Origin of the sequence: Microbulbifer echini (genome assembly GCF_041447225.1) — a bacterium.
GTDB lineage: Bacteria > Pseudomonadota > Gammaproteobacteria > Pseudomonadales > Cellvibrionaceae > Microbulbifer > Microbulbifer echini.
In genome coordinates this window covers 1-115,343 of the sequence record NZ_JBGMEL010000002.1, presented here as the reverse complement: position 1 = coordinate 115,343, position 115,343 = coordinate 1, and the positions used below count along the sequence as shown (strand labels likewise).

Genomic DNA, 115,343 nt, shown 5'->3' with positions numbered 1-115,343 from the left:
AACGCATAATGTATAATTAATCTTGCCTTACGCTTACGCACTTCTGCATCGGGATAAATTATTTTCAGTGGCGGAAATAAAATAAACCGAAGAATCAGCCCTCCAAGGCCAAATAAACTAAATGCCGTTGCGGTGGCCAGTAGTCTCAGCCAATAGTAGTCACTGCGTTTTGTTGATATAAATCTAGTCAGCATTAATACAAAGCTCCCAGCCCAGCCCAACCGGAACAACTCCCGATTTTTCTAACAACACACGGACTATCGGCAACTGATAGTCCGGAGCCTTAAACGCCGATTGAACTTTCGCTCCTTTTGAGGGTAGCAATGAGGCTCTCAGTCCGTAGCTTTCTTCTCCTGGCTTTGTCAGCAGTAGGGCGGTAGCGCAAATGGCCGATGGACTTTCTGAACTGGGTTGATACATTTCAGGCAAAGGCTCCTCATAAAAAAGTAGAAGTAACTGCTTTGTCCCTTCTTGTAAAATACCAACGGCTTCCATTAGGCCTGCTTGCAGTGGGAAGTCACCTCCGGCCAAAGCCAGAGCTGGTGAGCGCACTTTACCCGCAATTGATAATTGGCCCACGATGGCATTGTGGACGGATAATCCAAAAGCGGTCGGCGATAAGTCCTCCTCCTTTGCAACATCTTGCAAAAGGGCGTAGGTTCTCTTTGCCTCCCCATGTACAGAGCAACACAACATGGGAATATCCCGCTGCTGTAGGAGTGGATAGGCAGTATTAAATACCGCTTTGGACAATGGACTTAAGCGACGGCGCTGCATCGCAGGTAAAAAGGAAACATCGGCCTGGATATTTTCTTTCGGCGTTATCCCACCATTGCGCCAACTCTGCCATTCCGCCGGCTCCGAGATCCCCGAATACCATGCCCGCCACTCGGAAACTATAAATTCGATAGACAAACCACATTTATGGAGCAGTGCCCCATCCCCCAATATAAATTCTCTGTAACCGATCTAGCCCAATATTGTTTTTGGGTGACTTTTGGGCTTTCCGCGACCGACGACAGGCCGGAATGGTACACAAAGTGATCAACTGCCGCCAGTAAAAGAGCCTGAATTTCGGACCGATTGGTTCCTTGAATTACAGGTCAGTACAGGGGCTTTTCATGGGAAATTTTCTTTCGTACCATCGTTCAGGTTTGGTCTGGCCTAAAGGACCTATGAATCCTAAATATCTGTTGGCAGCCTAGATACTTTGCTGCACAGGAATTTAATTCCCTCAAAGTTGCACTTCATGGAAAATCATACGCCGAAAATCCAAAATATACTTCGCCGAGGTATCTGGCGAGCGACTTTAAGCTGCCTCTAGGGATCTAGCTTTTACCTGTCTTACCACAAGGACTGACCAACGTGTTTTTTATAATATGGGCCGAATAGGATGTAATGATTCAGTTTACTTGTTCATCGTTCATCGACTGGTCCAATGATTGGCAGTCTATCTCATCACTTTTATTAAGTAGTGCTGAACACACACGCTTGGAAAGCATTCGTCGTACCAGCCGCAAAAAACAATTTCTTGCCGGGCGTCTACTCGCTAGAACCCTTTTAGCCGAACAGTTCGGTTGTTTTCCCCAGGAACTTGAGCTTGATGCTAATCGGCCATCAGTGGCCTATCTCGCAGGCGCTCCGCTTGCAAATCTCTCGATAAGTCATACTTCAGACTACTTAGCAGTCACAGTATCTAAAGCCCCTATAGGTATTGACTGCGAAAGAAGCTATCCAGTAAGGAATTGGCTAGACATTGCCCAGAATTACTTTAGCTCCTACGAAGTGTCTTGGCTGCGACAACAGCCTGCCCACCTTCTGGAAAAGGGGTTCATGAGTATCTGGACTGCAAAAGAAGCACTTGCTAAATGCAGTGGCCACGACTTTGGCACGTTACTCGCGGTATCTTCACCTGTTGGGGAGAAGGAAAATTGGCCGGAGCCATATTCTAGTTATCGCTGTTGGCAAGGAAAAACGCAAGAGAGTACTTACCTCTGCCTGGTGGTTAAACCCAATACCAACTTCACGCCAAGTGTATTGACCGGGACATACAGAACCAGCTTTGATGATAGAGTAACTCGTGAAATACGATTAAGAGCAATGCCCAGCTCTGCAAACCCCTTGATGATCCGAAATCAGGGGGTTTACAAATAATTCTCCTAGTTTTTCTTATTTTTTATCGAACAAGTTCCCAAAGAAATCCCCTTCATACCAAGAGGGCCTTTCCTCGGCATCGGCCACTTCGCGGGCGATCAAGTAGTTCACCTCGGTAAACTGCTTGGCAGCCACATAGTCAATTCCCGCATCCGGGGCATCGCCGGGTTTGTGGTAACGCTCGCGCAGGAAAGCAACCTGCTTGGCAGTGCCATCGATTTTTGGATCCTGAGCCTCGCGCCCTGTGATCAGGTATATAGATGGGACTCCACGACGAACAAAATTGTAGTGATCGCTACGGACAAAAATGACTTCTTCCGGCATGGGGTCCGGGCTCAATTTCAGACCACTGAGGCCGGCGGCGCGCTCGGCGATCTGCCCCAGGGTGGAGTGCTCGGCACCGAAGGCAATAATGTCGCGGAAGGGGTAAAGCAGCATGGGCATATCCAGGTTGATATTGGCCACAATCGACTGCATTGGCACGGTGGGATATTCGGCAAAGTAATCCGAGCCCAGCAGCCCTTTCTCCTCTCCGGTCACAGCAACAAACAGCAGGGATCGGCGCGGGGCTCGGCCGGATTCCACAAACAGGCGTGCGGTCTCCAGCATTACGGCGATCCCCGCCGCGTTGTCCTGGGCTCCGTAGTAAATCTGACCGTCATCCTTCTTACCGATATGATCCAGATGCGCTGAAAAAACCACATATTCATCTTTCAGCTGGGGATCACTGCCGGGCAGGAGAGCCACCACATTGGGGCTGACCACTTTTTTATGGCTGGAGTGAGTACTTAGATCAACACGGTAAGGCAAGACAAAACCTTTCGGGCTCTGCTTGGCTTCCATCTCGGTAAAGATGCTCTCCAGGCTGCGCTGTGCATCGACAAACAGTTTGGCCGCGGCGGAACTGTTGAGCATCACACCGGGAAACAAGCCGGGTGTGGCGCTACCCGGCAGATTTTCCCGGTTTACCCAGTCGAAGGTGTCATCGTGGCGATGCTCCGCATAGCGAGCAAAGGGGCGGCGCTTTTCCCGCTCAGGTGTATAGAGGGTGATATAGCCCAGGGCACCATGGCGGGCGGCAGTTTCGCGCTTATTGCGGCTGGAGGCGTAGTGCGCACCGACCTCGCTGGGCAAACTCTGGGGACGACCACTCAGTATTACCGCAACCTTGCCTTCCACATCGAGGCCCGCGTAGTCATTGAGACCGTAGTCCGGGGCCTCAATACCGTAGCCGACAAAAACCAGTTCGGCCTGCAACGCGCTACGCTCACTGACCGCCGAAGGTGCGGCGATAAAGTCCTCACCAAACACAAAGGGAACATCGCCCCGGCCGCCCTTAAGCACAAAAGTAGGTTCTTTACCATTCCAGCTAGCCCGGCGGAAAGGCACTTCCTGGAAATAACCCTGCTCACCGGCCGGTGCCAAACCCATTGACTGAAACTGTTCGGCAACATACTGCGCCGCCTTGAGATAACCCGCACTGCCCGTATTTCTTCCGGCCAATTCCTCTGATGCCAGGTAATTCACGTCCCGACGAATATCGTCGATATTCGCACTGGGCGCTGTGTTTGTGCTTGTGGAAACGGCAGTGCAGGCCACTAGCAGGGTTGCCAGCAGGCCACTCAGCAGGATCTTGCTTCTCATGGGAACTCTACTTATCGAATAAAACATCGCGCACGGCTATTGCCGCGCCAAAAATTGGAGCGCAAGCTTACCATGATCTAGCTGGATCGAGCGCAGCTCAAGGTGAGTGGTTACACACTATCCGAGGACCACTTGAGCAACTAGGCCGCCCTGCTGAGGCCTGGAAACGCCCGGTTTATCGCTTCGGCCACCTTCTCATGGGCTCGATCGACACAGAATTCACCGTGGGCAGCCAGGTAGTGCAGGAATGGCAGCGCCAGCAGCCGCTCGAAATCCTCCTGTAGCCAATAGCGCAAATCCCGCCCCTCTGGCGTCATGCGTGCCCGCCAAGCCGGTGGCACCTGCATACCGGTTCGCATACCCGACAAACGCAGAAGATTGCGTCCGCACCAGCTGCATCCGCACCATTTACCCCAGTACTGCAACGCATCGCAGCCCAGTAGTAAGCCGCCATTGCAGGGCAGCCACCACAATGCCTCTGGGTAGCGGCTGTGACTGAGTTCCACAAAGCGACCTCCCGGTATTGGCGAGTCCCCTCCCTCCTTTAACAGCCGGTCAGCGCTGGGAGGGTAAAAGTCCGATCCCGCCTGACGCCAAAAGGTCAGATCGAAGTGGTCGCGATAATAGAGGTCGTCCTGGCCATGGTGGTATCCCAGGCGTACCGCGTGCGAAATCCGCCCAAGATCCAGTAATTTCTCCTCCTGGGCCGGACGCAGACGCACCGGATTCACCAGCACCAGTTCCTCGCGCCAGCGCACGATAGCCATATTGCGATTGATACTGACCGCCGGGGCCAGCTTTACCGTCCCCGGGACATAAAACAGATCAGGCAGGAGTTGGCGGATTTCTCCGTGGGGCTGTGGCTGTGGGTAGTTGATACGCACTGACCAATACTCAGGTGTAATACACCCGATTGCTCAGTCCGCGCAAAAGCTGTAGGGCCTGCTGCGCACTCTCTTCCGGAACAAAGACGTGGTCGTGACGCAGCGCATTGACCATGTTCGCGACTATACCTGCATCGGCCAGCTCCCTGGCCACAGTCGCGGTCAGGCCCACCGCACTGAGTCCGGAAAATACCTGCAGGGTGATTTGTCGGAAAGGACCACTGGAGGCGATACCGTACTGCTGCGCCAAACACTTGGGTAAAATCGCACTCATACCCTCCCCCTCGCGAAAAATACACAGACTCTGTGCTAAAACCTCTTCCAACCGAGCATCTGAAACCTGGCAAAATACGTAGGTTTCCTCCTGCAATTTGGGATACATATTCCGCAATATATTTGCGAGAGAAACTTCTGCGCTCATACCCGATTTGCCATTAATAAAACCCGCCGAGGAAAAAGCATGGTTTACAGGTTCCCAGCAAAAGCCAGCTAAGTCTTTTTCCCTTAGGAAATACCACGCGGCCCTTTGCTCAACTGTCGATCAATACCACTCTATTTCTGTGGAATTTTATTTTAATTTCGCTTGCGGCCTTTCACGCTTTTTTTTGCTGGTTTTTTTAATTCTTCACCTTCAAATTCCGGCTCCCCCGGTGCGGGAGTGGTATCCACCTCAAGTTCAGGAGAATCCTTTTGCTCCCAACGCTGCAGGACTCGGTCGATAGCTTTCTCCAGGCGCACATGGGGAAACTCCGGACAGGCGGCATTTCGTTCTGGGTCGTGCCAGGCGGACAGGGGGGCAACAAAAACCACCAGGGATTTGTGCAGGTGATTGCGTCCGATACTGACTTCCGTCCAAGTTGTTTGCCAGGCGTATTTTCCCCGCACGGAATAATCGCTCTCATAGGATTTCAACGTGAGGAAATAGGGATATATTTTTCCCCGACGGCAAATTATTCTGCGCCCGGTTTTAATATTGGCCATCTGTGTGAAAGGGTCGAAATACCAGTGGATATCGTAACCAAAGGCAAACTGCATTTTTCCATTTTGCGGTAGGAAGGCATAGGAGCGGCCGGTGCCATCGGATTTCAGGCTCCACACATGGCGGGCCTCACCGTCTCTTGAAATCAGCCAGGCACCTACCCATTGGCTGGCATCCAAACGCGATTGGGCATGCCAGCCTGTCACCCGTTGTTTTTTTTCTTTCTCTTTTTTCTGCTCTTCCTTGGCCGAAGCTGCAACACAAGTGAGCAAAAATATCAGCGCCAACACCAGGGGCCTTTGCATCACAGCTTTACTCCAATACTCGGCGAACGCCTCCCTGAGTGAATAAATCCTGCGGCCTCTCACACGGCTGGTGATAACACTCAGCTGGCAATATCGGGACAATTACTGCCAGCTTTGGGCGTACTCCAGCTACTGAGTCGACGCTGGAAGCTCAGCAGGCCCCCGCCAGCCTGTAGCCAGTGCCGCCCATCGATGACCGCGAACAGTAAGGTGGAACGACTCCAACCGCGAAATGCCACCGACACCACACCGCCTTTGCAACTGACCGATGCCCCCGTGCGCACTCGCACACGATCGCCATCCAGCTGCCAATTGATGGCAAAACCATGGGTCAGCCTGCCACCGGGATTAAAGCCATAAGCAAAACCGGAACCATCGGCATTGAGTTGCCACACCAACTGGTCATCGCCCTCACTAACCACCAGCCAATTGCCCGCCCATTTTTGCTGGGCCGACTCTGCGGTTGCGGCCAGAGGCAAAAGCAGGAAAAGTGCCAGGATAATCGCGTAACTTTGCAGCAGGGAGACAAAAACAGGACTCGGAGGGGAATTACGCAAAGACTTCATGCGCTGCTCTACCGTATAGGCTCCACGGCAATTACCGCGGAGTAGGGTTACTGTGAACGGCGGCTGACATCACCGCCAACGTTCCTGGCCGGTTACGGCAATAAGCCAAAAAAACCGGCGTGAAAAATCGCACAGGCGCTTTTTTTCACATCCCTTGCTTAGTAAGGCTAGACGCAAAATCCCACAGTGGCATTAGAAGCATTAAAAATATTTATTGTGGCGCCACTGTGTTGGGGGAATTAGTGGAGGGTCAGGAAGACAGAAGATAAACGCGGACAAAACTTTATTGGGAGCGGGCATCCGAGAGATTTTTATCTGCCCGCCATACACGGTACTTCAGCTGAACATCCTCGGGTAGGTACACCACCAGGGGCTGGCTACTCGTATAAGGCAGGATCAATCCATCTCCGCGCACCCGAATAAAACGGCGGGATTCAGAACCGGGCGCGCACACTTTTCGCGGGCCCTGCGTGGGCTTCAGGTCCGCCAATACAAAATAGGGGTAACCCCAGCCCGGCAGCACTTGGCGCTGTAAGGGCGCACGAAAACTACGCAGGTTACAATCGGCCACCGAGCTCTTCCCCGGAACCAGCTCAACCATAAAGCGGCTTTCATCGACCACCTTGGGAAGCTCGATCACATGCCGCCGCTTGCCATCCACTTCTGCGGGAAAAGCATCCAGGGGTTCCGCCGCCTGAAGTGGGGCCACACAACAAAGAAAAAGGGCTGACATTAGGGCTCTTGCCATGGGCAACTTCCTCACCGCTGAGTCACTGAATTGGCGCACAAACCTCTTAAAGTCTAGCCCGCTTTCTCCGGCGCAGTCCCCACCAAAGCGATAGTCCCAGCGCCAGTGCCAGCGTAAAGAGCAGGATTGCCCATAAATACTGACGCTCACCTCCCAGGGTCGGTTCGAGTTGGTCGCGAGCCCTAGCCAACAGTGTGCGCAAATTTTGCATCGAGGCGATTACCTCGGCATTGGGCGCACCGGCAAGGGCTTCCCGGCGCAGCTTCTGCCACTGCGTCTGTAACTGGCTGAGCAAAACCGCATCGTGTCTCTCAATTTGTTGCTCTAGAGGCTGGTAACCCTCGCGATAGGCGAGCATCAATTTATGGTAAGCACCGGCATTATCCCCGCCCCGGTAAGCCGTTTCCGCCAGCTGCAGCAAGCCCTCGGCTCGGGCTAGGGGGTGCTCCAGTGAGCGCACCAAATGAGGGTGCCCCCGCCACCACATCAGAGCGTTTCTGACACTGCTGGGCAACTCGATCGGCCGAGTGACCGCCATGCCCGGCAGCCCCACCAGGGCCGGGTAGCGCTCGGCGAGATCGGCGGAGGGTGGCAGCTGGTTCTTTACCGCAAAGGCGGCCACGGTCACAGCCAATGCCCAGCGTTGCCTGCTATCCAAGTCACCATCGATGCGATGACTGTGCACCGTGTCTACAGAGGGATCGAGGGTGTTATAGAAATCGTAAAGGCTGAAACTCGCCATCCGCGAAACATTTCGCAAATCAGGCACCGCACCGCCACCCTGCCCCCAGTTGCCATGGCACCTGGCGCAACGTTGGCGATAAAGAGGCATAGCCAGGCTTGCGGAGGGCAGGGAGTGCACCGGAGAGCGCTGCATTTGGTAGAGCGCGGCAAGGCGGTCGGCTATCTCATTGGCACGCCTGCGTACGGCTTCACCACTATCGCGGCGCCGAATGGCCTCTTGCAGCTCGCCTATGCCACTCTCCAGGGTTGCGCGGCCCGGCTTATCCGGCAGTTCCCGCACCAGCTCCAGAGCCTGAACCGCATGGTGTTGTTGGAGTCGATAGAGGTCGGTATCGAGAAGTTGGCCATTATCGACACTCTCTCCGTAATCCACCGCAATATAGGAAAGTAAATTACTCGCGCGCGCGGCCAACCTGTCGTTCTCCGTCGCCTGCTGCGCCCACAGGGGTTGGAACGAGAGGACCAGCAAGCACAAACAGATCCATGGATATCGCAAAAGTGACTTCCTGTGACCAGCAGCTGCAGGGAATAGCGGGATTATTTCAGTGTGGCAAAGATGCAGGCATAAAAAACCCCGCACTAGGCGGGGTTTTACTCGGCAGGGGCATTAGCCGCGGTCGGCGCGCTCCTTGGCAATCAGGTAATCCGCTACCTGTAACATCAGTTCCTGACCATTGCTCTTGCCTTTATAGCCTGGCAGCGAGGAGCTAATGCGGTACTTACCGGCAACAACCACTTCGGGCGTACCAGTCATTTTGTAAGCGCGCTGATTGGCCACACCCTGCTTGACCTTGCTGTTGATAGCAAAGGAGTTCATCAGCTTGGCAGCCTTGGCACCATCGGCACCGTGCTTGTTAAACAGGGCTTCAATGGCCGCGAGGTCTGGCTTAAAGTCTCGACCTTCACGAATTGCCAGCATTTGGCGCTGGTTGTAGATGGTGTTGAACAGCGGGGTGTGCATCTTGTCGAGAACGCCCATGGCATCGGCCACGTAGAACAGGCGGGCGTGAACATCCATCACCGGTTGCCAGATCGCGGGCAGCTTGTGCAGGGCCACATCGCTGGGCATTTTTTCTTTCCAGCGATCCAGAGTGGACTCAAAGTGGTAGCAGTGGGCGCAGCCGTACCAGAACATCTCGGTCACTTCGATCTTGTTGGGATCTTTCTGCGCTACCGTCTGTGGCAGCACTTGGTAATATTGACCAGCCTTAAATTCACCGCTTTCCTGGGCGCAGGCGACAAGGCTGAACAACACAGCCAAAACCATCGTTATCGGGGCGAGCACTGCTCTCATAAGTCTTCTCCAGCTTGTACATTCGTGGTTCGAGCGCCTGTTATGCGGCGTACTGTCTGGCCACTGAGGACACAATAGACAGCGCAGATTATTTAAGTTCCCACCGCCAGGCGCAAGGAAAGGTCGCAAAAGTGGCCATACTGTACCCAATTCCTACCCCTGTGAGCGAGCGCTAGGCATAAAAAAGGCCGGTGTGTGACCGGCCTCTCGTTGTTGTAGTTAACCGGTTTAGTCGGTCAGACCAGCGATATAGTTGGAGACAGCCTTGATCTCCGCATCGGAGAGCTGTTTGGCCACGGTGCGCATGGTGCGAACCTCGCCATCATTGGCACGGGTACCCGCACGGAACGCTTTCAACTGCGCTTCAATATACTCTGGATATTGTCCGGACAGACGCGGATAGCCCGCCGGGGCATTACCCTGGCCCGTGGGGGAGTGACAACCCATGCAGGCCGGCACGCCGGTTTCTTTGTTGCCGCCGCGGTATAGCTTGCGGCCGAAAGCCAGGCCATCGACATTGTCGCCGTTATTCAGCATCACGGAGATGGCTTCGGAGCCAGTGAGCTGCATCGGCTGTGAGGCGAAATAAGCGGCGAGGTCCTGCAGATCCTGCTCGGTGAAATTGTCCAGCTGACCAATCATCTGCGGTACATCGCGAGTCTTGCTCTTTATGTCCTGGAGCTGCTTGTACAGGTACTTTTCACCGAGTCCGGCGATTTTTGGGAAAGCCGGTGACAGACTGTTGCCATCAGCACCGTGGCAGGCGGCGCACTGGGCGGCCTTCGCCTTGCCCGCAGCAGCATCGCCCGAGGCCATTGCAAAAGGTACGGCTCCCAAGCCGAATACCAAACCGAGTGCCAGAGCAGTGTTTTTAAGAATGCTGTTCATACGTCGTCCCGTTGCGCGCTGAGATATGGCGTTTCGTGTCGCCCCCAATTGTCCTGCGACGCGAAAACCGCGGCATTATATACTTGCGCGCCAAGCGAGTGTACCGGATCAGCAGACTTAAACCATGTCAATTACCGAATTTGAAGCCCAACCCCAAAAACTGGACTACCGTGCCATACAATTTCTCATTAGCGCTCCGACTCTGGCAGAGTGCCCGGAGGATATCGGCGCCGAGGTAGCCTTTGCTGGCCGCTCCAATGCGGGCAAGTCCAGCGCCATCAATGCCCTTACCAGCAACAACAAGCTGGCGCGCACCTCCAAAACCCCGGGGCGTACCCAGTTAATCAATTTTTTCAGCCTGTCTGAACAACAGCGCCTGGTGGACCTGCCGGGCTACGGCTATGCCAAGGTCGCACGTGCCATGAAGGACGAGTGGCAGCGCCATCTGGCCGAATACCTGGAGCAGCGCACTTGCCTGCGCGGCCTGGTACTGCTGATGGATATACGCCAGCCACTCAAAGAGTTCGATCTGCACATGCTGACCTGGGCAGTGGAGGCGGGCCTACCCGTGCATATCCTGCTGACCAAAGCGGACAAAATGAAAAACGGCCCAGCCAACAATATTCTCTTCGCCGTAGAAAAAGCCCTTAAGGAGAAGGGGCTCAATCGCGGAGTAACCCTGCAAACCTTCTCCTCCACTAAAAAGACTGGCCTCGATAAACTGGAGCGCAAACTGAATGCCTGGCTCGCGCCTCGCGCAGAGTCAGCCGAACCCACCGGGGAGCTCCGCTAGGAACCCCAACCGATCGAGACACAACCCGAGCGCGCCCGTGTTACAGCTGGCGCAATTTTTTACTCTCCGCTCTCGAACAGGGGCGGTCGAGGAGGTCGGGGACTCCGAGACCGCTAATCAGAAGGTGCTCACTGACGACCGACCTCCAGCCGGTATCAGGGCGCGCAGCAACAATTTTCTCAGGCGCCTGCGCACCTGGGGGGTTGCGCAATGCAGCTCCTCGGCACTGAGGTGGCGCTTTGCCAAAAGGGCAACCAGGGCTTCCTCGGAGATCGCAACGGTCAGCAGGCGTGGAGGTTCTCTGGATTCTAAGGTCACCGGCTCAGTGCAGGGACAGGCCTGCCTCTTTATGCAGCCTTGGGCCTCCCCCGTTGTGCGGGGGTGCGGATTCACCATCGGCGTAGAGCGCGCTGATACAGTCAGCGGCAAGCCCCTGTTTATCCCGATCACCCAATTGACGCGCGAGGACTGAACTGGCTCCAACGAGGAGGTATTGGAGGTGTTTTTCATCACCCAGCTTCCGGTAAGCTGCCATCAGCTGGGCAGCACTCTCACTAAAGCGCGTTGCCGATATGGTGTAGCTGGGCGACTGTTGCGTGAGCAACATACCCGCCACATCAAATGCGCAGCCCAAATAGGGAATCGCCTCTCTATAGTTCCCCTCCTCGCAAAGTATCCTGCCGCGTTCTATCCAATCCAACCACGCCTGTTCCGCTCGACCGGTATTGTCGATCAACCACTGACGGTGGTTTGCGCATAGGTAACGTAAATTCACGGTAACCCCCCTGTTTAATTTAAACTGAAGATAATGAGAATCGTTATCATTTGCAAGCGCATTTGTATTTATGGCGCGAGATACGGGATTTGAATCACGAAGGGCAAAAAAACAGAAAAAAAAAGCCGGCAGATGGGGGCTGCCGGCTAGGGGTCAGTGCCCTTGGGGTGGGGCACTTGCCAGACGCACCCAGGGGGACGGGTACGCCTGAGGGTTCCTCTACCATGCAAACTGATTGCATATTGGTAGGTTAGGCTGGCTTCGATGGATTTCCCAGCCCGTAAACACCACGATCAGAGGTGCGCGGATACTATCCCTTTTAAAACCTTATTTTTGGACTTAGATTCCAAAACTATGAATATAAAAGGAACGGTTCGCATTTTTCGTTACAAATATCCGCTCTAGCCCCAGCCCTCTTTGCCCAGACAAAAAAAACCCCGGGTTTGGGGATTTCCGGGGTGAAAAAGCTTAACGCTTTGGGGTTAGGGAGCAACAATGATCTGTATTCTTCGATACAAACTCTCCCCTATTGGTTCCAACGGCTTGAGTAAATAAATGTAAACGTTTCTTACTTAAAGGAAGGTTTTTGCGGATTAAAGAGCATTAAGGAAATACCGACGACAGGCCGAAGTCTACCCACGCCCGCAAACCCGCCTATATACGCCAGATGATTCCTCTGTGTTTAGCGCTAACGCGAGCCTTTAAAGCGTGAGCTCACTCACCGGACCGCTGTCGTGCAGGCGCCGAATCGCCTCCGCCAGCAATGGCGCACAGTCGAGCAGCTGAAAATGCTCGGGGAGGTCGAGCTGGGGAAGAGAATTGGTTATCGCCACGACCTCCAAAGGTAGATGCGCCAAGTTTGTATAAGCGTCAGCACTAAACTGACCGTGGCTGGCAAGGGCCAGCAGGCTCTGCGCACCCGCCTTCTGCGCGGCTTCTCCCGCCCGATAGAGCGTGGTGCCACTGGCGATAAGATCATCCACAATCAATACCACCGCCCCGCGCACCTCACCCACCAAGGTGCCACCAGTGAGCCGCTCCCCATCCCGATGCTTCTCCACAAAGGCCGTAGTGACTGGGCGCCCCAGGCGCTCACTGAGAGCTTGGCGCAGTTTTTCCACTCGCTTGATACCGCCCTCATCCGGAGATAACACCACCACCGAGCGCTGCTCCGAGGCCAACCGCCTTATTGCAAATTCCAGCAACAGGGGCTCTGCCAGCAGATGTAGGGTGCGACAGCGAAAGGCATTTTCGAAGGCCGCCTGGTTGTGGGCATCCAGGGTCACCACCACCTGGGTCCCCATCGCTTCAAAAAGGCTGGCCAAGTAGCGGGTGGGCAGAGGATCGCGCAGTTTGGTGCGTCGGTCCTTTCGCCCGTAACACAGGTAGGGTATCACCGCGGTGATACGCGCGGCCCCGGCATCGCGCAGCGCGCCAATAAAGAACAGGCAGCGCAGTAATTTTTCATCGACACTGCTGCAGCGGTCCCGATACAGTGATTGCACCAGGAAGACATCTGCGCCCTCGACATCGTCCAATGGGCGCACTTTGTGCTCCCCGTCAGCAAAACAGCGCTCCTCATGCCGGGCCAGGGGTTCCCCGAGGGCCGCTGCCACGCGTCCGGCAAAATCGGCGCCGGTATCCAGGCTAAATAATTTCAATCGACTCATAACAGGCTCGCGCGAAACCAGCGCACCGTCATCCGCACCACTTCATCCATTGCACCCGGCTCCTCAAATAAATGACTGGCGTGGGGGACCAGATGCAAACGGGGTTCATTGACCATATGGCCCAGCGCCTCCTTATTCAGTTCCAGCACCTCCTTGTCGTCCCCGCCCACCAGCAGCAATGTGGGCGCCTTAACCAGGGGCAAATCCGCCCCCGCCAAGTCCGGTCGACCGCCCCGTGAGACAACCGCACCCACCAGTGAGGGCCGTTCGGCGGCCGCAACCAGCGCCGCCGCCGCCCCGGTGCTGGACCCGAATAATCCTATGTGAAGATTCCGGGTATTTTCCCCCTTTGCCACCCAGTCAATCACCTCCACCAAACGGCGGGCACTCAGGTCGATATCAAACCGGTATTCGCAGGTGGCCACGTCGACGCGGTTCTCATCCGAGCTGAGCAAGTCAAATAACAAGGTGCCGAATCCGGCATCATTCAGGCGGTTGGCCACAGCGGTATTGCGCGGACTGGTGCGGTTACTACCGCTACCGTGGGCAAAGACCACCAGCGCGCGCGCCTGCAGGGGAAGCGTGAGTGACGCCTGCAGGGTTTTGTGCTCCGCGGCCAGCGCTATGGCTCGGCTCTGCATCAATGGCTCTCCCGGCAGCCACTGGACAGGGGCCATCAATACACCTGGCCACCAATCCAGCCCCGGACAAACCCTCCTGCGAGAGCGTCCGATCTTTGTGACAAACGAATGAATACTCTGTAGTGCTCAGACTAGACCAGGAGAGCATCAGTAGGACTCGACGGCGTGGCTATGTTGTTAAATCTAGGAAAAGTGGAAATTTAGGGCACACGAAAGATGTTAAGAGGAAATAAGGCGGGGGCAAAAAAAATGCCCCGGACTTGGGGGGGGTCCGGGGCAAACATCTGACTTCCTTGGGGGATGATGACGCATTCCAACGATCTTGCCTTTTTAGAGGAACTGTCGTCGGAACAGTTCCACGCTTTTTCGCAAAGAATGTAAAAACGCCGACTAAAACACGATTTTTGGCGTCTATTTCACCATTTAAGTGCTGTTTAGTCTCTCTTTAACCGCACCGTGCGGCCCGGGCCTTCACTGATATCATCATCTTGTCGCTCAAGTCTTTTTGCTGATAGACCTCAGTGGGCCTCATCCCAATCCTTGCCGCGCCCCAGGTCGACAATCAGGGGAACATGCAACTGTGCAGCGCTCTGCATAATCTCCATGACTTTGCTGGCCACGATTTCAACCTCCGGTTGGGGCACTTCCAGAACCAATTCATCATGGACCTGCATAATCAACTTCGTAGACAGCTTCTGCTCCGTGAGCCAAGCGTCCACGGCAATCATGGCGCGCTTGATGATATCTGCGGCGGAGCCCTGCATCGGTGCATTGATCGCAGTGCGCTCGGCAGCCTGACGCTGCATGCCATTGCGCGAGTTGATCTCCGGCAGATACAGGCGGCGGCCAAACAAGGTCTCCACGTAGCCTTTATCCGCGGCCTGCTTGCGAGTGTCTTCCATATAGCGCAACACGCCGGGGTAGCGTTCAAAGTAACGGTCGATATAGGTTTGCGCATCGGCACGCGGAATATCCAGCTGCTTGGCCAGGCCAAACGCGGACATGCCGTATATCAGACCGAAGTTAATCGCCTTGGCGCGGCGGCGCTGTTCATCGCTGACCGCATCCAAAGCCACGTCAAAAACCTCGGCCGCAGTGGCCCGGTGAATATCGGCACCCTGGGCGAAAGCGTCCACCAGCCCCTTGTCCCCCGACAAATGCGCCATGATGCGCAGTTCGATCTGAGAGTAGTCCGCGGCGATGATCTCACTGCCGCCATTGATGCGAGGGTCCGCGGTAAAGGCGCGGCGGATTCGGCGCCCCTCCTCGGTGCGAATAGGAATATTCTGCAGGTTGGGATCGCTGGAAGAGAGGCGCCCGGTCGCCGCCACCGCCTGGTGATAGGAGGTGTGCACCCGACCGCTGGCGGGATCGATCATTTTTGGCAGCTTATCGGTATAAGTGTTTTTCAGTTTGGCCAAGCCGCGATACTGCATGATCAGCGCGGGCAGCTCGTGGTTATGAGCCAGTTCCTGTAGGACCGCTTCGGCGGTGGAAGGCGCGCCCTTGGGGGTTTTCTTGATCACTGGGATCTGCAGTTTCTCAAACAGGATCACGCCCAGCTGCTTGGTGGAACCCAGGTTGAACTCTTCCCCGGCCACCTCGTAGGACTGTTGCTCCAAGTCGCGCATTTTCTGCTCCAACTCGGCGCTCTGCACCGCAAGCATTTTTGCATCGATATAGGCGCCATTGCGCTCCATACGCGCGAGCACTGGCAAGAGCGGCATCTCGATATCATCGAGTACCTTCTCCAGAGTTGGTTCGAGCTGCAAACGCCCACTCAGCGCGTTGTGCAGACGCAAAGTGATATCCGCATCCTCAGCGGCATAAGGACCGGCTTTGTCCAGTTCGATCTGATTGAAAGTGAGCTGTTTTACGCCCTTGCCAGCAATATCCTCGAAGTGCACCGTGTGCTCACCCAAGTATTTGAGTGCCAAACTGTCCATATCGTGGCGGCTGCCAGTACTGTCGAGCACATAGGATTCCAGCATGGTATCCCGTGCGATACCGCGCAATACGATGTCGTAGTTGGCCAGGATATGGCTGTCGTACTTGAGATTCTGCCCCACTTTCTTTTGCTGATCGTCTTCCAGCAGAGGCTTCAGCTTGGCCATAACCTCATCGAAAGGTAGCTGCTCGGGAGCACCCATATAGTCGTGGGCCAGGGGTACATATGCCGCGCGGTAGGGTTCCACGGCAAAAGACACCCCCACCAGTTTTGCCTGCATGTAGCTGAGGCTGGTAGTTTCAGTATCAAAAGCAAAGATATCGGCGTCTTTGAGCTGCTGCAGCCAGGCATCAAATTCCGCCATTTCGGTAACAATGACATAGTCCCGTTCAACCGCTTCAGCCATGGCCTCCTCGGTCTCTTCACTGGTCAGCTCTTCCAACCATCCGCGGAATTCACTTTGTGTAAACAGTGCGATTAACGCTTCTGTGTCGGGCTCTGCATTGCGCAGATCCTGGGGGTGATAGGGCATTTCCACATCGGTTTTGATGGTAGCCAGCTTGTAGGAGAGCTCGGCCGCTTCGCGGTGCTCCGCCATTTTTTTACCGAGGGTCTTGGCGCCGCGAAAACCCAGGGGCGCAATGGCATCCAGGTCTGCGTAGATATTCTCCAAACTGCCGAGGTTTTGCAGAAGGGCCAGCGCGGTCTTCTCCCCTACACCGGGAACGCCGGGAATATTGTCGGACTTATCCCCCATCAGGGCGAGAAAATCGATGATCAGCTCCGGCCCAACACCAAACTTCTTCTCCACCCCTGCGCTGTCCATCTCGGTATTGGACATGGTATTGACCAGAGTGACACCGGGGCGTACCAGCTGTGCCATATCTTTATCGCCGGTGGAAATTATCACCTCCTGCCCCCGACGCTGGGCCTCGAGGGCCAGAGTGCCGATGACGTCATCCGCCTCGACGCCGTCCACGACCAGGCGCGGCAGACCCATGGCGTCGATAATGTCGTGGATCGGCTGAATCTGCTCGCGCAGATCATCGGGCATCGGTGGGCGATGAGATTTGTACTCGGCAAACATCTCATCGCGGAACGTTTTTCCCTTCGCATCAAACACCACCACCACAGGGCTGTCTGGATGTTCCTTCAGGTGGCGCCGCAACATGCTGATGACACCGCGAACCGCACCGGTGGGCTGGCCCTGACTGGTAGTCAATGGCGGCAGGGCGTGAAAAGCGCGGTACAGGTAGGAAGAGCCATCCACAAGGATCAGCGGGGCGGCAGAGGTGCTTTGTTTACTCATAAATCTTGGGATTCTGTTATTGGGCCTGTCGGGCGCTCGGGGCGCTAGATTGGGCGATAGGATACCCCCCTTTACACAGTTTTTCCGCCCGCTGCAGCCAGCTAAATACTTTTACCGCCGCCGTTGTGCCCTGCGGCAAAGCCAACTCGTCTCGACGCGCCGGTGACAACTATCGACGCAGTAACCACACCAAATCCTCAGGCTTGTCTAGTCTTGCCGGTAGCGACTTTTACAAATCGTTACCCCCCTGGACATAAAGGCTACTCGCTGCCCTGAGGCGGCTCAGGCTTTTTTATTCCGCGGAAATGTTACCCATCAGATGTTTAAGGAAGGACTCTAATTATGAGAGGAGTGATGTACGCCACTCTGCTGTTTGCCGCCCCTATCCTGGCCATGCCAGCAGCGGCGGTGTCTGCCTGCCAGACAGAAAAGACACAGGGAGTCGCCTCCACCTCAGGCGCATACCCACAGCCACCGAATCACGAACTTATGCTTGAAGAAGCCACTCGGGAGCAAACCGAAGCTCTGTTTCAGCGCCAGATGCGCCAGCTGGAAAAATTGCGCCGCAAAGCTGAGCGGGATTCAGTGCGCCTAGAAAAACTACAGCGTTTAAAGAGTGACTCCGACAACGCCGGTTAACCTTGCCCTGGCCCGGTGATTCAACTGCCGGGCCATCTCTTCAGCCTTTCAGGCACCTATTACAGACTGCACCCAGTTATTGAACAGCTTTCTCGTTAACGGCATCCGGTATTTCGCTGAGACAACCGCGTGCCTGGGTCAATAGGGATTCAATCAGGTCGCGATAATGGGCCTCGGGTCCCAGCTGCTCACCAAGAAGGTCCAGCGCGGCATACTCCAGTCCCATGTGATCCGCCAGCTGTTGGTCGCGCTCATTCTTCGGTGCTTCACCGAATAGGCAGCCCCGCCCCACCTGACTTAAATTGAGCATCGCGCGGGCACCGTGACCGCCGCCGCTGCCATTCCCCAGGGCGCGGGTTTTCACTCCGGCGGAACCAAAGAAGTGCCCATAAGCATCGTGGGTAACCACGATGGGCACATCGCGGTATCCCCATAAGGAGCGATCCAGCACCTTCTGTAAACTGGCCATGGACTCGGAAAAATCCCGCGCGCGGCTGCGATACAGCTCCGCCTGCTGAGGCTGCAGCTGTGCCAACCGCTCGGCAATTTGGGCACCCACCAGCGCTGCATTGCGCGGGCGCAACCACAGATGGGGATCAGCTGCACTGGCCCCTTGATACTCATACTCAGCTGCGCCCAATAGTTGCAGCTGTCGATCGTCGGGCAGGGAACGCGCCTGCCCAGCGAGTACCCCTTCCATCTGCGGACCCAACCAAACCAACAACAGAGCCCGCTCCAGTTGTGCCCGTTCGGAGACACTGGGTGCATAGTGGTGGGGATCGGCTCCTTGGATAAGTACCCGCACAGGTAGGTTATCACCGGCAATTTCCCTGGCAATCAGTGCCAATGGGCGCACACTCACCACAAGCTCGGTGCGTTCGACAGGCGCCTGTTTAGCGCAGGCCAACAGGCCAAAGCTGAGCAGGATCAGAATGGAAAAGGGTAAAACACGTGAATAGGGAGACATTAGAAACATTTGGCGACGTAAAACTGCGATATAATCACAACCGGCTTCAAGCCGCCAGCCCGACTGGCTAGAGGTTCTCCCGTGGGATCTTCATCTGAAAGCCATAAACTACGATACGGTTTTCCCTGCCAGTCCTGGAGATTTTGCTCTGAGCCCTTCCCCGCCGTTAATAACCGCCGACAGCGTCGCTCTGCAACTCTCCGGCCGGCAACTCCTCCGGGATATCTCCCTGGAGTTGATGCAGGGGGAAATTGTCACCCTAATCGGCCCTAATGGCGCCGGCAAAACTACCTTGCTGCGGCTGCTGCTGGGTCTGACAAAGCCCACCACTGGCGCCATCTGGCGCCGCCCTGATTTACGTATCGGTTATATGCCGCAGCGCCTGCATATCGACAGTTCCATGCCTATGTCGGTGCAGAGATTCCTACAACTGGGCCAACCGGGCATAAAGGCCGCTCAGGCGCAGACAGCCCTGGACAGAGTCGGCGCCGGGCAGCTGCTCCAAGCCAGCCTGGCCAACCTCTCCGGCGGAGAAATGCAGAGGGTCCTACTCGCCCGAGCCGCCTCCCGCAAGCCGCAATTACTGGTATTGGATGAACCCACACAGGGCGTCGATGTGGGTGGGCAGAGTGAGCTTTACCAGTTGATTGCCACTCTGCGCGATGAACTCAATTGTGGGGTGCTGCTGGTGTCCCACGACCTGCATTTGGTGATGGCCGCCACCGATAGAGTGCTGTGCCTCAACCAACATATCTGCTGCCACGGACATCCAGAGCAAGTGAGTCGCGACCCGGCCTACCTGGAATTGTTCGGCGATAAGGTCGCGCCCTATACCCACCAGCACAACCACCAGCACAAGCTGAGTGGTGATATCGCGGGGGAATGTACCAACAACCACTGTGGCGCAAAGTCCGGCGGCAAGAATAGAGAGCAACACTAAGTGGTCGAATTCGGCGAGTTACTACATAGCCAATTTCTCTGGTATGCCCTGGGCGCCGGCCTCCTGGTCGCTTTAGCCAGCGGCCCGCTGGGGTGTTTTGCGGTGTGGCGACGCATGGCGTATTTCGGCGATACGCTGGCCCACTCCGCCCTGCTCGGCGTCACTCTGGGCTTTGTCCTGCACATTATGCCCACCCTGGCTGTCGGTGCCACTTGCTGCCTACTGGCAATACTGCTCGTCTATCTGCAGCGCCGTCAGAAGCTGGCGGTGGATACCCTCTTGGGCATTCTCTCACACTCGATGCTGGCCCTCGGCATCGTGACTGTGAGCCTATTCGAGATAAAAGTGGATCTGCTTTCCCTCTTACTCGGCGACCTGCTCGCCGTCGGCGCCCGGGATTTGGCTCTGATGTCCATTACCGTGTTGGGCATCTTGGGCCTGCTCTATTGGCTGTGGGAAAAATTGCTGGCTTTTACCCTTCACGAGGAGCTGGCCTCAGTAGAGGGTATTCCTGTGGAAAGGGTACGCATGGCCCTGATGTTGATGCTGGCTCTATTAATCGCCATCGCCATGAAGGTAGTTGGCGTTTTGCTGATCACTGCACTTCTGATCATTCCCGCTGCGACAGCGCGCAGGCTCTCGCGCACACCGGAACAGATGGCTCTGCTGGCCTCCCTGATTGGCTGCCTGGCTGTGGTCTTCGGCCTGCTGGCCTCAATTTTATGGGACACTCCTGCGGGACCTTCAATCGTTCTCGCTGCCGCCGTTTTTTTTCTCAGCAGTCAGCTCCGGCCAGTAACAGCCAAGTAGCACCACCGATGTAAGTCCTCTCATTACCAAGCAACTGGCCCCCCCTGCTTGATGTCGTCCATTTCACCATAAAAAGGCGACCTACCTCACCCATTTCTCCACCGGCCCCACGGCCAGCCTCCAGGCAATTGTTTCAGTTTTCCGCCGTTGCTAGTGTTGCTCGACGACCAGCCAATTTGGGCCAGTCACGGACTATGACAATAAAAAAGTTGAGCAAAAACATGGAAAAATTCACTCTCCGTCGCAATGTATTGGCCAGCGCCATATTGGCTGCAGCCGCCACAACAACCCCACAAGCCCTCTTCGCTGCAGAAGAAGGCGCTATTGAAGAGATCACTGTTGTCGGCTCGCGCATCAGCCGCAACTCCGAATTTGAGAATGCCACTCCAGTCCAGGTAATGGATCGCGAGAGCATCGAAAAATCCGGTTATACCAATCTTCAGCAACTGTTTGAGAAGCACCCCGCCGCCGGTAATGGCACCTTCTCCACCCGCGGTAACAACCAGGATTCCACCGCCAATGGTGCTGCTGCGGTGAGTTTGCGCGGTATGGGCGCCGATGCAACTCTGGTCTTGATCAATGGCAAGCGCGTGGCTATTAGTGCCTTCGCCGAGAGCATCAGCACTAATTTCGTAGATATCAACAGCATCCCCCTGGCAGCGGTTGAACGAGTGGAAATCCTGAAAGACGGTGCCTCAGCTATCTATGGCTCTGACGCCGTTGCCGGTGTGGTCAACCTGGTATTGCGCAAGGACTTTGAAGGAACAGAAGTCTCAATGGACTTTGGTAGTGCAGAGGACTATTCCGAGCGATCCTTCAGTGCGGTTTGGGGAATCAATGGGGAAAACTCTAATTTCACTGTCATCTTGGACCATAGTGCAAATAGCCGCCTTACCAGCTCAGAACGTGGTCTGGACACCCCAAATTTAAAAAGTCGCGGAGGAAATGACAACCGATCATCCCGTGGCTTTCCTGGCAGCTTTACCCTAAGTGATGGGACCACTGTTGCTGATCCAAGCTGTCCAGAAGAGCGGGTTGATGGCGGGGTCTGCCTCTATAACTATGGCCCCTGGAACCTTCTCACCCCAGAATCTGAGCGTACCGGTCTACTGATGCTCGGCCGTTCGCAACTGAATGAAAGCATCGAGTTTTTTAGTGAAATTGGCATCCAACATAACACCTCTGTCGCTCAGGGAGCACCAACGCCTCTTGATGAAAAGGCTGGACTCTATGTACTGGCAGACCACCCGAACAACCCCTTCGGTGAAGATGTAGATATCTACCGTTTCCGTACGGTAGATGCCGGCGCGCGCCAATGGGATATAGAAACCGATAATCTGCGTGGTGTCTTCGGTCTGCGCGGCAGTATCGCTGAATGGGACTGGGAGGCTTCTGTACAACGCTCTCGCAGCGAATCCAAACAAACCGGAAATCAATCTCAGGGGTGGGTGCGCACTGACCTTCTCCAACAGGAGATCAATGCCGGGCGATATAATCCCTTTGGTGGAGTACAAAACCCAGATTCAATTATCGATGCAATTACTACCAATCTGGTGCGCCAGGGCAAGTCCGAATTTACAGGTTACGACTTTACGATTAGTGGGGATCTAGTTGATACCAGAAACGGTACCATCGCGATGGCTACAGGCATCGAATACCGAGAGGAAAAGGTATCCGATAAACCCGATGATCAGTTCCTGCGCGGCTTGATTTTTGGTACTGAATCCGTTTTTGCAAAAGCTAGCCGTGATATTACCTCTGCCTATGTTGAATTTGCATTTCCTCTGCCCGCCAACTTCGAGCTGAGCCTGGCCGGGCGTTACGATGATTACAGTGATTTTGGCGACACGACTAATCCTATGGCGAGTTTACTTTGGACTGCTAACGATATGCTCTCCCTGCGCGCATCCTGGGGCACAGGGTTCCGTGCTCCATCACTGGCTCAGGTTGGTCTAGGACCATCGCAAAAATCATTATTTATAGAAGATACCTATGGTTGCGCCGACAATATAACTTTCTGCAGCAGCACAGACTATACGGTTGTCTTCACAGGCAACGCCGACCTTGAGCCTGAGGAGTCGGAGTCATTTAATATCGGTGCAGTTTTTGAACCGTTAGAGGGGCTGCAATTGTCTCTGGACTACTGGAACATTGTTCAGGAAAACAAGATTGAAGCAGAACCCGCCAAATATCTTTATGACAAATACTGTGGTAGCCAGGAAAGTGTGATTTGTGATCGCGCAGATCCTTTGAAACCAGAGCATAGCTTAGGCCCTATTCAGGATATCTATGGAACGTATCTTAATATCGGTGAGCAAGATGTTTCTGGCATCGACTTAACTGCTGTTTATAGCGGATTATCTTTAGCCGGCGGTGAATTGGGTTTACGCCTGGATTATTCCTATCTTGCCGAGTTTGAGCGGGTTGGGCTGGGCTCCACAGAAGACCCTATTACAGAGGACTTGGCAGGAGAATATGAATACCCTCAGCACCGCTGGACAGCAACCGCTGACTGGTCTCTAAATAACTTTGGTTTTAGTGCGGGTGTTAATTACATCGGTGAGTTTGAAGATATTCCAGATTTAGGCGTTTCGCGTACAGATCGTACCGTGAACTCCTTTATGACAGTCAACTTCCAGGCCAGATATACTGGCTTTAATAATATGATTGTCAGTCTCGGTGCGGAAAATCTATTTGATGAAGATCCAGCCTTCGCAATAGGTGATGGCGAAAACGATCTTTACGGCTATGTACAATCACAACACGATCCACGCGGCCGCTTTGTCTACGGTAAAATGACCTATAACTTTTAAATAGAAACAGTATTAAATCAACTAGGGAAGCCTCTGGCTTCCCTTTTTTAGTATATATATCACCCAATTCTGCTTAAACTTCTCGGCAATTTACAACTTTACCTGTTAACGGATTATTTTTTCCTGGATTTATTTCTTACTGGCTCGTAGCCAGCTTTATGAAACTCATACACGGTCAAAATAACACCAAGTAACATACATATTGAAACACCAATTCCGGTGAATAAAATAAATGAATCGATCACACCTATCCCCGGCGAGCTAGTAAAGCAGAAACTTTAAAATAAATACCGAAAGTAAGAATACTCGGCACCCATATCGCGGTAAAAACACCCTGTTCTTTATAACCGTTAAACCACAAATATCCGGACAAACAAAAAGAAATCAAAACCGCCAACAAAATAAATAAATCGGACGCTTTTAGCATATTTCTATCCGCTTATTTCTAGTCATAATCCCAAAATCCAATAGCAGCTATCAGCAGACCAAAAATTGTAATACCTGCAGGTATACGCAAGCCTGGAAGACCAAAAACCTTGAGCATTGAAGGGACAATCCCTAGCAAACCAGCCATACCCCACAAGATAAATGGCGCAGTAATTAATAAACCAATCCAACCAATCAACAATCGAACTTTTTTGGTTTCATTAAATAGATTAATCACTTTTTTCAAGAGAAATTTATATCCCTTTATAGCTTACTGAAAGAATAGTGCACAAATAGCTTAGAGCCAGCGCTACTGCCCCTGTAAATCGGCATATTCTTCATTTTCCTGCCAAACCCGTAGTAGGTTTCCTGCCAGGATCTTTTTTATGTCAGTCATGCTATATCCACGCTTTAAAAGTCCATGCACAAGATTGGGGTATTCTGAGACGTCTTTTAAACCAACTGGCAAGCTATCACCTACTCCATCGAAATAAGAGCCTATACCAATATGCTCGACACCCACCAGATTTCGAATATGATCGAAGTGATCAAGAACATCATCCAGATCAGCATACACAAACCTCTCTTTACGCAGTGATTCGGCAAACGCTTCAACTTCACGACTGTCTTTTGAAAGATTATTTTCCTGTATAAATTCTTCAACTGAAGCACTAATCGACCCAAATGAATCGCGTGATTTAGCACTAATAAACGTTGAGCCAAAGTTGATCATAATTATCCCGCCTTGGTCAGCGAGCGCCTTGATCATTGCGTCACTCATATTTCGCTCAAACCCAGGGGTGAAATGTCGGGCGGAGGAATGTGAAGCAATAACAGGCACACTGGAAATCTCTAAAACCTGCCAAAAAGCTTTATCAGAAACATGGGATACATCAACCATAATTCCTAACTTATTCATTTCCATAACTAATTGGCTACCAAAGTCGCTCAATCCACCCCATGGACGAGACTCATCATAGGAGGAGTCTGAAATATGATTGCTCTTTGAGTGAGTCAGAGTGATATAACGAACGCCACGACGTTGAAAATGCCGAAGCGTTTCAATACTTCCATTGATAGCCGCACCATTTTCCATTCCTAACGGCAGAGAAATCTTTCCCTGCTCAACTTGATTATTTAACTGCTGCAGAGTATTAGGAATGGCGAATATATTTGGATGGGCAGTTACCAGATCTTCAATACGATCGATCAATTGGTTTGCATATTCAGTAGCAGTACCATCGACTTCTTTTTCTGCCGGGATATAAATTGACATAAAGGGAGCATTCAAACCACCAGCTTTAGCCCTGGGAACATCAAAATCACCAACACTAGTAGAAAGGCTAACATCCGTATTTTCTTTTGAAAGCCTATAAGGCAAATCGATATGCCCATCGATAAGAATATTTTGATTAACTAGCTGCTGGGCAAGAGCATATTGATCATTTTGTGAAGTCTTATTGCATCCCCCTAGGACTAAAATAATGACAAAAATCATTTTTCTCATAGCAAATCTTCCAAAATTTTAAATATTTATCAGTGGGTATTTTGATGGAGGTTCCGGATTTTCTACACGTTGAATCCAGAATAAAGAAAGAAAAACACTTAAAGTTTGGGAAATGTTGTAGATATATATTTCCCGTATTTGGTATCCTATCCCGGTAGAGGATATGGCAAGACCAATATATGAAATATATTCACCCCCCAGTGCGCCAATACACAAAGCCAAAAATTTCTCCGTAGATACCAGAGTAAAGCGTAACAAAATGAAGCTACTCCCAGTAATAAAATAGCTACCAAATTACTGGACCAACCTATATGAAGCAAGGCAAAGATAACTGCGACAATGGGCACAGATAACCATCGCCAACCATCCATACTCTCTTCTATACCTCTTTGCAATATCCAACGGAAAAAGCCTTCTTCACTGATACAAACCACTAATAAATTGAGTAGGATGGCGGTAATAATTGTGGTGGATATTTTAAAGTAAGGTTCATATAGAATTAGAGCAATAATCAATGGAATTACAATCGCCACAAATAAATAGGGTAAATCATAAATTTGTATCGACTGCTGTAAACGCATCATAAAAGCAATAATTGTAACCGATATTATCGCCTTACCACTATTAAAGCTTGCATATATCAGGTTTCCTGTATTATCTGAATAAGGCTGTAAAACCTGTATACTCGCACTTCCGGGAATTACATTTAAGCCAGCAATAAGCATTAAAGCTGCACAGATTAAGAAAAGGGCAGCTCGCTTCCAGCCTCTATTGAATTCCAAAGCAATTAGAGAAACCCAGGTAAGTGGAGCTAGTAAACCTGTCCAACCATAAGGAATAATACACAAGGTTAATAGAATTGGGGCTCCCCAAGGTACCCCAGATGTATTGATTGATTTTTTTGAGCTGGCAACCTCAGATGACATCAACGTTCACTAATACACAGTTAATAATCTTCAGAAGATGAAAGAATATATCTGGACAAATTAAATTACCCATTAAATGTTGCACGAATTGATCGATAGGTCAGTTTCATCTTTACAGGATCAAGAGGTGCCTTAAAAAAAGCGTGGTAATGTCCGAGAGGATTAATAAGTACTACTTGTGAACCATGATCCACCGTGTAATTTCCACCTTCCAGAGTCACTTTATTAAAAGGTATATTGAGTTGCGTAGCAAAACGCTTTATATCAAAAAAATCACCAGTGACGCCCTGAAATTCATTATTAAAGTAACGTACATAATCACGCAGGACTTTAGGTTTATCTCGAGTTGGGTCGACCGAAACCAGTATGATTTTTGTATCCCTCTGAATGTCACCATCAAGCATCTGATAAAACTTACTCAATTCAGAAAGTGTTGTGGGGCATATGTCTGGGCAATGGGTAAATCCAAAAAATAATAATGTCCAATGCCCTTTCAAATTTTTTGTTTCGAATCTAACTCCAGAATCTGAAAGTAATTCAAAATTATCAATGATTCGGGCACGCTGTAATTTAACCGCTCCGTTCAAACGCAGTTCCGAATCCGTTATGACTCTTGGTTGACTTAGCTTATGCACAAAGCCCATCAATACCAAGATGATGAATACAAGCAGAACAGTAATCGTGATTCGAACTCCACGCTTCTGCTGTTGTTCTAGAGAGAAATCAGAATTATTTAATAGATTCTTTATCATCGTATTACACCGCAATCAAATAGTGATCTAATAACATAATGCAAAACAATGCCATCAAATAAATAATTGAATATCTAAAGGTCTCTATACCCGCATTCGGGTCACGACCGCGCAACATTACTAAGCTCCAATATATAAAGCCCAGTCCGAGAACGACTGCCCCCAGAAGGTAAAGCCAACCCAACATAGCTGTAGCAAATGGAAGTAGACTTACCGCAAATAAAATTAATGTATAGAGTAAAATATGCAGATTGGTGTAGGGGATACCATGGGTAACGGGAAGCATTGGTACGTTAGCTCTGGCATAATCATCTTTCCTATGCACAGCAAGCGCCCAAAAATGGGGGGGAGTCCAAGCGAATATAATCAAGACGAGCAACAGTGCATGTGCATGAATCTCGCCAGTAACAGCCGTCCACCCTAATAATGGCGGGGCAGCACCAGCTAAGCCACCGATAACAATATTTTGGGGCGTTGCATGCTTCAAAAACATAGTATAAATAACCGCATACCCCAGCAATGAAATAAGTGTTAGCCATGCTGTTAGGGCATTCACAAACACCATAAGCACTGTCATACCCAGCACCGCTAATAAAAGTGCGAATACTATGGCCTTATAAGGTTCAACTCGACCCTTAGCAACTGGACGATTGCTGGTGCGCGCCATCTTTGTATCTATATAGCGGTCAACCAGGTGATTAACAGCCGCAGCACTTCCTGCACAGAGAGCAATACCTAGATTCCCCAAAATCAGAGTATTCAAAGGCACCATGCCGGGAACGGCCAATAACATACCAATTAAGGAGGTCAGAATCATCAACATGACTACTCTTGGCTTGGTGAGCTCGTAGTAGTCACGCCAGTTGGTTGAAGCCAATTCAGCTGTTTTTATAAACATAATATTATCTCTGAATATTCCCTAATAAGTACCGAGTATTTACAAGTTACTAACAAGCACCGATTCACTCGAATTCGTTAAATTCTTTAAACTTCTTTCTCTAGCTTTCATCTTTTTAGCGACATGAATCCTATAACAAAAAGTGATAATTCCAAGTAATAACAGAGCCGCACCTGCATTGTGTGCCACTGCTATAGGCAAAGGTAAAAACATAACAACATTTGCAATTCCCAGACCTACTTGTAGTAATAACAAGCTACTGAGCAACAGCGCCCATCGACGCGCCCCGGCTCTCCAGGTATAAAATACAAGGATCAACATCAATATTGTCACAAGTACTGCACCAAAACGATGGGTTAAATGAATTGCCGTTCGCGCATCGTTTTCCAAAGCACCCCCTAAATAGTTCGGTCCTATTTGTTGGCTAATATTAAATCCGGTATCGAAATTAGCTTGAGGAAACCACTGACCATGACAAGTAGGAAAATCCGGACAGGCCAAAGCAGCATAATTAGAACTGGTCCATCCACCTAGGGCAATTTGTACAATAATCACAAGTGCTGTTAGAAAAGCAAGGGGACGTAAGTTACTTAGGGCAAGGTATTTATTTAAATAACGGCGAGATCCCTCATATCTCATACGTTCTACGAGTAACCAAAGCATAGACAGTGTTGCCATCCCCCCAAGTAGATGCGCGGTAACTACCTGAGGCCAAAGCTTTAAAGTGACCGTCCACATCCCGAAAGCCGCTTGCAGAATAATTAATGCTAATAAGAAATGTATATGCTTGAAGGTAGGCTGCTTGGTCCAGGACCAGGACAAAAAGGCCAGTGCAGCGACCAATAACAGCAGGACTCCGGCAAAATATCGATGTACCATCTCAGGCCAGGTTTTATTGGCATCTACAGGTGCATCAGGAAAGGCTTTATTAGCTGTTTGAATTTCATGAATCTCATTTGGCCAAGTTAGATGCCCATAACAACCTGGCCAGTCAGGGCAACCTAAGCCAGCATCTACCAGCCTAGTAAATGCACCTAGTACAACTACAACGACAGCCAGAGCACAACCGCTCAGAGCTAACCTGTATCGCCAGCCATAGCGAAAATTTATTTTCTGCAAAGAATTCATTTTCATCAAACTCCCCTTAATTTTCGTAGGAGTATTTCAGTAAACGCTTAATATCTTTTAGGAGTTGATTACCGCTATGATGATTGTCATAGGCCATCATAGCGAAGCCTTCCTGATCAATTAGTAACGCCTTTACTTCATCTACACTTGAGTGAGCGGTCAACTCCTGTAAATGATGTAAACTACTGTCATTCATCTGTAGTACTTTCAAGCGTGGGTGTTCTTTTTTTAATTTTTCTTGCTCGTCTAAAGACAGGGTTTCACTAATGACAAGGAGTCGCTCAACACGACTTGCTTTTTCACCTAAGCGAATATGAACCTGGCGACTGGTATACAAGAGTTTTTCACATTCTTGTTCACAAGCCGAGCCACTTAAGATCAGATAACGCCACTTGGGCGAACTACCTTTTAAAAGTGGAATTTCTTCTTCATTACGGGTTACTGTCAAATCTGAAATTTTTATAGGTGGTTGAATTAACTCCCCCTGATTGATCGTTTCAGAGGGAATACCTAAGCCTGTATAAAATACCACATAGGCTGCAGCTATCGGTAAAAGTACAGATGCTACAATAGACAACCCCTGTACTTTTCTAGATCTAAAAACACCTTTATTTTCAAGATTGCTTTTATAAATGGAAGAATTTTCTTTTGTATCCATTGTTATATTCCTCAACGATTTATCATTATTATCTTTCTAGAGAGCCTAACAATCTCAGTAGCAGAAAACATCCAAAGGATTATTAAAGCTATCGCCATGCTAAACCATTGCACTGCATATGCCCTATGACGTTCTGGGCCACTATTAGTGAATTTCCACCCAGTTACAAACGCGGAAATGGAATCAGAACTGATCCTTATAATCCAATTATTTTCACTTACCTGTAAATGCCTAGTGAGATTTTTATCTATGGACTGTACTCTTCGGATATTGTCCTTTTCCTTTTCCTTTTCCTTTTCCTTTTCATCTACCGAATTAGAATTTGAGACTGGAGAAATATAACCTATAATTTTTATTGTATTTCTCGGATAGCTAATTTCAGGTAAAATTTGTCGACTCTCCGTTTGCGGTACCCATCCTCGATTAATCAGCCAGCGTCGATTATTTGAAATAAATAGCTGCAACACTTCATAGCCAGCGCGCCCTTGACGAGTACGGTTATCAAGAAAATAATATTCCTCGGTGTAGTGACCAGTTAAGACCACGGGTATAAATCGCTCTAACTCTACGCCTGTATCCGGGTTAATAGGTTGAGATGACAATTTTTCATCGAGTTCTTTTTTTATAATTTCCTTGTATTCAGCCCTCTGCAACTGCCAACTTCCAAGAGCAATTAAAATAGGCAAAATCCCTGCAGAGAAGAGGGTTATAGGCCAGTTGCAAATCAGTGGTACACTGTTTTTTTTCTCAGAAACTGATGGTATCTCTAGTGTCATGAGTTACTACATTAAATAGTGGAAAATAAATATATGTGGTTAAAAATTGTTATTGTAGTTCTATTTCTTGCGGTGTTAGTCAGCCTTTCTAGTGCTCTATTTTTTCTTTTGCGGGATATGGGAGCATCGCATTCCAAGCGTACCCTCTATGCTCTTGGAATTAGAGTTACCCTGGCCGCCTTGCTTTTATTGGCCATCTGGTATGGATTTGAAAGTGGCATACTGGCAAAAAGTGCACCTTGGGCTAATAAATACTAATTTTTCCACCCCTGTGGCTTCTTCCAGGGGCGGATCAGTATTTCTTGAAGGTTATGCACCTAGAACGTACACAAAAATAAATAAACCAACCCAAACAACATCTACGAAATGCCAATACCAACTTGCTGCCTCAAAACCAAAGTGATCATCAGGCTTAAAATGCTGTGCTATGACAGACCGTAACAACATAATCAGTAACATGATGGTTCCAAGTGTCACATGAGCACCATGAAAGCCTGTCAGCATGAAAAAAGTTGTACCATAAACGCCTGATTCCAAAGTAAGTCCTAAGTGTTGATAGGCCTCATAGTACTCTTGAGCTTGCAGATAAATAAATACGCCGCCAAGTATGACTGTACCGCCTAGCCACATATTAAATTTTCCACGCTCGCCTTTCTTTAGAAAAACATGTGCAAAATGCACAGTGACACTGGAAGTTAAAAGAATAATCGTATTCCACAGCGGAAGATGCCATGGATCAATAACATCTTTTGGCCCAACAAACTTTGCCGTATCTCCATGGGCGGCAGCATCTGGAGTTACATAGAGTGGCCAAGAATTTTCAAACCCTTCCCACAGCATATTTGAAATTCCATTATCACCCTCTCCAGCTAACCAAGGGACTGAGAAATTCCTGATGTAATATAGGGCACCAAAAAAAGCGGCAAAGAACATGACCTCGGAAAAAATAAACCATCCCATACCCCAAACATATGAGCGTTTCAATTGCTCACTGTTGAGACCCGCCATATTTTCCTTAATGACAGCGGCAAACCAAAACCACAAAACAGATGCCAGAAAGAGTGCGCCCGTAAAGAAAATATAAGAACTACCACCATTGATCCAATTCGCAGCACCAAAGGCCATCAAAAATAAACCGATAGTAGCAAATATCGGCAGCTTAGATTGTTCAGGAACGTAATAACTGCTTTCACTGGCCATAATGTTTATCCCTCTCGCGCAGATTCGGTATTATTTTTATCGATATTTTTAGAAATTCTTCCCGTAACATCGAACAGCGTGTAGGAAAGGGTTATAGTATTCACATTTTCCGGAATATCTGGATCTACGATAAATCGGAGTGCTAATTTCGCTTCTTCCCCAGCTTTTAAGACTTGTTGATTGAAACAAAAACACTCAGTTTTGTGAAAAAATTCGGCCGCTTTGAAAGGAACCAAGCTGGGAATAGCCTGACCAATCATATCTTTTTTTGTCGGATTAAAAGCGTGGAATACTGTATCTGCCGCTTCACCGGGATGTACATCTACGGACCTTACACTCGGTGAGAATTTCCACGGCATGTTGTCATTATTACTTGCAACGAACTGAACCGTAATGGTTCTACTCTCATCTATGGCTGCCGGTACTGCCACATAGCGCCCCCCAGTTTTTCCATTTAGACCAGTAATTTCACAAAAAGCATCATACAGCGGCGGCATTACAAATATAGCGAAAACCAGCATACTGGCGGCTAGCGCCAGTAACTTCACTGTTATTTTGGTATTTTTGCTAAATTTCATTAGTTATCCAACTCTTAACGAAGAATTGGAGGGCTGCTGAAAGTGTGGTATGGAGCGGGTGATGGTACGGTCCACTCTAATCCCTGTGGATTCTCCCAGACCTGTTCGGAAGCCTTTTTTCCACCCATAACTGTACGAACTACATTAAACAAAAATACCACCTGTGCAGCACCGAATAAAAAAGCCCCCATACTGGCCATCTGATTAAAGTCGGCAAACTGCAAGGCATAGTCGGGTATTCTTCTCGGCATTCCGGCTAACCCAACAAAATGCATCGGGAAAAAAGTAAGATTTAAGCCAACAAATGCCATCCAGAAGTGAACCTTACCCATTGTTTCGTTGTACATATTTCCAGTCCACTTGGGAAGCCAGTAATAGACTCCCGCAGTAATTGAAAATATGGCGCCGGGAACCAGTACATAGTGAAAGTGCGCAACGACAAAATAGGTATCGTGGTATTGGAAGTCCGCTGGAGCTATTGCCAACATCAGACCTGAGAAACCGCCTATGGCAAATAGTATGATGAAAGCTATTGCAAATAGCATCGGAGTTTCAAAGGTCATGGACCCTTTAAACATCGTCGAAACCCAGTTAAAGATTTTTACTCCAGTGGGGACAGAGATCAACATGGTCGCATACATAAAGAACAGTTCACCAGCGATTGGCATTCCAACGGTAAACATATGATGCGCCCATACGATCAAACTCAAAAAAGCAATAGCGGCTGTGGCATAGACCATAGAGCTATAACCAAATAAAGGCTTTCTCGCAAAGGTGGGTATGATCGCAGAGATAATCCCAAAAGCCGGCAGGATCATAATGTACACTTCTGGATGACCAAAGAACCAGAAAACATGCTGAAATAGAACCGGATCACCACCACCTGCGGCACTAAAGAAGCTGGTGCCAAAATGGATATCCATCAACATCATAGTTACCACACCGGCCAACACCGGCATCACTGCAATCAAAAGATAAGCAGTAATTAGCCAAGTCCAAACAAACAATGGCATTTTCATCAATGTCATGCCGGGGGCACGCATATTCAGGATGGTTGCAATAATATTAATCGCACCCATAATCGATGAAGCACCCAGAATATGCACAGAAAATATAAAAAAAGTGACGCTTGGAGGTGCATACTCTGTAGAGAGTGGAGCATAGAAAGTCCAACCGAAATTTGGTGCACCTCCCTCCATAAAGAGCGTGGAGGCCAGCATCGCGAAACCAAAAGGTAGTATCCAGAAGCTCCAATTATTCATTCGCGGTAGTGCCATATCAGGTGCACCGATCATCATCGGTATCATCCAATTGGCCAGTCCTACAAATGCTGGCATTACTGCGCCAAAAACCATGATCAGACCATGCATGGTTGTCATTTGATTAAAAAATTCCGGCTGTACTATCTGTAATCCTGGTTCAAAAAGTTCCGCGCGTATAATCAACGCCATACAACCGCCCAGGAAAAACATTGCGAAACTAAACCATAGGTAAAGAGTTCCTATATCTTTATGATTTGTGGTGTATAACCAGCGTTTTAAGCCAGGTTGAGGTCCATGTGCCATGTTAAAATCCCCCTCGCTACTGCTTATTCTTGAAATTAAGGATATCAACGGGCTGAACCGTATCGCCCATCTCGTTGCCGAATGCATTGCGCTGATAGGTGATCACCGCAGCAATATCCACTTCGGATAACTGCTCCCCAAATGCTTGCATGGCTGGATTAACCTGCGACCCATCTATTACCATATCGAGGTGAGTATTCAGAGGGCCGGTTGCAATTTTTGATCCCGCAATCGCCGGAAATACGCCGGGAACACCCTTACCATTTGGCTGGTGACAGGCCGCACACATGCTCGTGTAAACTTTTTCACCCTGAACAAAAAGTTCGTCAAAAGTAAACGTCTTACCTGTGAGTTCACGCATTTTTACGGCCGAGGCTACCCGACCATCAAGCCAAGCTTTGTATTCATTTTGAGGAACTGCCTTTACTACAATGGGCATGAATCCATGATCTTTACCACAGAGCTCTGCACATTGACCGCGATAAATTCCCGGCTCTTCAATACGTGTCCAAGATTCATTGATAAATCCAGGTATCGCATCTTTTTTTACAGCGAGATCCGGAACCCACCACGCATGAATAACATCATTGGCGGTAATCAAAAAACGAATCTTTTTCTTAATCGGAACCACTAGTGGCTCATCTACCTCCAACAAATAGTTAGGATTTTTTGGCTGTTGATTATTGATTTGTGTACGAGGGGTAGAAAGATTCGAAAAAAATGAAATATCTGAGCCAATGTAGTCGTATTTCCACTTCCATTGATATCCCGTAATCATGATATCTAAATCTGCTTTATCGGTATCATAAATATCGTAAAGCGTCTTAGTTGCGGGAATAGCCATGAGGATCAGAATTACAGTGGGAATGATTGTCCACACAAGCTCCACTGCGGTGCTCTCATGAAATTGTGCAGCCTTATATCCCTTACTCTTGCGGTGCCGCCACATACTGTAAAACATGACGCCAAATACAAGGACACCAATGACAACACAAATCCAAAAAATCAGCATGTGTAATTCATAGGTGGTCTGGGCAACTTCAGTCACCCCCTTGGGCATATTAACCCCCCAGCGCTCAACAGCCTGCTCTTCCGCCAGTACAGATTGGGCGGATAGCGAAGCAGCCAGCAAGGCGAATAGCCGGTCAAAGCCTTTCAACATCGCCTACAGATCTCCGTGGTTGCGGGTTTCCTTGGGAATCCCGTAATTTTATTTTGGCCGCCGGCCTTCACGGATAGCTGAAATAGCCCTGTGTATATCCTCTACAGGGTTAATTCCACGTAAAGTTTGTGGACATACTGTTGTATTACAAGACTTCTTACACTGCGCGGGAAGACATTCCCGCAATACTGCTGTCAGCGCAACTTGTTATTTTTTTACCTCAGATGTCGTCGCCCGGAAGGTACAACCAACAACCTGTGTTTCTATATTTGTCGCAACTACTGCAGGTACAACAGGAACATATTGACAATGGAAAGTCAATCAGCACTTATAGCGATTAATTATGATGGTTGAGCCCCACTTGATAAAAATTTTCAAATATATTTAACCATTCCTTAAGAAAGATTGATCAGACCTCACGCAAAAGTACGTATTTTGTCTCGATACGATTTTTTTATGTGAACCAGATCATTAATAAAGCCCCTCCTAGGGAGAAATTTTTCCTCTGGTACCACTTTATTTCTTGATTGCAGACTGGATAAACATTACTCCTTTTGGAATAGGTTAAGGATCTATACGAAATAGCTTGCCAAAGCTGACAATAAGGTATAATCGTTAGCTTAGTGACAAATGATTTTCACGCCATAAAATTTCTTTACCCACACATCTCATTCAGACCTGATCGTTAACTGGCAATGTGGTAATTGGGACTTTTATATTTCAGCGATTGCGCATTGATAGCCATTGTCATTATCCCTAGCTGAATGCTAATCCATCTGAGCAGTAACTATTTAGTGACCTCTATGCAGTATCCCCAAATCGATAATAAGAACCTGGGACGGGTTTGGAACCTTGCCTGGCCAATGATCCTGAGTAATATTTCTGTTCCACTTTTAGGGGCTGTTGATACTGCAATTCTTGGCCATCTTTCCTCTCCAGAGTACCTATCGGGAGTTGCCATCGGTGCAAGTGTTATGTCTATGTTGCTATGGGCCTTTGGCTTCCTTCGCATGGGAACTACAGGCCTTGTAGCCCGTAGCCAAACAGGTGGCGTGGAGTGGTTACTACGTGCGCTGTTATTGGCTTTGGTTTTGGGCGTATTATTAATCCTTTTAGCTTATCCGCTACTCGAGCATATCATTATCTGGATGAATGCCAGCAGTGAAGCTAGCCCTCATGCACTGGCCTATTTACAAATTCGCCTAATCAGCGCTCCGGTGGCATTGGCTAATTTCGCCATTCTTGGCTTTTTTATTGGCAGACGGGATAGCCGTGCGCCGTTGTATATTTTGCTTACAGCCAATCTATTAAATATTGGCATGGACTTCCTTCTTATTGTCGGCTTTGGATTAGGGGCTAAAGGGGCTGCCATTGCCACCGTGTGCGCTGATGTTTTTGCCTTTCTGATGGGGTTAACATTATTGATCCGGGTAAATAAAAATATCTGGCAAGCTATTTTATCTTATTTACACAATCGTCAGATTTTACCCTGGATTGAATGGGGACCATGGCTAGAATTGGTACATATCAATACCGATTTATTTGTGCGTACCTGCCTACTATTATTAACTCTCACTTTCTTTACAGCCCAGGGGGCAGCACAGGGAGACTCTGTATTGGCAGCGAATGCTATTTTATTACAGTTGTTGATGATTACTTCTTACGCATTAGATGGTTTTGCCCACGCGACAGAAGCGTTGGTTGGAGAATCCATTGGGAAAAAGTCCAACAAATTATTTCATGAAACGGTATCTGCGGCAGGTATCTGGGCTTTAGGTAGTGCTTTATCCCTGACCGTGCTACTGATACTGGGTAAGCCTTTTATCATTGCGCTGTTTACAGATATAGATTCTGTTATTGAGCAGATAAATTCTGCCTATTGGTGGTTGTGTGCCCTTCCACTACTGGCAGTCTGGAGTTATCAGCTCGATGGTGTATTTATTGGCGCCGCCAAGAGTCGGCAAATGCGTGACACCATGTTGATTGCCACGATCTTTATTTTTTTCCCCTGTTGGTGGCTAACTCAAAGCTGGGGTAATCATGGTATCTGGTTTAGCCTATTTTTATGGATGAGCGCACGATCTATTGGCCTTATTTTTTATTATCACTACTACACTGTAACCAAATCCTGGGTGTGCGAATAATTAGCTGATTGGCCGTATTATCAGCCTTATTCCTTTACCTCTGCAGAAAATAAAAAATGGTGTCACGGTGATATTGAGTAGATACTAAAACACAACAGTGTCTGCAGTATTATCATACAACTAAACACTTGACATTTAGCTTTCAACTATTTTAGATAAAAATCAGTATTACTCTCAAGTTGGTAAATAATGAGCGGGCGAAATAATAATTCACACCCGCTCACCATTTTTTATAAATCTGGATTCTGTATCTGCTTTTTCATCAAAATCTGAGTGAAGTTCGCAAAAAATGTAGTTTCTCCCTGCAAAATTATACGATTCAATCCTTCTACTTTACTTCTCAAATTCCGATCATAGAAATATAAGCTACCGCTGCGTACTGTATAGGCTTTAGGGTTCTCCGCCATTAATTGATAAAAACTTGAGAGTCTTTCAAGATATACGTTAGCGTTTTCCAGTGAAAATTTACCGTGCTGATAGTAATCCAGAACTTCTTTATTTATCTGTTGTAGTAAAAATTCTTTTTCGTCCCCAGAGAACGGTTGGGCTTGTATCTGGGTATTAATATCGCTTCGTAAATCTTTCAAGTATCTATCGGCCGCTTGCGCGGACTCTCTAAGAGCACCAATAGTTTTCTTGCGCTTTCTTAGTGATTTACGGCTTTTAAACGTTGTAGCATCTGACATTTCAGATGAGGCAAGATCGGCCAATGGCCTAAATATAGTGACATGCTGTAGATTGCTATTAACCGTCAACTTATCACAAACTTTTAACGCAAAACTCCATTTTTTGAACGATCTTCCATCTAGAATTTTTTGTGGTAAATCCTCTATATTCGCATTGAGTATACGCTGCTGCTGTAAATAATAATCCGGCCTTAAATTCCAGTCATTTGCCTGTAAACGGAACAGACTTAGTATTCCCTGATTGACGCAACTGGCCAACAGGTGAGAAGCCTGCTCTAATTGTTTCTTTTGCGTTTGTTGATAATTATTTAGGCCGTACAGTGCCGCAGCAATCACGATAATAAGCACGACGAAAAGTATGATTATTTTTTTCACTTTTTATTTTTATTTTGTGGCTGGATAAATTTAACAGGCTCTTCATTCACCTCTTTTTTCTTCGCTGTACTCACTCGAGTAATTAATTCAGAGGGGGCGGATTGCAAACGAATTTCATCCTTGAAACCACAGGACACACATTCCCGATAGTTTTTCCCTTCCTCCTGATAATTCACTATTCTGTCCATTTCGCTGCAGCGCGGACAAACCGCGCCGGCGATAAAGCGCTTTTTGGAAGATTTTTTTGGCTTTCCAGGATTATTTTGATCGATCATGATTACTGCTCAACATGTCATGATGTGATGGCCCTTTCAGACCGGACTAATATTCAACTCAAGCTGCTCTATACCCGAGTGACGTAATAGGGCATCAATATCGGGTTCTCTCCCACGAAACTCCACAAAAAGATCCAAGGCATCTCGACTGCCACCCTGTTCAAGAACTGAATGTAGAAAGTGCTCTCCTGTGGCCCTGTCAAAAATACCCTTCTCTTCAAACAGGGAAAACGCATCGGCCGAAAGTACTTCCGCCCACTTATAGCTGTAATACCCTGCGGCATAACCCCCCGCAAAAATATGGCTGAATCCGTGCTGAAAACGATTCTCTTCGGCAACGGGGACGACAGCCACCTCTGAGCGTACTTCGGTTAATAGCTGCTGAATTTTTTCAGCATTCATTGTCTCTTCACTGGCGTGCAGGCGGAAATCAAACAGGGCGAACTCGAGTTGGCGCACTGTAAACATAGCCGACTGGAAATTCTTTGCCTCCAACATTTTATTCAGTAGCTGCGGCGGTAGTGATTCCCCTGTTTTGAAATGTGAGGAGATCATTTCAATTGCCTGCGGTTGCCAGCACCAATTCTCCAAAAACTGGCTGGGCATTTCCACCGCATCCCAGGCTACACCATTAATTCCCGACACTGCCGCTACATCCATTTGTGTCAGCATGTGATGCAAGCCATGACCAAACTCGTGAAACAATGTCGTGACTTCATAGTGTGTTAACAGAGAGGGCATAGCGCCCGCTGCGGGACTAAAGTTGCACACCAGATAAGCGATGGGTAACTGCAAGCCATTCGCACTGTCGCGACGTGTAGCGACAGTATCCATCCAAGCCCCACCGCGCTTTTTCTCCCTGGCAAAGGCATCCAGATAAAAACCTGCGATACGCTCGCCTTCTCTGTACAGCCAGAAGAACTGTACATCTTTATGCCAGGTTGCCACAGACCTGTCCTCCTGAACGGAAATGGCAAAAAGTTTTTCCACTACGGTAAATAGGCCCTCAACCACTTTTGCATAGGGAAAATAGGGGCGCAGCTCTTCCTGGCTTATGGCATAACGTTGTTGCTTGAGCTTCTCTGCTACCCAAGCAATATCCCAGGGCTGGAGTTCATTGAGGTTGTACTCTGCTTCGGCAAATACGCGTAGCTCCGCCATCTCGCGCTCGGCCGCGGGTTTTGCTCTCTGTGCTAGGTCGTTGAGAAACTCCAGTACGCGCGGTGTATCGGGGGCCATCTTACTGGCCAGTGACAATTCGGCGTAATTAGACATACCCAGCAGCTGGGCCTGCTCTGCCCGCAACGCCAGAATAGCCTCCATCACCTCTGAATTGTCATACTCACCGGCATTGGGGCCAACCTCTGAAGCGCGACTGACAAAAGCGGTGTGTACCCGCTTACGCAGCTCGCGATTGTCCGCATGAGTCATTACCGACAGATAGCTAGGCCCGTCGAGGGTAATTAACCACCCCTCCTTGTCCTTGTTCTGTGCGGCACTGCGCGCTGCAGCCACAGCGGTCTGCGGTAATCCGTTTAATTCTGACTCCTCCGAGGTATGCCAGGACCAGGCATTCGTAGTATCCAATACATTATTGGCAAATCGACTGGAGAGTTCTGCCAAGCGCTTGCTGTTCGCGGCAAATTGCTCTCGCGCCTCCCCCTGCAGACCAACTCCGCTCAACTCAAAATCCCGCAATCCCAGCTCGACAGATTTCTTGTGTGGCTGTGACCAGTTTTGAAAAGCCGGCGATGCCGCCAGCTGTTGATAAACCTGATACAGCTCGCGATTTTGGCCCTGTTCCGTCCAGTAAGCGGTGACTTGCGCGAGCGCCGCTTCATAGGGAGCACGCCACTCGCCACTCAGCACACTGTTGAGGTGACTGATCGGCGAAAATGCGCGATTCAGCTGGTCCTGGGCCTCTTCGAGCGGTACCAGGGTGGTCTCCCAGCCCGGGGTTTCTAATCCCCGTAGTAATTGCTGCTTACAGTTCTCGATCAACTGTGCAATCGCGGGCTCCACCTGTTGGGGCTGCAGTTGGTTAAACGGGGGGAGTAGGGGGATATTCAACAGTGGATTGGACATACGGGACCCTGTGCTCAAATTAGGATACAGCTATGATAGAGGATTCATTGTACAGGAGCTCCTTTATGTCCCCACTGCGCAGCCTCAATGACTCTGTCAGCGAGAAATCCCCACAACTCGGCAATCGCGTTTTTATTGATCCGCAGTCGGCTGTGATTGGTGATGTCACCCTTGGAGAGGATTGCTCCGTGTGGCCCATGGCGGTGGTGCGCGGCGATATGCACCACATCCAAATAGGCGCGCGCACCAGTGTACAGGATGGTGCGGTATTACATATTACCCATGCCGGGCCTTTCAACGCCGATGGTTGGCCACTGACCATTGGTGAAGATGTCACTATCGGCCACAAGGCCTGTCTACATGGTTGTACCATTGGCAACCGCGTTTTGATCGGTATCGGTGCAATTGTACTGGATGGTGCCGTCATAGAGGACGAGGTCGTATTAGCCGCGGGGGCATTGGTGCCGCCGGGGAAAACCCTGGAGAGCGGTTACCTCTATGTAGGCGCGCCCTGCCGCAGAGCGCGCCCCCTGTCCGAAAAGGAGATGGCTTTTTTCCGCTATTCAGCGCAAAACTATGTGAAGCTGAAAGATCAATACCTACAACAAAGCCGCGATTAATCCATTGCATATCAATCGAAGAGCATGCTCACTCTGAACACTGACCAGCTACATACTTTTGTGCGCGCCTGCGAACTGGACTCCTTTTCCGCCGTCGCCCGAGAGTTGGGGCGCGCGCAATCCTCGATAAGTGCCAACATCCAGAATCTGGAGTTAGACCTGGGGCTTGAGCTTTTCGATCGCAGCGGAAAATACCCCCGCCCCACGGCGGCCGCCCAGGCCCTGTTGCCGCTGGCCCGCCAGGCCCTCGGCCAACTGCAGCGTTTCCAGCAGGCCGCAGATTCTTACCAGCGCGGCGAAGAGCCGCTGCTGCGCATTCTGTTTGAGGAGCTGGTGATGCCGGACCGCCTCAACGATGTGCTTGCCACTTTCAGTCATCGATTTCCCCACACCCAGTTACAACTGAGCAGTGCCAGCAGCGAGCAAGCCGTGGCGTGTGTAAGCCGTGGAGAGGCCGATTTCGCTTTTGTAACAACCAGAGATAATTATCCGAGCGCGCTGGATTTCAATACCCTCGGGCGACAACAAATTCTCTGTCTGGCGCCTCCCGATCACCCATTGGCTCAACAACAGCCTGCTTCGCTCAGCGAAGCGGCCCGCCACCGGCAAATAATTGTTGCAGGGGTGAACAGCCAGCACCGTTGGCAACTCTCGGCACAAACTTGGATCTGTGATTCTCTGTTACAGGCCTTGGATCTGGCCTGTAAGGGGATCGGTTGGGTCAATGCGCCCTATGAGCTGGCCCGCCCTTTCCTGAAAAGCGGTAAATTGGTGGAGTTGAAACTGACTAGCGCACTGAGCACTTGGAGTCTGGATGTCGACCTACTGTGGTCTGCAAAAAGCGCCCAGGGGCAGGCTGGGCTTTGGTTCGCCAGGGAGGCCCGGCGCTTATATGGCAACTATTACAGCCCACCTATCGCGTTTTCCGATAGAACCTAATTTCTCTACAAAAAAATTTCCGATAACACTTGGCTACAGGGCCCGCAGGCCCGATTCCGTAAAACTGGCAATCAGGAGCCAACACGATGAATGAACAGCAGCGGCTAGAAGAAATGGACGCCTTCTCCCAGAGATACCGCTACGACATGGATTATCTTCGGGAGTTTTTACGCAGCTCTCCTGAGGGTTTTGAAAAGTTTGCCAATTTCCAGCCTTTATCCATGCACCGGGAGTTTTTGCCTCTGGAGGTATTTTGGGTCAGTAAACTGGCGGCCATGCAGGTTGCAGACTGCGGCGCCTGTCTGCAGCTAAATGTGCGTATGGCTCTTGAAGCCGATGTAGAGCCACACCTGGTCAGAGCCTGTATTCAGGGCGGGAGTAATTTGCCCGAGCCGCTCAAGGATATTTTTGACTTTGCCACGGCGTTGGCCAGCTACAAAAACATCGATCCGGTTCTGGACCAGCGTATCGGCACTCAGCTGGATCAAAGGCAACGCATCGAGTTGGGCGTCAGTGTCGCTACCGCCTCTGTGTATCCCACCATAAAACGGGCCATGGGCCACACTCAGAGCTGTAGCCTGATCGAAATCGAATTTGAAGCCTAATCACACAAGCCGCCGCAAAAAATGTGCGGCGGCGTCTTCATTTACCCTGCAGTCGCAGCAACGCAGAAGCGGCAATGCCGCCGATGGCACAGGCGAGAATAATCACTAGCGGAGTCATAGCCCCCAATGCAAAAGCGCCGTAGTCATAACCCCGTTGCGGTAACAGGTAGAGCAGCAGCACACCGGCCGGTAGCAGTGATAACAGGGCTCCACGCAATAGCCAGGCATTGCGCAAAGGCAACAGAAATAACAATCCACAGAGCCCCCCCCAGACAATGCGCTGGTAGAGATAGGTATTACTCAGGTGTGGAGCCAGGTCTACCCCCAGCCACCGAGTGAATCCGTAGCTCCCCATGGCCCACAAACCCAGCGCATAGCAGAGGCCGCCGAAACACCCCACCGCAAAGCATATAGAGAGATTACGCAACCAGTCGCGCACAGCCTATTTCCTCGTCATTGTTGTTATTGGTTGATCCGGCAAGCTAATGCCGCCAGCGAACGGAACCGGTCCGTGCGGTAGTAATGGGTTGATCTATCTGCAGCGTTTTATTGTCCGCTTAGCAGTGCCCGACGCAATTGCGCCTGTACCGGCTCAACCAAGGGCGCCACACCTCGCCACAGGAAGAAAGCTTCCGCCGCCTGCCCAACCAGCATGCCAAGTCCATCTGCCGCCTCAACTCCCTGCTCGCGGGCCCAGTGTACAAAAGGCGTCGGCGTGGCACCGTAAACCATGTCATAGGCTCGACCACTGCTTGTAAAAAGATACTTAGGCAGAGGTGGCAATTGATTATCCAGGCTCGCCGAGCTCGCGTTGATTACCAGATCAAAGCCGCTACACAACGGCTCTAAACCCCCGCCGCTTAAGGCGCCATAGTGGGAAAATTCATCGGCGAGCTGGCAGGCTTTGGCTGCGGTGCGATTGGCAATATGTAACTGTGCGGGACGTTCAGCTAATAGTGGCAGAAGGGCGCCACGGGCGGCGCCACCCGCGCCCAGGAGCAAGACCCGCTGATCCTGAATTGCCCAGTTCAGATTATCGCGGATATCCGCTACCAGCCCTGCGCCATCGGTATTATCACCGAGCAAGCGCCCATCTTGATCGCGCATCAGGGTATTCACCGCACCGGCGGCGGCGGCGCGTTCGGTAAGCGCATCGGCCAGCTCACAGGCTTGCAATTTGAACGGCACGGTGACATTCAGGCCGCGGCCGCCCTCGGCAAAAAACGCGGATACCGTTTTGACAAAACCATCCAGCGGGGCGAGCAGCTTCTCGTAGACAAGATCCTCTCCCGTCTGCTCGGCAAAGGCGATGTGAATTTGCGGGGACAGGGAGTGCTCGATGGGATTGCCTACAACGCCATAGCGGTCGCTCACGACGGCCCCCTCTTACGCGCCCTGACCGCCTCACGAATCTTGGCGCTCTCATCAACGATCACCAGACCGTCGATCCTGAGTCCCTGCTCGGTATCGGTGAGCAGGTAACGGGTATAAGAACTGTACAGTTCGATAGCCTTACCGCCCTCTTCCTGGCGGTGCAGAAAGGTCCAGCGCAAACTGGCAAGGCTCATAAATGCATTCAGCTCGATAACCTCCGTCACGGTGCCGAGGATCTGGCACACTTCGAGGCGCCGATAGGCGTTGAGCAGCTTCTCGACCTGTTGGACAAAGGCACCGCGATCCACGGCCAACTTGGCCCCGTCCTCTCGGTAGTAATGCAGGGGAAAGCGGTAATAATCCGCTATCTGCTCGGCATCGCCGGTTTCGAAATGGCGCCTGTAATCCAGGAAGAGAGAATTGATATTTTCCAGTCGCGTTTGTTGCACAGCGAACCTCCATAGTGCCCGATCCAGGCCTATACCCAATCCCGATGCGGCAGAAAATCCGTGTAAAGCTTTTCCTCTGGGGAGCCCGACTCGGGGTGCCAGTCATACTTCCAACTGACCATGGAAGGCAGTGACATCAGGATGGACTCGGTACGTCCGCCGCTCTGCAGGCCAAACAAGGTGCCCCGATCAAACACCAGATTGAACTCCACATAGCGACCGCGGCGGTACAGTTGGAAATCCCGCTCGCGCTCACTGTAAGGGGTATCTTTGCGTTTCTGTAAGATGGGCAGATAGGCATCCAGATAACTGTCACCCACAGCGCGGGTCAGTGCGAAGGCGTTTTCAAAGCCGCCCTCATTGAAATCATCAAAGAAAAGACCGCCCACTCCGCGGGCCTCATCCCGGTGCTTCAGGTAGAAATACTTGTCGCACCACTGCTTGAAACGCGGGTAAATCTCTTCACCGAAAGGCGCGCAGGCACTCTTTGCGGTACTGTGCCAGTGCACCACATCCTCTTTAAAACCATAGTAAGGCGTGAGGTCATAGCCCCCACCAAACCACCAGATGGGTTCGGCACCGGGCTTTTTAGCGACAAACAGTCGCACGTTGGCGTGGCTGGTAGGCACATAGGGATTGCGCGGGTGGATCACCAGGGAGACACCCATGGCCTCAAAAGAGCGGCCGGCCAGTTCAGGACGGCTGGCCGTTGCTGAGGGCGGCAAACCATTCCCATAGACGTGGGAGAAGTTGACCCCACCCTTTTCGATCAGGTTTCCCTCCTCCAGTACGCGGGTTCTCCCACCGCCACCGCCGGGTCGCTCCCAGGTATCCTCGTGAAACGCTCGGCCATCCTCGCCACCCAGGGCGTTGCAGATACGATCCTGTAGATCCAGCAGATAGCCCTTAACTTCCTTGGTATCAATATCACTCATGGGGAAACACTAACTCGCTTTAAAGAAATCAACCGCCCGCGCGCAATTGCTCCCCACTGAGGAGGTCGCGGATTTCACTGGGTGCGCTGCGCCCCCCAGTGGAACCGCCACCGACATAGTCGAGGGCATCGCCGAAATAACGGAGTACCTGGTATTTATGTCGAGCGGGTTGGCAACCCGCCGGATTGGCCGAGGTGGATACAATAGCACCGCCAAAAGCCCGTGTTAACGCAGCGGTGAATGAATGGTCAGTATGACGCAGGGCCACTGCGGGATGGGCGCCGCACACCCAGTAGGGGATACGATCCCGGTGGGGCACCAGCCAGGTCACCGGTCCCGGCCAGGTTTTGCGCAGTTGCTCGCGCTGTTCAACACTGAGCGGATCGAGCAAGGTGCTAAAACTCGCCTCCTCACCGGAAACCAGGATCAAGCCCTTTTCCAGCGGACGAGTCTTCAGGCGCAGTAAGCGCCTTACCGCCTGCAAGTTATTCGGGTCGCAGGCGAGACCCCACACAGACTCGGTGGGGTGGGCAATAACGCCGCCCGCTGCCAGGGCGCGGGCGGCCTGCTTTACAGCGAGCGGAGAATACCTCATAGCAGCGTCGCTGTTATTTGGCTTTGCGCTGCTGCAGGTCTTTTTGCAGCTGGGCATCCTTGGCGATAATCGCCTCGGCATTGGCGCGGCGCTCATCTACCAGCTTCTGGTGCATCTCCGCATCGGAGGAACCGATAATCTGTGCGGCCAGGTAAGCAGCGTTCTTGGCGCCGGCTTTACCGATGGCCACAGTGGCCACAGGAATACCACCGGGCATCTGTACGGTGGACAGCAGCGCATCCAGACCATCGAGAGAAGCATTGATCGGCACACCAATCACCGGCTTCAGGGTAGTCGCAGATACCGCACCGGCCAGGTGTGCAGCCATGCCGGCGGCACAAATAAACGCGGCACAACCGCGCTTGTCGGCATCCGTGACATAGCTGTGCGTCGCCTCGGGGGTACGGTGGGCGGAGGTGACTTTCACTTCAAAGGGAATGTCGAACTTCTCCAGTACGCCGAAGGCGGCTTCCATTACTGGCAGGTCGGAGTCAGAACCCATTAGGATCGCTACAAAAGGCTTGCTCATTTCAACTCTCTTAACTGTCAAAGCGGGGGAAGCGCGGCAATCTAGCGGATTGCGCAGCCGGGCACAAGATGTTGCCATTCACAGCCCTTCAGCGCAGCGGATTCTGCACATTGGCTCTTGCCGGTGACCGCCAGCGACACAAGGTCCCACTTAAAGAGCCGATTTAACGCCAGCTGCATAATCTGGATGTACCTTGTGAAATTCTGCCAGCTGCCGCTGTATTATTCTATCCGGCACTCCCGCCATCGCCCTGGCAATATTGCCAAACAGCCGCTGTTTTTGCGCATCATCGAAAAGGTCGAAGAGCGCTCGCACCTGGCTGTAGTCGTCATTACCCTCTCGGTGGTCGTAGCGATCCGCAGCACCCGTTAGCGCCAGGGGTGGCTCTTTCACACTGGGGTCCTCCTGCGGGCCGCCGAAGCTGTTGGGCTCGTAGTAGGCGTCGGGGTTACCGGTGCGAATCCCCGTGGAGTTCATCTCGCCATCGCGGTAGTAGTTGTGCACGGGACAGTGCGGTGTGTTTACCGGCAGGTTCTCATAGTGGGTGCCCAGGCGATGGCGGTGGGCATCGGCGTAAGAAAAAACTCGCGCCTGCAGCATCTTGTCTGGGGAGAAGCCGATACCCGCCACAGTATTCGAGGGAGAAAAAGCAGCCTGCTCCAACTCGGCGAAGTAATCGTCTGGGTTGCGATTCAGCTCCATCTCGCCAACCTCAATTAACGGGTAGTCTCCGTGGGGCCACACTTTGGTCAGATCGAAAGGGTTGTAGGGTGTCTTGGCGGCATCGGCTTCGGGCATCACCTGTAATTGCAGGCTCCACTTAGGGTATTCGCCTTTCTCAATGGCTCCGAACATCGCCTCCTGGTAGCTCTCTCGAGTGCGGCCAACCACCGCTTCCGCTTCCGCATCGGTATAAAACTTGTGCCCCTGGCGGGTCTTGAAATGAAACTTCACCCAGAAGCGCTCACCGGCGCTATTCCACAGGGAGTAAGTGTGGGAGCCATAGCCATTCATGTGCACTGGTGAGATCGGCAGACCGCGATCAGAAAACAGAATCGTGACCTGGTGCAGGCTCTCCGGCGACAGCGACCAGAAATCCCACATAGCGGTGGCAGAACGCAGGTGGCTGCGCGGGTGACGCTTTTGGGTGTGGATAAAATCGGGAAATTTATACGGGTCGCGCACAAAAAAGACCGGGGTGTTATTACCAACCAGATCCCAGTTGCCCTCTTCGCTGTAAAACTTCAACGCAAAACCGCGCACATCACGCTCGGCATCTGCCGCCCCCCGCTCTCCCGCAACAGTGGAAAAACGTGCCAGCATGGGAGTTTCCACCCCCACCTGTAACACCTTGGCACAGGTGTATTTGGCGATATCCCCGGTAATACGCAGGGTGCCATAGGCCCCCCAGCCCTTGGCGTGTACTGTGCGCTCGGCAATGCGCTCGCGGTTCTGATGCGCAAGCTTTTCCAGCAACTGGTAGTCCTGGATTAATAGTGGTCCGCGGGGGCCGGCACTCAGGCTGTTCTGATTGTCCGCGATGGGTGCGCCACCATCGGTGGTGAGTTTTGGTTTATCCGCCATGACCTGCCTCCTGTATTCGAGTTCACTGAGTATTAACGCAGTGTCTGGACTTGGCGAATCTGTCGGCGGCTGGAACCTCTGCCGCCCCTTCAGCTAGCCACGCCCTCCCCCTCGCAACAACAGGCCGCGCCCCGGACGGTCAACTGATAGCCACCGGGTAATTGCTCCAGCAAGCCCTCCAGTTCCATTTGCAACAACAGCGCCATTAGCTCACCTGGACCCTCCCCGGTCTCCCCAGCCAACTGCTCGATACTGCGCGGACCTCCCTGCATAGCGAGTAACAGACGCCGCTGGCGATCGTCCAACAGAATGGCCGGCGCAGGCTCAGTCGCACTCGGCTCAGCCAGCAGACCGCCAAGCTGGCCGACGACATCGCCACTGGTCTCCACCAGCGTCGCTCCCTCTCGGATCAGGTGGTGGCAACCCCGGGCCATGGGGTTGTGAATAGAGCCGGGTATGGCAAACACCTCGCGATTTTGCTCCAGAGCCAGACGCGCGGTAATCAGGGAGCCCGAGCGCAGCGCCGCCTCGACCAACAGTACCCCCATAGAGAGCCCACTGATAATGCGGTTGCGGCGGGGAAAGTTCTTGGCCTCGGCGCCGCTCTCCAGAGGTAACTCGCTGAGGATAGCGCCTCCCGCAGCGAGGATTTCATCGGCCAGCGCGCGATTTTGGCGTGGATAAATACAGTCCACCCCGCTGCCCAACACGGCAATCGTGGCCCCCGTACCCCGCAGGGCGCCTCGATGAGCCGCCGCATCCACACCCAGCGCGAGCCCCGAAGTAATGGCAAAGCCGGAGCGAGCGAGTTCCATGGCAAAGCTGCGGGCGTTATCCAGGCCCGCGCTGGTCGCGCGGCGCGCACCCACAATAGCGATCTGTGGTAGAGCCAAAATTGCACGGGGTCCGCGCAAATAAAGCAGAGGCGGCGGCCGCGAGATTTCCATGAGCAGGGGTGGATAGTCGCTATCGCTGTGGCACACGAGCTGCACACCGCGCTGTACACAGCGGGCGCGCTCACCCTGCACCCATTCGAGCAACTCGCTCTGCGCGCCTAGACGACAGAATTCACGCCACTGGGATTGGGCGCGAACCGGCAGTTTGCTCAACATGGCTTGGGGGAGTTGCAGGAGGGCCCGATCCGGGCTGCCGAAGTGATCCAGTAATTGCCAGTAGCGCGCGGGGCCCAAGCCTTCGAGGCGTAGTAGGGCCATGCTGGCGGTCAACGCATCCATGCGGCTCACCGTTTGTCTGTTTGAGAAGAGGGGGGTTGTGTCCAACGGGGCGACGCTCCAAACAGCAAGAGCGCCGCATTCAATTCCAATCGCTAGGGATTACGCACCAAGTCCATCACCTCCAGGGGGCGATCGGCTTCGAGAATCAGGGCCAGGCTCATTTTCTCAAAGGTACGGAACACCATCATCTCGCCGGCGCGCTCATCGGGCAGTTTTACACTGTCGCCGGCAATACGATCGCGCACCAGGGAGCCGCGCTTGTACACCGCCATCATATTGCCCGGCACTATGCCATCGCGATCGCCCAGGTTGAGGATGACCACATCGAATTTACCGATTTGGGTCACCCCCTCATCCACACCGACAATCAGACCGTCCACCGTGACTGCCGGAGCGCTGGGGTGGAACAACGCATCAATGGAGCGCTCCTCCACCGGCATCAGGCGATCCTCGAGGCGAATCTCGCGGGCGGTACTGGCCACCCCCAGGGTCGCGACGGAAAAGCCCGGCAGGTTATCCGGGTCCAGCTGTAACAGGTCAACTTCACCCACACCCAGAGCCTGGCGCCCCAGGGTCTCATTGCTCACAGGGTCAACGTACACAGGGCCCGGCCGATAGAGGCCATAGGATGCCAGGGGTACTTCAAATTCACCGCGGGCGTAGATAGTGTCGCCCGCGCCCATAAGGATATGATTATCGGAGCCGGACACAATATAGGGGGTGCCCTCGAAAGCACCGGGCTCGACAATGCGCGTGCGCGACAGGAAGGCATTGATCGCATCCAGGGGAATCGCCGGAATCGCATCCTCCACCGCTTCGCGGCGGATCTGCGGCGTCAGGCGATTGCCGTTGGCACCGGGAGACAGCTGATAAGCGCGGGGGCCGCGCTGCAGCTGCAATTGCGGCTGGCCATCTACATATACCAGGCGCAGGCTGTCGCCCGGAAAGATCAAATGCGGATTTTCCACCTGTGGGTTCACCTGCCAAATCTCCGGCCAATACCAGGGCTGGATCAGGAATTCACTGGAGATATCCCAGAGGGTATCGCCCTTTTGCACCACATAGGCATCCGGATGGCTGGGGTTCAGACGCACCTGATCCTGCGCTTGGGTGCCAAGGGCGACCGCCAACATCGAGACGGCGGCCAGGATTATTTTTTTCATGGAAGCATTCCTATGCTCTTTATCGCTATAATTCTCAGCGCCGGGACACCCTCCTTAAGGGGAAGTGGCCGGCCCCGGGCGCGAGGCGCCAGCGAAAATCGGGGTCCACTCGGTAAATATTGAGCGCGATCATAATGTTATCAGCGCACGTTCAACGAATACTAGAAGTTTGTCACAGGTGTTATGGCTAAACTCGAGATACTGGAATTTCCCGATCCGCGCCTGCGCGAGGTCGCTAAACCCGTCACAGAAGTGACCGACACTCACCGTCAGCTGCTCGACGACATGTTCGAAACCATGTACGCAGCACCTGGCATAGGTCTCGCTGCCACCCAGGTTAATGTGCACGAGCGCATCGTGGTGGTGGATATCTCCGAAGACAACAGTGAGCCCTACGGATTTATCAATCCCGAGATCGAAGTACTGGATCCGGAGATCCATCAGTACGACGAGGGCTGCCTGTCGGTACCCGGTTTCTACGAGACCGTGGAACGCCCGCGCAGGGTGCGAGTCAAGGCTCTGGATCGCGACGGCGAACCCTTTGCCCTCGAGGTGGAAGGTCTGCTAGCCGTGTGTATTCAGCATGAAGTTGACCACCTGGACGGCAAGCTGTTCGTCGACTACATCTCCCCGCTCAAGCGCAACCGCATTCGCTCCAAGCTGGAAAAATCCCAGCGTCGGCGCGCCTGAGTCAGAAATTGGCCGCCGGCACGCCCGGCGCCACCGCCATCCCCGATCTGAGAACCAGCCAGTGAATATCATCTTTGCCGGCACGCCGGACTTTGCCGCCGTGCATCTGCAGGCGCTGCTCGACAGCGAGCACAATGTCATCGCCGTTTACACCCAGCCAGACAGGCCTGCGGGACGCGGCAAGAAATTACTGGCAAGCCCGGTGAAGCAGCTGGCGCAAGCGCAACAAATCCCGGTGTATCAACCCCAGAGCCTGCGCGATGAAAATGCCCAGGCAGAACTGGCCGCATTGGGAGCGGACATTATGGTGGTTGTAGCCTACGGCCTAATCCTGCCCCAAGCGGTACTGGACACCCCGCGATTGGGGTGTATCAACGTGCACGCCTCCCTTCTACCGCGCTGGCGCGGCGCGGCGCCCATCCAGCGTGCAGTCGAGGCTGGCGACAGCGAGAGCGGTGTGGCCATCATGCAAATGGAGGCCGGCCTGGATACCGGCCCGGTATTGGTGGAACGACGCTGTCCGATTGCGGTGACCGAAACCGGTGGCAGCCTGCACGATAAGCTGGCGGAGCTGGGCGGCCCCGCCCTGATCCAAGCCCTGGCGCAACTGGCCGCAGACTCGGCTAAACCTGAGAGCCAGGATAACGCCCAGGCCAACTACGCCAACAAAATCACGAAAGAAGAGGCCCGAATCGATTGGCAGCGTCCGGCACAAGAGCTGCACCGCCAGATCCGCGCCTTTAACCCCTTCCCGGTAAGTTGGAGCACCTACCCGGATAAGAAAGGCGAACAGCGCCTGCGCATATACAGCGCCACCCTGGAAAACGGCTGTCACAGCGACAACCCCGGCACTATTCTCGCCTGCGACGACGAGGGCATTCTCGTCGCCTGTGGCCGCGAGGCCCTGCGCCTGCAGTTAATTCAGCTGCCCGGAAAGAAAGCGCTGCCCGCCGCAGAAATTTTAAAAGGTTACCGGGCGCTATTCGCGCCCGGCACACAACTGGGATAAGCATGAGTAGAGATGTACGCGCCGAGGCGGCCAGGGTGGTCGCCAGCCTGTTGAATGGACGGGGATCACTGTCGAGACTGCTGCCCCAGGCAGAAGAGAAAGTCGAAGAGCGCGACCGCGCCCTGCTGCGCGAGCTTTGCTACGGCTGTGCCCGCACCGCCCCGCGCCTGCAGCTAACCGCGGCCAAACTACTGCGCAAAGCCCCCGGCGACACTCAGGTCAGCGCGCTGATCCTGCTCGGCTTATACCAGCTGGAATACACCCGCATTCCCGATCACGCGGCGATCTCCGCCACGGTCAACGCCGCCCGCAGTCTTAAACTGGACCGCACCACTGGCCTGATCAACGGCGTGCTGCGCAACGCCCTGCGCGACAGCGAGCGCCTGCAGCGCAAGCTCTCAGGTAACCCTCAATTCAGTTCCATGCACCCGGCGTGGCTACAACAGAAAATCAAGGCCGCCTGGCCAACCCAGGCGGGGGACATCTTCCGCGCCAACAACACCAACCCGCCCATGACCCTGAGGGTGAATAGCGCGAAGATTTCCCGTGACGACTACCTGCAGCAGCTCGATGAGACTGGCCTGTCGGCCGAGCCCTGTACCCTCTCACCGGTGGGCGTTACCTTACTTGAAGCGGTCCCTGTCGGTATTCTGCCCGGTTTTACCGATGGCTTGGTCAGTGTGCAGGACGAGTCGGCCCAACTGGCGGCAATATTGCTCGCAGCGGAAAGTGGCGATCGGGTACTCGATGCCTGCGCCGCGCCGGGGGGCAAGAGCTGCCACCTGCTGGAACAACAGTCTTCGATCGAATTGAGTGCCCTCGATATTGAAGAACTACGTCTCGACCGGGTGCAGGAAAATCTCGAGCGGTGCGGTCTCTCCGCGCAATTGATCTGCGCCGACGCAGCCACACCGGATGCCTGGTGGGATGGACAACAATACGAGCGCATCCTGCTCGACGCGCCCTGCTCCGCGACCGGAGTGATCCGCCGCAACCCAGATATCAAATTGCTGCGCCGCGCCGAAGATATCACCGAGCTGGCGAAACTACAGGGGAAACTATTGCGTACCCTCTGGCCACTGCTCAAACCCGGTGGCAGTCTCCTTTATGCCACTTGTTCGGTGCTCCCGGCTGAAAATAACGAAGTCGTTGCGGCCTTCATTGCGGAGACCGAGGATGCGAGCGACAATACACCCGAACTGCTGCACGGAAAGCCCTGGGGCGAGAAACAGGCTGCGGGTATGCAACTATTGCCCCAGAGTCTTGGCGGTGACGGTTTCTACTACGCTCTGCTCAGCAAAGCCGAATAAATAACAGCAGCGCTAGCCGCGAGTCTCATCCGATATGAAAATTGTCATTCTCGGCGCCGGCCAGGTGGGCGGCTCACTGGCGGAGGCTCTGGCCTCCGAGCGCAATGATATTGTCCTGGTGGACAGCGACGAAAAAACCCTGCGTGAATTGCGCGATCGCATCGATATCGGCGTGGTCAACGGACACGCCTCTCACCCCGATGTGCTGATGGATGCCGGCATCGAAGATGCCGATATCCTGGTGGCAGTGACCAATAACGATGAAACCAACATGGCGGCCTGCCAGATTGCGCACTCCCTGTTTCGCGTTCCCACCAAGATTGCGCGCGTGCGCGCCGCTTCTTATCTGCAATACCCGCAGTTGTTTGACAACCAGGCCATACCCATCGATGTATTGATCAGTCCCGAGCAGCTGGTCTCCGAATATATCGCGCGTCTGATGGAGCATCCGGGTGCCCTACAGGTACTGGATTTTGCCTCCGGCCGGGTGCAGCTGGTCACCGTGCTGGCGGTACAAGGCGGCCCGCTCGTGGGACACCAGCTGCGCTATTTGCGCGAACACATGCCCAAGGTGGATACCCGTGTGGCGGCCATCTACCGTCGCAATCGCCCGATTATTCCCCAGGGAGATACCGTGATCGAGGCCGGTGATGAGGTTTTCTTCATCGCCGCACGCGCCGATATCCGCGCGGTGATGAGCGAATTGCGCCGCCTGGAACACGGCTACAAACGCGTGATCATCGCCGGCGGTGGCAATATTGGCCTGCGTCTGGCCACCAAGCTGGAGAACCGTTACTCGGTCAAAATTATCGAGCAGAGCCACGAGCGCTGTGTGTTTTTATCCGAGGAACTGTCGCACACCATCATCCTGCACGGCAGTGCCTCGGACCAGGAGCTGTTACTCGAGGAGAATATCGAGGACACCGATGTATTCCTCGCCCTTACCAACGACGATGAAGCTAATATCATGTCATCGCTGCTGGCCAAGCGCCTCGGCGCTCGCAAAGTGATGACCCTGATCAATAACCGCGCCTACGTGGATTTGGTACAGGGCGGTGAGATCGATATCGCCATTTCTCCCCAACAAAATACCATCGGCAGCCTGCTCACCCACGTGCGTCGCGGCGATATGGTCAATGTACACTCCCTGCGCCGCGGCGCAGCCGAGGCCATTGAGGTGGTCGCCCACGGCGATGAGCGCACTTCCAAAGTGGTCGGGCGCAAGATCGAAGATATCGATCTGCCCGAGGGTGCCTCTATCGGTGCCATCGTGCGCGAGACCGTAAACGGCAGTGAAGTTTTAATGGCACACGACGATGTCATTGTACAGAGCGACGATCACGTGATTGTATTCCTAGTGGATCGCCGCCAGACCCGCCACGTGGAACAATTGTTCCAGGTTGGCTTCGGCTTTTTTTAGTGTCGAAGTTTTATTGAGTCATCCGGCGATCACTACCTCCGCCGTCCATATAAAGTAACAACAGATAACAGGCTGACAGGCGTCAATGCGAATTGCGGTAATTGCGCGAGTTTTTGGAATTCTCCTCACGGTGTTCAGCCTGACACTGCTGCCGCCGATCGGCGTGTCCCTGTGGTATGAAGACAATACCCACAGCGCCTTTGTTATCGCTTTTGTCATTACCTTGGTGACCGGCTTGTTTATGTGGTTGCCGGTGCACGACCTGCGACAAGATCTACGCACCCGTGACGGTTTTGTGGTGACCTCACTGTTCTGGCTAATTCTCGGCAGTTTTGGTGCCCTGCCTTTTATTATCAGCCCGCTGCCGGACCTGAGTATTACCGATTCTATTTTTGAATCTATTTCCGGACTGACCACCACTGGCGCCACGGTGATTACCGGCCTGGACACCCTCCCCCCGGCCATTCTCTACTACCGACAGCAGTTGCAGTGGTTTGGTGGCATCGGCGTAATTGTGATCGCCCTGGCGATCCTGCCCATGCTCGGTATTGGTGGTATGCAGCTGTACAAGGCGGAAATTCCCGGCCCAGTCAAAGACACCAAATTAACTCCGCGTATCACCGAGACAGCACGCGCACTGATCGTGATCTACGTGATTCTCACCATACTGTGCGGCATCGGCTATTGGTGGGCGGGCATGACGGTTTTCGACGCTGTGGGCCACGCCTTTTCCACCGTGGCCAATGGCGGCTTTTCCACCCACGATGCCAGTATGGGCTTCTATGCCCACAACCGCGCCATTATGGTGATCTGTATCATTTTTATGTTCACCGCGGCAATCAACTTTGGCCTGCATTTTTACGCCTTCCGCAACAAAACTCTCAAGCATTACTGGCGCGATTCGGAATTTCGTTTTTATGTGATGTTGATTCTTGGGGCCGGGCTGTTAATCAGCTGTTACCTTTGGATCTTAAATATTTTCTCCCCGGGCAATAGCCTGCTACACGGCTTTTTTCAGGTGGTTTCTATCAGCACCACCGCCGGTTTCGCCTCCGAAAATTTTTCCGCCTGGCCGGTTTTTCTGCCCTATGTTTTATTGCTGCTGGGTATCCTCGGTGCCTGTGCCGGTTCTACGTCCGGAGGAATCAAGGCCGTACGCGGAATGTTGATTATGAAATCCGGTATGCGCGAACTAAATCGCCTGGTGCATGCCAACGCAGTAATTCCTATCAAGCTCAACCGCAAGATAGTGCCAGACCGAGTTACCGATGCGGTGTGGGGCTTTTTCGCTGTCTATGTTCTGTCGTTTTTTATCCTCTCCATTATCGTCATCGCCACCGGCGAAGATTTTGTCACCTCCGTTACCACGGTGGCTTCGTGCCTGAGTAACATCGGCCCGGCCCTCGGCGACGCCGCCTCACACTACGGCTCGGTCAATGAAGTGGCCAAGTGGTTTCTCATCCTCGCCATGCTGATGGGGCGCCTGGAAATTTTCACCTTGCTGGTGTTGCTGACCCCGGCTTTTTGGCGCCACTAAACAAGCGGCGCCGGATGAAGTGATATCGAATAGCAATATTGTTAGTTTCTGCCACAGTTGTTCTTTATAGGAAATAAACAGGCCCTTATAAGAATGTGGCTGTATGAGCAGAAACACCAGTGAGCTGCTCGGTCAGTTAAAAATTGACCGGGATACGGCGCCCGATACACCTTCATCGACCCGAAAAATCCTGTTGGCAACTTCTGCCGGCGCCCTCGCTGGCCTGCTTGTGGGGTTTTTTGGCGCCTCCCTATTGGCCGATGATCAACCCGCTATCGTGCCCACAGCCGCTCATGCCCACAATGCCGTGCCCGCCACCGCCTCTACACGAACGCGTTCGAATCGGGAGACGGTACTAAATGCGTCCGGTTATATCACCGCACGGCGTATGGCCACGGTGTCTGCCGAAGTGATGGGGCTGATCAGCAGTGTGGATGTTGAGGAGGGCATGCAGGTACACGAAGGTCAGGTTTTAGCCCGCCTCGATGACGCCAAGGCTAAGGTCAGCCTCGACTTCGCCCTCGCGCAGATTCACGTATTGCAAGCCCAACAAGCCAGCATCAGCGCAAAGCTGAAAGAGGCCGAGCGACAGTACCGGCGATTTGCCGGGCTGCGCGATAAAAATTATTCCAGCAAAGCCCAACTGACACAGAGCGAAGCCAATGCCGAAGGGCTGCGCGCGGATTTAAACAGCGCCAAGGCGAATATCGAAGTGGCTAAACTGGAAGCCCGGCGTCAGCGTGAGCGCTTGGAAGACCACACGATTCGCGCTCCATTTGCCGGCATCGTTACTCAGAAAAATGCGCAGCCGGGGGAAATTGTCGCGCCCAGTTCCGCCGGCGGCGGTTTTACCCGCACCGGTATCTGCACCATCGTGGATATGAACTCCCTGGAAATTGAAGTGGATGTCAATGAGGCGTTTATCGGCCGCGTCTCCACCGGGCAAAGGGTAAATGCCAATCTGGACGCCTACCCACAGTGGGATATTCCAGCCACAGTAGTGGCGATTATTCCTACCGCTGATCGCGCCAAGGCCACCGTACGCGTGCGTATCGGCATCAATGAAAAAGACCCGCGCATCCTTCCGGATATGGGTGTAAAGGTTGGCTTTCTGGCCGCGGAGGAAGTGGCTCTCTAACGGCACAGGCTGCAACAAAAAGCTTTTAATTTTAAAAGAGGAAATTGCCGATGTCAGAGGATGTGTTATTTCAATTAAAGCATGTCAGTAAAGGGTTCGTTAAAGGTAAAGAAAAAATTTCAATTTTTGACGACCTGAATATGAGTATTGAACGCGGAGATTTTGTCGCCATTATGGGGCCATCCGGTTCCGGTAAAACCACCCTGCTCAATATGCTCGGCGGTGTTGACCAACCCACTGGTGGAGAAATCTGGTTTGACGGAACACGTATCGACTCCCTCAGCGAGAGCGCCCTGACCCGCTGGCGCGCTGAGAATATCGGCTTTATTTTCCAGTTTTACAACCTGATGCCAATGCTCAATGCCCAGCGCAATGTAGAACTGCCTCTACTACTCACTAAACTGTCCAAAGCGCAGCGCCGTAAAAATGTGGAAACCGCACTCGCTCTAGTGGGGCTGAGTGATCGCGCCAAACATATGTCCAGTGAAATGTCGGGAGGCCAGCAGCAGCGCGTAGCCATCGCTCGGGCTATTGTTTCCGACCCCAAGCTGATTTTGTGCGATGAACCAACCGGTGATCTGGACCGCGGCACTGCCGATGAAATCCTGGAAATGCTGCAGCTACTCAATCGCGATCACGGCAAAACTATTGTCATGGTGACCCATGATCCCGCCGCAGCCAAATATGCAAAACGCACCCTGCATCTCGACAAGGGACAATTTGTGCAAAGGGAAATTGTGGCATGAACGACCTCTATTTAATTTATAAAAATATGACGAGGAAACCTCTACGTTTATTTCTCACCTGTTTTGCGATTTTTATCGCCTTCTTGATTTTTGGGGCTGTCACCAGCTTAAAGACCGCGCTGAACTCCAGCGTGGCGTTATCGGCCGATAATCGCCTAGTGGTCTTCAATCGAATTAATTTTACTCAGTCCCTGCCCATCGCCTACTTCGAAAAAGTGGCCGCTGTCGAAGGGGTGGAGGATGTGACTCATCTAAACTGGTTCGGCGGTTATTTCCAGGAGCCGAGCCGGCAAATCGTCACACTGGCCGTAGACCCGGAATCCTACCTGCGGGTTTACCAGGAAATTGTTATTCCCGAGAATCAGAAACAGGCGTGGCTGAACAACCGTCAGGGCGCTTTGGTCGGCGAAAAGCTCGCCCAAATTTATGGCTGGAAGGTTGGCGATAGGATTCCCATTTCCTCGAATATTTTTACTCATAAAGACGGGGGCTATACCTGGGAATTTGAGGTCTCTGGAATTTTCAAAGGCGATACAGAACAGTACGATACCCGCCAAATGCTGATTCATTATAAATATTTTATGGAAACCCAAACATTTGGCGACGACTGGATCGGCTGGATGGCACTAACCACCAAGGACCCATCTCTCAATGAAAAAGTGGCAAAAACTATCGATGACAATTTTGCCAACTCACAGAGTGAAACCGATACGAGCACGGAAAAATCTTTTAATAAAGCGTTTATCGAGCAAATAGGCAATATCGGTCTGATTATTTTTTCGGTGGTTTTTACCGCTTTTTTCACCATATTAATTGTTGTCGGAAACACCATGGCCCTGGCTGTGCGCGAGCGAACCGGGGAAATTGCCGTGTTAAAAACCCTCGGGTTTTCCAGTCAGCGCATTTTTCGCATGGTGCTGTCGGAATCCCTATTAATTGCCCTGATCGGCGGCCTCTCCGGTTTAGCGGCCGCCTGGCTTTTGGTGGAAGGCGTAAAAACGTTCCTCGCCAGATTTCTACCCAACCTGATTCTCGATAGTCATATCGCGGTGCAGGCACTGCTCTATATGTTGTTACTTGGACTCATCACCGGCTTATTACCGGCCTTTAATGCACTGCGCCTAAATATTGTTTCGGCATTTAATCGTCAATAGTCAATATTCTTAGCGCCGCTCTGATTGTTGAAGAGCCGCCTATAACGCCCACGTGGAGGAAAACGAATGGGCTCTCTAATTGCACAAATTCTGTCTGTCACCCTAATGAATCTGGGCAGTCTGCGCCGACGTCTGTGGATGTCACTGGCCATGGTATTGGCCTCGGCAGTGGTGGTGGCAATATTGCTCGCCTTTCTCGCTATGGCCAAAGGCTTCGAAGAAACTATGCGTGGCGCCGGCTCCAGCCAGATCGCTATCCTGATGCGCGAGGGCTCCTCCAGTGAACTCAGTTCGGCCATCCTGCAGGATCAGGTCAATCTGATCTCCGAGTCTGCCGGTATTGCCCGCTCGGCCAATGGCCCGCTGATCTCACCGGAACTCTATGTGATTGTCGACGGCATTAAAAAATCCACTGGCACCGAGGCCAATATTCCCCTGCGTGGTCTCAATAAAACCGGTATGGCCATGCGCACCAACATGCGCTTAGTGAAAGGCCGTATGTTTACCCCCGGTACCAATGAAATGATTGTTGGCGAGGGGGTACTACGGGAGTTCAGTGGTTTCGAAATTGGCAAAGAAGTGCGCTTTGGTAAAAACCTGTGGACTGTTGTGGGGGTTTTTTCCACAGGCGGCAATATTTTTGAGAGCGAGTTGTGGGCGGATATCAAGATCATTCAGAGCCACTACAACCGCGGCAGCAGTTATCAGTCGATTAGGCTGCAACTAGACAATGACGGCGGACTCGGGTCAATCAAGGAGACCATTGCGCGGGAGCCCCGTCTGAATCTAGAGGCCCAAAGCGAGCGTGAATATTTTGCCAGCCAAGGCAAGCAATTGCAGTATATCGCCACCTTCGGCTGGGTTATCAGCGCGGTGATGGCACTCGGCGCACTCGCCGGGGCGCTCAACACCATGTACACCTCAGTAGCGGATCGCGCCAAAGAAATCGCCACCCTGCGCGCGCTCGGCTTCAGTAATTTCTCGGCCTTTTGCGGCACAATCGCCGAAGCCATGGTCCTGGCGGTAGCCGGCGGGCTGCTCGGCTCACTAGCCGCCTATCTGTTCTTCGACGGCCTCAACACCTCCACCCTCGGTGGTAGTTTTACCCAGGTGGTGTTCCGCTTTGAAATGTCGCCGGACCTGTTTCTGCAGGGCGCCATACTGGCGCTGGCCATCGGTTTTATCAGTGGTTTTTTCCCCGCCTGGCGCGCCGCGCGTATGCCGGTCATCGTGGCCTTTCGCCACGCGGCATAAGAAAACCGGGGTTAAAAACAAGCGGAGTTAAACGAGGCCGGGCCAGGGCCGCTATTCAGCGGCTCTATTTTTGTTTTCGATAAATTTTGCTTTTGCCTTCCGGCTGTTTGCGAAAGCGTTTGTATTCCCACTGATACTGCTCTGGTGCGGCGGCAATACAGGCCTCCACGCCGCGATTCATCGCCGCCAGGGAGACCTTCTGTTCCCCGCTGTAAATCGCTTTCTCCGCCGGCAGCAAAACCAACTCAAAACCACCCTCAACCCGTTTGCCAAAACCAAACACCACATGACAGTTGGTGCGCTGTAGCAGGTTGTGGGCGAGAGTCATAGTCAGTGCCGGACGGCCGAAGAAGGGGGCGAAATCCCCGCCCATATCCGGTTCCTGATCCGGCAGCACCATGGCGATATGACCGGCTTTCAAGCATTTGAGCAGGGAGCGCACACCGTGAATATTGGTGGGTACCATCTTGGCCCCGGTTTTTTCTCGGCCACTGCGGATTACCGGGTCCAGCGCGGGAATTTTCGGCGGCTGGTACAAAGCCATCGAAGGCCCTAGAGACGCCAGGTACATTCCAAACACTTCCCAGTTACCGGTATGTGGCATTAACACCAGAGTGCCGCGCCCCTGCGCCTCGCCCAGGCTCAATAACTGCTGGTTACGCACCCGCACGATCGTATTTTCAATGGTGGGCCAGCTGTGGTGCCAAATACTGGCCATCTCAAAGCCGGTCATGGCCGTACTCACCACACTGTCGCGAGCGAGCTGTTCGCGCTGCTTTTCCGCCATCGCCGGATAACACAACTGCAGATTAATTCTGCTCAGACGCAGCCCCTCTGTGCGAAACAATACAGCCAGCTTGCCAGCCAGGCGCCCGAGACGTCGCGACCACGGCAGCGGCAGCCTGCCAATCAGTTTCAGCGCACTCGCAGCCAGGTACCCCTTAATATCCAAAGCAACAACTTCCTCTACAAAATGCCGCAAATTCGCGGACCTGAGGCCAAGTATGGCGATTCAAATCGTGTGGCGCGGCCACAGCGCTTTAAGCGCGGGAGCCGCTGCCGCTATAATTGCGCCCTTTGCCCACAGCAGATACTGATCCGGAGATAGCGGTGTCCAAGCAATACGATCTCAGTACCTTCCAGGGACTTATTTTTGCCCTGCAGGATTATTGGGCGCGCCAAGGGTGCGTCATTCTACAGCCTCTGGATATGGAAGTGGGGGCCGGCACCTTTCATCCGGCGACCTTCCTCCGCGCCATAGGCCCAGAAAAGTGGAACGCGGCCTATGTGCAGCCCTGCCGCCGTCCCACCGATGGCCGCTATGGCGAGAACCCCAACCGCCTACAGCACTACTACCAATACCAGGTGGTAATGAAGCCCTCGCCGGACAATATCCAGGAATTGTACCTCGACAGCCTGCGCGCCATGGGCGTGGACCCCAGCATTCACGATATCCGCTTTGTTGAGGATAACTGGGAGTCCCCAACTCTGGGGGCCTGGGGCCTGGGCTGGGAGGTCTGGCTGAACGGTATGGAAGTCACCCAGTTCACCTATTTCCAGCAGGTGGGCGGCATCGAGTGTTATCCGGTTACCGGTGAGATCACCTATGGCCTGGAGCGCATCGCCATGTACCTGCAGGGCGTCGAGTCCATTTACGACCTGGTATGGACCCGCAACCCGGATGGCAGCCCCGTCACCTACGGCGACGTTTTCCACCAGAACGAAGTGGAGATGTCCCGCTACAACTTTGAGCACGCCGATGTGGAGTTCCTGTTCGCCACCTTCGATCACTGCGAGCGCGAAAGCACCCGCCTGATCGAGCTGGGCCTGCCGCTGCCCGCTTACGAACAGGTGATGAAAGCTTCCCACGCCTTTAACCTGCTGGATGCACGTCACGCCATCTCGGTCACCGAGCGCCAGCGCTATATCCTGCGCGTACGCACCCTGGCCCGCGCCGTGGCACAGGCCTACTACGATGCGCGCCGCGCTCTGGGCTTCCCCCTGGCGGATGAGGCACTGCGTGCAGATATTTTGGCGGAAGACATCGAGCAAGAGGAGAACCAGTAATGGCTCAGGATTTTCTGGTAGAGCTGGGCACCGAAGAGCTGCCACCCAAAGCGTTGCACAAATTGATGAGCGCGTTTGCCGATGGTATTACCCAGGGACTGAAAGGTGCCGAACTGTCCTTTGGCGAAGTCAAAGCCTACGCCGCACCCCGCCGCCTGGCGGTGGCCGTTTTTGGCCTGGCAGACAAACAGCAGGACAAACAAATTGAAAAGCTGGGCCCGGCCGTCAAAGCCGCCTTCGACAAAGAGGGCAAGCCCAGTAAAGCCGCCGAAGGCTTCGCCCGCAGCAATGGCGTAACCGTTGAACAGCTGGGACGCAAAGACACCGACAAGGGTGAACGCCTGGCCTTTATCAGCGAACAAAAAGGTGCGGAAACCGAATCCCTACTGGCTGGCATTGTCGAGAAAGCACTGGCCCAGTTGCCCATCCCCAAACGCATGCGCTGGGGCGCCCGCCGCGAGGAATTCGTGCGCCCGGTCCACTGGCTGGTCATGCTGTTTGGCAACAAAGTGGTAAATGGTGAAGTGCTCGGTTTGAAAGCCGGTAACACCAGCCGTGGCCACCGCTTCCACTGCAACCGCGAACTGGAAATCCACTCCGCCCACGACTACGCCCAGGTACTGCGCGAGCCCGGCTACGTAATGGCCGACTTTGCCGAACGCCGCGAAGTGATTCGCGCCCAAGTGATCGCCGAGGCCAACAACGTCAACGGCGAAGCGGTGATCGACGACGGCCTGCTCGACGAAGTTACCGCTCTGGTGGAATGGCCCGTTGCCCTCACCGGCCGTTTTGAGGAACGCTTTCTGGAAGTGCCCGCGGAAGCCCTGATCTCCTCCATGAAGGAGCACCAGAAGTATTTCCACGTAGTGGATGAAGACGGCCAACTGCTGCCCTTCTTTATCACCGTTTCCAATATCGAGAGTCAGGATGCCGCCCAGGTCATCCATGGCAACGAACGGGTTATTCGCCCGCGCCTGGCCGATGCCGCCTTCTTCTTCGAGACCGACAAGAAGATCAGCCTGGAATCGCGACGTGAAAAGTTACGTCAAATTGTCTTCCAACAGCATTTGGGCAGCGTCTACGACAAGACCGAGCGGGTTGCCGCCCTGGCGCGCACTATCGCCGAGAAAACGGGCCGTAACGGTGACTGGGCGGAGCGCGCTGGCCGCCTGTGCAAGTCGGATTTGGTCACCGAAATGGTGTTCGAGTTTGCCGATATGCAGGGCATCGCCGGCTACTACTATGCGGAAAACGACGGTGAGCCACTGGATGTTGCCAAAGCCATGTATGAACAGTACATGCCCAAGTTTGCCGGCGATGAACTGCCCGTCAGCGACACCGGTACTATGATCGCACTCGCAGATCGCCTGGATACTCTGGTCGGTATCTTCGGTATCGGACAACCGCCCAGCGGCTCCCGCGACCCCTTTGCCCTGCGCCGTGCCAGCCTGGGTATTATCCGTATTCTGGTCGAGAAGCGTCTCGACCTGGACCTGCGCGAACTGCTGGAACTGGCCCGCGACAACTACCCGCGCACCGCCTTAGGCGAGTACGACAAGGTGGTAGAACAGACCCTGCACTATGTACTGGAGCGCTTCCGTGCGCGCTACGAGGACCAGGGCATTGCCACAGAAGTCTTTATGGCGGTTGCGGCGCGCAAGCTGTCGCGCCCACTGGATATCGACAACCGTGTGCACGCGGTGAACGCCTTTAACCAATTGCCCGAATCCGGCGCCCTGGCTGCGGCCAACAAGCGCGTCTCCAATATTCTCGCCAAGCTGGATACCACCGTACCCAGCCGTGTCGACGAGTCTCTGTTACAGGAAGAGGCAGAGAAGGCGCTGTTCGCCGCCGTACAGGTGGCCCGCTCCGAAGTGGAGCCTCTGTACAGCGATGCGCTGTTCGCCGAAGGTCTCGCCGGTTTGGCGGGACTGCGCGAAACGGTGGATAACTTCTTCGACCACGTAATGGTGATGAGCGACGACGAGCAACTGCGCAGCAACCGCCTAGCCCTATTGGCCCAGCTGCGCGCGCTGTTCCTTGAAGTTGCCGACATTTCCCTGCTGGTACCGGCCAAGTAAATGCCGGCAGCGCCGGGGCCTATGCCCCGGCGCACCTTTCAATGGGGAGAGTTTCCTATGGCTATTATCATTCTTGGGCGCGATGGGGTAATCAACGAAAATCCCAGCGGAGGCGTTAAATCCATTGCCGACTGGCACCCCCTACCCGGTAGCATCGAGGCGATGGTGCAGCTCAGCCGCGCCGGCTACCAACTGGTCATTGCCACCAATCAGAGCGGCCTAGCGCTAGGCCAGTTCGATCTGGATGACCTGGAAGAAATTCACGCCAGAATGCGCTCCCAAGTAGAGGATGGCGGCGGCGAAATCGCCGCTATTTTCTATTGTCCCCACGGCCCGCAAGACAATTGCCGCTGCCGTAAACCCCAGGCAGGCTTGCTCGATGCTATCGAAGCGGAGTTCGATACCAGCCTACACGGCGGCTACCTGTTGGGGGACAAGTTGGCCGATCTAGAGCTGGCCCTGGTGAAAGGGTGTAAACCGGTGCTGGTCAAAACTGGCGCGGGCGAAGACACATTGCGTCAACTGGTTGAAAGCCCAAATCCGCGCCTGGCAGAAACCGCGGTATTTGATGACTTGGCCCACTTCAGTCAATTCCTGGCAGACCACTAGCTTTCACTGTCGCAGCAATGCTGCGACTGCATCCCCTCTCTCCCCCTAGCAGACATTTGTGACTTACATTTTTTTCTGAATCGCCAGTTTGCAAAAATGGCGCAATAAAATGACATTCGCGCCAATTCATTGAGTCCTGCGACACATTCCTTTAAAAGCGAATGACGGGCTGGATAGGTTTATCGCTTTGAAAGCGAGATCTGCCAAATCACGGATGGCTAGTTGGGTGTAAGTGATGATAAAAAAAGCTCACTTTACCTCCCATGTTTTCCCGCCAGTAAGAAATATAAAAATGGGATCTCTCAATGAAAAGAAAAATAATTGCCTCGCTCATTGCAGGCCTGCTCACTTCGGGCAGTAGCTTTGCAGCAGCGGTTGCGGACACCCTCGTCCCGGATATCGAAAAACGCAAAAAAGTCTTTATCGTGCAGCTCGATGGCGAGCCTCTGGCGTCCTATAGCGGCACCTTTGCGAGCCCCTCCGCTAGAAAATCTACGGTACGGCACAAGCTGGACCCGCGCAGCAGCAGCTACCGCCACTACGCGGACTTTCTGAAAACCCGCCGCGAGCGGGTACTTTCCGCGGTCCCCAGCGCGCGAAAAGTCCACGATTACAAGGCCGCCTTTAATGGCTTCGCCGCAATCATGAGTGAAAAAGAAGCCGAAGCGCTGCGCAGTCACAAGGATGTGAAAGGTGTCTGGGAGGATCAGCTGCTTAAGATGCACACCGATTCCACCGCTGATTTTCTCGGCCTGACTCATACTCCCAGCCCCTGGCTATGGGGCATCACCGGTGAGGATGTCGTGGTAGGCGTGATCGACTCCGGTATCCACCCGGAGCACCCGAGCCTTGTCGACAGGCCCACACCGCGACAAGGGAATCGCGGAGCCGATATTCCCTACGGCCCGGTGCCTGAATCTTTTATTGGAGAGGGCTGTGAATTTGGTAACACAGAATTTAATCCCGATGACATCGCCTTTACCTGTAATAACAAGCTGATCAAGGCCAAATCATTTTCCGACGCCTTCCTCACCAACAAGACCCTGGCAGATTACGAATTTTTGTCCGCACGGGATGCGGATGGACACGGCACCCACACCGCCACTACCGCTGCGGGTAATTACGGCGTGATCACCCCGGATGGTGACACCCTTACCGGCATGGCACCGCGTGCCCGTGTAGCCGCCTACAAAGTCTGCTGGGACGCCCCGGACCCGGATGACAGCGGCTGTTCCTCGGCAGATTCCATGGCGGCCATTGATGAGGCCGTGGCAGACGGTGTGGATGTGATTAACTACTCGGTCGGTGGTTCCAGCACCGTGTTCACCGGTGCCGACGAAATGGCCTTCCTCTTCGCCGCCGATGCCGGCGTATTTGTCGCCACTTCCGCCGGTAATGATGGCCCCGCCCCACAGACCATGGGAACCCCTTCCGGCGTCCCCTGGATTACCGCTGTAGCGGCGGCTGAGGACGACCAGAGTTTTGGCACCGCCCTGCAGGTGGATGCGCCGGAAGCCGTTGCCGGTACCTACCAGGGCCGCGAGGGCAACGGCCCCGTCTCCCTGGAGGACAGCGGCCTGCTGTCGGGACCGGTGGTGTTGGGCGCCCCCCTGGAAGCCTGCTCCGAACTCACCAACGCCGATGCCCTGGAGGGCAAGATCGCCCTGGTGAAGCGCGGTGGCTGTTCCTTTAGCGAAAAATACAACAACGCGGCCGCTGCCGGCGCCGTGGCTATTGTGGTGTACAACGACGGTACCGCCGTGGACCGCATGGACCCCATAGCGATGTCGGCACCAGACACCTCAATCCCAGGGATCATGATCCGCTATCTCGATGGCGCACTGCTTGCCGAGAGTAACGGTGTTAGCGGTATCCTCGATCCTGAGTTGAAAATCTCTCGCGAGGACCGCATCGCCAGCTTCTCCTCCCGCGGTCACAACGTCGGCGCACCGGATATCATCAAACCGGATGTGGCGGCGCCCGGTGTGGGAATCCTCGCGGGTACCTCCCCAGTACTCAGTGGCGGCAGCCTGTTCGGCGCCAAGAGTGGCACCTCCATGGCCAGTCCCCACGTGGCCGGCATTATGGCCCTGTTAAAACAAGCGCATCCGGACTGGAGCCCAGCAATGGCAAAATCTGCGCTGATGAGCACGGCGCGCACCGACCTGCAAAAAACATTCGGTCCGCTCAGTGCAGATCCGTTTGATATCGGCGCCGGCGCGATTGTGCCCTCCGCCGCCTTCAATCCGGGCCTGGTCTACGATGCCGAATTCAACGATTACCTGGCATTCCTCTGCGGTGCTGAAAATCAGCCGCAAATTCTCGAGGCCACCACTTGCCAGGGACTGGCTTCCGCAGGTTACTCCCTCGATTCCAGCGACCTCAACCTGCCTTCCATAGGCATCGGCGAACTGGTCGGCACGCAGACCATCAAGCGGCGCGTCACCAGTGTGGGCCGCGGTCAGAGATGGTACTGGGCCTCCGTCAATGCGCCGGCGGGTGTTGAGGTCAGTGTAAATCCCAAGACCCTGCGCCTGAGAGAGGGCGATAGTGCCGAATTCGAGGTCACCTTCACGGTTACCGACGAGGCCGCCATGAATGAGTGGGTATTCGGGGATTTAACCTGGAAAACGGTCGGTATGCGCCAGGGGGTACGGAGCCCCATCGCTCTGCGCCCGGTACCGCTATCCACATCCAAGCTAATAAATAGCAGTGGCTCCGATGGCGCTCTCGATCTCGCGGTGCAGTTTGGCTACAGCGGCGATTATCAAGTGGGAATCCAGGGCCTGGCTGAAGGCACAGCGTCCGCAGGCAGTGTGGAAGACGGTGAAAACCAATTGATTTACTTCGACATTCCAGAGGGCACAGAGCTCGCCCGTGTAGCCCTGTTTGATGCCGATGTGGGCGATGGCAACGGCGGCGATGATCTGGACCTGCAAGTCTACGGACCGGGCCCAGACTTCCCACAGGTGGGTACCAGTGGTTCCCCGACCTCCGCCGAGTCGGTCGATCTGGTCAACCCCGCTGCCGGCCAGTACGCGGTATTTGTGGTGGACTACGCCTCCGCGGAAGGTCCCACGCCATTTACCCTGTTTAACTTCAACCTGAGCGGCGACAACGGCAATGCCCTGTTGACCGCCCCTGCTCAGGCGCAGATGAACAGTACCGGCAATATCAACCTGGAATGGATGGGGCTCGCACCCAGTAGCCGCGCCCTGGGAATCCTTAGCCATGGTAACGGTGAACGGGTATTTGCCGAAACCGAGATTATGATAAACACCCAGTAGAAATTCATTCTCTACCAGTTGGTGGGGAGAATCCTGCTTTTATAAGCCGGCCAAGACGTAAAGTTTGGCCGGTTTTTTTATTCACAACCCAACGCGTTTTGCTCCTTGATGAAGGCAGCGGCAATGTCCATAGAGACACGGCCAAAATCCCAAAAAACTTTCGTTTTACGATTGATATTTACGGCCACTGACAGGCCATGATCCGGCATAACCATCAGCCAACTCTGACTGCCGCGGCTGACTCCGCCATGATTGGCATATTGCAATAGCCCTACACCTGGAATATCTTGATTACGGTAGCGCCAGCCCAATGCATAGCCCTGCATATTCACCTCACCATTAGCGAGTTTTTGTGGAGTCCAAAAAATTTCCCGAATCTCAGGAGTGAGGTAATTATCGTCGAGATAACGGGCACCGAACTTTGCCAGGTCGCTGGGCGTAGAGATAAAACCACCCCCTGGCAGGCGATGACTTAAATCCACCGGTCGCCATTCGCGTAGACGAAGTTCATCCCCAGATAAATGATTGCTCTTGTAGAATTTAGCAATATTGCGCTGCATATCTCCATTTATCGGCGAGATATCAGTACTTGTCATAGAAGCGGGAGAAAAAACCTCTTCCTTCATCAACTGCAAATAACTTTTCTGCTCGGCCCCAGCCAAAACCGCGCCAAGAAGAACTGTACCCAGGGTGCTGTAGTAAAACTCAGTACCCGGTTTAAAAAGCAATTCACTACCATCAAAAATCCCCAAGGCCTGATACATACTCTCGTAATGATTTTTTAATGCCAGGGTCTCGTATAACCCGAGCCAATCCGAGTTTTTTTTGTAGTGCGGTAAACCCGACGTATGAGAGGCTAACTGGCGCGGAGTTATCGCCGCCCATTCCGGATTGGGCAATGGATCCAGATAATTTGCTATCGACTTATCAAGCTCAATACTCCCTTTTTGTACCAGTCGCGCCAGGGCTGTTCCGGTCAATGCCTTGGAAGTACTGCCAATACGAAAGCGCGTCTCGGTGGAAACAGGGATTTTCTCCTCTAAATCCGCCCAACCGGATGCCCCAGCCCAGACAAGCTTGCCACAAGCCGAAACAGCCGCAGAAATTGCCGGAGCGCCGATCTCCTTGCGATGGTTTTCAATTGCAATCAGCGACTGCTCTGCCGCAGCCTGCCGTTCTCTATCGTAAAGCACCTGTGTCGACGGTGCTTTAGTCGATAGGACCTGCCAACCAAAGGGACTGAGCGGCAAGGCGTCTAGTGACCAGGCATAAAACTGATAAACAGGCCATAGCAAATAACCAACACCAGCCAAAAGGGTAATGCCACCGAATAAAATTTTTTTTCGAATCATGGTTTCTCTATAGAAGCTACTGAAAGTAGGTGCTTTGGAAAGGCACAGAATTTAAGTACCCCATGGAGGATACTGTCACTCATAACACAGCTCCGACGAATACTGACAAGACAGAGCCCATAACATACAGGAAAAGGCCAAAATAAATAATGACTGCCAGATCAATATTTTTTATTGCCAAAAAAGATACGCATTTCATCACTTCAAATTTGGTACTTTTAGAGTGGTTGGGAAAATGATTATCTTTTCTTGAGAAAATTGGATCTGCGGAAAATAGGATACAGTTAATTTAAAGTGAATTTTTTCAGGCGTCTTTTATGTTGGCAATTTTTAATTTTTACATCGACATTAATGAAATCGTCGACGGAACTCACTCGGCAGTATGCCTTTATGCCTGCGAAACGTACGTCGCAACTGCTCTTGGGATTGAAAGCCACATAGACAGGCCACTTTTTCCTGAGAAATATTTTGTTCGGACAGTAATTGGCAGGCCCTCTCCACACGAATACTCTCGACAAAACGCGCCGGAGTTACTCCCAACTCCTTTAAAAAGCAACGGGCAAAGTTACGCGGACTCATAGCAGACTCCTGTGCCAATTTTTCCACCGTCAGCGACTGATCCAGATTTTGATACATCCACTCCACCAACCCAGCAAAGCGGTCACTTTGCAGCTGATCCTTCAAGTGGCGGCTGTATTGCTGCTGCCCACCATCGCGCTTCAGATAAAGCACCATAATTCTGGCGATGGCCAACGCCAAACTGCGGCCGTGATCCTCTTCGACCAAAGCCAGGGCAAGATCAATCCCCGCGGTTATACCAGCGGAGGTGTACATATGCCCATCGCGCACATAAATCGCATCTGGGTCTATCTCAATATTGGTAAACTGGCGCAGCTCATCCACATTTGCCCAGTGTGTGGTCGCTCTGTGGCCATCCAATATCCCGGCATTGGCCAGGATTAAGGCTCCATTGCAAATGGAACCCATCCTCTCAGCCATCTGTTTTTGTTTGTGCAACCAGTCATTGAGGTCCGGTTTGGCGTAAAGTGCCTCATAGGTTCCCGGAGTTCCTCCACTGATCAACAGCGTGTGAATGGCGCTGGCCTCCCGATAACCGGTATCAGCGTACAATTTAATCCCCGACCCCATTTGCACTGGCCCCGGCTTTTCTGCCAATAGCCGAATGGTGTAAGCGTCCGCAATACAGCGCCCCTCCTCACGGAGTAAATGGTTTGCTATCGCGAAAACCTCGAGTGGACCAGTCACATCCAGGCTGGAGGCACCGGGATAGATGAACATAGCGATTTGCAAAGACTGATCCTGTGGGTGATTCATTTAGGGAGAGTTCCACAATGCCAATTTGGCAGAAATAACATATTGATTGGGAATTCTGCCGTTTAATGAGCGCTTTACCAAGCATGTGCACGAATTGTCTCTCTTTTTCTTAACTGTCGTGATTTCTCTTCTAACCGCAAGGTCCTTATATCTTTGCTAGTGACTGCCCACAAACCCCAAACAACCCAGATAGCAGGCTCTCAGCGCGAGCTCATAATTCATTAAAGTTATCCACAATATGATCTGGTATTACCATCTTATCCACACCGGCTCCTTTACTCTGGGAAAATCGTACTAAGTACACCCAGTGATTTTTTGTCCACAGACGATTTAAGCCCTTGACCTACTTATCGAGCCGAGCACAATTGCCCACCGAACAATCCCTGCTTACGGAGACTCCCAATTGGCGGAATTAATACTGAACCGCGGCGCTGAGCGCCGTCTAAAGCGCGGCCACCTGTGGATTTACAGTAATGAGGTGGACACCAAGCGCTCCCCGCTAAAGGGAATGGCTCCAGGCAGCCAATGCCAGATACGCGACAGTCAGGGCAAGCTTCTGGGTACCGCTTTCGTCAACCCCAGTCAACTGATCTGCGCACGCCTGCTAAGCCGCAAAGATAGCTTCACAGAAGTAGACGTTAGTGAACGTTTGCTATCCGCCTTAAAGCAGCGGCAGCGCTATTTTGATCACCCTAGCTACCGTCTGGTTTACGGTGATTCGGATGCCCTACCGGGTCTGGTGGTCGACCGCTTCGGGGATCACCTGGTTGTTCAGGTGAGCAACTGGGGCATGGATCAGTATCAACAGGTGGTTGTGGATAAGTTGATTGAGCTGGTTCAGCCCAAAGGGATTCTTCTACGCAATGACCATCAGGGCCGGGCCATTGAGGGCATGCCACTCGTCAATGAGGTTGTGTACGGAGAGGTGCCTGAACTGGTGCCCTTTGAAGAAAACGGAGTGCCCCTACTGGCCCCAGTCCACCAGGGACAGAAAACCGGCTGGTTCTACGACCATCGCGAGAACCGCCGCCAGCTTAACCGCTGGGTTCAGGAAAAGCGGGTGCTGGATCTTTTCTCCTATGCCGGTGGCTGGGGGATTCAGGCTTTGGCCAACGGCGCCTCGTCTGCAGTCTGTGTGGATGCTTCTCAACAGGCTCTGGACTGGTGCAAAGTCAATGCGGAGCACAATAACTTTTCTGACAGGCTGACCAGCGTTCAAGGCAAAGCACTGGATGTCCTTAAAGCCATGGTATCTGAGAAGGAGAGATTCGATGTCATCGTGCTGGATCCCCCCGCTTTTATCAAAAGACGCAAAGATCATAAAGCCGGTCTCGCCGCCTACCACCATATCAACGAATTGGCTATGCGCTTACTGTCGAGGGATGGCCTGTTAGTGAGTGCTTCCTGCTCCATGCACCTTCAATCTGATGAGTTGGTCGACTGTGTGCGCGGTGCGGCCCATCGATTGGGGCGCCGCGCCTCAATCCTCGCCAGCGGTGGCCAGGGAGCAGACCACCCAGTGCATCCAGCGATACCGGAAACCAATTATCTTAAGGCGCACTTTGTGCACCTGGGCTAATCGATAGCCACCTATGGGTGGGTTATTGGTAAATCCGGGGCCTTTGTCCCGGATTTACCTGTCTCAACCGGTGCTTGACTCAAGGGACCATTAAACAATGGGGATTCTTCTCTGTTCAAATTAGCAAGTATTCACTTACTTTCTATGCTGCGACTTCTAGGAGATAGCTTTCAGTTTGACTAGGATTCGCCCATCTGTTCGAGCCAGGGGCACCTATGTTCAGAGTCGCAAAATGCTCAGACCTGATCAGGATGGAACAGCTCTGGTTGCACGCTGTAGCCAACTCCCACCCCTCACTGCCCCGTCAGTTCTGGCTGAATCACCTCGATGAGTTCCGCAATGATTGTCGTCGCTCCAGTCAGTGTTTGGTGTTCACCAGCCGGCACAGTGCCGTTGCAGAGGCTTTTATCACGCTACTGGATAGGAGAAAGATCGCCCATCTGTGTGTCAGTCCCCTGTTTACTGGCCGTGGGATCGGAACACGGCTAATCGCCGGCGTCTCCAGGGGCAAACCCCAACTGCAGGCCCAGGTATTCCGTGAGAATCTGCGCACCCGCTATTTCTTACAGAGGCACGGTTTTATCGAAACCCGGCGCATTTACAATGCCGAATATGGGCAACACCAAATTCAGATGTCCTGCGACCGTGTTACACCCTAGGCAAATTTCCCTTTCTAAGAGGTCCACGGCTCTACTTATAACTTAAGCTTATTGATTCACTCCTTTTTATTGTTTCTACGTGACAAACTAACCGGGTAGCATGCCTTCCATCCTAGTTTTCGTATGTGCAGATTTTTATGGGACACAACGCCTCCAGCAACACCCTGCAGTCTCTATCCGACCGCGTATTTCATCACGGTGCCGACTTGGCAACCCTGAATCAGGATTTCGCTGGAGCCAAACCCAGTGAGATCATGCGATTCACCACGAAAAACGCCCAAAATCCCGTTGTTTTCACCAACTTCCGCCCCCTCGCGGTGGCCTTTCTGCACCTGGTCACTCGTGCTAAGCCAGATATTCCTGTGATCTGGGTGGATCATGGCTACAACACCCCGGAAACCTACCGCCATATTGAGAATGTGGTGAAGCTGCTGGAGCTGAATCTGCGTACCTACTCGCCCAAGATGTCCGCGGCCCATTACCATGCCGTCCATGGCGGAATACCCCCCCTGGATACTCCCGAGCACGATTTTTTCTCACGTACGGTAAAGTTGGAGCCCTTCAACCGCGCCATGCAGGAATTGCAGCCGGATGTCTGGCTAAACGGCATCCGCCACGACCAGAATGCGCACCGTAAGAATTTGGATATTTTTACTCAGGGCAACCACGGCACGATCCGTGTCGCACCAATGTTCCACCTGCGAGAGATCGATGTGGAGGAGTACGTGTACGAAAACGATTTGCCCGATAACGATGTGTATTTTGACCCGACCAAGGGTGAAGAGCATCGTGAGTGTGGATTGTTACTGGAAAAATAATACCGGCGATTTTTCCAGTAACAAATAGCAATCAACTAACGGCTAGCCGTTAGTTGATTGACTCTAGGCGCTAAAGGACCTGACTCGTCTCTGCGGCGCCGACAATCACTTCCTCCTCGAGATAGAGTTCGCACCGATCTTTCACCTGGTGTTGCTCTCTTTGTGCCTCACATGCCTGCAGGGCAACCTCGTTCGCTTCGGACTGGCTGGCACTATTCTCTATATAACCCACAACGTAAGCCCCCCGATAATCCATCGCTATCGCCAGTGCTTTATTCTCCGATAGGAAACGATATTCTGACAGCAGTTGCCCCAGTCCATTTTTTGCCGCGCCCTGTTCCACCTGTGGCCGGCCTGCGGGTTGGAGTTCAACCATCATAGAGCTGAGGTGTTCCCGCGATTCAAGGCTGGTAATCTGCATCAAAAGTGGCTGAGTAACCCGGATAAACATTTCCGTATCCCGGCTTAGATACAGCTCATGGGCATACCACCAGGCAATATTGATATCCCTCGGCGCACGTAAATAGGCCTGTTCAAGTATCTTTACGTATTGAGAGCGCGGATACCCCAACACTTGCATAGTAATTGCCAGCTCGTGCCAATAGGCGGGCACATCACCCTTGGTATTGACAAGAGTCACATAGGCATCCCGAATTTTTTTAAATTTCTGGACGTCATCCATTTTTCCAGCTGCGAGTGCTTCATAGAGGAAAACCATTGCAGCCGCCTCTAAATAGCTGGTTTCATCGCGATTTTTTTCTGCTATTTCGTCAAGTATCTCTCTTGCAGAGGAATAATTTTCTTGCTTTGCTTCCGCAATTGCCAATGCCGAAAGAAGAGCGGAGCTTGAAACCGCCTTCTGTTCCGCATAGGCAATAAACTCCTTAAGCGTCTCTGCCTCCTGTCCGGTTATAGCCATAAAGTGAGCAATTTCAGCTATAGCCTTATGATTTTCGAGTGCTTGAACATTGATAGATTCACTGACCTCTTTCGAGCTGAAGAGGCCTTTATAATATTGAAAGTCGGTTTTGCGCAGTTTTTGATAGAGACTTTCAAGCTCTTCAAAGGTCATCCCCAATGCCGCTGGCAGTGCTGCTACTGGGTCCGCTCCATTGTTGTATGCACTCAGATATTTATTCAATCCCTCAAGACGTTCTGCATCAAAGATTAGCCAATGACTAAGCATCCAACCACTGGCATACAGAGCTTCGGTATCGCGAGCGTTTATTGCACCGGGAACGGCCTCTAATAGCGCCCCTAATGGCAGCACCTTAGATCGGCTTAAACTGATCGCCCTATCTACTGGTATATCACCAACTCTAAAATTATTATTTTTATCAAAGGCAACGGTGGAAAATACTTCGGCAACGCCCTCACTAAACCAATAGGGGTAATTTTGTTGGCTATGACTATGAGTCAAAAAATGTGTGTACTCATGAAATAGTGTCTGACGAGCGGGATTATCCGGTAAATATTTATTCCCCTTGAGGTTTAATAGGGCAAAGCTCCCGTGGGAAGTATTTTGAAAGCGCCCTATGGTTCTGCCTGCATTTTCGACACCACTCATACCCTCAAAACTCATCCGATCGGATAGAGCATAAATAGTGAGTTTTTGTTGGTCTGGGGAAAAATGAATATAGTTTCTCGCAAATACGCGAAATTTTTCCAGGTCCACAGCTAACTTTTGGATACGCTTTGGATTGTCATTCGTGACAATCCGAAAGTGCTCGGTTTCTACTTCGTACCAATCGGAATTAATTAATTGTTCAGAGCTGGTACAACTGGTGATAACGAAAAAAACCAGTATGAAAGTAATCATTTTGCAAGCGGGTGTAGCCACTAGATGCATTATGAGGTTTCCCTAGAGCGATTTAACGATGGCTCCCGAATTAAAATAGGTGTGAATACTGTGTAAATACAACTGCACGCTGATTTTTGTATTCTTCACTCACAGGAGATCCCGATTGTTATGTGGTCTTGAGTTTAGAAAGTGAAATCTATCGTATTTTTAACCAATCATGCCCCATTTTCCTAATTCGGGTTTTACTTGGTTTTTTATTTTCCTTTCTGACACAACGATTATTCAGAAACCTCTGAATATTAAATTTATGGCTTTAGGCGGGTGTCGAGAAGGATGAATTCATCCCAGGACTGTTGAAAAGTATGCGAATGAATCCTTCATGGGAAGGTTGCGCCCTTCAATACGATATGCGGCTCTATGGTCCGCTAAGCGGTGCAGCTTTCCCATTTCGATCTCCCTCACAGGGAAAGCTGCATTTCTAGCGAATACTCACTGTGGTGATTAAACGTCCAAGTTTTCCACCGCCAGGGCATTGGTCTCGATGAATTCCCTACGCGGTTCTACATTGTCGCCCATCAACGTGGTAAAGATCTGGTCTGCAGCGATGGCATCCTCCACGGTTACCTGCAGCATACGGCGACTCTCAGGGTCCATCGTGGTATCCCAGAGCTGTTCCGGGTTCATCTCTCCCAGCCCCTTATAACGCTGTACACCGTAACCGCGGCGGCTCTCACTCATCAACCAGTCCAGTACTTCCGGGAAACTACCCACAGGCTGCTGCTTTTCACCGCGCTGGATAAAGGCCCCCTCTTCCAAGAGATCCACCATTTTCTCCCCTAAGGCGCAAATGGAATTGTACTCTGCAGAATTGAAAAACTCGTGGTTGATCAAATAGTCGCTGCCGACACCGTGGGCGACGATATGAATATGAGGCAGGAAGAGACCGCGCTCGGTATTCTCCTGTACGGTGACCTCGTGGCGACGGGTTCCACCGCTTTCCTCATCGGCCAATTTTTCCTGTAGCTGCTTACTCCAGGCGATGATTTTCTCCTGGGATTGCAGGTCTTCCTGAGAGAGGCTGGGCAGATAAATCATGCTGCGCAGCACTTCTTCCGGATAGAGACGAGATAGGCGATCAATCGTGGCCAGCACACTGCGGTACTCGCCCACCAGGCTCTCCAGAGATTGCCCTGACAAACCCGGCGCCTCCGGGTTCACGAACAGTGTGGCGCCTTCCAGAGCGGCATTAGTGAGGAACTGGGTCAGAGCCGCCTCATCCTTCAAATACTGTTCCTGCTTGCCCTTGGAAATCTTGTACAGAGGCGGCTGGGCGATATAGATATGACCCCGCTCAATCAGCTCCGGCATTTGGCGGAAGAAGAAGGTGAGCAGCAGCGTACGAATATGGGCTCCGTCCACATCCGCATCGGTCATGATAATAATGCTGTGGTAGCGCAGCTTATCCGGGTTGAACTCGCTTTTACCGATACCGCAACCCAGTGCGGTGATCAGAGTGCCAACCTCGGCGCTGGACAACATCTTATCGAAACGCGCTTTTTCCACATTGAGAATCTTGCCCTTCAAAGGCAGGATTGCCTGGGTGCGTCGGTCGCGCCCCTGTTTGGCAGATCCACCGGCCGAGTCACCCTCCACCAGGTAAATTTCTGACAGTGCGGGGTCCTTTTGCTGGCAGTCTGCCAGCTTGCCCGGCAGACCAGCGATGTCCAGAGCCCCTTTACGACGGGTCATCTCACGCGCCTTGCGCGCCGCCTCGCGCGCCTTGGCGGCATCGATCATCTTGATAACGACAGACTTGGCCTCCTGGGGATTTTCCAACAGGTAGTCGGCGAAGTGTTGGCCCATCTCCTGCTCAACAGCGGTTTTCACCTCGGAAGAAACCAGCTTGTCCTTGGTCTGGGAGGAGAACTTGGGGTCTGGCACCTTCACAGAAATAATCGCGGTGAGGCCTTCACGGGCATCGTCGCCAGTAGTGTTGACCTTGTCCTTCTTACCTAGCCCTTCGCGCTCGATATAGCTGTTCAGGCCGCGGGTCAGAGCGGCGCGGAAGCCGGCCAAGTGAGTGCCGCCATCGCGCTGGGGAATATTGTTGGTGTAGCAAAAAATGCTTTCCTGAAAACTGTCATTCCATTGCAGAGCTACTTCCACCGCAGTGCCATCTTCGCGCTGACTCTGGAAGTGGAGTACCTTATTGATCGCTGTCTTGTTCTGGTTAAGGAATGCAACGAAGGCACTGAGACCGCCCTCGTATTCGTAAACTTCCTCTTTTCCGCTGCGCTCATCTTTCAACACGATACGCACGCCGGAATTCAAAAAGGACAACTCGCGCAGGCGCTTGGCCAATATATCGAAGTGGAACTCGATATTGTTGAAGGTTTCTGCAGAGGGCTTGAAATGTACCGTAGTGCCGGTGGTATCGCTTTCGCCCACAATCTCCAGGGGGGCCTGAGGCACACCGTGATGATAGGTCTGCTCGTGAATCTTGCCGGCACGGCGGATAGTAAGCTTCAGCTCTCTGGACAGGGCATTCACCACCGAGACGCCCACGCCGTGCAGACCGCCGGATACCTTGTAGGTATTGTCATCAAACTTACCGCCGGCGTGCAGCACAGTCATAATCACTTCTGCGGCGGATACCCCCTCCTCTGAGTGGATTTCCGTGGGAATACCGCGGCCATTATCAGAGACAGATATCGACTCATCCGGATGGATAATCACACGGATCTCATCGCAATGCCCCGCCAACGCTTCGTCGATGGAGTTATCGACCACCTCGAATACCATGTGGTGCAGGCCTGTGCCATCGTCGGTATCGCCGATATACATTCCGGGGCGCTTGCGCACCGCATCCAGGCCTTTGAGTACCTTGATACTGCTCGAGTCATAGCTTTGCTGCTCTGACATTTATTCGCTCCATTCAACTTATTGTGCGGCCGATGCTTCGGCGCTGATATTCCCATGTTCCACGTGGAACACTTTCGGGCAATTCCAAGGGGCCTCGAGCTGCCGCCAGGGGCGGCTCGTGGCACCCTCCTCAATTCCGGTGACAAGCACTTGGCTGGCGCAACGGCCAACCCAGTGGGCAAATACTTGCTGGTTGTGTTCATCCAGCTCCGCCGGCAGGTCATCTACCAGAAATACCGGTTTCTCCCTGTGGCGACAAACCAATTGCGCCATAGCGGTGCGCACGGCACAGACCAACATCTTCTGCTGGCCGCGCGACAAAACATTATGTGCAGGCTCTCCCGCAACGGTAAATCGGACATCGGCCCTATGCGGGCCTGTGCGGGTATGGCCCTGGCCAAGATCTCCATCTCGGGATTCGCGCAGCGCTTCGCTCAGGGTACTTTCCTTGCGCCACCCCCGCCGATAGCCCATATCTACATGATGCAGCAGACTCCGGGGTAACTCCTCCAGGAGCCCGGAAACAGCCGCGCGTAGCGCCAGGAACTGAACCCGCCGTTGAGCATCTACACGCTCACCACTTTGCGCCAGCTGCTCCTCCCAGACGCCGATCACCTGCGTATCGATTTTACCACGACGCAACAAGGCATTTCGCTGCTTCAGAGCGATTTGATAGTTTTTCCACTCCTGCGCGAAAAGATGTTCCACGTGGAACACCGTCCAATCCAACAAACGCCTGCGCACGCCGGGACCACCATCCAAAGCGGCAAAGCTGTCACTGTTAATCAGTTGTAGAGGTAGGCAGTTGGCGAGCTGAGAACTGGACTCCGCCGCAGCCTGATTGATACGCACCCGACCACCGCCGTCGGCCAAGCGTTCTACCCCCAGGCTATAGCCTGTATCCAACTGAGCAAAAACCGTGAGCCCGTGACTATCGTGGCGAATGACCGACTTATGTTGGCGAGAGCGAAAAGAGCGTCCAGTGGCAAGCATATGGGCCGCCTCTAAAAGAGAAGTCTTGCCGCTGCCATTGTCCCCACAAAACAAATTGACCCCGGCATCCAGGGTCAGGTCAGCCTGGGAGATATTGCGAAAATTGGAGAGTAAAAGACGGGTCAGCGCCACAGACACCTCCCCTTGATCAGCACAGAAGCCACAAAGTAAAAACTTTCAAAAAAATAAGGGACCGTATTGGTAAAATTCAACACGATCCCCACACCATAACGCAGCAAGAGTTTAAATGCCTTATCCTTATAGACGCATAGGCATAATTACATAGAGGGCATCACCCTCCTCAGGTTGCTGCAACAGGGCACTGCTATTGGCGTCCGCCAGGCTGATGCGAATTTGGTCGCTGTGAATAGCACCGGTAACGTCGAGCAGATAGGAGACATTGAAGCCGATTTCCATAGGTTCTCCCACGTAATCGACCATCATCTGCTCTTCCGCCTCTTCCTGCTCCGGGTTATTGGCCACAATCTGCAACATTCCCTCAGAGACCTGCAAACGTACTCCACGGTATTTTTCATTGGAGAGAATGGCGGCGCGAGAGAAAGCCTGACGCAGTCCCTGACGATCGGCATAGACCACATTGCCAGCACCGCGCGGCAATACACGGTCGTAGTCCGGGAATTTGCCATCCACCAGTTTGGAGGTGAAGGTGAACTGCCCGCTCATCACACGAATATGGTTGTTGCCCAGAACCACCTGAGCCTGCACATCGCTATCCTCAAGCAGCCGACCCAGTTCCAGTACCCCTTTGCGCGGCACAATCGCTTGGATCGGCGCGGAAACATTCAGGCCCGGCGCATCGCGGTCACACAGTGCCAGGCGGTGACCATCAGTAGCCACCGCACGCAGCTGTTGCGGGCGGCATTCCAATAACAAGCCATTCAGGTAATAGCGCACATCCTGCTGGGCCATCGCAAAGCTGGTGGCCTCTATCAAGCGGCGAATCTCGCGCTGAGAGATATCGAAACGGGTCTGTGCGGTGGCCTCTTCCTGATTGGGGAAATCCGCCGCGGGCAATGTCGATAACTGAAAACGGCTGCGACCACTGCGCAATATCAGGCGCTCGCCGTCGCGCTCGAACTTTAATTCGGCACCATCGGGAAGAGAGCGGCAGATATCCAGCAATTTTCGCGCGGGGACCGTCACCTCCCCTTCCATCTCTACACCGTCCACCGGCAGGCGGCCGACAATTTCCACCTCGAGATCCGTACCGGTCAGGGACAACTCCTGACCTTGTAATTGCATCAATACATTGGCCAGGACCGGCAAGGTCTGGCGCTTTTCAACAACACCGGCTACCAGTTGCAGGGGTTTCAGCAGGGCGTCCCGGCTCACATTGAATTTCATCGGTAGTTTCGCCTTGTTTGTCAATTATTCGATTAAGTGGTCAACGACCGTGTCAGTAACTTTACGTCCTCGCGGATATCCGCGTCGGATTCCTGCAATTCGCGAATTTTGCGGCAGGCGTGCAGAACCGTCGTGTGGTCGCGTCCGCCAAAAGCGTCGCCAATTTCCGGCAGGCTGTGATTGGTCAACTCCTTGGCCAATGACATCGCCACCTGGCGCGGACGCGCCACAGAGCGACTGCGACGCTTGGACAGTAGGTCGGCCACCTTGATCTTGTAGTACTCCGCCACCACTCGCTGAATATTATCCACACTCACCAAACGATCTTGTAAGGCGAGGAGATCCTTAAGAGCCTCGCGGACCAGGACATCGTCGATAGCGCGCCCGGTAAACTGGGAATTGGCTATCACCCGGCGCAGAGCCCCCTCCAGCTCGCGAACATTGGAGCGAATGCGCTGGGCAATAAAGAAAGCCGAATCATGTGGGAGCTCCACACCAAACTGTTCCGCCTTCTTCATTAATATGGCCACACGGGTTTCCAGCTCTGGTGGCTCCACCGCCACCGTGAGCCCCCAGCCAAAGCGAGATTTTAACCGCTCCTCAAGACCATCGATCTCCTTGGGATAGCGATCGCAGGTCAAAATAATCTGCTGACCGCCTTCGAGCAGAGCGTTAAAGGTATGGAAAAACTCTTCTTGGGAGCGCTCCTTACCAGCGAAAAACTGGATGTCGTCGATCAACAAAGCATCCACAGAGCGGTAATAGCGCTTAAAGTCACTAATGGCATTGAGCTGCAAGGCCTTCACCATATCGGCAACAAATCGCTCCGAATGCAGGTAGACCACCTTGGCATTGGGGTTGCGCACCAACAGTGCATTGCCCACGGCGTGCATAAGGTGCGTCTTACCCAGGCCAACCCCACCGTAGATAAAGAGGGGGTTATAAGCCCCGCCGGGATTGTCAGAGATCTGCTGCGCAGCAGCCAAACCCAGCTGGTTTGACTTGCCTTCGACAAAGGATTTAAAGGTGAAATTTCGATTGAGGGAGCTGCCATGTTTGATGGCACCCTCGACTTCAACCTGGCGCGCGGGCTGCTCTGGGATAGAGCACACCATATCGTTCCTGGCGGCAGGGCGGATATCCGACACCGCCTGCTCCCCCTGACTCATCGGCCTGGTGTTGATTTCTTCTTCCAGCGCCGGATGCGGGTTGTTTACTGGGCGCCCGCCGTAACTACAGCCATTAAGGGGCCTTGAAGATACAGGGGTTGATTCCGCCTGCCCCATAAAGCTTTGTGAGGTAGCCGGAGAGACCACACCCGCTGGTGTAGCGGGCATCTCTGACGACCGAGAAGAGGCCGTAGGCGCCATAGCAGCAGGTATGGATTCGGGCGCCGGCGCCGAATCCATCACTGTGTGACTGCGCTGAAACCGCGCGGGGCGGCGCGCAGTGATTTCCATGCCCACCTGAAGTGGCCGCCCAGGAGAAAACTGATGCACGAGTTCACGGATACGATGAAGGAATTTACTGCCAACCCAGTCCAGCACGAAGCGATTCGGAGCAACCAGGCGCAACTCGCCCTCCGCACACACGGGATTGACACGCAGCGGCCTGATCCAGGTATTGAACTGCTGAGATGGCAATTCGTCCTGCAAACAGCTTGCACACTGCTTCCAAACGGATTCAGTCAAGAAACCCCCCAAAACCCCAAAATGGTAAGACCACGGAGACAACGGCATGACGGGGCAGAAACGCCCAGGCCGTCAAATAAGATCGGCGCAGTATACCTTTCCATCGCCGGGTTATCCACAAGAAAGGTGAGTGCTGTTGAGAAAATTGCGCAAAAAGGTCCATGCAATCAGGTATTTGCACAACAATTAGACAGGTGCAAACGAAGAGGCGGCAATTTTATCCACAGGAGCCTGTGTATATCTTGGGGTCAATCGGTGGGCATCGCGAGATATCCCCGTCACCTCAAGGGGTTGTCAGAGAGGCGCTAAATAGAACAGGCCACCCATCGGAACACAGATTGAAATTCCCCGGCCAGCGCGTTGCTTTCGCTGCTGCGTTTCTATACAATCCGCGGCCTTCGCAGCGCATAGCTCCGTCTGCCCCGGCTAGTTGCCGGACCGGAGCCCAGGCCGCGGCCGGGGAAGGTCCCGTGAAATCTTGAACACAAAGTCTCAGGTAGCAAGACAATGAAACGCACATTTCAACCCAGCAACTTGAAGCGCAAACGCACTCACGGTTTCCGCGCTCGCATGGCAACCAAAAACGGCCGTAAGATCTTGGCCCGCCGCCGCGCTAAAGGCCGCAAAGTACTGTCTGCATAATATCTCTTTTTTTAGAGATATCTCTTATGCAGCAGGCGCGCAGCAGTTTCGGATTTGCCAAGACGCTGCGCCTGCTCAATGCAGCGCAGTACCGCAAGGTTTTCAATGAAAACCTTGTGCGCGCCGCGCACCCCAATCTGCTCATCCTCGCCCGCCCCAGTGAATTGGAGCACCCGCGCCTCGGCTTGGTAATCGCCAAGAAACATGTGCGCAATGCCTCCGACCGCAATCAAATCAAGCGTATTACCCGCGAAACGTTCCGTCTGCAGCAACACCAACTGCCGCCATTAGACGTTGTGGTATTAGCGCGGCCCGGGCTTGGCGATCTGGATAAGGCCGCTCTGGCCAAGACACTGAACAAACTCTGGCGCAAACTGGCCAAGCGTGCGCAGCAGCCGCAATCCAAGCCATGAAGTGGTTACTGATCAAGCTGATACACGTATACCGCTTCCTGGCCAGCCCCTGGGTAGGCAACCAATGTCGCTTCTACCCCACCTGCTCACGTTACTCCGAAGAGGCCATTGAAACTCACGGAGCGATAAAAGGGGCTTATTTAACCGCGCGCCGCCTTATAAAATGCCACCCCTGGCACCCTGGAGGAATGGACCCGATTCCCCCCTCCAGACACAAGAACACGCTCTAGGTATTAAAATGGATTGGCAACGCTACACGCTGCTCGGTGGAATTCTCGCAGTTCTCCTTGCACTCATTTTCCAGTGGAATGCATTTCAAGAGCTGCACACTCCTGAACTAGACCGCGAAACCATCGTGCATAGCGATGTACAGAGCGGCGGCCTAATCCCGGCGGAAACCTATGATAATAGCGGTGGTGACGTGCCCCAGCTTGAATCGCAGGCACCGGCCGAGACCGATAACGATGGCACCGAGCGCAAACTGGTCAATGTCACCACCGATGTGTTCGATCTACTGATCGATCCCCGCGGCGGAGATATTGTTAAAGTAGCCCTGCGCAAGTTCGAGGAAAAACTGGATACCCCAGACCAACCTCTAATTCTGCTTAACCAAACGCGCTACCACACCTATATCGCACAGAGTGGCCTGATTGGTAAAAATGGCACCGATAGCGCCGCCGGTCGCCCCCTGTTCAACGTTTCCAAGACCGAATATGCCCTGGTCGAGGGACAGGACCAACTAGTGGTGGACCTGACTCTGCAACAGCAAGGTGCCAATATCACCAAGCGCTACACCTTTAAGCGCGGCGACTACCTGGTTCAGGTAGCCTATCTGGTAGATAACACTAGCGCCAAGCCCTGGTCGGCAGCCATGTTTGGCCAGATCAAGCGCGATACCAGCGAACCCGTCACCGATACGGGTTTCGGCATGTCGCCCTTCCTCGGTGCGGCCCTGCACACCAATGAGGAAAATTACTTCAAACAGGATTTTGAAGAAATCGCTGAAAAGCCCACGCGCGAAACCATTGAGGGCGGCTGGGTGGCCATGGTGCAGCACTACTTCCTCAGCGCCTGGATCCCCCCCCAGGACGAGCGCAATACCTTCGAACTGAAAGAACTCTCCAACGGTCTTTTCCGCATGGGTTTTACTGCCCAACCCGTGCAGATTGCCGCGGCCACGCAAGGTGAGCTCAGCGCCTCTTTCTACGCCGGCCCCAAAGATGTCTACCGCCTGGAGGAGATTTCGCCCTACCTGGATTTGACTGTGGACTACGGCTGGCTGTGGTGGATTGCCAAGCCACTGTTCCGTGTCCTGCACTTTATCCAGGAGCACATTGTCAGCAACTGGGGTTGGGCGATTATCCTGCTCACCGTCTTTATTAAGACACTGCTGCTGCCGCTATCCGCCGCGGGAACCAAGTCCATGGCGCGTATGCGCAAGTTCGCCCCGCAAATGAAAAAGTTGCAGGAGCAGTACAAGGACAACCGGCAGAAGCTGGCGGAAGAGACGATGAAGCTCTACCGCCGCGAGAAAATCAATCCGATGGGCGGCTGTCTGCCGATCCTGTTACAGATGCCGGTCTTTATCGCACTCTACTGGATGCTCACGGAAACCGTTGAGTTGCGCCACGCGCCCTGGATCTTCTGGATTCACGACCTCTCGGCAAAAGACCCCTACTTTATTCTGCCGGTGTTTATGGGGCTCTCTATGTGGTTTATGCAAAAGCTGAACCCGGCGCCCACCGATCCGACCCAGGCCCGGATCATGCAGCTGATGCCGGTGATGATGACGGTATTCTTCCTGTGGTTCCCGGCCGGCCTGGTACTTTACTGGATTGCCAATAACTTGATCACTATCGGGCAGACCTGGTATATCAACAAGCAAGTGGATGCCGGCAAGTATTGACCCGCAGAACCCACACAGCAATAAACAAGGGCCGCATCAGCGGCCCTTTTCCGTTACGTCGAGTAAACTCAGCCGATGACACAGCAAAGCCTTAACCGCGACACCATCGCCGCCGTCGCCACCGCACCTGGGCGTGGTGGTATCGGAGTAATCCGTCTATCTGGAACCAACGCCCTGGCTATAGCCCAGCAGATCTGCGGGGAAAAGCCTCTGAAACCACGCAGCGCGCATTATCGCGACTTCACCCATGCCGACCTATTGATCGACCAGGGCCTGGCGTTGTATTTCCCCGGCCCCAATTCCTTTACCGGGGAGGATGTTGTCGAGCTCCAGGGGCACGGCGGCCCGGTGATTCTGGACCAGCTTTTAAAAGCAACCATTGCACTCGGGGCCCGCCAGGCGCGTCCCGGGGAATTTTCCGAGCGTGCCTTTCTCAACGATAAACTGGACCTGACCCAGGCCGAAGCCATCGCCGACCTGATTGATGCCGGTAGCGAGCAAGCGGCCCGCAATGCCATGCGTTCACTACAAGGCGCTTTTTCGGAAAAGATCGAAGATCTTGTGGAAAACCTCATCCACCTGCGTATCTATGTGGAGGCCGCCATCGATTTTCCCGAAGAGGAAATCGACTTTCTCGCCGATGGAAAGGTTGCCGCCGATATCCAAACCCTACTGACGCAGATGAGTGCAGTGGAGGCCCAGGCCCGCCAAGGGGCCATTATGCGCGAGGGGATGCGCGTAGCCATAGCCGGGCGCCCCAACGCCGGAAAATCCAGCCTGCTCAATGCTCTCGCCGGCCATGATGCAGCTATTGTCACCGATATCGCAGGTACCACCCGGGATATTCTGCGCGAACATATTCATATCGACGGAATGCCCCTGCAGTTCGCCGATACGGCCGGTTTGCGCGATGCGCCGGACAGAGTTGAGCAGATCGGCATAGAGCGCGCCTGGGAAGAGATTCACCAAGCCGATCGTGTCCTATTAGTTATGGATGCGGAACAACTGCATTCTCTCAACCCCGCCGAGGTCTGGCCGGAGTTTACCGACCAGCTGGTAAACCTCAGCAAGCTCACCCTGGTGCTCAATAAAATTGATCTGAGCGATTATGGCGCCGGCTTGCAGGCGCACACCGAGGGCGTTCCGGTAATCGCGATCAGTGCCAAGACCGGAGCTGGGCTGGAGGCACTGAAAGAACACCTGAAGCAAAGCATCGGATTTAGTGCTGCCGCTGAGGGCAATTTCAGCGCCCGCAGGCGTCATCTGGAGGCACTCGAGCGCGCTCGCGCCTTTATAGAACAAGGAGCCCAACAACTGCACGGTCATGGTGCGGGTGAGCTACTAGCCGAAGATCTGCGCCAGGCCCAGCAAGCCCTAGGGGAGATCACAGGGTCCGTAAGCGCCGATGATCTACTGGGTAAAATTTTTGGCAGCTTCTGTATCGGTAAGTAAGAACCGGGGCACTGCCAGCGCTCACAGAACTGAACGTTATACACTGTGGGGGCCTGCCCATCAGGGCCTCTGCTACCCCCTTCTCACTTCCTCGCCCTCAAAGCACAACTTCCACACGCCTTGTTCACAGGAAAGGCCCAAATCTATTCCCCACTCACAATACACGCCACTTTCATCCCCAGCTTTCACATTGAGTTCTCCACGCACATTCGACGTCTCGTAGTGCTTCAGTCAATTTATGCCACTCCTTCAATGAATAAAGTTATACATTTCCACGGGGATTTCCCGTGGATAACGCTATTAGCATGTATCCCACTATTAACCCACACAGATTAGGCGGGTATATGCACAGGTTTATACAAAAAATTTGATTACCCACAGGTATCCCCCATCTAACCAGTCAAAGGACCCACATGTAGTAGTCGATAAAATCCGACTGTGGGCAAAAGAGGGGATAAGCACCCGCAAAGTAGATCAATCGTATGATGATAACTTTGCCTTACTCTCTAAGTATGCAAAGTTGTCCCAAGTTGTTACCGCCTAGTACCCCGGTTGCTCCCCCTGTCGCCAAGGGTTTATAGGCAGGGTTTTACCTGTTGTAACCCTATGATTTATATAGTTTTTTTTGTTTTATACCGTTTATCGCCGCGCCTAATAAAAACAATAAATACAAATAACTCTTTATAAGAAACATATTTATTCATTAATAAAGTTATTTAAGAGCGAGAAATAAAAACTGAAATCCTGAGTGATACAAAAGCACAGAGCGACAAAGACATCGGTGGCGATTGAGAGTAAGGTTTGCTGAATGCCCTGAACGGTCCCATCAAAGTCAATTGCTGAGGTGGCCTACTGTCTATAAAATGTGCGCCCCAGTTGTAACCAGTATCAGCCACTATGGATTTCCCTAAGACCTATGATGTGATCGTGATCGGCGGAGGCCACGCAGGCACTGAAGCCGCTCTGGCAGCCGCACGAATAGGCGCCTCCACCCTGCTGCTGACGCACAATATCGAGACGCTCGGGCAGATGTCCTGCAACCCGGCCATAGGGGGTATCGGCAAAAGCCATCTGGTCAAAGAGGTCGATGCGCTGGGCGGAGCTATGGCTCAAGCGACGGACCTCGGCGGAATACAATTTCGGATACTCAACGCCCGCAAAGGCCCCGCCGTGCGGGCCACCCGCGCTCAGGCAGACCGAGCGCTGTACCGAGCGGCAATCCGATCGATACTTGAGCGCCAGGAAAACCTGGAAATTTTTCAACAGGCCGCCGACGACCTGATTGTCGAAGGTGAGCGAGTGGTCGGCGTCGTCACCAATGCGGGGGTCCGCTTTCGCGCAAAAACCGTAGTGTTGACCGCTGGTACCTTTCTCGGTGGGCGAATTCATATCGGCCTGGATAATCACGCCGGAGGGCGTGCAGGTGACCCACCCTCCATCGCGTTGGCAGATCGCCTGCGTGAATTACCATTCCGTGTCGATCGGCTGAAGACCGGTACACCGCCACGTATCGATGCCCGCTCAGTAGATTTCCGGGAGCTGGAGGAGCAGTGGGGGGATAGCCCGACGCCGCTTATGTCCTACCTCGGCAGCCCGGCCCAGCACCCGCGCCAGGTTTGCTGTTGGATTACCCACACCAATACCCGCACTCATGAAATTATCCAGGGGGGGCTCGATCGCTCCCCTATGTACTCCGGGGTCATCGAAGGCATAGGTCCGCGTTACTGCCCTTCGATCGAAGACAAGGTGCACCGCTTTGCCGATAAAGACAGCCACCAGGTGTTTATCGAGCCCGAGGGGCTGACCACCAACGAGCTCTATCCCAACGGCATTTCTACCAGTCTGCCCTTCGATGTGCAGGTGGAGTTGGTGCACTCGATCAAAGGGTTTGAAAACGCCCATATCACTCGGCCCGGCTACGCCATCGAGTATGATTTCTTTGATCCCCGCGACCTGTTGCCTTCTCTGCAAACCAAGTTTATTCAGGGGCTCTATTTTGCCGGTCAGATCAACGGAACCACCGGCTACGAAGAGGCCGCCGCGCAGGGGCTTCTAGCTGGGGCCAATGCAGCCCTGCAGGCGCAGGAGCGCGAGGCCTGGTCACCGCGCCGCGATGAAGCCTATCTGGGCGTTCTGGTGGATGACTTGATCACCAGTGGCACCAAAGAGCCCTATCGCATGTTTACCAGCCGCGCCGAGTACCGCTTGCTGCTGCGGGAAGACAACGCCGACCTGCGTCTCACCGAGAAGGGGCGCGAATTGGGTTTGGTGGGCGATGTGCGCTGGGCCGTATTCAGTGAAAAACGCGAAGCCATAGCCCTGGAGACCCAGCGTCTGCAGGACACTTGGGTTCACCCGAAAACACCGCAGGCCGCAGCGGTGGAAGAAAAGCTTCCACAGCCATTAGCGCGGGAGTACAGCCTGATGGACCTGCTGCGCCGCCCGGAGCTCGGCTACGGTGATGTGGCGGGTCTGAAAGGCGAGCCAGTAACCGATGTGCAGGTCGCAGAACAGGTAGAAATATCGGCAAAATACGCCGGTTATATCGATCGCCAGCGCGAGGAAATCGAGCGCCTGCAGGCCTACGAGGACACCCCGATTCCGGCGGATTTCGATTACAGCGATATTTCCGGTCTCTCCAATGAGGTGAAACAGAAACTCGGCGAGACGCGTCCGGACACACTGGCGCGGGCCTCCAGAATACCTGGGGTCACGCCCGCCTCGATTTCACTGCTGTTGATCCAGCTAAAAAAGCGCGGCCTGCTCAAGCGCAAAAAAGCCGTATAAATTAGTTTTCCACAGGGTGGCCCGCGAGACCCTGCGGGGGGATTTGAACTTCGCGGGATTACCGGGGGATAGACCCATTTCGCACTCAATGGAACAGTTTCGTCCGCGCCTGTCGGAGGCGGCGGCACAGATGTCGGTGGTGCTCAGTGAGCAACAGCAGAGCCAACTGCTGGAGTATTTGGCCCTGTTTGATCGCTGGAATAGCGCTTACAACCTCTCGGCGATCCGCGATCCAGAGCAGATGTTGGAGCGCCACATTATCGACAGTCTCAGTGTGGTCAATTTCTGTGGTGAGGGACCGCTGATCGATGTCGGTAGCGGTGGCGGATTGCCGGGAATTCCACTGGCTATCATGCACCCACAGCGCCCAATCACCCTGCTTGACAGCAACGGAAAGAAAACCCGCTTCCTGTTCCAGGTGGCCAGTACCCTGCCCCTACCCAATGTGACGGTTGTGAATGAGCGCGTTGAATCCTTTGTTCCGGAGCAGCCCTTCGCCGGTGTTGTATCCAGGGCCTTTGCCTCTATCGACGATATGGTCGCCGGCAGTGAACACATGTTGGCACCCGGTGGCCGCTTTTACGCCATGAAGGGCAAGCTGCCGGAGGATGAGTTGAGCGCTCTGCCAAAAGGCATTAAGGTCGAACAGGTGCACCGACTGACGGTGCCTGGCTGCGATGCGGAACGCCACCTGATACAGCTTTGCCGTGCGCAATAAACGCGTATCCGATTAAGCTCGCACCGACCCAAAGCACTTTCCCATGGGAAACCTAAAAGCCACTGGTACCAATGGGTACAGGCATCGGGATAGACCTTCCCGAAAACTACAAAGGACCAGAATCTTGAGCAAGATATTTGCTGTGGCCAACCAGAAAGGTGGTGTGGGCAAGACCACCACCTGCGTCAACCTGGCCGCATCCCTGGTGGCCAACAAGCGGCGCGTATTGCTGATCGACCTGGATCCCCAGGGCAATGCCACCATGGGCAGTGGTGTGGATAAAAGCGACCTGCAGGCGTCCGGTTACGATGTGCTCGCCGCCGAGCTGCCGCTTGATCAGGCAATTGTACCCACGGAAAGTGGTTTCGACCTGGTCCCGGGCAATGGCGACCTGTCCGCCGCCGAAGTGGAGCTTCTCAGCCTGGAGGGGCGTGAATCCCGATTGCGCAATGCGCTCGCGGCAGTATCCAGTCGCTACGACTACGTAATTATCGACTGTCCGCCATCGTTGAATATGCTCACGGTGAATGCCCTCTGCGCGGCCCACGGTGTGTTGATTCCTATGCAGTGCGAGTACTACGCACTGGAGGGCCTATCGGCGCTGGTGGATACCATCACTCAGATTCAGCAAGCGGCCAACCCGGATCTCAAGATCGAGGGCATACTGCGCACCATGTACGACCCGCGCAACAGCCTCACCAGTGAAGTGTCCGCTCAGCTGCAGGAGTATTTTGGCGAGCGCCTCTACCGCACCTGTATCCCTCGCAATGTGCGCCTGGCGGAAGCCCCCAGCTTTGGCAAGCCGGCGCTGGAGTACGACCGCCACTCCAAAGGTGCCATCGCCTACCTGGCCCTGGCCTGCGAAATCAATCGCCGCCATCCCGCCAGCCAATCTTCCAATAAGAAAAACCGCCCTGTGGCGGAAGCGGTATAAGGGGAATTTTTATGGCCGCCAAACGCAAAGGACTGGGTCGGGGTTTGTCCCACCTGATCAGTAAGAGCGCCGGTTCCGCTGTCGCCTCAGCCAGTGGTGACACAGTCAGCGAAGCCGTTGTCGACGGTGAGTTGAAAGAGCTTCCGATCGAATTTTTGCAGCGTGGGCGCTACCAGCCGCGCCGCGATTTTCCGCAGGAATCTCTTCAGGAGTTGGCCGATTCCATTTGTGCCCAAGGCATTATGCAGCCTCTTGTGGTGCGTGAAATTGGTGAACAGAGCTACGAGATTATCGCCGGTGAGCGCCGCTGGCGCGCTGCTCAGATCGCCGGGCTGGACAAAGTGCCCACCCTGCTGCGCGATGTGACCGACGAAGCCGCTATCGCCATGGCGCTCATTGAAAATATTCAGCGCGAGGACCTGAATCCGATCGAAGAGGCCGTGGCACTGAAGCGCCTGCAGGATGAATTCAAACTGACCCAGCAGGAGGTTGCCGATGCGGTGGGTAAGTCGCGCACCGCGGTGACCAATTTGCTGCGCCTACTGGGACTCAGTGAGGAGGTGCGCACCTTTCTCGAGCGCGGTGATCTGGAGCTGGGGCACGCCAAGGCTCTGCTCGGCTTATCCGGAGCCACCCAGCGCTCGGCCGCGCGCCAGGTTGTCGAGCGCAGTCTCACTGTGCGCCAGACTGAGGCGCTGGTGCGTCGCTTGCAGCAGCCGGCGGCACCTGCGCCGGAGAAGCCCAAGCCGGACCCCAATATTCGCCGTCTGAGCGAGCGCCTTGCGGAGAAAGTCGGGGTGCCTGTGTCGATCGATCACAATGACAAAGGCAGTGGCCGCCTGGTACTCAAGTACACCTCCCTGGAGGAGTTGGACGGAATCCTCGCCCATCTGGGCTACGCCGAAGATTGAGACAGTTGTACAGTGCGCGTCCAAGTGGCGTGCTCAATAACTGTTGGCAAATACTCACTGCGCAGAGTAATTCCGTGCAAAACCTCCAGAAAATCAAATAAGTTGACGACATTTGCCGGTTGAATCGGCGATGCTGTTGCTCCATAATTCGCACGCCCAAATTTTGGGCGGACAGCGCACAAAAAGTCGGCTTATCCCGTCTATGAAAAAACCTCCGGTATTGATAATTGCCGCGGTACAGCTCCTGCTGGTATCGCTGGTCGGTGCGGTAATGCACCTGAGTGGCAAACCGGTGACTGCGCTCTCCGTTTTGATCGGCGGCGCCTTGAACGCGCTGCCCAGTGCATATTTTGGCAGGCGCGCCTTCCGCGATAGCGGTGCGCGCGCGGCCCATCGCGTGGTAGGCAATTTCTATCGCGCGGAAACCGGCAAATTTATATTGACCATAGCGGGCTTTGCGGGGGTGTTTGCCTCCGTCAAGCCGCTAAACGCGGCGGCGCTTTTTATCAGCTACGGCCTCTGTGTAATCGTGCAGTGGATTTTGGTGGCGCGTATGGTCCGCTAGCCGGTGCAGAAGAAAAAAGAATTCTTACTTTTACGATTGTTGAGGAATTATGGCAGGCGAAGCTCAAACTGCGACGGGGTATATCCAACACCACCTGCAAAACATGACTTACGGCAAACTGCCGGCCGGTTACACCCGCGCCGATGGCAGTGTGCTCGGTGAGTCTACCTGGACCATGGCGCACTCCTCCCAGGAAGCCGCGGACATGGGCTTTTGGGCCCTGCACGTGGACACCTTGGGCTGGTCGATCGGCCTCGGTCTGATTTTTTGTTTCCTATTTGCCCGCGCTGCAAAAAAAGCCAGTGTGGTCAGACCCACCGGCTTTCAGAGCTTTGTGGAACTGGTGACCGAATTTATCGATAAGTTGGTGAGAGAAACCTTCCCGCACCGCAATACGATGGTGGCGCCCATGGCCCTGACCATCTTTGTGTGGGTGTTTCTTATGAACTTGATGGACCTGGTGCCGGTTGACTGGCTGCCGATGGCTGCCGCCAAGATCTCCGGTAATGATCACCTCTTCTTTAAAGTGGTGCCCACTACCGACCCCAACGCCACTCTGGGTATGGCCCTGGCTGTGTTCGCCCTGATGATTTTCTTCAGTATTCGCGAAAAAGGTGCCCTCGGTTTCCTCAAAGAGTTGACCCTGCACCCCTTCCATACCGGCAAGTGGTTCTTTGACATCCTGCTGATCCCGGTGAACTTCCTGTTGGAAGCCGTTTCCCTGATTGCCAAGCCGATTTCTCTGGGCCTGCGTCTGTTCGGAAACCTGTATGCCGGTGAAATGATCTTTATCCTGATCGCCATTGTCTTTGGCGTGGGTGTCCTCGGCTTTATCGGTGCGGGCTTACTGCATATGGGCTGGGCAATCTTCCACGTACTGGTAATTACCCTGCAGGCGTTCGTCTTTATGGTGTTGAGCACTGTGTACATGGCGATGGCACACCATCGCGATGACGAGCACGAGCACGACCAATAAGTTTTTAACAGTTAACCCTTTACTCAACCTTTACAACAACTCTTTAACTTTGATTTGGAGAACACAATGGAAGCATTAGGTCTGGTTTACATCGCAAGTGCACTGCTGATCGGTTTGGGCGCTCTGGGCACCGCTATCGGTTTCGGTACCCTGGGTGGCAAGCTGTTGGAAGGTTCTGCACGCCAGCCTGAGCAAGCGCCGGCTCTGCAGGGCAAAATGTTCCTGATGGCGGGTCTGCTCGATGCGGTTCCGATGATCGGTGTTGGTATCGCCATGTACCTGATCTTCGCCGTAGCTCCTGGTCTGGTTTAATTACGCCGTTCCAATTGCCCTTAACCCTATTTAAAGAGCAAGAGGTGTCGGTGTGAATATCAACCTGACTCTAATCGGCCAGTCGATTACTTTTCTGTTTTTCGTCTGGTTTTGCTGGAAGTTTGTATGGCCGCCGCTTTTGGGCGTGATGAAAGAGCGTGAGCAGAAGATCGCTGACGGTCTAGCTGACGCCGAGCACGCGCAGAAAGATCTGGAATTGGCCAAGCGCAAGGCTGCTGAGCAGTTGAAAGCGGCCAAAGATCAGGCGGGCGAGATTATCGATGGTGCCAACAAGCGCGCCAATCAGATTCTCGACGAAGCCAAGCAGGCGGCACAGTCTGAGGGCGATCGCCTGAAGGCTGCGGCTAAAGCTGAGATCGACCAAGAAGTGAATCGCGCTAAAGAGCAGCTGCGCAGCCGTGTGGCAGACCTGTCTGTTCTGGGTGCGGAGAAGATTCTCGCGGTCAATATCGACGCCAAGGCGCACGACGACCTGATCGATAAACTGGCAGCCGAGCTGTAAGCGAGGAATCCCCATGGCGGAACTCAGCACACTGGCCCGGCCCTACGCGAAAGCCGCATTCAGCTATGCGCAGCAAGCCTCCAATCTCAAAGGTTGGAGCGTTGCGCTGGAAACTGCGGCGGCGGTCAGCCAGAACGAAAAAGTGCGTGAGCTGCTGGATAACCCACAGCTCACCAGTGAAGAGCGCGCAGATAAATTCCTGTCGATCTGTTCAGACGAGCTCGGCGAACACGGAAAAAACTTCATCCGGTTGCTGGCGGAAAACCACCGTCTGCAGCTGCTGCCGGAAATTTCCGAGCTGTTCGAAGCGCTGAAAGCGCAGGCGGAAGCCACTCTCGAAGTGGAAGTCGTTTCTGCGCAAGCACTGAGCGATGCGCAGGCACAAGCGCTGAGCGTAAAACTCAGCAAGAAGTTTGAACGCGAAATACATCTGCACAGCTCGGTGGACGAGAGCCTGCTGGGCGGCGCGATCATCCGTGCCGGTGATACAGTCATCGACGGTACCGTACGCGGCCGTCTGGCCAAGCTCGCCGAGGCGATGAACTCCTAAATTACTCTCTCCCGTCGGCAGCTGTCGGCGGGGGACTTGAGGAACAGAGCATGCAGCAACTGAATCCCTCTGAGATCAGTGAAATCATCAAGAGCCGCATCGAAAATCTCGATGTGAGCACTGAAGCCCAAAATGAGGGCACCATTGTTTCCGTTTCCGACGGTATCATCCGCATCCACGGCCTGGCCGATGTGATGTACGGCGAGATGATCGAGTTCGAAGGCGGCGTTTACGGTATGGCGCTGAACCTGGAGCGCGACTCCGTTGGTGCTGTAATCCTGGGTGACTACAAATCTCTGGCCGAAGGCCAGAAATGTCGTTGCACCGGCCGTATTTTGGAGACTCCGGTGGGTCCGGAACTGCTCGGCCGCGTTGTAGACGCGCTGGGCAATCCGATCGACGGCAAGGGTCCACTGAACAACAAGCTGACCGACGCGGTTGAAAAGGTGGCGCCTGGCGTTATCGCCCGTCAGTCTGTTGACCAGCCTGTACAAACCGGTTTGAAAGCGGTTGATACCATGATCCCGATCGGTCGTGGCCAGCGTGAGCTGATCATCGGTGACCGTCAGATCGGTAAGACTGCGGTGGCGATCGACGCCATCATTAACCAGAAAGGCACCGGTGTTAAGTGTGTCTACGTTGCCGTGGGCCAGAAGCAGTCCTCTATTGCCAACGTAGTGCGCAAGCTCGAAGAGCACGGTGCGATGGATCACACCATCGTAGTTGCCGCTGGCGCCGCCGATCCGGCTGCGATGCAGTTTTTGGCTCCCTACGTTGGCTGTACCATGGGTGAGTACTTCCGCGACCGCGGTGAAGACGCCCTGATCGTATACGATGACCTGACCAAGCAGGCTTGGGCCTACCGTCAGATCTCCCTGCTGCTGAAGCGTCCGCCTGGACGTGAAGCTTACCCCGGTGACGTTTTCTACTTGCACTCCCGTCTGCTGGAGCGCGCCGCGCGTGTCAACGCCGACTACGTAGAGAAGTTCACCAATGGTGAAGTGAAAGGCAAGACCGGCTCTCTGACCGCCCTGCCGATCATCGAAACCCAGGCCGGTGACGTTTCCGCGTTCGTACCGACCAACGTGATTTCCATTACCGATGGCCAGATCTTCCTTGAGACCGATCTGTTCAACTCCGGTATCCGCCCTGCGATCAACCCGGGGATCTCTGTATCCCGTGTAGGTGGTGCAGCGCAGACCAAGGTGATCAAAAAGCTGTCCGGTGGTATCCGTACCGCCCTGGCCCAGTACCGCGAGTTGGCGGCATTCTCCCAGTTTGCCTCCGACCTGGACGAAGCCACTAAGGCCCAGCTGGATCACGGTGAGCGCGTAACCGAGCTGATGAAGCAGAAGCAGTATTCCCCGCTGTCTATCGCGGATATGGCTGTTTCCGTTTACGCCGCCGACAAGGGTTACCTGAAAGAAGTAGAAGTTGCCAAGGTGCTGGATTTCGAAGCCGCCCTGCTCGCGTTTATGAATAGCGAACATGCAGAGCTGATGGAGAAAGTGAACGCCACTGGTAACTACAACGATGAAATCGATGCAGCTTTCAAAGCCGCTATCGAGAAATTCGTCGCTACTAGCAGCTGGTAAGAACTCCCTGGAGAGCGCGAAAGAGCGGCTTGCCGCTCTTTCGGAATCTAACTTCCAGCGAACAAGGTAAATCACTATGGCAGGCGGAAAAGAAGTACGCACAAAAATTGCCAGCATCAAGAGCACGCAGAAAATTACTGCCGCAATGGAAATGGTTGCAGCCAGTAAAATGCGCAGAGCTCAGGATCGCATGGCACTGGGGCGTCCCTACGCCCAGCGCATACGCGCAGTGATCGGCCACGTCGCCAACGCTTCGGCCGAGTACCAGCATATTTACCTGCAGGAGCGCGAGGCCAAGCGGGTCGGTTTTATTCTGGTATCCACTGACCGCGGACTCTGTGGTGGCTTGAACGTCAATATGTTCAAGGCAGCCATTCGCGAGATGCAGGCGTGGTCCAATAAAGGCGCCGACGTCGAAGTCTGCGCAGTAGGTAACAAGGCGGCCAGTTTCTTTAACGCCATCGGCAGCAAGGTTGTCGCAGCGGTTCGCGACCTGGGCGATGCGCCCCAGGCCAACAAGCTGATTGGCTCAGTAAAAGTAATGCTGGACCGTTACGCGGAAGGCGATATCGATCGCCTGTTCCTGGTATCCAGTGAGTTTATCAACACCATGTCGCAGAAGCCGCGGGTCGAGCAATTGCTGCCGCTGCCGAAGGACGAAGATGAAAAACTCATGCACGAGTGGGACTACCTCTACGAGCCGGATCCGGTTGAATTGCTGGATGGGTTGCTGGCTCGCTATATCGAGTCCCAGGTATACCAGGCAGTAGTTGAAAACAAAGCCTGTGAGCAGGCGGCGCGTATGATCGCGATGAAGAGCGCCACCGATAATGCCGGTGAGCTGATCGATCAGTTGCAGCTTGTCTACAACAAGGCGCGTCAGGCGGCCATTACCCAGGAGCTGTCCGAAATTGTCGGCGGCGCGGCGGCGGTTTAATCCGCTGCCTCCAGCAGTTAATGGTCAGCCTAGAAAGAATTTAAAGCTGAGGATCCGGAAATGAGTAACGGGCAAATTGTGCAAGTGATCGGAGCGGTCATCGACGTGGAATTCCCACGTGATTCCGTTCCGAATGTATACGACGCACTGGTGGTTGAGGAAAAGAACCTCACCATGGAAGTGCAGCAGCAGTTGGGTGACGGCGTGGTACGCGCTATTGCCATGGGTTCATCCGAAGGTATCAGCCGCGGTCTGCCCGTGCGCAATACCGGCGCTCCGGTTTCTGTACCGGTAGGCCTGGAAACCCTCGGTCGCATCATGGACGTGCTCGGCAACCCGATTGACGAGTGTGGCCCTATCGGTGAGAAAGAGCGCTCCTCTATTCACCGCGCTGCGCCGACTTACGAAGAGCAGTCCAGCTCTACCGAACTGCTGGAAACCGGCATCAAGGTTATCGACCTGGTTTGCCCGTTCGCCAAGGGTGGTAAGGTTGGTCTGTTCGGTGGTGCCGGTGTTGGTAAAACCGTAAACATGATGGAACTGATCAACAACATCGCTACCGAGCACTCCGGTTTGTCCGTGTTCGCCGGTGTTGGTGAGCGTACCCGTGAAGGTAACGATTTTTACTACGAGATGGCCGAATCCGGTGTTGTAGACCTGGAAAATAAAGCCAACTCCAAAGTGGCAATGGTTTACGGTCAGATGAATGAGCCGCCCGGAAACCGTCTGCGTGTTGCCCTGACCGGCCTGACCATGGCGGAGAAATTCCGCGATGAAGGCAAAGACGTACTGTTGTTCGTCGACAACATCTACCGTTACACCCTGGCGGGAACCGAAGTCTCCGCACTGCTGGGCCGTATGCCTTCTGCGGTAGGTTACCAGCCAACCCTGGCGGAAGAGATGGGCGTTCTGCAGGAACGTATTACCTCCACCAAGACCGGTTCTATCACCTCCATTCAAGCGGTATACGTACCGGCGGATGACTTGACTGACCCGTCTCCGGCGACCACCTTCGCGCACTTGGACTCTACCGTAGTACTGAGCCGTGATATCGCTGCAAAAGGTATCTACCCGGCTGTTGACCCTCTGGATTCCACCTCCCGTCAGTTGGACCCGCAGGTAATCGGTCAGGAGCACTACGAAGTGGCTCGCGGCGTACAGTCCGTACTGCAGCGCTACAAAGAGCTGAAGGACATTATTGCGATCCTGGGTATGGATGAACTGTCTGAAGAAGACAAGCAGACCGTAGCCCGCGCCCGTAAGATTGAACGTTTCCTGTCCCAGCCATTCCACGTTGCGGAAATCTTCACCGGTGCACCAGGTAAATACGTTTCCCTGAAAGAAACCATCCGTGGCTTCCAGGGTATCCTGAGCGGTGAATATGACCACATGCCGGAACAGGCCTTCTACATGGTGGGAACCATCGACGAAGCTGTGGAAAAAGCCAACAAGAGCAAAGGCTAAGCCAGAGAGGCATATACTATGGCCATGACAGTACATTGTGACATTGTCAGCGCCGAGCAGTCTCTCTTCTCCGGACTGGTGCAGATGGTGATTGTGAGTGGTATCGAAGGTGAGCTGGGTCTCTCCTACGGCCACGCACAGCTGCTCACCGCCCTGAAGCCCGGTCCGGTACGCATCATCAAGCCCGGTGGTGAAGAGGAAGTACTGTTCGTCAGCGGTGGCTACGCCGAGGTGCAGCCAAACATGGTGACTATCCTCGCGGATGTTGCCGAGCGTGAAATCGATGAGGATGCCGCGCAGAAGGCCCGCGAAGAAGCGGAACACGCCCTGCACAAGGCGCCGTCTGAAGTTGACTATGCGCGTATCTCTGCCCAACTGGCTGAAGCCGAAGCGCGTCTGCGTACCCTGCAGGCGATTCGCAAGGCAGCCGGTAAGTAAGCAGTTCCTACCCTTCGGTAAGAATTGTTTACGAAAAAAAAGCAGCTTCGGCTGCTTTTTTTATTCCTTATAAAAATTTTTCCCCATCCCACCTTCTCTTCAATACCCGCACTGAAGCCTTTTCTATACTGTGTATTGGCTGGTTTAGCCAAATATTGTTTCCCTTTTCAGTGGCGTGGTTTTATGAGTTTTATTCGCTTTTCACAGGTTTCTCTTCGGAGTTTTACCTTCTTTCTGACGCTTCCCTTTTTATTTTGGCATGCATATGGTTATTCCCAACCTCATATTTATACGCCTGCAGAAGGATTGGTAGAGACAAAACCAATGGTGATTCCCGGGAATATATTTGTATCGGGAATTCTTCCTTCAAAAAACCGAGTGCCAAGTCATTTGAAGGAATTCGGTTTTTTTTTATCAGGTTTGGATGAAGAAGATATCCTGGAGGTTGCAGATTTTTCTACTTTTGTAAGTGTCCGGTATCAAGATACGGATCTTATGGAGATAGCAGAAAAATTAGGAGTTAAAATTTGGGTTTCTCTTGGGTCTGTTTTTTTTGAGGGAGATGGGAAAAAAAGCAAGCGAGAAGATTATAAGGAAAGATGGCAAAGGGCAAAACGTGGATTGTTGCCGTACAAAAATATTATTTACGCATTTGATCCTCTTGATGAACCATTTCACAAATCTCTATTGCCTGATAATGAGCTGAAAGCTTATTTGGAAGAAATTGGCTCTTTTCTTAAGTTAGATTTCCCCAAGGCAAAACGGGCAATTACATTTACAAGTTATACAGTAGAGCGTCCTCGGTTTCAGTTGGTTATCCCTGAAAACTTTAATTTGTTTGGTGTTGATCATTATGTTGGAGTTGATTTTCAGGGTGAAATCGTAAATAGATTAATAATGAAAACCGAGCATATGAATGCTAAATATTATTTAATTCCACGAGCATTTAAAACTACTAGTCATAATTACAGATACTTACAGCAGGCAGAATTGGTCTTGAGGGCTAGGCAAGCATATAATTTTGCAATTGCAAATTCAAAAATAGAATTGATTTATCCATTTCAGTGGAAAAGTTTTTTCTGGGATTCTGAACATTATTATGGTGTGGATAGTTTTCCTGAACTACGGCGTGAGTATGAAAAAATAGGAAGATCTATCTCCAAAGATAGATAATATTTTTTTGGGAGGAGATGGTGGTAAAAAATCCTGATCACGTTACTATTGCAGTAACTGATGTTAAGAGTAGTGTTAATTTTTTTAAATTATTGGGTTTTGAACTAATAAAGAATAACATAATTTCTGGGGAAGAAGTTGCCAACTATATGATGATACCGAATTTAAATGCGGATCACCTGACTATGGTTTTGAAAGAGTGTGAACCAAGATTTGAAATACAACTTTTACACTTTCAGGACCCAAAGATAAAGTCAGATCCAGGTCTGGCTAACCTGGCGCGTCCTGGATACAACCATCTTTGTTTTCGAGTTGATAATATTGAGTTATCCATAAAATACTTGAAAAAAAATGGTATTCGTATTCGCAGTAATATTCTGGAGTATCTAAATCGAAAGTTGGTCTATATTGATGGGCCAGATTATATTACTGTGGAATTGTCTGAGTGGATATAAAGTTTTAAGTTAAAAATTAATACTCCCCTTGAACTTGGTTGCTGCTTAATTAAATATTCTGGCATGTTAACCCCTCGATTAGTAATCATATTTCCTTAAACTATATGCTCCAATTTTCAGGGAGAGAATCATGTCCGATAATTTGATTTTATATACCAATCCGCAGTCTCGTGGATGCATAGTACGTTGGATGCTGGAGGAGTTGGGAGTACCGTATCGCACTGAGGTGCTCGAGTACGGCGAAGCGATGAAAGCTGCTGACTATTTATCGCTAAATCCAATGGGCAAGGTACCCACTTTGGTTCATGGAGATCGCATTATTACTGAATGTGCGGCGATTTGCGTTTATCTAGCGGAGGTATTTGCAGATTCCGATTTGGCCCCAAAAAGTGATGATGAGAGAGCAAGGTACTACCGCTGGATGTTTTTTGCAGCAGGACCGATGGAATCGGCGATAGTGAATAAAAATATCTTTGGTGAAGACGCGGGCAAAGATAAGCAAGAAATGCTGGGTTACGGGACCTACCAACTGGCACTGGATGCTCTCTCCAGCGTGATTAAATCCAGTGCTTATATTGTAGGTGACCGGTTTACTGCCGCCGATGTATACATCGGCGCTCAGCTTGGCTGGGGCTTACAGTTTGGCACGATCGAAAAGCGTGAAGAGTTCCAGGAGTATGTTTCCCGCTTGTCTCAGCGGGAGGCCTTCCAGCGTGCTCATGCCCTGGATCAAGCCCTTTTGAAAGAGGTTGATGAGGCGTAGTCGAACCTCTCTCTGACGCCATCCCAACGCCCTGTTTTACAGGGCTTTTTTATTCTTGGGGTGTACTGGAATCGAAGCAGCTATTCTGGTTGTAACGGCAAAATTGTCTTCAATTTGATGTGGATACTTCCAGTTTATTGCACTGAATGAGTAGTGATAGCGACCGACCAAAAAGCGAGTGGGCAGTCCTGCGTGAGCAAATGGATGCCAGCCTGCATGAGTATGAGCGCGAAAGCCGCTCGCTCTTGCTGTCATCGATTGCTGCGGGGCTGGAGATCGGCTTTAGCTTTTTCCTGATGATGGTGCTGTTTAGCCATTTTCATGAGTTGTTAGAAAAGTCCACCTTGCACTTGGTGCTATCGCTGAGTTATCCCATCGGATTTATCCTCGTTATTATTGGGCGTACCGATCTTTTTACCGAGCACACAACACTGGCAATTCTTCCGGTGGTCGACGGTAGACAGCGTATTCGGGACTTGGGGCGTATCTGGGGATTAATCTACCTGGGTAATATGATTGGCGCTTTTGTGTTCGCCCTAATATTGGTGAGCTATGCGTTAGTTAGTCAGAATATTGTGACGTCAGGATTTGATTATTACGGGCAGAAGTTAATTGATGATAACAATAGCGCACTATTTCTCGGCGCGGTTCTTGCCGGTTGGTTAATGGGGCTACTGGGTTGGTTGGTTTCATCGAGTACGGATACTATTGGCCGAATTACAGTCATCACCGTGGTGACGTTTGTTATTGGTTTCGGTGGTTTACCTCATTGTGTTGCCGGCGCGGTGGCAATTTTTAGTGCCTGGATCGGTGGTGATGCTGGTGTGGGGTTGCTTGAGGTGATTCGTTTTCAGGTTATTGCCACCCTGGGTAATACGATTGGAGGGGCGGTGTTCGTAGGCTTGTTAAAGTATGGATATATCACCAATAACTTGCCTTGATGGAATGGCGCTGTAGAGCGTGTTTTTTTTAGAGGACATCATCGATGCTGTATCGCTTTGGCCACCTGGTGGTTGAGCATCTTGGAAGTTGCGCCCGGCGTTAACCGCCGGGCACAAAGCTTGCTAGCTATATTGTGTAAGAGGCGCTTAGTGCACCCAGTGGTGGCGTTGCATTTTCTCTTGCACCGCTTCTGCCGTGGGTGCTGGCATTGCACTGATAGGCAGGCGTTCGTGGAAGAATGCCATTCGCTCGCCGGCACCTAACTCATTCATGGTTTCTGCTTCGAACACGCGGCCATTGATCACCGTGTAGGTGATATTTTCGGATTGGCGCAGGTTATCCAATGGATTGCCATCTACCACGATCAGGTCTGCCAGTTTGCCGGCCTCGATACTGCCGATATCACCATCCATGCCCAGGTAGCGTGCACCGTCGATGGTGCCGGCGCGGAAGGCCTCCCAGGGGGTAAAGCCGCCCTGCTCCATCATCCACATTTCCCAGTGCGCTCCCAGGCCTTCACGCTGGCCGTGGGCACCGATATGCACGGTAACGCCCTCGTCGCGTAGCTGCTTGGCCTGGCGCGCGACGTTGAAGTGGTTGTAGTGGGCATCCGGCGCCGTGGGGCGGCGGATGGAACGGGGATTGACGATAAAGTCGGGAGTAAAGCGGGTTAGGCGTTCGTTTTTCCACACTTCGGTGCGGTCATACCAGTATTCCTCACCCCAGAGACCGCCGTAGGCCACCACGAAGGTTGGGGTATAACCTACCTGGGTCTGGCTCCACAATTGCTCCACATCGCCGTAGACATTGGCGATGGGTAGGGAGTGCTCAATACCGGTGTGCCCATCCACAATCATATTCATATTGTGCTGGTACTTACCGCCACCCTCGGGCACCACCATAATACCGGCCTCGCGGGCCGCTTGTAGTACCTGTTGACGCTGATCGCGGCGGGGCTGGTTGTAGCTTTTTACCGAGATGGCACCCATTTCCTTGAGGCGATTTACGTGAAACTGGGCATCCTCCAGGGAGTTGATCTTGGCTTTGTAGCCTGGGCCCTTGGCGCCATAGAGGATGGTGCCGGTGGAGAAGATGCGCGGTCCGGTAATCAGGCCGGCTTTCTGCATTTCTGCCGCGGAGAAAATCTCACTGCTGTCATTGGAGGGGTCGTGAATCGTGGTTACCCCGAACGCCAGGCTGGAGAACAGGTTCCAGTTTTGTTGCGGGATAATTTCCTCGCGGCCTTGGGCACCGTGGGCATGGGCGTCGATCAGGCCCGGCAGCACAGTTTTTCCAGTCACGTCGATGCGTTTCGCCTCTGTGGGGATTTTTACCTCGGCAGCGGGGCCCACTGCCACAATACGGTTGCCGCGAAACAGAACCACACCGTCTTCGATAATTTCTCGGTTATTCTCAGCATCGCGCATAGTGACAACCCTGCCACCGGTCAGGGCGACCAGTCCCGCTTGGTTGTCAAACTGCTGTTCAAAACTCAGATCAACTCCTTCGGAAACCGTATCCGATAGCTCCTCGGGTGCGCCGCTGATAAAACTGAAGGCGTCTTTCAATTCGCGCTCGAATAGCTTCGGTCCATGAGCCCAGCCCAGAGCATGGCTATCCACTGACCAATGCAGGTTTTCCCCCGCGTGCTTGGATACCTGGGTGACTTTGACGGCCTTGCTGTCGGGACCTATCCCCTCGGACTTGCCGGTGTGCATAAAGGGTGCGACATAGGCTTTGAAGTCTTGGGTAAAGGCGATCCACCTGCCGTCTGGAGAGAGACGGAAAGAGGTAATTTCGGCGCCGTGCAGATGCTCGCGCTCGTCCTTGCCTTCCAGATTGGTACTCTTCAGCACACGCTTGCCGCCGTCGGCAGGCTCATATACGGAGAAATAAATACGTTCACCGGTAGCACCGAAGTGAGGCTCATAACCGGATTTCACCACCCGGCGCTGCCAGTCACCACCGGCGTCTGCCAGGTAGATACCCGGCTCCAGGGAGTACTCGGGACTGAGCAGGTAGCCGCCAGTAAAGCGACGGTAAGCCACGGTGTCGCCGCTGGGGGAGAAAGCGGGCTCCACATACAGGCCCGGTTGCTTGGTGATGTTCTTGCCGCGACCGCTGCGGGCGGAAACCACACGCACATGGCCGAGCTTTTGATCGTCCCAGGTGACATAGGTGATCTCGCGGCCATCGCGAGACCAGCTGGGATAGAACTCAAAGTGATCGTTTTGGCGGGTCAGGCGGCGGCGCTCGCCGCTGTCGATATCCTGGATATAAATCTTGCCCAGGGCCTGGAAAGCCACCTGTTGGCCGTTGGGGGACTTTTGCGCCCAGCGAATCATCCTCACGTCGAAGGTTTCCGGGGCCACTTCCACCGGGAAGCGCACCGCATCGGCCACCTGCTTCTCGACTTTCACATGGGCCGCAATTGGCGCAACGCTGTCGCCGTGAACAGAGATGCGCAGGAATTTACCGCCGGTCCAAACAACCAGAGACTCGCCATCGGGCATCCAGTCGTACTGCACATAGTTACCGTGGGGGCCGAAGATTTCCTGCAGGTCTCGCTCCAGGCCGGCATAGATTGGAGTTTCCAGACCGGTATCCAGGTCTTTCAGGAACAGGGAGGTCCGGTTGTCCTGGCGGCGGATGAAGGCCAGCTTGCTGCCATCTGGGGAGGGTACCGGTGCCACTGCGCCGCCGGGGCCGGAGATAAAGGTCTCCTCTTCGCCGTCCTGCAGGTCGTAGCGATTGATGGCAAAAATCTCCTGGGTGGAGTTTTTGTTGTACTGCCAAACCGTACCCGGGGTGGTGTCGATGGAGTAGTAAACGTAGCGACCATCGGGGGAGAAGGCCGGATCGGCGATGTTCTTCTGGGCAATATCGCCACCGATACGCTCTTTGAGCTGGCGTCCTTCGCCACCACCGTAATGGTACATCCAGATCTCGCCGGCGGGGATACTGCGCCCGGACATAAAGCCTTTGCGCGCCACCAAATACTGGCCATCTGGACTCCAATTGGGGGAGTGCAGCAGGTTTTCTTTTTCGGTGGTGAGCTGACGCAGGTTCTCCCCGTTGCTGTCCATCAGCCAGATATTGTCGGCGCCATCGCGATCGCTGATAAATACGATAGTCTCGCCGTCCGGGCTGAAGCGCGGCTGCATATTCCAGGCGATTTCATTGGTCAGGGCCACCGCCTCACCGCCGCTTACCGGCACCGTGTAGAGATCGCCGAGCATATCGAACAGAATGGTTTTACCGTCTGGGCTGATATCCAGGTTACTCCAGGTAGTCTCGCGGGTATCGAGCTGGATCGGTTTGAATTCATAGGGTGGCTTGTTGATATCCCAGGATTGCTCTTCCTTCTTCTCTTCTACAGCTTCCTGTTCCCGATTGGTTTCTGCTGCCACTGTCATAGGCAGAGACAGCACCAGGGCTGCGAGTGCCAGCAGATGGCGCCGCGGTTTTTGTTGCGCGTTTGTGTTCATAGACAATTTCCCTCCACCGCACTTTTTTGCGGTGGCTTTCACTGTTCTGTTGTTGTGGGCTGCTTATGGGTTTACAGGAGGGTAAATTACCGGGATCAGAGCCCGGCGGCAATCACAATGGGTTGGGCGACAAGCTGTTACGTTGGGTTGAGTTAGCGCAGCCTAGTGGCCACAATGTTCCCAAATTAGAGATTTTAGAGAGATTTCAAACCAATATGACTATCGACGTTGTGATTCTGGCCGCGGGCAAAGGCTCTCGCATGCGCTCCGACCTGCCCAAAGTGCTGCACCCGATTGGCGGAATTCCCATGTTGGGGCACGTGATTGATACGGCGCGGCAACTACAGGGCGTTGAAATCACCGTGGTGATTGGCCACGGCGCCGAGCAGGTGCGCGAACGCTTTGCCGATAGTGGTGTGAAATTTGTGGAGCAGACCGAACAGCTGGGTACCGGCCACGCTGTGGCCCAGGCGATTCCACAATTCCGCGAGGGCGCCACAGTGCTGGTGCTCTATGGCGATGTGCCTCTGGTCAGAGCGGGTACTCTGCAGTCCCTGCTGTCGGCGGCGGATCACGGCCCCGCCCTGCTCTCGGTGGAAATGGCCAATCCGGCTGGGTATGGGCGCATAGTGCGTGATGATACGGGCCGTGTGGAAGCCATTGTGGAAGAGAAGGATGCGGATGCCGATACGCTGGCTATCCGCGAGGTGAATACCGGCATTCTGGCGGCGCCGGCGGATCTGTTGTCGCGCTGGTTGCCGGAGTTGTCTTGTGATAACGCCCAGGGCGAATACTATCTCACCGATGTCATTGCCCGCTCGGTCCAGGAGGGGATCGCGGTGACCGGGGAGCGCGCCAGCGATACCCTGGAAGTGGCCGGCGTGAACAGCCGTGCCCAGCAGGCGCAGATGGAGCGCGCCCTACAGCATACCCGTGCCGTAGCACTGATGAATGCCGGTGTCACTTTGCTCGATCCGGCGCGCATTGACATCCGCGGTAGCCTCGAATGCGACACCGATGTCTCCATTGATATTAATTGTATCTTTGAGGGAAGTGTCATCCTGGGTAAGGGGGTGCAAATAGGTCCGAACTGTTTGCTAAAAAACTGCCGTTTGGCGGATGGCACTCGTGTGGAGGCCAACTCTGTCATTGAAGGCGCCGAGATAGGCGAAGCCTGTAGCGTGGGTCCCTTCGCACGCCTGCGCCCAGGTACCGAGCTGGCGAACGGCGCCAAGGTGGGTAATTTTGTCGAAACGAAAAATGCCAAAGTGGGGATCGGCAGTAAGATCAACCACCTTTCCTATGTCGGTGATTCAGTCCTGGGGGAATCAGTGAATATCGGTGCCGGTACTATCACCTGCAATTACGATGGTGTGAATAAATCACTTACTGAAATCGGCAACGGCGCATTTATTGGTTCCAATACCGCCCTGGTGGCACCGGTCAAAGTGGGCAGTGGCGCGACAGTGGGCGCGGGTTCCACAATTACTCGCGAAGTGGGCAGCGAGGAGCTGGCGGTAGCACGTGGCAAGCAGCGCAATATCACCGGCTGGGAGCGCCCCTTAAAGCGGAATTAATTTTCGTTTTCCCCGGACTCCGGCTGGAAAATCGAATTCCGGCGGGATATCTCTCCTCTCGCCCGGTGAGATACCCTCTTTCCATTAAACTTGCGCTTCGGGAACACAAGGAATGGCCCGATGCACAAGCCCAGAATGCAGCTGCTCGCCAGCTTCGATATCGCCTCTTTGCAGTACCTGGATGAGCGGGGACAAACCACCCAGGCTCTGCCAGATTTTGCCACTCAGGACACTCTGGAGGCCCTCTATCGGCAGATGACCCTTGCGCGCATGGTGGATGACCGTGCGGTAAAAATGCAGCGCACCGGCCAGCTGGGTACCTACCCTTCCAGTTTGGGGCAGGAAGCCATCGGTGTGGGTGTCGCTGCCGCCATGGCCAAAGAGGATGTCTATTGCCCCAACTATCGCGAGACCGGTGCTCTCCTGGAGCGCGGTGTGCGAATAGAGGAAATTTACACCATTTGGGGCGGGGACGAACGCGGGCAGAATTTTTGCCATGTCCGCGAGGACCTGCCCCTGAGCGTGCCCATCGCCACGCAGATGCTGCACGGTGCCGGCGTTGCCTTCGCGCTCAAATACAAACACGAGCAGTTGAATCAACCGATGCGCGCAGCCGTCACCAGTGGTGGGGATGGCGCTACCTCGAAGGGGGATTTCTACGAGGCGATCAATTTGGCCGGGGATTGGAAACTGCCTTTGGTGGTGGTTATCAATAACAATCAATGGGCCATCTCACTATCCCGCTCCGGCCAGACTGCATGCAGAACCCTGGCACAGAAAGCAATTGCTGCGGGCATACCAAGCCTTCAGGTGGATGGCAACGACGTGATTGCCGTTTATCAGGCGGTGACGGAGGCTTTGCAGCAGGCCCATGCCGGCGGTGGCCCCTCATTGATTGAAGCGGTGAGTTATCGCCTTTGCGATCACACCACGGCGGATGACGCCAGCCGCTACCAACCCGCGGAGGAGCTCAAAGAGGCCTGGGCTAGAGAGCCGTTGCGGCGGCTTAGAGCTTACCTGGGGACCCTCGGCGCTTGGGGAGAGGCCAGGGAAGAGGCTATGCAACGGGAGCTGAAGGAGATCCTGGAGGAATCCGTTCGCGTCTATCGGCAAACACCGCGGGATACAGCTACGGCTATTTTCGATCACCTTTATGAAACACTGCCCGAGGCCTTCGTCGAGCAATACCAGCAATTGCAGGGGGACAGCTAATGGCGCAAATCACCCTGGTGGAAGCGGTCACCCAGGCACTCGCCTTTGAGATGCAAAGAGATCCCAAAGTGGTCGTATTTGGTGAGGATGTCGGTCTGAATGGCGGTGTGTTTCGCGCTACGGATGGTCTGCAGGCGCGGTTTGGCCGGGAGCGGGTATTGGATACCCCGCTGGCGGAAAATATGATCGGCGGAATGGCTATCGGAATGGCCGCCCAGGGTTTGCGGCCAGTGGCGGAATTCCAGTTTATGGGATTTATCTATCCGGCACTGGATCAGATTCTCAGTCACGCTGGGCGCTATCGCAACAGGACCCGCGGTCGCCTGTCCTGTCCCATCGTATATCGGGCCCCCTACGGCGGTGGTATCCACGCACCGGAACACCACTCGGAGAGCACTGAGGCGCTATTTGCCCACATTCCCGGCTTGCGTCTGGTGGTGCCCTCCTCTCCGGCGCGGGCTTACGGCTTGCTGCTCGCCGCTATTAGAAATCCGGACCCGGTGATGTTCCTCGAACCCAAACGCATCTACCGCGCGGTGCGCCAGGAAGTTGTCGATAGTGGAGAAGCACTCCCCCTGGATCGCGCATTTGTTTTGCGTGAGGGCCGTGATATCACACTAGTTGCCTGGGGAGCTTCCTTGAAGGAAGCCCTACAGGTCGCTGAGCAGCTCTCTAGGGAAGGTATTGAGGCCGAGGTAATAGATCTTGCCACCCTAAAGCCCCTGGATATTCACACTATCATCGACTCCCTGGAAAAGACCCACCGCTGTGTATTGATCCATGAGGCCGCGCGCTTTTGTGGTGTGGGGGCAGAAGTTGCCTCACAGATCAATGAGTATGCCTTCGATCTGTTACTGGCGCCGGTACAGAGAGTCACGGGATTCGATACCGTAATGCCCTACTTCCAATTGGAGGATGCCTATTTACCCGGTGTGCCGCGGATTATGAAGGCGGTGCGGGAAGTTCTCGAATACGCGAATGGAGGGGTGGCATGAAAACTTTCACTCTCCCAGACCTCGGAGAGGGGCTGCCCGATGCGGTGGTGCGTGAATGGCATGTGAGCGAGGGCGATACGATTGCTGCCCACGAGAGCCTGGTTACTGTGGAGACGGCCAAGGCCTTGGTGGAAGTGCCGGCCCCCTGGGGAGGCCGGGTTGAGAAGCTATTTGCGGCGCAAGACCAAACTGTAAATGTGGGTGAGCCCCTGGTGGGCTTTGCTGCGGAGGATGCCAATCACGAGATACCGGCCACGGAGCACTCCACTACAACCATCTCTCCAGGCGATAGCGTCTCTGCAGAAGACCCCTCTGTGAAAGAAACCGCCCCACCGCAGACGCGATCGGACAGTGGTACGGTTGTGGGCAAGCTGGAGCAGGGAGAGGCTGTACTTGGGGCTGAGCAGCGAGTTGCGCCAAGTCGGCGTCGTCCCGCCACACCCAAAGTCAGGGCATTGGCGCGCCGGCTGGGAGTGGATCTGGAAAAGCTCTCCACGGATGGATCCCTGGTTACCGCGGCCCAGGTGCATGCTGCCGTGGGCTCCACACCTGTCACAGAAAAAAGCGCAGAGGAAAAAAAATCGCCACCACCAGTGCAGGGTGTGGAAAAAACCGCCGGGGTAGAGGCGGTGATGTCGCCCGCGCGACGCGCGATGGGATTATCCATGAGTCGCGCCAGGGATCAGGTTGCGCAGATTACCCTGTGTGACGATGCGGATATCTCCAGCTGGTGGGGCAGTACTCCGGCGCTGCTGCGGTTGATTCGCGCCGTGCAGTTGGCCTGTACCGCTGAGCCTACCCTGAATGCCCTTTACGAGAATGACCAGCTGAAGATTCAAGAGACGGTCAATATCGGCCTGGCGGTGGACTCCCCCCGTGGTTTATATGTCCCTGTGCTGAGGGATGTGGCCGGACACACGGATGAGGCCTTGCTGGCGCAGGTGGCCGATTACAAGCACCAGGCTCGGGAAACCGGTATTGCCCAGAGCGATTTACAGGGCGCCACGATTCTATTGTCCAACTTTGGTGCTATTGCCGGACGCTATGCCACTCCGGTTGTCCTGCCGCCAACGGTGGCAATCGTCGGTGCGGGCAGGGTCTGCCAGGGTGTAGTGGTGATCGACCGCTGGCCGGCGATGCGCCCACTTTTACCCCTTTCTATTAGTGCCGATCACCGCGCGGTAACCGGCGGTGAGCTGGCGCGTTTTCTCCGGGCGATGCTGCATGCACTCTCCACTTGAGCGCGGATTGCTCCCCCTATTTTGCACGGCAAGTTGGCGTTTGAGTGAAATTACAGTGGGAACTTATATTTCACTTTGCTATCTTTAAGTTTCGAAACGAAATTTAGAGATTTATGTCGAAACGTAATACACAACACCGCCGACACGGCATTATGAGCCTTTTGAACGAGGCGGGAGAAGCTAGTGTCGAGCAGTTGGCACGCCAGTTCGAAACTTCAGAGGTTACGATTCGAAAGGATCTCACCGCGATGGAAAACCACGGCCTGCTACTGCGTCGCCGCGGTGGTGCCATACCGGTACCGCGGGAACTGGTGGTAGAGGAAGGTCCTTCGGAGGTAAAACGCGCGATCAGTCGCGCGGCGGCGGCTTTGATCCCGGATCACCACCGCATCGTAATCGACTACGGCCGCACTACAGCGGCGATGATTCCCGAGCTGGAGCGCAAGCGTGGGTTGGTAGTGATGACCAATTCCCTAAACGTAGCCAATGCCCTGCGGGAGCTGGAAAACGAGCCGACTCTGCTGATGACCGGAGGCACCTGGGACCCCCATTTTGAGGCCTTTCAGGGCAAAGTGGCGGAACAGGTACTGCGAGATTACGACTTTGACAGGGCCTTTATCGGTGCTGACGGCATAGACCTTGAGCGCGGCACCTGTACGTTTAATGAGCAGATTGGCCTCTCCCGCGTGATGGCGGAGGTGGCCCGCGAAGTGGTGGTTTTGGCGGAGTCCAGCAAGGTCGGCAGGCGCATACCCAATCTGGAGTTGTCTTGGGCGCAAGTCGATGTGCTGGTAACGGATTCCGCACTGGATGAGAGTGCGCGCGAGCAACTGCAAGACCTAGGGGTTCGAGTTATCTGCGCCGCGCCAACTTCGAGCGCCCAAGACTAGCAAGGGCGAGACAAAAAGTTTAAGAATTTGTAAGGAGAGCGAGATGTGTGGAATTGTTGGGGCTCTGGCCCAGCGCAATGTGACAGGTATTTTACTCGAGGGCCTGCGTCGTCTCGAGTACCGCGGTTACGATTCAGCCGGTGTCTGCTTACTCGGTGATGATGGCCAGTTGCAGCTACGCAAGAGCCAGGGCAAGGTCGCCGACCTGGAGGCCAAACTGCAGCAGCAGCCGAGCGCTGGTCATTTGGGGATCGCCCACACCCGCTGGGCCACTCATGGCGTACCCTCTGACGATAACGCCCATCCCCACATGTCCGGACATATTGCCCTGGTGCACAACGGGATTATCGAAAATCATCAGGCATTGCGCTCAGAGTTACAGGACAAGGGCTACCAGTTCTCCTCGGATACTGATACCGAAGTGGTGGTTCACCTGATTCACTCTCTGAGTAGCGAAGGTGCCAGCTTGGTGGACGTAGTGGGCAAAGCCACGCAAATACTCGAGGGTGCCTATGCCCTTGCCGTGGTGAGTAGTGAGGAGCCGGATGTGCTGGCCTGTGCCCGTTTGGGCAGCCCCCTGGTTTTGGGGGTTGGTATCGAGGAGAACTTTATCGCCTCAGATCCCATGGCGCTGCGCCAGGTGACCGATCGATTCATTTTCCTCGAAGAGGGCGACGTGGCGGAGGTACGCCGCGGCGGTATTTCTGTGCGCGATAAGCAGGGGGGGGAAGTCAGCCGACCGGTGCATAAGCTGGATGGGGGCCACGATGTGGCCGACAAGGGGCGTTACCGCCACTATATGCAGAAGGAGATTTTCGAGCAGCCAGAGGTGGTGGCGGCCACTTTGGCGGGTCGAATTGGTGAGCATTCGGTACTGCCTCAAGCTTTGGGTGCTCGAGCCCTAGAAATTCTCCCCAAAGTGAAGCAGGTACAAATTGTCGCCTGTGGCACCAGCTACCATGCGGGTATGGTTGCTCGCTATTGGCTCGAAGAGTGGGCGGGAGTCCCCTGCTCGGTGGAAGTGGCCAGCGAAATTCGCTACCGCAAAACGGTAGTGCGTCCCGGTACCCTGTTTGTGACTATTTCCCAGTCTGGCGAGACCGCAGATACTCTGGCGGCGTTGCGCCAGGCCAAGGAGCTCGGCTACCTGGGCTTTATGACCATTTGTAATGTGCCCAACAGCTCTCTGGTGCGCGAGTCGGAGCTATCGCTGATGACCGAAGCGGGTCCGGAAATCGGGGTGGCCTCCACCAAGGCCTTTACCACTCAGTTGGTTGCCCTGCAGCTGTTTTGCCTCGCCTTGGCCAAGACCAATGGTCTATCCGCTGAGCGTGAGGCAGAGCTAGTAGGCGCTCTGCGCCAGTTGCCGCAGTTGATGGAAGCCTTTGCCGGCCTGGATAAGACGGTGCAGCGCACCAGTGAAGCTTTCGCGGAGAAGAACCACGCGCTGTTTCTCGGCCGCGGTGTTGAATTTCCTATCGCCCTCGAGGGCGCTCTGAAGCTCAAGGAAATTTCCTACATTCATGCGGAGGCTTACCCCGCCGGGGAACTTAAGCATGGCCCATTGGCACTGGTGGATGGCGACATGCCGGTTATTGTTGTCGCCCCCAATAATGACCTGTTGGAAAAACTCAAATCCAATCTGCAGGAAGTGCGCGCACGGGGTGGTCAATTGTTTGTGTTTGCCAGCCCTGAAGCCGGTTTTTCCAGCGAGGAGGGGATGACCCTGATCGAGGTGCCGGACTGCCCCAGGAGCCTGGCCCCAATTCTGTACACAGTGCCTCTGCAGCTGCTCAGTTATCATGTAGCGCTGCTGAAGGGCACCGACGTGGACCAGCCGCGCAACCTGGCCAAGTCGGTCACTGTAGAGTAAATCTCATAAGGCCACGGATGGCTGTGTAGATTGACAATCCTAGATTGCCAACATAAGTGACACACGTTTACCCACCAAAAATTCCAGTGGGCTCAAGTAATTTAACACCTTCCT

General features: G+C 53.3%; 105 protein-coding genes (1 of these 105 running past the window's edge). 55 read left to right on the top strand and 50 right to left on the bottom strand.

Features of this window, described 5'->3' with window-relative positions; all coding sequences use genetic code 11:
- Positions 1–194, bottom strand: the 5' portion of a protein-coding gene (locus ACCI51_RS02640) for a lysophospholipid acyltransferase family protein (protein ID WP_371842499.1). Its footprint begins 592 nt before the window's first position; only the first 194 of its 786 coding nucleotides appear in the window; it begins with the start codon at positions 192–194; its stop codon lies beyond the left edge, outside the window.
- Positions 184–915 carry a beta-ketoacyl synthase chain length factor gene (locus tag ACCI51_RS02635; RefSeq protein WP_371842498.1) on the bottom strand — a complete coding sequence of 244 codons (732 nt, stop codon included), beginning with the start codon at positions 913–915 and terminating at the stop codon, positions 184–186. Before ACCI51_RS02635 ends, ACCI51_RS02640 begins: the two co-directional genes overlap by 11 nt.
- Before the next feature lie 483 nt (positions 916–1,398).
- Here ACCI51_RS02635 and ACCI51_RS02630 point away from each other — a divergent pair, with 483 nt between their 5' ends.
- Positions 1,399–2,154, top strand: a complete 756-nt coding sequence (locus ACCI51_RS02630; RefSeq protein ID WP_371842497.1) for a 4'-phosphopantetheinyl transferase family protein — start codon at positions 1,399–1,401, stop codon at positions 2,152–2,154.
- A 15-nt stretch (positions 2,155–2,169) separates the two neighbouring features.
- Here the strand turns inward: ACCI51_RS02630 and ACCI51_RS02625 are convergent, their stop codons facing one another.
- The 9 genes from ACCI51_RS02625 to ACCI51_RS02585 form a co-directional block, all read right to left on the bottom strand.
- A complete protein-coding gene (locus tag ACCI51_RS02625; RefSeq protein ID WP_371842496.1) occupies positions 2,170–3,798 on the bottom strand; it encodes a M28 family metallopeptidase in 1,629 nt (542 codons plus the stop codon).
- A gap of 140 nt (positions 3,799–3,938) precedes the next feature.
- A complete protein-coding gene (locus ACCI51_RS02620) occupies positions 3,939–4,682 on the bottom strand; it encodes a hypothetical protein (RefSeq protein ID WP_299584924.1) in 744 nt (247 codons plus the stop codon).
- Positions 4,683–4,692: 10 nt separating this feature from the next.
- Complete coding sequence (locus tag ACCI51_RS02615; RefSeq protein ID WP_299584926.1) at positions 4,693–5,103, bottom strand: ACT domain-containing protein; 411 nt, start codon at positions 5,101–5,103, stop codon at positions 4,693–4,695.
- A 152-nt stretch (positions 5,104–5,255) separates the two neighbouring features.
- Positions 5,256–5,969: a hypothetical protein gene (locus ACCI51_RS02610; RefSeq protein WP_299584928.1), complete on the bottom strand. Its 714-nt coding sequence runs from the start codon at positions 5,967–5,969 to the stop codon at positions 5,256–5,258.
- Positions 5,970–6,046: 77 nt separating this feature from the next.
- Positions 6,047–6,532, bottom strand: coding sequence for a hypothetical protein (locus ACCI51_RS02605; RefSeq protein WP_299584930.1), 486 nt, complete (start codon positions 6,530–6,532; stop codon positions 6,047–6,049).
- A gap of 283 nt (positions 6,533–6,815) precedes the next feature.
- The gene (locus tag ACCI51_RS02600) at positions 6,816–7,280 is read right to left on the bottom strand and encodes an ecotin family protein (RefSeq protein ID WP_371842495.1); all 465 of its coding nucleotides are present in this window, start codon (positions 7,278–7,280) and stop codon (positions 6,816–6,818) included.
- A 46-nt stretch (positions 7,281–7,326) separates the two neighbouring features.
- Positions 7,327–8,520 (bottom strand): c-type cytochrome, encoded by a 1,194-nt coding sequence (locus ACCI51_RS02595; protein ID WP_299584934.1) that lies wholly within the window; start codon positions 8,518–8,520, stop codon positions 7,327–7,329.
- 111 nt (positions 8,521–8,631) lie between these two features.
- Entirely contained in the window at positions 8,632–9,318 is a 687-nt protein-coding gene (locus tag ACCI51_RS02590; RefSeq protein WP_299584936.1) for a thiol:disulfide interchange protein DsbA/DsbL, read from the bottom strand.
- A 228-nt stretch (positions 9,319–9,546) separates the two neighbouring features.
- On the bottom strand, positions 9,547–10,206 hold the full coding sequence (locus tag ACCI51_RS02585; protein ID WP_299584938.1) for a c-type cytochrome: 660 nt from the start codon (positions 10,204–10,206) through the stop codon (positions 9,547–9,549).
- A gap of 124 nt (positions 10,207–10,330) precedes the next feature.
- Here ACCI51_RS02585 and yihA point away from each other — a divergent pair, with 124 nt between their 5' ends.
- Entirely contained in the window at positions 10,331–10,999 is a 669-nt protein-coding gene (gene yihA / locus ACCI51_RS02580; RefSeq protein ID WP_299584940.1) for a ribosome biogenesis GTP-binding protein YihA/YsxC, read from the top strand.
- 117 nt (positions 11,000–11,116) lie between these two features.
- On the opposite strand, the gene ACCI51_RS02575 is transcribed toward yihA, so the two are convergent.
- From ACCI51_RS02575 to polA, 5 genes are all read right to left on the bottom strand, one after another.
- Complete coding sequence (locus ACCI51_RS02575; RefSeq protein WP_299584942.1) at positions 11,117–11,317, bottom strand: hypothetical protein; 201 nt, start codon at positions 11,315–11,317, stop codon at positions 11,117–11,119.
- Positions 11,318–11,321: 4 nt separating this feature from the next.
- Entirely contained in the window at positions 11,322–11,774 is a 453-nt protein-coding gene (locus tag ACCI51_RS02570) for a hypothetical protein (protein ID WP_299584944.1), read from the bottom strand.
- Between the two features lie 701 nt (positions 11,775–12,475).
- On the bottom strand, positions 12,476–13,444 hold the full coding sequence (locus ACCI51_RS02565) for a ribose-phosphate diphosphokinase (protein WP_371842494.1): 969 nt from the start codon (positions 13,442–13,444) through the stop codon (positions 12,476–12,478).
- A complete protein-coding gene (locus ACCI51_RS02560; RefSeq protein ID WP_371842493.1) occupies positions 13,441–14,121 on the bottom strand; it encodes a dienelactone hydrolase family protein in 681 nt (226 codons plus the stop codon). Before ACCI51_RS02560 ends, ACCI51_RS02565 begins: the two co-directional genes overlap by 4 nt.
- 482 nt (positions 14,122–14,603) lie before the next feature.
- Complete coding sequence (gene polA / locus ACCI51_RS02555) at positions 14,604–17,342, bottom strand: DNA polymerase I (RefSeq protein WP_371842492.1); 2,739 nt, start codon at positions 17,340–17,342, stop codon at positions 14,604–14,606.
- A gap of 342 nt (positions 17,343–17,684) precedes the next feature.
- Here polA and ACCI51_RS02550 point away from each other — a divergent pair, with 342 nt between their 5' ends.
- The gene (locus ACCI51_RS02550; RefSeq protein ID WP_371842491.1) at positions 17,685–17,981 is read left to right on the top strand and encodes a hypothetical protein; all 297 of its coding nucleotides are present in this window, start codon (positions 17,685–17,687) and stop codon (positions 17,979–17,981) included.
- Positions 17,982–18,057: 76 nt separating this feature from the next.
- Here the strand turns inward: ACCI51_RS02550 and ACCI51_RS02545 are convergent, their stop codons facing one another.
- A complete protein-coding gene (locus ACCI51_RS02545) occupies positions 18,058–18,948 on the bottom strand; it encodes a metal ABC transporter substrate-binding protein (protein ID WP_371842490.1) in 891 nt (296 codons plus the stop codon).
- A gap of 148 nt (positions 18,949–19,096) precedes the next feature.
- Here ACCI51_RS02545 and znuC point away from each other — a divergent pair, with 148 nt between their 5' ends.
- The 3 genes from znuC (at position 19,097) to ACCI51_RS02530 (ending at position 23,511) form a co-directional block, all read left to right on the top strand.
- Positions 19,097–19,888 carry a zinc ABC transporter ATP-binding protein ZnuC gene (gene znuC / locus ACCI51_RS02540; RefSeq protein ID WP_371842649.1) on the top strand — a complete coding sequence of 264 codons (792 nt, stop codon included), beginning with the start codon at positions 19,097–19,099 and terminating at the stop codon, positions 19,886–19,888.
- A complete protein-coding gene (znuB, locus tag ACCI51_RS02535; RefSeq protein WP_371842489.1) occupies positions 19,889–20,698 on the top strand; it encodes a zinc ABC transporter permease subunit ZnuB in 810 nt (269 codons plus the stop codon).
- 221 nt (positions 20,699–20,919) lie between these two features.
- The gene (locus tag ACCI51_RS02530) at positions 20,920–23,511 is read left to right on the top strand and encodes a TonB-dependent receptor (RefSeq protein WP_371842488.1); all 2,592 of its coding nucleotides are present in this window, start codon (positions 20,920–20,922) and stop codon (positions 23,509–23,511) included.
- Positions 23,512–23,956: 445 nt separating this feature from the next.
- Here the strand turns inward: ACCI51_RS02530 and ACCI51_RS02525 are convergent, their stop codons facing one another.
- The 8 genes from ACCI51_RS02525 to ACCI51_RS02490 form a co-directional block, all read right to left on the bottom strand.
- A complete protein-coding gene (locus ACCI51_RS02525) occupies positions 23,957–24,184 on the bottom strand; it encodes a hypothetical protein (RefSeq protein WP_299584959.1) in 228 nt (75 codons plus the stop codon).
- 63 nt (positions 24,185–24,247) lie between these two features.
- Positions 24,248–25,444, bottom strand: coding sequence for a dipeptidase (locus tag ACCI51_RS02520; RefSeq protein WP_371842487.1), 1,197 nt, complete (start codon positions 25,442–25,444; stop codon positions 24,248–24,250).
- A gap of 146 nt (positions 25,445–25,590) precedes the next feature.
- Positions 25,591–26,370, bottom strand: coding sequence for a CPBP family intramembrane glutamic endopeptidase (locus tag ACCI51_RS02515; RefSeq protein WP_371842486.1), 780 nt, complete (start codon positions 26,368–26,370; stop codon positions 25,591–25,593).
- A 65-nt stretch (positions 26,371–26,435) separates the two neighbouring features.
- On the bottom strand, positions 26,436–27,122 hold the full coding sequence (locus tag ACCI51_RS02510) for an SCO family protein (protein ID WP_371842485.1): 687 nt from the start codon (positions 27,120–27,122) through the stop codon (positions 26,436–26,438).
- A gap of 4 nt (positions 27,123–27,126) precedes the next feature.
- Positions 27,127–28,020: a heme o synthase gene (gene cyoE / locus ACCI51_RS02505; protein ID WP_299583766.1), complete on the bottom strand. Its 894-nt coding sequence runs from the start codon at positions 28,018–28,020 to the stop codon at positions 27,127–27,129.
- A gap of 39 nt (positions 28,021–28,059) precedes the next feature.
- On the bottom strand, positions 28,060–29,154 hold the full coding sequence (locus ACCI51_RS02500; RefSeq protein WP_371842484.1) for a COX15/CtaA family protein: 1,095 nt from the start codon (positions 29,152–29,154) through the stop codon (positions 28,060–28,062).
- A 10-nt stretch (positions 29,155–29,164) separates the two neighbouring features.
- The gene (locus ACCI51_RS02495) at positions 29,165–29,806 is read right to left on the bottom strand and encodes a hypothetical protein (RefSeq protein WP_299583772.1); all 642 of its coding nucleotides are present in this window, start codon (positions 29,804–29,806) and stop codon (positions 29,165–29,167) included.
- A gap of 11 nt (positions 29,807–29,817) precedes the next feature.
- Complete coding sequence (locus ACCI51_RS02490) at positions 29,818–30,582, bottom strand: SURF1 family protein (protein ID WP_371842483.1); 765 nt, start codon at positions 30,580–30,582, stop codon at positions 29,818–29,820.
- Positions 30,583–30,615: 33 nt separating this feature from the next.
- Here ACCI51_RS02490 and ACCI51_RS02485 point away from each other — a divergent pair, with 33 nt between their 5' ends.
- Positions 30,616–30,840: a DUF2909 domain-containing protein gene (locus ACCI51_RS02485; protein ID WP_299583778.1), complete on the top strand. Its 225-nt coding sequence runs from the start codon at positions 30,616–30,618 to the stop codon at positions 30,838–30,840.
- Positions 30,841–30,891: 51 nt separating this feature from the next.
- On the opposite strand, the gene ACCI51_RS02480 is transcribed toward ACCI51_RS02485, so the two are convergent.
- The 4 genes from ACCI51_RS02480 to coxB are packed head-to-tail and all read right to left on the bottom strand — an operon-like array spanning position 30,892 to position 35,087.
- Entirely contained in the window at positions 30,892–31,782 is an 891-nt protein-coding gene (locus ACCI51_RS02480; protein ID WP_299583781.1) for a cytochrome c oxidase subunit 3, read from the bottom strand.
- Positions 31,783–31,787: 5 nt separating this feature from the next.
- A complete protein-coding gene (locus ACCI51_RS02475) occupies positions 31,788–32,360 on the bottom strand; it encodes a cytochrome c oxidase assembly protein (RefSeq protein WP_299583784.1) in 573 nt (190 codons plus the stop codon).
- A 14-nt stretch (positions 32,361–32,374) separates the two neighbouring features.
- Entirely contained in the window at positions 32,375–33,925 is a 1,551-nt protein-coding gene (ctaD, locus tag ACCI51_RS02470; protein WP_371842482.1) for a cytochrome c oxidase subunit I, read from the bottom strand.
- 16 nt (positions 33,926–33,941) lie between these two features.
- The gene (coxB, locus tag ACCI51_RS02465; RefSeq protein ID WP_299583790.1) at positions 33,942–35,087 is read right to left on the bottom strand and encodes a cytochrome c oxidase subunit II; all 1,146 of its coding nucleotides are present in this window, start codon (positions 35,085–35,087) and stop codon (positions 33,942–33,944) included.
- 803 nt (positions 35,088–35,890) lie between these two features.
- Between coxB and ACCI51_RS02460 the strand changes: the two genes are divergently transcribed.
- Complete coding sequence (locus ACCI51_RS02460) at positions 35,891–37,231, top strand: MATE family efflux transporter (protein ID WP_371842481.1); 1,341 nt, start codon at positions 35,891–35,893, stop codon at positions 37,229–37,231.
- Between the two features lie 230 nt (positions 37,232–37,461).
- Here ACCI51_RS02460 and ACCI51_RS02455 read toward each other — a convergent pair whose 3' ends face one another.
- The 3 genes from ACCI51_RS02455 to ACCI51_RS02445 are packed head-to-tail and all read right to left on the bottom strand — an operon-like array spanning position 37,462 to position 40,652.
- The gene (locus tag ACCI51_RS02455) at positions 37,462–38,292 is read right to left on the bottom strand and encodes a hypothetical protein (RefSeq protein ID WP_371842480.1); all 831 of its coding nucleotides are present in this window, start codon (positions 38,290–38,292) and stop codon (positions 37,462–37,464) included.
- Positions 38,289–38,567, bottom strand: a complete 279-nt coding sequence (locus tag ACCI51_RS02450) for a YheV family putative zinc ribbon protein (RefSeq protein WP_299583799.1) — start codon at positions 38,565–38,567, stop codon at positions 38,289–38,291. The genes ACCI51_RS02455 and ACCI51_RS02450 overlap by 4 nt, the downstream gene beginning before the upstream one ends.
- 36 nt (positions 38,568–38,603) lie before the next feature.
- Entirely contained in the window at positions 38,604–40,652 is a 2,049-nt protein-coding gene (locus ACCI51_RS02445; protein WP_371842479.1) for a M3 family metallopeptidase, read from the bottom strand.
- Between the two features lie 65 nt (positions 40,653–40,717).
- On the opposite strand from ACCI51_RS02445, the gene ACCI51_RS02440 reads away from it, so the two are divergent.
- The 3 genes from ACCI51_RS02440 (at position 40,718) to ACCI51_RS02430 (ending at position 42,816) form a co-directional block, all read left to right on the top strand.
- A complete protein-coding gene (locus ACCI51_RS02440; protein ID WP_299583804.1) occupies positions 40,718–41,272 on the top strand; it encodes a gamma carbonic anhydrase family protein in 555 nt (184 codons plus the stop codon).
- A gap of 24 nt (positions 41,273–41,296) precedes the next feature.
- Positions 41,297–42,211: a LysR family transcriptional regulator gene (locus ACCI51_RS02435; protein WP_299583807.1), complete on the top strand. Its 915-nt coding sequence runs from the start codon at positions 41,297–41,299 to the stop codon at positions 42,209–42,211.
- Positions 42,212–42,297: 86 nt separating this feature from the next.
- Entirely contained in the window at positions 42,298–42,816 is a 519-nt protein-coding gene (locus ACCI51_RS02430) for a hypothetical protein (protein ID WP_371842478.1), read from the top strand.
- A 37-nt stretch (positions 42,817–42,853) separates the two neighbouring features.
- Here the strand turns inward: ACCI51_RS02430 and ACCI51_RS02425 are convergent, their stop codons facing one another.
- The 9 genes from ACCI51_RS02425 to ACCI51_RS02385 all read right to left on the bottom strand — a co-directional run bounded on the left by ACCI51_RS02425 (position 42,854) and on the right by ACCI51_RS02385 (position 50,680).
- Positions 42,854–43,255, bottom strand: a complete 402-nt coding sequence (locus ACCI51_RS02425; protein WP_299583814.1) for a hypothetical protein — start codon at positions 43,253–43,255, stop codon at positions 42,854–42,856.
- A gap of 107 nt (positions 43,256–43,362) precedes the next feature.
- Positions 43,363–44,190: a shikimate dehydrogenase gene (gene aroE, locus ACCI51_RS02420; protein ID WP_371842477.1), complete on the bottom strand. Its 828-nt coding sequence runs from the start codon at positions 44,188–44,190 to the stop codon at positions 43,363–43,365.
- Entirely contained in the window at positions 44,187–44,639 is a 453-nt protein-coding gene (locus tag ACCI51_RS02415) for a hypothetical protein (protein ID WP_299583820.1), read from the bottom strand. The genes aroE and ACCI51_RS02415 overlap by 4 nt, the downstream gene beginning before the upstream one ends.
- Positions 44,640–44,668: 29 nt before the next feature.
- Complete coding sequence (gene hemF / locus ACCI51_RS02410; protein WP_371842476.1) at positions 44,669–45,574, bottom strand: oxygen-dependent coproporphyrinogen oxidase; 906 nt, start codon at positions 45,572–45,574, stop codon at positions 44,669–44,671.
- Positions 45,575–45,602: 28 nt separating this feature from the next.
- Positions 45,603–46,169: an L-threonylcarbamoyladenylate synthase gene (locus tag ACCI51_RS02405; RefSeq protein WP_371842475.1), complete on the bottom strand. Its 567-nt coding sequence runs from the start codon at positions 46,167–46,169 to the stop codon at positions 45,603–45,605.
- Positions 46,170–46,182: 13 nt separating this feature from the next.
- Positions 46,183–46,698 (bottom strand): 5-(carboxyamino)imidazole ribonucleotide mutase, encoded by a 516-nt coding sequence (gene purE, locus ACCI51_RS02400; protein WP_299583829.1) that lies wholly within the window; start codon positions 46,696–46,698, stop codon positions 46,183–46,185.
- A 150-nt stretch (positions 46,699–46,848) separates the two neighbouring features.
- Positions 46,849–48,282 carry a catalase gene (locus tag ACCI51_RS02395; RefSeq protein WP_371842474.1) on the bottom strand — a complete coding sequence of 478 codons (1,434 nt, stop codon included), beginning with the start codon at positions 48,280–48,282 and terminating at the stop codon, positions 46,849–46,851.
- Positions 48,283–48,371: 89 nt separating this feature from the next.
- Positions 48,372–49,517, bottom strand: a complete 1,146-nt coding sequence (dprA, locus tag ACCI51_RS02390) for a DNA-processing protein DprA (RefSeq protein WP_371842473.1) — start codon at positions 49,515–49,517, stop codon at positions 48,372–48,374.
- A 92-nt stretch (positions 49,518–49,609) separates the two neighbouring features.
- Positions 49,610–50,680, bottom strand: coding sequence for a LysM peptidoglycan-binding domain-containing protein (locus ACCI51_RS02385; protein ID WP_299583838.1), 1,071 nt, complete (start codon positions 50,678–50,680; stop codon positions 49,610–49,612).
- 183 nt (positions 50,681–50,863) lie between these two features.
- On the opposite strand from ACCI51_RS02385, the gene def reads away from it, so the two are divergent.
- The 9 genes from def to ACCI51_RS02340 all read left to right on the top strand — a co-directional run bounded on the left by def (position 50,864) and on the right by ACCI51_RS02340 (position 60,938).
- Complete coding sequence (gene def / locus ACCI51_RS02380) at positions 50,864–51,370, top strand: peptide deformylase (protein ID WP_299583841.1); 507 nt, start codon at positions 50,864–50,866, stop codon at positions 51,368–51,370.
- Positions 51,371–51,431: 61 nt separating this feature from the next.
- Positions 51,432–52,379, top strand: coding sequence for a methionyl-tRNA formyltransferase (gene fmt / locus ACCI51_RS02375; RefSeq protein ID WP_371842472.1), 948 nt, complete (start codon positions 51,432–51,434; stop codon positions 52,377–52,379).
- Between the two features lie 2 nt (positions 52,380–52,381).
- Positions 52,382–53,689: a 16S rRNA (cytosine(967)-C(5))-methyltransferase RsmB gene (rsmB, locus tag ACCI51_RS02370; protein WP_371842471.1), complete on the top strand. Its 1,308-nt coding sequence runs from the start codon at positions 52,382–52,384 to the stop codon at positions 53,687–53,689.
- 34 nt (positions 53,690–53,723) lie between these two features.
- A complete protein-coding gene (gene trkA / locus ACCI51_RS02365; RefSeq protein ID WP_299583850.1) occupies positions 53,724–55,109 on the top strand; it encodes a Trk system potassium transporter TrkA in 1,386 nt (461 codons plus the stop codon).
- A gap of 85 nt (positions 55,110–55,194) precedes the next feature.
- Positions 55,195–56,646, top strand: a complete 1,452-nt coding sequence (locus ACCI51_RS02360; protein ID WP_371842470.1) for a TrkH family potassium uptake protein — start codon at positions 55,195–55,197, stop codon at positions 56,644–56,646.
- A 103-nt stretch (positions 56,647–56,749) separates the two neighbouring features.
- Complete coding sequence (locus ACCI51_RS02355; protein WP_299583856.1) at positions 56,750–57,784, top strand: efflux RND transporter periplasmic adaptor subunit; 1,035 nt, start codon at positions 56,750–56,752, stop codon at positions 57,782–57,784.
- A gap of 50 nt (positions 57,785–57,834) precedes the next feature.
- Complete coding sequence (locus tag ACCI51_RS02350) at positions 57,835–58,530, top strand: ABC transporter ATP-binding protein (RefSeq protein ID WP_299583859.1); 696 nt, start codon at positions 57,835–57,837, stop codon at positions 58,528–58,530.
- Positions 58,527–59,684, top strand: a complete 1,158-nt coding sequence (locus ACCI51_RS02345) for an ABC transporter permease (protein WP_371842469.1) — start codon at positions 58,527–58,529, stop codon at positions 59,682–59,684. Before ACCI51_RS02350 ends, ACCI51_RS02345 begins: the two co-directional genes overlap by 4 nt.
- A gap of 66 nt (positions 59,685–59,750) precedes the next feature.
- Positions 59,751–60,938 (top strand): ABC transporter permease, encoded by a 1,188-nt coding sequence (locus ACCI51_RS02340; protein WP_371842468.1) that lies wholly within the window; start codon positions 59,751–59,753, stop codon positions 60,936–60,938.
- 64 nt (positions 60,939–61,002) lie between these two features.
- On the opposite strand, the gene ACCI51_RS02335 is transcribed toward ACCI51_RS02340, so the two are convergent.
- Positions 61,003–61,890, bottom strand: coding sequence for a lysophospholipid acyltransferase family protein (locus ACCI51_RS02335; protein ID WP_371842467.1), 888 nt, complete (start codon positions 61,888–61,890; stop codon positions 61,003–61,005).
- A 158-nt stretch (positions 61,891–62,048) separates the two neighbouring features.
- On the opposite strand from ACCI51_RS02335, the gene glyQ reads away from it, so the two are divergent.
- From glyQ to ACCI51_RS02315, 4 genes are all read left to right on the top strand, one after another.
- Positions 62,049–63,005: a glycine--tRNA ligase subunit alpha gene (gene glyQ / locus ACCI51_RS02330; RefSeq protein WP_371842466.1), complete on the top strand. Its 957-nt coding sequence runs from the start codon at positions 62,049–62,051 to the stop codon at positions 63,003–63,005.
- Positions 63,005–65,086: a glycine--tRNA ligase subunit beta gene (gene glyS / locus ACCI51_RS02325; protein ID WP_371842465.1), complete on the top strand. Its 2,082-nt coding sequence runs from the start codon at positions 63,005–63,007 to the stop codon at positions 65,084–65,086. The genes glyQ and glyS overlap by 1 nt, the downstream gene beginning before the upstream one ends.
- A 57-nt stretch (positions 65,087–65,143) precedes the next feature.
- A complete protein-coding gene (gmhB, locus tag ACCI51_RS02320) occupies positions 65,144–65,695 on the top strand; it encodes a D-glycero-beta-D-manno-heptose 1,7-bisphosphate 7-phosphatase (protein ID WP_299583876.1) in 552 nt (183 codons plus the stop codon).
- Between the two features lie 305 nt (positions 65,696–66,000).
- Positions 66,001–68,982 carry a S8 family serine peptidase gene (locus tag ACCI51_RS02315; protein ID WP_371842464.1) on the top strand — a complete coding sequence of 994 codons (2,982 nt, stop codon included), beginning with the start codon at positions 66,001–66,003 and terminating at the stop codon, positions 68,980–68,982.
- A 77-nt stretch (positions 68,983–69,059) separates the two neighbouring features.
- Here the strand turns inward: ACCI51_RS02315 and ACCI51_RS02310 are convergent, their stop codons facing one another.
- Together ACCI51_RS02310 and ACCI51_RS02305 are read right to left on the bottom strand one after the other, a co-directional pair.
- Entirely contained in the window at positions 69,060–70,334 is a 1,275-nt protein-coding gene (locus tag ACCI51_RS02310; RefSeq protein WP_299583882.1) for a serine hydrolase domain-containing protein, read from the bottom strand.
- 348 nt (positions 70,335–70,682) lie between these two features.
- On the bottom strand, positions 70,683–71,669 hold the full coding sequence (locus ACCI51_RS02305) for a GlxA family transcriptional regulator (RefSeq protein WP_371842462.1): 987 nt from the start codon (positions 71,667–71,669) through the stop codon (positions 70,683–70,685).
- Positions 71,670–72,072: 403 nt separating this feature from the next.
- Between ACCI51_RS02305 and ACCI51_RS02300 the strand changes: the two genes are divergently transcribed.
- The 3 genes from ACCI51_RS02300 (at position 72,073) to ACCI51_RS02290 (ending at position 74,725) form a co-directional block, all read left to right on the top strand.
- A complete protein-coding gene (locus ACCI51_RS02300) occupies positions 72,073–73,248 on the top strand; it encodes a class I SAM-dependent rRNA methyltransferase (protein WP_299583888.1) in 1,176 nt (391 codons plus the stop codon).
- A 215-nt stretch (positions 73,249–73,463) separates the two neighbouring features.
- On the top strand, positions 73,464–73,907 hold the full coding sequence (locus ACCI51_RS02295; RefSeq protein ID WP_299583891.1) for a GNAT family N-acetyltransferase: 444 nt from the start codon (positions 73,464–73,466) through the stop codon (positions 73,905–73,907).
- Positions 73,908–74,044: 137 nt separating this feature from the next.
- Positions 74,045–74,725 carry a phosphoadenosine phosphosulfate reductase domain-containing protein gene (locus ACCI51_RS02290; protein ID WP_299583893.1) on the top strand — a complete coding sequence of 227 codons (681 nt, stop codon included), beginning with the start codon at positions 74,045–74,047 and terminating at the stop codon, positions 74,723–74,725.
- Positions 74,726–74,795: 70 nt separating this feature from the next.
- On the opposite strand, the gene ACCI51_RS02285 is transcribed toward ACCI51_RS02290, so the two are convergent.
- The 5 genes from ACCI51_RS02285 to dnaA form a co-directional block, all read right to left on the bottom strand.
- Positions 74,796–76,544 (bottom strand): hypothetical protein, encoded by a 1,749-nt coding sequence (locus tag ACCI51_RS02285; protein ID WP_371842461.1) that lies wholly within the window; start codon positions 76,542–76,544, stop codon positions 74,796–74,798.
- 483 nt (positions 76,545–77,027) lie between these two features.
- Positions 77,028–79,448, bottom strand: coding sequence for a DNA topoisomerase (ATP-hydrolyzing) subunit B (gene gyrB, locus ACCI51_RS02280; RefSeq protein WP_371842460.1), 2,421 nt, complete (start codon positions 79,446–79,448; stop codon positions 77,028–77,030).
- Between the two features lie 18 nt (positions 79,449–79,466).
- Complete coding sequence (gene recF, locus ACCI51_RS02275; protein ID WP_371842459.1) at positions 79,467–80,573, bottom strand: DNA replication/repair protein RecF; 1,107 nt, start codon at positions 80,571–80,573, stop codon at positions 79,467–79,469.
- Positions 80,574–80,699: 126 nt separating this feature from the next.
- Positions 80,700–81,806 (bottom strand): DNA polymerase III subunit beta, encoded by a 1,107-nt coding sequence (gene dnaN, locus ACCI51_RS02270; protein ID WP_371842458.1) that lies wholly within the window; start codon positions 81,804–81,806, stop codon positions 80,700–80,702.
- Between the two features lie 32 nt (positions 81,807–81,838).
- Positions 81,839–83,497: a chromosomal replication initiator protein DnaA gene (dnaA, locus tag ACCI51_RS02265; RefSeq protein WP_371842457.1), complete on the bottom strand. Its 1,659-nt coding sequence runs from the start codon at positions 83,495–83,497 to the stop codon at positions 81,839–81,841.
- A 507-nt stretch (positions 83,498–84,004) separates the two neighbouring features.
- Between dnaA and rpmH the strand changes: the two genes are divergently transcribed.
- From rpmH to ACCI51_RS02155, 22 genes are all read left to right on the top strand, one after another.
- Positions 84,005–84,139, top strand: coding sequence for a 50S ribosomal protein L34 (gene rpmH, locus ACCI51_RS02260; protein WP_020413885.1), 135 nt, complete (start codon positions 84,005–84,007; stop codon positions 84,137–84,139).
- A 26-nt stretch (positions 84,140–84,165) separates the two neighbouring features.
- Positions 84,166–84,552 (top strand): ribonuclease P protein component, encoded by a 387-nt coding sequence (rnpA, locus tag ACCI51_RS02255; protein WP_299583912.1) that lies wholly within the window; start codon positions 84,166–84,168, stop codon positions 84,550–84,552.
- The gene (gene yidD, locus ACCI51_RS02250; protein ID WP_371842456.1) at positions 84,549–84,782 is read left to right on the top strand and encodes a membrane protein insertion efficiency factor YidD; all 234 of its coding nucleotides are present in this window, start codon (positions 84,549–84,551) and stop codon (positions 84,780–84,782) included. The genes rnpA and yidD overlap by 4 nt, the downstream gene beginning before the upstream one ends.
- A gap of 8 nt (positions 84,783–84,790) precedes the next feature.
- Positions 84,791–86,458: a membrane protein insertase YidC gene (yidC, locus tag ACCI51_RS02245; RefSeq protein ID WP_371842455.1), complete on the top strand. Its 1,668-nt coding sequence runs from the start codon at positions 84,791–84,793 to the stop codon at positions 86,456–86,458.
- A 75-nt stretch (positions 86,459–86,533) separates the two neighbouring features.
- Complete coding sequence (gene mnmE, locus ACCI51_RS02240; protein ID WP_371842454.1) at positions 86,534–87,910, top strand: tRNA uridine-5-carboxymethylaminomethyl(34) synthesis GTPase MnmE; 1,377 nt, start codon at positions 86,534–86,536, stop codon at positions 87,908–87,910.
- Between the two features lie 897 nt (positions 87,911–88,807).
- On the top strand, positions 88,808–90,697 hold the full coding sequence (mnmG, locus tag ACCI51_RS02235) for a tRNA uridine-5-carboxymethylaminomethyl(34) synthesis enzyme MnmG (protein WP_299583924.1): 1,890 nt from the start codon (positions 88,808–88,810) through the stop codon (positions 90,695–90,697).
- 88 nt (positions 90,698–90,785) lie between these two features.
- A complete protein-coding gene (gene rsmG / locus ACCI51_RS02230) occupies positions 90,786–91,415 on the top strand; it encodes a 16S rRNA (guanine(527)-N(7))-methyltransferase RsmG (RefSeq protein WP_371842453.1) in 630 nt (209 codons plus the stop codon).
- A gap of 124 nt (positions 91,416–91,539) precedes the next feature.
- A complete protein-coding gene (locus tag ACCI51_RS02225; protein ID WP_371842452.1) occupies positions 91,540–92,349 on the top strand; it encodes a ParA family protein in 810 nt (269 codons plus the stop codon).
- An 11-nt stretch (positions 92,350–92,360) separates the two neighbouring features.
- Positions 92,361–93,260, top strand: coding sequence for a ParB/RepB/Spo0J family partition protein (locus ACCI51_RS02220; RefSeq protein ID WP_371842451.1), 900 nt, complete (start codon positions 92,361–92,363; stop codon positions 93,258–93,260).
- A gap of 202 nt (positions 93,261–93,462) precedes the next feature.
- Positions 93,463–93,825 carry an ATP synthase subunit I gene (locus ACCI51_RS02215; RefSeq protein ID WP_299583936.1) on the top strand — a complete coding sequence of 121 codons (363 nt, stop codon included), beginning with the start codon at positions 93,463–93,465 and terminating at the stop codon, positions 93,823–93,825.
- 49 nt (positions 93,826–93,874) lie between these two features.
- Positions 93,875–94,801, top strand: a complete 927-nt coding sequence (atpB, locus tag ACCI51_RS02210; protein ID WP_299583939.1) for a F0F1 ATP synthase subunit A — start codon at positions 93,875–93,877, stop codon at positions 94,799–94,801.
- Positions 94,802–94,867: 66 nt separating this feature from the next.
- Entirely contained in the window at positions 94,868–95,113 is a 246-nt protein-coding gene (gene atpE, locus ACCI51_RS02205; RefSeq protein WP_020413895.1) for a F0F1 ATP synthase subunit C, read from the top strand.
- 52 nt (positions 95,114–95,165) lie between these two features.
- A complete protein-coding gene (locus ACCI51_RS02200) occupies positions 95,166–95,636 on the top strand; it encodes a F0F1 ATP synthase subunit B (protein WP_299583942.1) in 471 nt (156 codons plus the stop codon).
- A 13-nt stretch (positions 95,637–95,649) separates the two neighbouring features.
- Positions 95,650–96,186 (top strand): F0F1 ATP synthase subunit delta, encoded by a 537-nt coding sequence (locus ACCI51_RS02195; protein WP_371842449.1) that lies wholly within the window; start codon positions 95,650–95,652, stop codon positions 96,184–96,186.
- A 50-nt stretch (positions 96,187–96,236) separates the two neighbouring features.
- Positions 96,237–97,781, top strand: a complete 1,545-nt coding sequence (atpA, locus tag ACCI51_RS02190; RefSeq protein ID WP_299583948.1) for a F0F1 ATP synthase subunit alpha — start codon at positions 96,237–96,239, stop codon at positions 97,779–97,781.
- A gap of 76 nt (positions 97,782–97,857) precedes the next feature.
- Positions 97,858–98,718 carry a F0F1 ATP synthase subunit gamma gene (gene atpG, locus ACCI51_RS02185; RefSeq protein WP_299583951.1) on the top strand — a complete coding sequence of 287 codons (861 nt, stop codon included), beginning with the start codon at positions 97,858–97,860 and terminating at the stop codon, positions 98,716–98,718.
- A 60-nt stretch (positions 98,719–98,778) separates the two neighbouring features.
- A complete protein-coding gene (gene atpD / locus ACCI51_RS02180; RefSeq protein WP_299583954.1) occupies positions 98,779–100,182 on the top strand; it encodes a F0F1 ATP synthase subunit beta in 1,404 nt (467 codons plus the stop codon).
- Positions 100,183–100,200: 18 nt separating this feature from the next.
- Entirely contained in the window at positions 100,201–100,620 is a 420-nt protein-coding gene (locus ACCI51_RS02175) for a F0F1 ATP synthase subunit epsilon (RefSeq protein WP_299583956.1), read from the top strand.
- A gap of 183 nt (positions 100,621–100,803) precedes the next feature.
- Positions 100,804–101,793: a hypothetical protein gene (locus ACCI51_RS02170; protein ID WP_371842447.1), complete on the top strand. Its 990-nt coding sequence runs from the start codon at positions 100,804–100,806 to the stop codon at positions 101,791–101,793.
- A 17-nt stretch (positions 101,794–101,810) separates the two neighbouring features.
- A complete protein-coding gene (locus tag ACCI51_RS02165) occupies positions 101,811–102,248 on the top strand; it encodes a VOC family protein (RefSeq protein ID WP_371842446.1) in 438 nt (145 codons plus the stop codon).
- A gap of 130 nt (positions 102,249–102,378) precedes the next feature.
- A complete protein-coding gene (locus ACCI51_RS02160) occupies positions 102,379–103,011 on the top strand; it encodes a glutathione S-transferase family protein (protein WP_371842445.1) in 633 nt (210 codons plus the stop codon).
- A 146-nt stretch (positions 103,012–103,157) separates the two neighbouring features.
- Positions 103,158–103,952, top strand: a complete 795-nt coding sequence (locus ACCI51_RS02155; protein ID WP_371842444.1) for a formate/nitrite transporter family protein — start codon at positions 103,158–103,160, stop codon at positions 103,950–103,952.
- Between the two features lie 147 nt (positions 103,953–104,099).
- Here the strand turns inward: ACCI51_RS02155 and ACCI51_RS02150 are convergent, their stop codons facing one another.
- The gene (locus ACCI51_RS02150) at positions 104,100–107,441 is read right to left on the bottom strand and encodes an amidohydrolase family protein (protein ID WP_371842443.1); all 3,342 of its coding nucleotides are present in this window, start codon (positions 107,439–107,441) and stop codon (positions 104,100–104,102) included.
- A gap of 215 nt (positions 107,442–107,656) precedes the next feature.
- Between ACCI51_RS02150 and glmU the strand changes: the two genes are divergently transcribed.
- The 6 genes from glmU (at position 107,657) to glmS (ending at position 115,229) form a co-directional block, all read left to right on the top strand.
- Positions 107,657–109,018, top strand: coding sequence for a bifunctional UDP-N-acetylglucosamine diphosphorylase/glucosamine-1-phosphate N-acetyltransferase GlmU (glmU, locus tag ACCI51_RS02145; RefSeq protein ID WP_371842648.1), 1,362 nt, complete (start codon positions 107,657–107,659; stop codon positions 109,016–109,018).
- A gap of 120 nt (positions 109,019–109,138) precedes the next feature.
- Positions 109,139–110,230, top strand: coding sequence for a pyruvate dehydrogenase (acetyl-transferring) E1 component subunit alpha (gene pdhA, locus ACCI51_RS02140; protein WP_371842442.1), 1,092 nt, complete (start codon positions 109,139–109,141; stop codon positions 110,228–110,230).
- Positions 110,230–111,225: an alpha-ketoacid dehydrogenase subunit beta gene (locus tag ACCI51_RS02135; protein ID WP_371842441.1), complete on the top strand. Its 996-nt coding sequence runs from the start codon at positions 110,230–110,232 to the stop codon at positions 111,223–111,225. The genes pdhA and ACCI51_RS02135 overlap by 1 nt, the downstream gene beginning before the upstream one ends.
- Complete coding sequence (locus ACCI51_RS02130; protein WP_371842440.1) at positions 111,222–112,466, top strand: dihydrolipoamide acetyltransferase family protein; 1,245 nt, start codon at positions 111,222–111,224, stop codon at positions 112,464–112,466. Before ACCI51_RS02135 ends, ACCI51_RS02130 begins: the two co-directional genes overlap by 4 nt.
- A gap of 113 nt (positions 112,467–112,579) precedes the next feature.
- On the top strand, positions 112,580–113,356 hold the full coding sequence (locus tag ACCI51_RS02125) for a DeoR/GlpR family DNA-binding transcription regulator (RefSeq protein ID WP_371842439.1): 777 nt from the start codon (positions 112,580–112,582) through the stop codon (positions 113,354–113,356).
- 43 nt (positions 113,357–113,399) lie between these two features.
- A complete protein-coding gene (glmS, locus tag ACCI51_RS02120) occupies positions 113,400–115,229 on the top strand; it encodes a glutamine--fructose-6-phosphate transaminase (isomerizing) (RefSeq protein ID WP_371842438.1) in 1,830 nt (609 codons plus the stop codon).
- Positions 115,230–115,343: the final 114 nt, after the last annotated feature.

Bases quoted from the DNA above. Each gene is read 5' to 3' on its own strand.
- ACCI51_RS02630 (WP_371842497.1), top strand. From the start codon at position 1,399: ATGATTCAGTTTACTTGTTCATCGTTCATCGACTGGTCCAATGATTGG.
- ACCI51_RS02625 (WP_371842496.1), bottom strand. From the start codon at position 3,798: ATGAGAAGCAAGATCCTGCTGAGTGGCCTGCTGGCAACCCTGCTAGTG.
- ACCI51_RS02615 (WP_299584926.1), bottom strand. From the start codon at position 5,103: ATGAGCGCAGAAGTTTCTCTCGCAAATATATTGCGGAATATGTATCCC.
- ACCI51_RS02605 (WP_299584930.1), bottom strand. From the start codon at position 6,532: ATGAAGTCTTTGCGTAATTCCCCTCCGAGTCCTGTTTTTGTCTCCCTG.
- ACCI51_RS02600 (WP_371842495.1), bottom strand. From the start codon at position 7,280: ATGGCAAGAGCCCTAATGTCAGCCCTTTTTCTTTGTTGTGTGGCCCCA.
- ACCI51_RS02590 (WP_299584936.1), bottom strand. From the start codon at position 9,318: ATGAGAGCAGTGCTCGCCCCGATAACGATGGTTTTGGCTGTGTTGTTC.
- ACCI51_RS02585 (WP_299584938.1), bottom strand. From the start codon at position 10,206: ATGAACAGCATTCTTAAAAACACTGCTCTGGCACTCGGTTTGGTATTC.
- yihA (WP_299584940.1), top strand. From the start codon at position 10,331: ATGTCAATTACCGAATTTGAAGCCCAACCCCAAAAACTGGACTACCGT.
- ACCI51_RS02565 (WP_371842494.1), bottom strand. From the start codon at position 13,444: ATGAGTCGATTGAAATTATTTAGCCTGGATACCGGCGCCGATTTTGCC.
- ACCI51_RS02560 (WP_371842493.1), bottom strand. From the start codon at position 14,121: ATGGCCCCTGTCCAGTGGCTGCCGGGAGAGCCATTGATGCAGAGCCGA.
- polA (WP_371842492.1), bottom strand. From the start codon at position 17,342: ATGAGTAAACAAAGCACCTCTGCCGCCCCGCTGATCCTTGTGGATGGC.
- ACCI51_RS02550 (WP_371842491.1), top strand. From the start codon at position 17,685: ATGAGAGGAGTGATGTACGCCACTCTGCTGTTTGCCGCCCCTATCCTG.
- ACCI51_RS02545 (WP_371842490.1), bottom strand. From the start codon at position 18,948: ATGTCTCCCTATTCACGTGTTTTACCCTTTTCCATTCTGATCCTGCTC.
- ACCI51_RS02530 (WP_371842488.1), top strand. From the start codon at position 20,920: ATGGAAAAATTCACTCTCCGTCGCAATGTATTGGCCAGCGCCATATTG.
- ACCI51_RS02520 (WP_371842487.1), bottom strand. From the start codon at position 25,444: ATGAGAAAAATGATTTTTGTCATTATTTTAGTCCTAGGGGGATGCAAT.
- ACCI51_RS02515 (WP_371842486.1), bottom strand. From the start codon at position 26,370: ATGTCATCTGAGGTTGCCAGCTCAAAAAAATCAATCAATACATCTGGG.
- ACCI51_RS02510 (WP_371842485.1), bottom strand. From the start codon at position 27,122: ATGATAAAGAATCTATTAAATAATTCTGATTTCTCTCTAGAACAACAG.
- cyoE (WP_299583766.1), bottom strand. From the start codon at position 28,020: ATGTTTATAAAAACAGCTGAATTGGCTTCAACCAACTGGCGTGACTAC.
- ACCI51_RS02500 (WP_371842484.1), bottom strand. From the start codon at position 29,154: ATGAAAATGAATTCTTTGCAGAAAATAAATTTTCGCTATGGCTGGCGA.
- ACCI51_RS02495 (WP_299583772.1), bottom strand. From the start codon at position 29,806: ATGGATACAAAAGAAAATTCTTCCATTTATAAAAGCAATCTTGAAAAT.
- ACCI51_RS02490 (WP_371842483.1), bottom strand. From the start codon at position 30,582: ATGACACTAGAGATACCATCAGTTTCTGAGAAAAAAAACAGTGTACCA.
- ACCI51_RS02485 (WP_299583778.1), top strand. From the start codon at position 30,616: ATGTGGTTAAAAATTGTTATTGTAGTTCTATTTCTTGCGGTGTTAGTC.
- ACCI51_RS02480 (WP_299583781.1), bottom strand. From the start codon at position 31,782: ATGGCCAGTGAAAGCAGTTATTACGTTCCTGAACAATCTAAGCTGCCG.
- ACCI51_RS02475 (WP_299583784.1), bottom strand. From the start codon at position 32,360: ATGAAATTTAGCAAAAATACCAAAATAACAGTGAAGTTACTGGCGCTA.
- ctaD (WP_371842482.1), bottom strand. From the start codon at position 33,925: ATGGCACATGGACCTCAACCTGGCTTAAAACGCTGGTTATACACCACA.
- coxB (WP_299583790.1), bottom strand. From the start codon at position 35,087: ATGTTGAAAGGCTTTGACCGGCTATTCGCCTTGCTGGCTGCTTCGCTA.
- ACCI51_RS02460 (WP_371842481.1), top strand. From the start codon at position 35,891: ATGCAGTATCCCCAAATCGATAATAAGAACCTGGGACGGGTTTGGAAC.
- ACCI51_RS02450 (WP_299583799.1), bottom strand. From the start codon at position 38,567: ATGATCGATCAAAATAATCCTGGAAAGCCAAAAAAATCTTCCAAAAAG.
- ACCI51_RS02445 (WP_371842479.1), bottom strand. From the start codon at position 40,652: ATGTCCAATCCACTGTTGAATATCCCCCTACTCCCCCCGTTTAACCAA.
- ACCI51_RS02440 (WP_299583804.1), top strand. From the start codon at position 40,718: ATGTCCCCACTGCGCAGCCTCAATGACTCTGTCAGCGAGAAATCCCCA.
- ACCI51_RS02435 (WP_299583807.1), top strand. From the start codon at position 41,297: ATGCTCACTCTGAACACTGACCAGCTACATACTTTTGTGCGCGCCTGC.
- ACCI51_RS02430 (WP_371842478.1), top strand. From the start codon at position 42,298: ATGAATGAACAGCAGCGGCTAGAAGAAATGGACGCCTTCTCCCAGAGA.
- hemF (WP_371842476.1), bottom strand. From the start codon at position 45,574: ATGAGTGATATTGATACCAAGGAAGTTAAGGGCTATCTGCTGGATCTA.
- ACCI51_RS02405 (WP_371842475.1), bottom strand. From the start codon at position 46,169: ATGAGGTATTCTCCGCTCGCTGTAAAGCAGGCCGCCCGCGCCCTGGCA.
- purE (WP_299583829.1), bottom strand. From the start codon at position 46,698: ATGAGCAAGCCTTTTGTAGCGATCCTAATGGGTTCTGACTCCGACCTG.
- ACCI51_RS02395 (WP_371842474.1), bottom strand. From the start codon at position 48,282: ATGGCGGATAAACCAAAACTCACCACCGATGGTGGCGCACCCATCGCG.
- dprA (WP_371842473.1), bottom strand. From the start codon at position 49,517: ATGGATGCGTTGACCGCCAGCATGGCCCTACTACGCCTCGAAGGCTTG.
- ACCI51_RS02385 (WP_299583838.1), bottom strand. From the start codon at position 50,680: ATGAAAAAAATAATCCTGGCCGCCGTCTCGATGTTGGCGGTCGCCCTT.
- def (WP_299583841.1), top strand. From the start codon at position 50,864: ATGGCTAAACTCGAGATACTGGAATTTCCCGATCCGCGCCTGCGCGAG.
- rsmB (WP_371842471.1), top strand. From the start codon at position 52,382: ATGAGTAGAGATGTACGCGCCGAGGCGGCCAGGGTGGTCGCCAGCCTG.
- trkA (WP_299583850.1), top strand. From the start codon at position 53,724: ATGAAAATTGTCATTCTCGGCGCCGGCCAGGTGGGCGGCTCACTGGCG.
- ACCI51_RS02360 (WP_371842470.1), top strand. From the start codon at position 55,195: ATGCGAATTGCGGTAATTGCGCGAGTTTTTGGAATTCTCCTCACGGTG.
- ACCI51_RS02355 (WP_299583856.1), top strand. From the start codon at position 56,750: ATGAGCAGAAACACCAGTGAGCTGCTCGGTCAGTTAAAAATTGACCGG.
- ACCI51_RS02350 (WP_299583859.1), top strand. From the start codon at position 57,835: ATGTCAGAGGATGTGTTATTTCAATTAAAGCATGTCAGTAAAGGGTTC.
- ACCI51_RS02345 (WP_371842469.1), top strand. From the start codon at position 58,527: ATGAACGACCTCTATTTAATTTATAAAAATATGACGAGGAAACCTCTA.
- ACCI51_RS02340 (WP_371842468.1), top strand. From the start codon at position 59,751: ATGGGCTCTCTAATTGCACAAATTCTGTCTGTCACCCTAATGAATCTG.
- glyS (WP_371842465.1), top strand. From the start codon at position 63,005: ATGGCTCAGGATTTTCTGGTAGAGCTGGGCACCGAAGAGCTGCCACCC.
- gmhB (WP_299583876.1), top strand. From the start codon at position 65,144: ATGGCTATTATCATTCTTGGGCGCGATGGGGTAATCAACGAAAATCCC.
- ACCI51_RS02315 (WP_371842464.1), top strand. From the start codon at position 66,001: ATGAAAAGAAAAATAATTGCCTCGCTCATTGCAGGCCTGCTCACTTCG.
- ACCI51_RS02310 (WP_299583882.1), bottom strand. From the start codon at position 70,334: ATGATTCGAAAAAAAATTTTATTCGGTGGCATTACCCTTTTGGCTGGT.
- ACCI51_RS02305 (WP_371842462.1), bottom strand. From the start codon at position 71,669: ATGAATCACCCACAGGATCAGTCTTTGCAAATCGCTATGTTCATCTAT.
- ACCI51_RS02295 (WP_299583891.1), top strand. From the start codon at position 73,464: ATGTTCAGAGTCGCAAAATGCTCAGACCTGATCAGGATGGAACAGCTC.
- ACCI51_RS02290 (WP_299583893.1), top strand. From the start codon at position 74,045: ATGGGACACAACGCCTCCAGCAACACCCTGCAGTCTCTATCCGACCGC.
- ACCI51_RS02285 (WP_371842461.1), bottom strand. From the start codon at position 76,544: ATGATTACTTTCATACTGGTTTTTTTCGTTATCACCAGTTGTACCAGC.
- gyrB (WP_371842460.1), bottom strand. From the start codon at position 79,448: ATGTCAGAGCAGCAAAGCTATGACTCGAGCAGTATCAAGGTACTCAAA.
- dnaN (WP_371842458.1), bottom strand. From the start codon at position 81,806: ATGAAATTCAATGTGAGCCGGGACGCCCTGCTGAAACCCCTGCAACTG.
- rpmH (WP_020413885.1), top strand. From the start codon at position 84,005: ATGAAACGCACATTTCAACCCAGCAACTTGAAGCGCAAACGCACTCAC.
- rnpA (WP_299583912.1), top strand. From the start codon at position 84,166: ATGCAGCAGGCGCGCAGCAGTTTCGGATTTGCCAAGACGCTGCGCCTG.
- yidD (WP_371842456.1), top strand. From the start codon at position 84,549: ATGAAGTGGTTACTGATCAAGCTGATACACGTATACCGCTTCCTGGCC.
- yidC (WP_371842455.1), top strand. From the start codon at position 84,791: ATGGATTGGCAACGCTACACGCTGCTCGGTGGAATTCTCGCAGTTCTC.
- mnmE (WP_371842454.1), top strand. From the start codon at position 86,534: ATGACACAGCAAAGCCTTAACCGCGACACCATCGCCGCCGTCGCCACC.
- mnmG (WP_299583924.1), top strand. From the start codon at position 88,808: ATGGATTTCCCTAAGACCTATGATGTGATCGTGATCGGCGGAGGCCAC.
- rsmG (WP_371842453.1), top strand. From the start codon at position 90,786: ATGGAACAGTTTCGTCCGCGCCTGTCGGAGGCGGCGGCACAGATGTCG.
- ACCI51_RS02220 (WP_371842451.1), top strand. From the start codon at position 92,361: ATGGCCGCCAAACGCAAAGGACTGGGTCGGGGTTTGTCCCACCTGATC.
- ACCI51_RS02215 (WP_299583936.1), top strand. From the start codon at position 93,463: ATGAAAAAACCTCCGGTATTGATAATTGCCGCGGTACAGCTCCTGCTG.
- atpB (WP_299583939.1), top strand. From the start codon at position 93,875: ATGGCAGGCGAAGCTCAAACTGCGACGGGGTATATCCAACACCACCTG.
- atpE (WP_020413895.1), top strand. From the start codon at position 94,868: ATGGAAGCATTAGGTCTGGTTTACATCGCAAGTGCACTGCTGATCGGT.
- ACCI51_RS02195 (WP_371842449.1), top strand. From the start codon at position 95,650: ATGGCGGAACTCAGCACACTGGCCCGGCCCTACGCGAAAGCCGCATTC.
- atpA (WP_299583948.1), top strand. From the start codon at position 96,237: ATGCAGCAACTGAATCCCTCTGAGATCAGTGAAATCATCAAGAGCCGC.
- atpG (WP_299583951.1), top strand. From the start codon at position 97,858: ATGGCAGGCGGAAAAGAAGTACGCACAAAAATTGCCAGCATCAAGAGC.
- atpD (WP_299583954.1), top strand. From the start codon at position 98,779: ATGAGTAACGGGCAAATTGTGCAAGTGATCGGAGCGGTCATCGACGTG.
- ACCI51_RS02175 (WP_299583956.1), top strand. From the start codon at position 100,201: ATGGCCATGACAGTACATTGTGACATTGTCAGCGCCGAGCAGTCTCTC.
- ACCI51_RS02170 (WP_371842447.1), top strand. From the start codon at position 100,804: ATGAGTTTTATTCGCTTTTCACAGGTTTCTCTTCGGAGTTTTACCTTC.
- ACCI51_RS02165 (WP_371842446.1), top strand. From the start codon at position 101,811: ATGGTGGTAAAAAATCCTGATCACGTTACTATTGCAGTAACTGATGTT.
- ACCI51_RS02160 (WP_371842445.1), top strand. From the start codon at position 102,379: ATGTCCGATAATTTGATTTTATATACCAATCCGCAGTCTCGTGGATGC.
- ACCI51_RS02155 (WP_371842444.1), top strand. From the start codon at position 103,158: ATGAGTAGTGATAGCGACCGACCAAAAAGCGAGTGGGCAGTCCTGCGT.
- ACCI51_RS02150 (WP_371842443.1), bottom strand. From the start codon at position 107,441: ATGAACACAAACGCGCAACAAAAACCGCGGCGCCATCTGCTGGCACTC.
- glmU (WP_371842648.1), top strand. From the start codon at position 107,657: ATGACTATCGACGTTGTGATTCTGGCCGCGGGCAAAGGCTCTCGCATG.
- pdhA (WP_371842442.1), top strand. From the start codon at position 109,139: ATGCACAAGCCCAGAATGCAGCTGCTCGCCAGCTTCGATATCGCCTCT.
- ACCI51_RS02135 (WP_371842441.1), top strand. From the start codon at position 110,230: ATGGCGCAAATCACCCTGGTGGAAGCGGTCACCCAGGCACTCGCCTTT.
- ACCI51_RS02130 (WP_371842440.1), top strand. From the start codon at position 111,222: ATGAAAACTTTCACTCTCCCAGACCTCGGAGAGGGGCTGCCCGATGCG.
- ACCI51_RS02125 (WP_371842439.1), top strand. From the start codon at position 112,580: ATGTCGAAACGTAATACACAACACCGCCGACACGGCATTATGAGCCTT.
- glmS (WP_371842438.1), top strand. From the start codon at position 113,400: ATGTGTGGAATTGTTGGGGCTCTGGCCCAGCGCAATGTGACAGGTATT.